This window comes from Paractinoplanes rishiriensis (genome assembly GCF_016862375.1).
Taxonomy (GTDB): Bacteria; Actinomycetota; Actinomycetes; order Mycobacteriales; family Micromonosporaceae; genus Actinoplanes; species Actinoplanes rishiriensis.
In genome coordinates this window covers 1-91,361 of sequence record NZ_BOMV01000092.1, presented here as the reverse complement: position 1 = coordinate 91,361, position 91,361 = coordinate 1, and the positions used below count along the sequence as shown (strand labels likewise).

At 68.8% G+C, this 91,361-nt stretch carries 78 protein-coding genes and 6 pseudogenes; 40 read left to right on the top strand and 44 right to left on the bottom strand.

From position 1 onward, the window contains the following. The 9 genes and pseudogenes from Ari01nite_RS41865 to Ari01nite_RS41830 all read right to left on the bottom strand — a co-directional run. The coding region (locus tag Ari01nite_RS41865; RefSeq protein ID WP_203789223.1) for a hypothetical protein at positions 1-217 on the bottom strand (217 nt) is incomplete at its 3' end. Between the two features lie 116 nt (positions 218-333). Continuing rightward, on the bottom strand, positions 334-819 hold the full coding sequence (locus Ari01nite_RS41860) for a hemerythrin domain-containing protein (RefSeq protein ID WP_203789221.1): 486 nt from the start codon (positions 817-819) through the stop codon (positions 334-336). Next, entirely contained in the window at positions 812-2,065 is a 1,254-nt protein-coding gene (locus Ari01nite_RS41855; protein WP_203789219.1) for an MFS transporter, read from the bottom strand. Before Ari01nite_RS41855 ends, Ari01nite_RS41860 begins: the two co-directional genes overlap by 8 nt. Positions 2,066-2,411: 346 nt before the next feature. Continuing rightward, positions 2,412-2,813, bottom strand: coding sequence for a DNA-binding transcriptional response regulator (locus Ari01nite_RS41850; protein ID WP_203789217.1), 402 nt, complete (start codon positions 2,811-2,813; stop codon positions 2,412-2,414). Between the two features lie 32 nt (positions 2,814-2,845). Continuing rightward, positions 2,846-3,283 (bottom strand): recombinase zinc ribbon domain-containing protein, encoded by a 438-nt coding sequence (locus Ari01nite_RS51520; protein ID WP_369076781.1) that lies wholly within the window; start codon positions 3,281-3,283, stop codon positions 2,846-2,848. Between the two features lie 76 nt (positions 3,284-3,359). After that, positions 3,360-3,677 (bottom strand): annotated as a pseudogene (locus Ari01nite_RS51515) (recombinase family protein); the annotation flags it as partial. A 148-nt stretch (positions 3,678-3,825) separates the two neighbouring features. Further along, positions 3,826-4,527, bottom strand: a complete 702-nt coding sequence (locus Ari01nite_RS41840) for an adenylate kinase (RefSeq protein ID WP_203789213.1) — start codon at positions 4,525-4,527, stop codon at positions 3,826-3,828. Further along, entirely contained in the window at positions 4,524-6,296 is a 1,773-nt protein-coding gene (locus Ari01nite_RS41835; RefSeq protein ID WP_203789211.1) for a SulP family inorganic anion transporter, read from the bottom strand. The genes Ari01nite_RS41840 and Ari01nite_RS41835 overlap by 4 nt, the downstream gene beginning before the upstream one ends. Then, positions 6,293-6,631, bottom strand: a complete 339-nt coding sequence (locus Ari01nite_RS41830; RefSeq protein WP_203789209.1) for an ArsR/SmtB family transcription factor — start codon at positions 6,629-6,631, stop codon at positions 6,293-6,295. The genes Ari01nite_RS41835 and Ari01nite_RS41830 overlap by 4 nt, the downstream gene beginning before the upstream one ends. Positions 6,632-6,867: 236 nt before the next feature. On the opposite strand from Ari01nite_RS41830, the gene Ari01nite_RS41825 reads away from it, so the two are divergent. Beyond that, positions 6,868-7,023 (top strand): hypothetical protein, encoded by a 156-nt coding sequence (locus Ari01nite_RS41825; RefSeq protein ID WP_203789207.1) that lies wholly within the window; start codon positions 6,868-6,870, stop codon positions 7,021-7,023. A gap of 573 nt (positions 7,024-7,596) precedes the next feature. Here the strand turns inward: Ari01nite_RS41825 and Ari01nite_RS41820 are convergent. Next, complete coding sequence (locus Ari01nite_RS41820; protein ID WP_203789205.1) at positions 7,597-10,980, bottom strand: tetratricopeptide repeat protein; 3,384 nt, start codon at positions 10,978-10,980, stop codon at positions 7,597-7,599. A gap of 529 nt (positions 10,981-11,509) precedes the next feature. Between Ari01nite_RS41820 and Ari01nite_RS41815 the strand changes: the two genes are divergently transcribed. Together Ari01nite_RS41815 and Ari01nite_RS41810 are read left to right on the top strand one after the other, a co-directional pair. Then, entirely contained in the window at positions 11,510-11,683 is a 174-nt protein-coding gene (locus Ari01nite_RS41815; RefSeq protein WP_203789203.1) for a hypothetical protein, read from the top strand. Continuing rightward, the gene (locus Ari01nite_RS41810; RefSeq protein WP_203789201.1) at positions 11,665-11,850 is read left to right on the top strand and encodes a helix-turn-helix domain-containing protein; all 186 of its coding nucleotides are present in this window, start codon (positions 11,665-11,667) and stop codon (positions 11,848-11,850) included. The genes Ari01nite_RS41815 and Ari01nite_RS41810 overlap by 19 nt, the downstream gene beginning before the upstream one ends. Positions 11,851-11,916: 66 nt before the next feature. Here the strand turns inward: Ari01nite_RS41810 and Ari01nite_RS41805 are convergent, their stop codons facing one another. After that, positions 11,917-12,984, bottom strand: a complete 1,068-nt coding sequence (locus tag Ari01nite_RS41805) for an integrase core domain-containing protein (RefSeq protein WP_203789199.1) — start codon at positions 12,982-12,984, stop codon at positions 11,917-11,919. A 95-nt stretch (positions 12,985-13,079) separates the two neighbouring features. Here Ari01nite_RS41805 and Ari01nite_RS41800 point away from each other — a divergent pair, with 95 nt between their 5' ends. The 3 genes and pseudogenes from Ari01nite_RS41800 to Ari01nite_RS41790 all read left to right on the top strand — a co-directional run bounded on the left by Ari01nite_RS41800 (position 13,080) and on the right by Ari01nite_RS41790 (position 15,046). Further along, complete coding sequence (locus Ari01nite_RS41800; protein ID WP_203789197.1) at positions 13,080-13,505, top strand: Rossmann-fold NAD(P)-binding domain-containing protein; 426 nt, start codon at positions 13,080-13,082, stop codon at positions 13,503-13,505. Positions 13,506-13,567: 62 nt separating this feature from the next. After that, positions 13,568-13,873: pseudogene (locus tag Ari01nite_RS41795) on the top strand (family 65 glycosyl hydrolase); the annotation flags it as partial. 264 nt (positions 13,874-14,137) lie between these two features. Beyond that, positions 14,138-15,046: a universal stress protein gene (locus Ari01nite_RS41790; protein ID WP_203789195.1), complete on the top strand. Its 909-nt coding sequence runs from the start codon at positions 14,138-14,140 to the stop codon at positions 15,044-15,046. Positions 15,047-15,229: 183 nt separating this feature from the next. Here Ari01nite_RS41790 and Ari01nite_RS41785 read toward each other — a convergent pair whose 3' ends face one another. After that, positions 15,230-16,138, bottom strand: coding sequence for a universal stress protein (locus tag Ari01nite_RS41785; RefSeq protein WP_203789193.1), 909 nt, complete (start codon positions 16,136-16,138; stop codon positions 15,230-15,232). A gap of 163 nt (positions 16,139-16,301) precedes the next feature. After that, positions 16,302-16,652, bottom strand: a complete 351-nt coding sequence (locus tag Ari01nite_RS41780; RefSeq protein WP_203789191.1) for a TraR/DksA family transcriptional regulator — start codon at positions 16,650-16,652, stop codon at positions 16,302-16,304. A 1,055-nt stretch (positions 16,653-17,707) separates the two neighbouring features. On the opposite strand from Ari01nite_RS41780, the gene Ari01nite_RS51820 reads away from it, so the two are divergent. The 4 genes and pseudogenes from Ari01nite_RS51820 to Ari01nite_RS51505 form a co-directional block, all read left to right on the top strand. After that, the gene (locus Ari01nite_RS51820; RefSeq protein WP_498371179.1) at positions 17,708-17,815 is read left to right on the top strand and encodes a TraR/DksA C4-type zinc finger protein; all 108 of its coding nucleotides are present in this window, start codon (positions 17,708-17,710) and stop codon (positions 17,813-17,815) included. Between the two features lie 76 nt (positions 17,816-17,891). Continuing rightward, positions 17,892-18,794, top strand: coding sequence for a rod shape-determining protein (locus Ari01nite_RS41775; RefSeq protein ID WP_203789189.1), 903 nt, complete (start codon positions 17,892-17,894; stop codon positions 18,792-18,794). Next, positions 18,736-19,086, top strand: a pseudogene (locus Ari01nite_RS51510) (glycoside hydrolase family 15 protein); the annotation flags it as partial. The gene Ari01nite_RS41775 and the pseudogene Ari01nite_RS51510, both read left to right, overlap by 59 nt. A 26-nt stretch (positions 19,087-19,112) precedes the next feature. Further along, positions 19,113-19,403 (top strand): annotated as a pseudogene (locus tag Ari01nite_RS51505) (hypothetical protein); the annotation flags it as partial. Here the strand turns inward: Ari01nite_RS51505 and Ari01nite_RS41760 are convergent. The 5 genes and pseudogenes from Ari01nite_RS41760 to Ari01nite_RS51745 all read right to left on the bottom strand — a co-directional run. Continuing rightward, entirely contained in the window at positions 19,285-19,566 is a 282-nt protein-coding gene (locus tag Ari01nite_RS41760; RefSeq protein ID WP_203789239.1) for a hypothetical protein, read from the bottom strand. The pseudogene Ari01nite_RS51505 and the gene Ari01nite_RS41760 overlap by 119 nt on opposite strands. Positions 19,567-19,654: 88 nt before the next feature. Continuing rightward, positions 19,655-20,377: pseudogene (locus Ari01nite_RS51500) on the bottom strand (V-type ATPase subunit); the annotation flags it as partial. Beyond that, entirely contained in the window at positions 20,377-20,595 is a 219-nt protein-coding gene (locus Ari01nite_RS41750; RefSeq protein ID WP_203789187.1) for a hypothetical protein, read from the bottom strand. The gene Ari01nite_RS41750 and the pseudogene Ari01nite_RS51500, both read right to left, overlap by 1 nt. Positions 20,596-20,763: 168 nt before the next feature. Then, positions 20,764-20,997: a hypothetical protein gene (locus Ari01nite_RS41745; protein WP_203789184.1), complete on the bottom strand. Its 234-nt coding sequence runs from the start codon at positions 20,995-20,997 to the stop codon at positions 20,764-20,766. A 34-nt stretch (positions 20,998-21,031) separates the two neighbouring features. Next, positions 21,032-21,203: pseudogene (locus Ari01nite_RS51745) on the bottom strand (IS1380 family transposase); the annotation flags it as partial. Positions 21,204-21,515: 312 nt separating this feature from the next. On the opposite strand from Ari01nite_RS51745, the gene Ari01nite_RS41740 reads away from it, so the two are divergent. From Ari01nite_RS41740 to Ari01nite_RS41730, 3 genes are all read left to right on the top strand, one after another. Beyond that, entirely contained in the window at positions 21,516-22,028 is a 513-nt protein-coding gene (locus tag Ari01nite_RS41740; RefSeq protein ID WP_203789182.1) for an RNA polymerase sigma factor, read from the top strand. A 361-nt stretch (positions 22,029-22,389) separates the two neighbouring features. Continuing rightward, positions 22,390-23,214, top strand: a complete 825-nt coding sequence (locus tag Ari01nite_RS41735) for an IS5 family transposase (RefSeq protein WP_203789180.1) — start codon at positions 22,390-22,392, stop codon at positions 23,212-23,214. Positions 23,215-23,220: 6 nt separating this feature from the next. Continuing rightward, positions 23,221-23,628 (top strand): hypothetical protein, encoded by a 408-nt coding sequence (locus tag Ari01nite_RS41730; protein ID WP_203789177.1) that lies wholly within the window; start codon positions 23,221-23,223, stop codon positions 23,626-23,628. Positions 23,629-24,075: 447 nt separating this feature from the next. Here Ari01nite_RS41730 and Ari01nite_RS41725 read toward each other — a convergent pair whose 3' ends face one another. Both Ari01nite_RS41725 and Ari01nite_RS41720 read right to left on the bottom strand, forming a co-directional pair. Continuing rightward, a complete protein-coding gene (locus Ari01nite_RS41725; RefSeq protein WP_203789175.1) occupies positions 24,076-25,143 on the bottom strand; it encodes an IS110 family RNA-guided transposase in 1,068 nt (355 codons plus the stop codon). A 261-nt stretch (positions 25,144-25,404) separates the two neighbouring features. Further along, positions 25,405-27,864 carry a phosphoketolase family protein gene (locus Ari01nite_RS41720; RefSeq protein ID WP_203789173.1) on the bottom strand — a complete coding sequence of 820 codons (2,460 nt, stop codon included), beginning with the start codon at positions 27,862-27,864 and terminating at the stop codon, positions 25,405-25,407. 233 nt (positions 27,865-28,097) lie between these two features. Between Ari01nite_RS41720 and Ari01nite_RS41715 the strand changes: the two genes are divergently transcribed. Together Ari01nite_RS41715 and uidA (Ari01nite_RS41710) are read left to right on the top strand one after the other, a co-directional pair. Further along, positions 28,098-30,845 (top strand): cation-translocating P-type ATPase, encoded by a 2,748-nt coding sequence (locus tag Ari01nite_RS41715; RefSeq protein WP_203789172.1) that lies wholly within the window; start codon positions 28,098-28,100, stop codon positions 30,843-30,845. 129 nt (positions 30,846-30,974) lie between these two features. Further along, entirely contained in the window at positions 30,975-32,765 is a 1,791-nt protein-coding gene (gene uidA / locus Ari01nite_RS41710) for a beta-glucuronidase (protein ID WP_203789170.1), read from the top strand. Between the two features lie 62 nt (positions 32,766-32,827). Here the strand turns inward: uidA (Ari01nite_RS41710) and Ari01nite_RS41705 are convergent, their stop codons facing one another. Beyond that, entirely contained in the window at positions 32,828-33,505 is a 678-nt protein-coding gene (locus Ari01nite_RS41705) for an HAD family hydrolase (RefSeq protein ID WP_203789168.1), read from the bottom strand. 466 nt (positions 33,506-33,971) lie between these two features. Between Ari01nite_RS41705 and Ari01nite_RS41700 the strand changes: the two genes are divergently transcribed. The 7 genes from Ari01nite_RS41700 to Ari01nite_RS41670 all read left to right on the top strand — a co-directional run bounded on the left by Ari01nite_RS41700 (position 33,972) and on the right by Ari01nite_RS41670 (position 42,601). Continuing rightward, positions 33,972-35,006, top strand: coding sequence for a serine/threonine-protein kinase (locus Ari01nite_RS41700; protein WP_203789166.1), 1,035 nt, complete (start codon positions 33,972-33,974; stop codon positions 35,004-35,006). A 1,177-nt stretch (positions 35,007-36,183) separates the two neighbouring features. Then, the gene (locus tag Ari01nite_RS41695) at positions 36,184-36,855 is read left to right on the top strand and encodes a cytidylate kinase-like family protein (protein ID WP_203789164.1); all 672 of its coding nucleotides are present in this window, start codon (positions 36,184-36,186) and stop codon (positions 36,853-36,855) included. A gap of 63 nt (positions 36,856-36,918) precedes the next feature. Next, the gene (locus Ari01nite_RS51325; protein WP_203789162.1) at positions 36,919-37,392 is read left to right on the top strand and encodes a hypothetical protein; all 474 of its coding nucleotides are present in this window, start codon (positions 36,919-36,921) and stop codon (positions 37,390-37,392) included. Between the two features lie 47 nt (positions 37,393-37,439). Beyond that, complete coding sequence (locus tag Ari01nite_RS41685) at positions 37,440-38,774, top strand: mannitol dehydrogenase family protein (protein WP_203789160.1); 1,335 nt, start codon at positions 37,440-37,442, stop codon at positions 38,772-38,774. After that, positions 38,771-40,243 (top strand): glycoside-pentoside-hexuronide (GPH):cation symporter, encoded by a 1,473-nt coding sequence (locus Ari01nite_RS41680; protein WP_203789158.1) that lies wholly within the window; start codon positions 38,771-38,773, stop codon positions 40,241-40,243. The genes Ari01nite_RS41685 and Ari01nite_RS41680 overlap by 4 nt, the downstream gene beginning before the upstream one ends. A 287-nt stretch (positions 40,244-40,530) precedes the next feature. Next, positions 40,531-41,976 (top strand): dihydrolipoyl dehydrogenase family protein, encoded by a 1,446-nt coding sequence (locus Ari01nite_RS41675; protein ID WP_203789156.1) that lies wholly within the window; start codon positions 40,531-40,533, stop codon positions 41,974-41,976. A gap of 49 nt (positions 41,977-42,025) precedes the next feature. Next, complete coding sequence (locus Ari01nite_RS41670; protein ID WP_203789154.1) at positions 42,026-42,601, top strand: NADPH-dependent F420 reductase; 576 nt, start codon at positions 42,026-42,028, stop codon at positions 42,599-42,601. A 411-nt stretch (positions 42,602-43,012) separates the two neighbouring features. Here the strand turns inward: Ari01nite_RS41670 and Ari01nite_RS41665 are convergent, their stop codons facing one another. Continuing rightward, positions 43,013-45,076 carry a beta-glucosidase family protein gene (locus Ari01nite_RS41665; protein WP_203789152.1) on the bottom strand — a complete coding sequence of 688 codons (2,064 nt, stop codon included), beginning with the start codon at positions 45,074-45,076 and terminating at the stop codon, positions 43,013-43,015. Between the two features lie 232 nt (positions 45,077-45,308). Further along, entirely contained in the window at positions 45,309-46,139 is an 831-nt protein-coding gene (locus tag Ari01nite_RS41660; RefSeq protein WP_239163470.1) for an SMP-30/gluconolactonase/LRE family protein, read from the bottom strand. 156 nt (positions 46,140-46,295) lie between these two features. Between Ari01nite_RS41660 and Ari01nite_RS41655 the strand changes: the two genes are divergently transcribed. Then, entirely contained in the window at positions 46,296-47,696 is a 1,401-nt protein-coding gene (locus tag Ari01nite_RS41655; protein WP_203789233.1) for a glucose-6-phosphate dehydrogenase, read from the top strand. A gap of 52 nt (positions 47,697-47,748) precedes the next feature. On the opposite strand, the gene Ari01nite_RS41650 is transcribed toward Ari01nite_RS41655, so the two are convergent. After that, complete coding sequence (locus Ari01nite_RS41650; RefSeq protein WP_239163473.1) at positions 47,749-48,807, bottom strand: FUSC family protein; 1,059 nt, start codon at positions 48,805-48,807, stop codon at positions 47,749-47,751. A 577-nt stretch (positions 48,808-49,384) separates the two neighbouring features. On the opposite strand from Ari01nite_RS41650, the gene ctaD reads away from it, so the two are divergent. From ctaD to Ari01nite_RS41630, 4 genes are all read left to right on the top strand, one after another. Further along, positions 49,385-51,136, top strand: coding sequence for an aa3-type cytochrome oxidase subunit I (gene ctaD / locus Ari01nite_RS41645; RefSeq protein ID WP_203789231.1), 1,752 nt, complete (start codon positions 49,385-49,387; stop codon positions 51,134-51,136). 18 nt (positions 51,137-51,154) lie between these two features. After that, a complete protein-coding gene (locus tag Ari01nite_RS41640; RefSeq protein WP_203789146.1) occupies positions 51,155-51,811 on the top strand; it encodes a trimeric intracellular cation channel family protein in 657 nt (218 codons plus the stop codon). Further along, on the top strand, positions 51,808-53,070 hold the full coding sequence (locus tag Ari01nite_RS41635) for an amidohydrolase (protein WP_203789144.1): 1,263 nt from the start codon (positions 51,808-51,810) through the stop codon (positions 53,068-53,070). Before Ari01nite_RS41640 ends, Ari01nite_RS41635 begins: the two co-directional genes overlap by 4 nt. A gap of 367 nt (positions 53,071-53,437) precedes the next feature. Next, positions 53,438-54,340, top strand: coding sequence for a universal stress protein (locus Ari01nite_RS41630; RefSeq protein ID WP_203789142.1), 903 nt, complete (start codon positions 53,438-53,440; stop codon positions 54,338-54,340). Positions 54,341-54,579: 239 nt separating this feature from the next. Here the strand turns inward: Ari01nite_RS41630 and Ari01nite_RS41625 are convergent, their stop codons facing one another. The 8 genes from Ari01nite_RS41625 to Ari01nite_RS41590 all read right to left on the bottom strand — a co-directional run bounded on the left by Ari01nite_RS41625 (position 54,580) and on the right by Ari01nite_RS41590 (position 61,558). Further along, the gene (locus tag Ari01nite_RS41625; RefSeq protein WP_203789229.1) at positions 54,580-54,840 is read right to left on the bottom strand and encodes a hypothetical protein; all 261 of its coding nucleotides are present in this window, start codon (positions 54,838-54,840) and stop codon (positions 54,580-54,582) included. A 177-nt stretch (positions 54,841-55,017) separates the two neighbouring features. After that, positions 55,018-55,464, bottom strand: a complete 447-nt coding sequence (locus tag Ari01nite_RS41620) for a hypothetical protein (RefSeq protein WP_203789140.1) — start codon at positions 55,462-55,464, stop codon at positions 55,018-55,020. Between the two features lie 114 nt (positions 55,465-55,578). Then, a complete protein-coding gene (gene mnhG, locus Ari01nite_RS41615) occupies positions 55,579-55,980 on the bottom strand; it encodes a monovalent cation/H(+) antiporter subunit G (RefSeq protein WP_203789138.1) in 402 nt (133 codons plus the stop codon). Then, on the bottom strand, positions 55,977-56,237 hold the full coding sequence (locus Ari01nite_RS41610; protein ID WP_203789136.1) for a monovalent cation/H+ antiporter complex subunit F: 261 nt from the start codon (positions 56,235-56,237) through the stop codon (positions 55,977-55,979). The genes mnhG and Ari01nite_RS41610 overlap by 4 nt, the downstream gene beginning before the upstream one ends. Next, positions 56,234-56,797 (bottom strand): Na+/H+ antiporter subunit E, encoded by a 564-nt coding sequence (locus Ari01nite_RS41605; RefSeq protein ID WP_203789134.1) that lies wholly within the window; start codon positions 56,795-56,797, stop codon positions 56,234-56,236. Before Ari01nite_RS41605 ends, Ari01nite_RS41610 begins: the two co-directional genes overlap by 4 nt. Continuing rightward, entirely contained in the window at positions 56,794-58,314 is a 1,521-nt protein-coding gene (locus Ari01nite_RS41600; protein WP_203789132.1) for a Na+/H+ antiporter subunit D, read from the bottom strand. Before Ari01nite_RS41600 ends, Ari01nite_RS41605 begins: the two co-directional genes overlap by 4 nt. Beyond that, a complete protein-coding gene (locus Ari01nite_RS41595) occupies positions 58,311-58,733 on the bottom strand; it encodes a Na(+)/H(+) antiporter subunit C (RefSeq protein ID WP_203789131.1) in 423 nt (140 codons plus the stop codon). Before Ari01nite_RS41595 ends, Ari01nite_RS41600 begins: the two co-directional genes overlap by 4 nt. Next, positions 58,730-61,558, bottom strand: a complete 2,829-nt coding sequence (locus tag Ari01nite_RS41590) for a Na+/H+ antiporter subunit A (protein ID WP_203789129.1) — start codon at positions 61,556-61,558, stop codon at positions 58,730-58,732. The genes Ari01nite_RS41595 and Ari01nite_RS41590 overlap by 4 nt, the downstream gene beginning before the upstream one ends. A 451-nt stretch (positions 61,559-62,009) precedes the next feature. On the opposite strand from Ari01nite_RS41590, the gene Ari01nite_RS41585 reads away from it, so the two are divergent. Next, a complete protein-coding gene (locus Ari01nite_RS41585; RefSeq protein ID WP_203789127.1) occupies positions 62,010-62,507 on the top strand; it encodes a MarR family winged helix-turn-helix transcriptional regulator in 498 nt (165 codons plus the stop codon). A 219-nt stretch (positions 62,508-62,726) separates the two neighbouring features. Here Ari01nite_RS41585 and Ari01nite_RS41580 read toward each other — a convergent pair whose 3' ends face one another. Then, on the bottom strand, positions 62,727-63,359 hold the full coding sequence (locus Ari01nite_RS41580) for a cytidylate kinase-like family protein (RefSeq protein WP_203789125.1): 633 nt from the start codon (positions 63,357-63,359) through the stop codon (positions 62,727-62,729). Positions 63,360-63,529: 170 nt separating this feature from the next. Here Ari01nite_RS41580 and uidA (Ari01nite_RS41575) point away from each other — a divergent pair, with 170 nt between their 5' ends. Both uidA (Ari01nite_RS41575) and Ari01nite_RS41570 read left to right on the top strand, forming a co-directional pair. Next, positions 63,530-65,305 (top strand): beta-glucuronidase, encoded by a 1,776-nt coding sequence (uidA, locus tag Ari01nite_RS41575; RefSeq protein WP_203789123.1) that lies wholly within the window; start codon positions 63,530-63,532, stop codon positions 65,303-65,305. Between the two features lie 5 nt (positions 65,306-65,310). Then, complete coding sequence (locus tag Ari01nite_RS41570) at positions 65,311-66,690, top strand: glycoside-pentoside-hexuronide (GPH):cation symporter (protein WP_203789120.1); 1,380 nt, start codon at positions 65,311-65,313, stop codon at positions 66,688-66,690. A 281-nt stretch (positions 66,691-66,971) separates the two neighbouring features. Here Ari01nite_RS41570 and Ari01nite_RS41565 read toward each other — a convergent pair whose 3' ends face one another. From Ari01nite_RS41565 to uxaC, 3 genes are read right to left on the bottom strand one after another with little or no spacing between them, the layout of a single operon-like run. Further along, a complete protein-coding gene (locus tag Ari01nite_RS41565; RefSeq protein WP_203789118.1) occupies positions 66,972-68,558 on the bottom strand; it encodes a gluconokinase in 1,587 nt (528 codons plus the stop codon). Continuing rightward, complete coding sequence (locus Ari01nite_RS41560) at positions 68,555-69,913, bottom strand: mannitol dehydrogenase family protein (protein ID WP_239163467.1); 1,359 nt, start codon at positions 69,911-69,913, stop codon at positions 68,555-68,557. The genes Ari01nite_RS41565 and Ari01nite_RS41560 overlap by 4 nt, the downstream gene beginning before the upstream one ends. Further along, on the bottom strand, positions 69,910-71,331 hold the full coding sequence (gene uxaC, locus Ari01nite_RS41555; RefSeq protein WP_203789116.1) for a glucuronate isomerase: 1,422 nt from the start codon (positions 71,329-71,331) through the stop codon (positions 69,910-69,912). Before uxaC ends, Ari01nite_RS41560 begins: the two co-directional genes overlap by 4 nt. Before the next feature lie 96 nt (positions 71,332-71,427). Between uxaC and Ari01nite_RS41550 the strand changes: the two genes are divergently transcribed. The 4 genes from Ari01nite_RS41550 (at position 71,428) to larC (ending at position 75,604) form a co-directional block, all read left to right on the top strand. Beyond that, positions 71,428-72,675, top strand: a complete 1,248-nt coding sequence (locus tag Ari01nite_RS41550) for a lactate racemase domain-containing protein (protein ID WP_239163466.1) — start codon at positions 71,428-71,430, stop codon at positions 72,673-72,675. A 205-nt stretch (positions 72,676-72,880) separates the two neighbouring features. After that, complete coding sequence (gene larE / locus Ari01nite_RS41545) at positions 72,881-73,702, top strand: ATP-dependent sacrificial sulfur transferase LarE (RefSeq protein WP_203789115.1); 822 nt, start codon at positions 72,881-72,883, stop codon at positions 73,700-73,702. Then, positions 73,695-74,375 carry a nickel pincer cofactor biosynthesis protein LarB gene (larB, locus tag Ari01nite_RS41540; RefSeq protein WP_203789113.1) on the top strand — a complete coding sequence of 227 codons (681 nt, stop codon included), beginning with the start codon at positions 73,695-73,697 and terminating at the stop codon, positions 74,373-74,375. The genes larE and larB overlap by 8 nt, the downstream gene beginning before the upstream one ends. Then, positions 74,372-75,604, top strand: coding sequence for a nickel pincer cofactor biosynthesis protein LarC (gene larC / locus Ari01nite_RS41535; RefSeq protein WP_203789111.1), 1,233 nt, complete (start codon positions 74,372-74,374; stop codon positions 75,602-75,604). Before larB ends, larC begins: the two co-directional genes overlap by 4 nt. Before the next feature lie 2 nt (positions 75,605-75,606). Here the strand turns inward: larC and Ari01nite_RS41530 are convergent, their stop codons facing one another. The 4 genes from Ari01nite_RS41530 to Ari01nite_RS41515 form a co-directional block, all read right to left on the bottom strand. Then, positions 75,607-77,340, bottom strand: a complete 1,734-nt coding sequence (locus Ari01nite_RS41530) for a pyruvate dehydrogenase (protein WP_203789109.1) — start codon at positions 77,338-77,340, stop codon at positions 75,607-75,609. 81 nt (positions 77,341-77,421) lie between these two features. After that, the gene (locus Ari01nite_RS41525; RefSeq protein ID WP_203789107.1) at positions 77,422-78,765 is read right to left on the bottom strand and encodes a PQQ-dependent sugar dehydrogenase; all 1,344 of its coding nucleotides are present in this window, start codon (positions 78,763-78,765) and stop codon (positions 77,422-77,424) included. Between the two features lie 596 nt (positions 78,766-79,361). Beyond that, positions 79,362-80,249, bottom strand: coding sequence for a universal stress protein (locus tag Ari01nite_RS41520; RefSeq protein WP_203789105.1), 888 nt, complete (start codon positions 80,247-80,249; stop codon positions 79,362-79,364). Positions 80,250-80,451: 202 nt separating this feature from the next. Then, positions 80,452-81,423 carry a pirin family protein gene (locus Ari01nite_RS41515; RefSeq protein WP_203789103.1) on the bottom strand — a complete coding sequence of 324 codons (972 nt, stop codon included), beginning with the start codon at positions 81,421-81,423 and terminating at the stop codon, positions 80,452-80,454. A 331-nt stretch (positions 81,424-81,754) separates the two neighbouring features. Here Ari01nite_RS41515 and Ari01nite_RS41510 point away from each other — a divergent pair, with 331 nt between their 5' ends. Beyond that, entirely contained in the window at positions 81,755-82,990 is a 1,236-nt protein-coding gene (locus Ari01nite_RS41510) for a PucR family transcriptional regulator (RefSeq protein ID WP_203789101.1), read from the top strand. 140 nt (positions 82,991-83,130) lie between these two features. Here the strand turns inward: Ari01nite_RS41510 and Ari01nite_RS41505 are convergent, their stop codons facing one another. The 3 genes from Ari01nite_RS41505 to Ari01nite_RS41495 all read right to left on the bottom strand — a co-directional run bounded on the left by Ari01nite_RS41505 (position 83,131) and on the right by Ari01nite_RS41495 (position 84,712). After that, positions 83,131-83,406, bottom strand: coding sequence for a DUF3040 domain-containing protein (locus Ari01nite_RS41505; protein ID WP_203789099.1), 276 nt, complete (start codon positions 83,404-83,406; stop codon positions 83,131-83,133). 134 nt (positions 83,407-83,540) lie between these two features. After that, positions 83,541-83,882, bottom strand: coding sequence for a TraR/DksA family transcriptional regulator (locus tag Ari01nite_RS41500; protein ID WP_203789096.1), 342 nt, complete (start codon positions 83,880-83,882; stop codon positions 83,541-83,543). A gap of 29 nt (positions 83,883-83,911) precedes the next feature. Then, entirely contained in the window at positions 83,912-84,712 is an 801-nt protein-coding gene (locus tag Ari01nite_RS41495; RefSeq protein WP_203789094.1) for a rod shape-determining protein, read from the bottom strand. Between the two features lie 605 nt (positions 84,713-85,317). On the opposite strand from Ari01nite_RS41495, the gene Ari01nite_RS41490 reads away from it, so the two are divergent. Then, a complete protein-coding gene (locus Ari01nite_RS41490; RefSeq protein WP_203789092.1) occupies positions 85,318-85,968 on the top strand; it encodes an adenylate kinase in 651 nt (216 codons plus the stop codon). 23 nt (positions 85,969-85,991) lie between these two features. Here the strand turns inward: Ari01nite_RS41490 and Ari01nite_RS41485 are convergent, their stop codons facing one another. Further along, the gene (locus tag Ari01nite_RS41485; protein ID WP_203789090.1) at positions 85,992-87,104 is read right to left on the bottom strand and encodes a baeRF3 domain-containing protein; all 1,113 of its coding nucleotides are present in this window, start codon (positions 87,102-87,104) and stop codon (positions 85,992-85,994) included. 279 nt (positions 87,105-87,383) lie between these two features. Between Ari01nite_RS41485 and Ari01nite_RS41480 the strand changes: the two genes are divergently transcribed. The 4 genes from Ari01nite_RS41480 to Ari01nite_RS41465 all read left to right on the top strand — a co-directional run bounded on the left by Ari01nite_RS41480 (position 87,384) and on the right by Ari01nite_RS41465 (position 91,329). Beyond that, a complete protein-coding gene (locus Ari01nite_RS41480; RefSeq protein ID WP_203789088.1) occupies positions 87,384-88,064 on the top strand; it encodes a CBS domain-containing protein in 681 nt (226 codons plus the stop codon). Between the two features lie 187 nt (positions 88,065-88,251). After that, positions 88,252-89,001 (top strand): CBS domain-containing protein, encoded by a 750-nt coding sequence (locus Ari01nite_RS41475; protein ID WP_203789086.1) that lies wholly within the window; start codon positions 88,252-88,254, stop codon positions 88,999-89,001. Positions 89,002-89,018: 17 nt separating this feature from the next. Beyond that, complete coding sequence (locus Ari01nite_RS41470) at positions 89,019-89,924, top strand: slipin family protein (RefSeq protein WP_203789084.1); 906 nt, start codon at positions 89,019-89,021, stop codon at positions 89,922-89,924. 286 nt (positions 89,925-90,210) lie between these two features. Next, a complete protein-coding gene (locus tag Ari01nite_RS41465; RefSeq protein ID WP_203789082.1) occupies positions 90,211-91,329 on the top strand; it encodes an Acg family FMN-binding oxidoreductase in 1,119 nt (372 codons plus the stop codon). Positions 91,330-91,361: the final 32 nt, after the last annotated feature.

The following is a 91,361-nucleotide window of genomic DNA, read 5'->3' as shown; positions in this document are numbered from 1 at the left end:
CCCCGTGCGTCGAGCGCACCACCTTGTCGTGCGCCCACCGGTCGCGGTAGAACACGTCCGCCTGCCGGCCGCCGATCTGATACAGCGAGCGATGGTCCGGCGACACCTCGGCGCGGGTGAAGAACCGGCGGGTGCCGACCAGTGCCTGGGTCAGCGGATCGTCGAGCCCGGCCCCTGCGGATGGAGAGCCGGAGGTTCGTTGCGGAGTGCTGACCATGTCCATCCTCCCGCACCGCCGTGTGGCGGTTGTCGAGACGTCCTGGCGATCTTCACATTAGCGATACCTTGGGCGATACGCAGCGATTGCGTACTGCAAACATCTGTCTGACCACGTCACGGCGCCGATGTCGCCTCCGGTGCGGCGAGCAGGCTGCCGACTCGGGCGCGGACGGCGTTGACGCCGTCCCAGTCGGATCCGCTGAGGCTGGTCAGTGCCGCGGGGAAGACGCCGTCCTGCTCTTTGAGGATGTGCTCGCGCAACACCTCGAGGGTGGTGATCAGCCGGTCGGGCCAGCCTGGGTCGGCCGGGGTGCCGTCGGCCGCCGCGCCGAGCACCGCCTCGACCTGACGGTGTTCCAGCTCCAGCGTGGCGACGTGTTCGGGGAATTCTGCGGCCAGCAGCGGGAACAGGCCCTGTTCTTCCACCGCTGTGTGCGGTGCCAGAACGGCGGCTATCCGGCGGGCCAGACCCGCCATCCGGTCGGTGTCGCCGGCAGTGTGCGCGACTCGGACGTCGCCGATCAACGCGACCACGTGATCGTGTTCGCGGGTCAGGTCACCGATGGCGGTGACCGCCTGGCAGCCGCAGTATTCACACATGCGCGGTCTGCCCCGATGACCCGGCCGCTGTCGACCGGCGAGCCACGGAGAACACGTCCAGCAGCAGCGCGGCGAGCGCCACCATTGCGAGCAGTACCAGCCCGAGGGCGTAGTCGCCGTACTGGCCGTAGATGACACCCATCACCAGCGGCGGCACGAACCCGCCCAGCCCGCCGGCCGCGCCGACCACCCCGGTGACCGAGCCGACCTGCTGCGCCGGCGCCATCTGGGCGACCAACGCGAACGTGGCGCCGCTGCCCGCACCCAGCGCGGCAGCCATGCTCAAGAACGCGATCGTGCCGACCGGCGCCAGCCCGGGGGTGAACGACTGCACCACCGCGCCGGCCACCACGACCGCCAGCGCGGCACCCAATACTTTCGTGGCGGCGAACCGGTCCGACAGCCAGCCCCCCACCGGCCGCATGATCACCGCGAGCACCACGAAACCGGCCATCCTGTTCGCCGCGTCCGCCTGGGTCAGCCCGTACGCGGTCTTCAGATACGACGGCAGGTACACCGAGAACGCCACGTAGCCGCCGAACGCGACCGCGTACAGCGCGGATGCCTGCCAGGTGATCCGCAGCCGCAGAGCTGAGGCGAGCCGCGACGTCAGCGGCGCTGTGGGCACCGTCCGGCCGGGCGCGTCCCGCAGCAGCAGATAAGCCACCATCGCGTATACCGCCAACACGACCGCGGTCAGCACGAACGGTGTCGCCGTGCCCCCCGCGTCCACCAGCTTCACCGTGGTCAGCGCGCTGATCGCCGTCCCGCCCATGCCGGCTCCGAAGACACCGACGGCGGTACCCCGCCGCTGCGGCGGGAACCATGCACTGATGAACGGCACACCCACCGCGAACGCGGTGCCGCCGATACCCAGGAAGAAGCCGCCGGCCAGCAGCGCTGTCAGCGAACCCTGCCCGAACAGGCCGAGGAAGAGCACCGGCACGATCGTGGCCACCGACACCAGCGGGAACATGATCCGCCCGCCGAACCGGTCGGTCAGCGCACCCACCGGAATCCGGCCCACCGAACCCACGACCACCGGCACCGCCACCAGCAACGCCTGCTGAAACGAACTCAACTGCAACGCCGTCGCGAACTTCACCGCCAACGGACTCAGCAACGCCCACGCCCAGAAATTCACCGCGAAACCGACGGTCGCCAGGGCCAACATCAACCCCGGACTACCGGCGCCCCCCTCCCGGCCGGCCCCAGCTGGGGCCACCGGCTGCCGCGATGCGCTCATCGACATCTCCACTGTTTGGTCGGGCCCGGCAGACGGGCCGCAGCTCAGGAAAACAGGTCCGATCAATCACGCGGCCCTCGACCAGAATTCCCGTCCGGGCCGGCCTGCAACAGGGACTTTGTACCCGATCCGGCAGGACCCATCCCCTGCTCTTCGCCGGCCGGCATGGTCGTTGCCAACAAGCCCGACGCCGAGCGGGGCTGGTACTTCGTGCCCGCGACGGCAGGACATCGACGTCAATCTCGTCGGGTGTGCCCGATCGCAGGCACGCCTTAGCACCGAGCTGACTAAGCATTCTCGTCAGCGCCACCTCGCAGCAAGCGCTGCGCAAGTGGGCGAAACGGGATCACCCGCAGGCCACCCAGTCGCCGGTCACCAGTTGTCGCGCTGCCGTGCGTACTGCGGAAGCAGGCTTGTGAGGAGGTTGCCCAGCATGTCGGGGGTCGACGGGCTTCTCGACGTACGGTGCGTCCGAGCGCACCAGCCCGGAGCTGAGGGCAATGTGCCGGGGAATGCCGCTCGCATACACGATCTTGGTCGACGGGTATGCAGCACTCAGGACGCGGGCAAGCTGGCCGGCGGCCTCGCCGGGTAGCGACAGGTCCGTGACCAAGGCGTCGATGCCGCGTTCCTGCTGCTGGCACACCGGCATTGCGGTCGCGGTGCTCGACGCCGTAACGCCCGAAAGCCGCGCACCTGAAAATGTGTGAGCCATCGTGGCCTGCACGTCGATGTCGTCATCGACCACTAGAATCACCGGCTGAGACAACCCGGACAAACTCACCACCCCCGTGCAGGCCAGATTAGTGCCTCCACGCTGCAGCGGCGCACGGGTTGATCAGATGGCGAACTCAGAGGACGTCTGACTAACGAAGTTTGCGTGTTATGAGGTTTTAGCACTCCAGCCCCACTTTCAGGTTCGGAGTCTGCGCTGGTAGTGGCTGGTTTGGGCGCGGTATTGATGGCGGCGTCGCCACCATGACCACTGCCAGATATGATCTTGGTGTGGATCGTGGTGATCTGGTGTGCCAGGAGACGCTCGGCGGTGAGCGTCGACAGCAGCAACTGGGCCACCACGGTGTCGATGGTCGACGCGGCCACCGAGCGGCAGCGTTGGCTGCGGGCGGCGTCGCGGTGACCCATGCAGTCGTAGTAGGCCACCTGGTCGCGGCCCTGATAGCGGGTGCCGACCCGGTGACCGCAGTGACCGCAGCTGATGATGCCCTGACACAGGCGGCGACCCTTCCCGCGGCGGGCGGGCGCCGGCGTTGGTGCGGTTCGCGGCCAGCTTCGTCTCGATGTCCAGGTACTGCTGCCAGGTGAGGTAACCCTCGTGGTGGTCGTGGATGAGGACCTGCCACTGATCCCGCGGCAGCACCCGACTCGAGGTCTTCACCGTCCCGTCAGGACGGACCGTGCGCACGATGCGGTGCTGACCGTAGGCGTAGGCACCCGCGTAGGCGGGATTGGACAGCACCCCCAGCGCCCGGCCGTGAGTCAGCTTGCCCCAGCGCAGCTGCCCGGCCCATACCCCGCCGTAGGCGCGCAGCGGGAACTTACGCCCGGTGAACGCCTGCACCACCCCGTAAGCCGATCCGGTCCTGGCGAACATGGTCAGGAACACCTCGGGCCCCGCGATGCTCACGTGGACAGCGGTGACGCCGTCCACTCCGGCCGTGCGGGCTCCGGCAGAGGGCGGTTGCCGCAGGTGCCGGGCCGAGCGGTGATCGGCTGCCGGCCTCTCGTCCGGCGGGCCGTTGTCAGTGGCGGCCGGGATCGGTGTGCCGGCGCGTGGACAGCGCTGCATAAGCGGCTCTGGCCGGCGTGGTGGCCGAGATGGTGGCCTGGTGCGTGCGCTGTGTGCCACCGGTGCCGGCAAGGCTGATGTCGGGCATGCCGAGTTGCTGGCGTGCCTGGTCGAGGCGGCGGATCGCGGCTTCGGTGACGTGCGACACCGGCTGGTCTCCGTCGATGGTGATCAGTGTTTCGCGGTGGGTGTAGTAGGCCAGTAGTGGGCCTGCGGCCTCGTCGAACACGTCGAGCCGGTGACTGATGACCTGTTCGGTGTCGTCGGTGCGGCCGGTCTGGGCGCCGCGGGCGAGCAGCCGGCGGATCAATTCGGCGCGTCCGGCTTTGAGGTAGAGCGCGATACGCACGGCGGCGCCGAGGGGCTCGGCGACGCGGTAGGCGGCTTCGGCTTGGGCGACGGTGCGCGGGAAGCCGTCGAGGACGTAACCGCCGCGGCGGCTGGCGGCCTCGACGGGTTTGCGCAGGATGTCCATGACGATGTGGTCGGGCACGAGGTCCCCGCGCTGCATGCATTGTTCGACGGTGCGCCCGATGGTGGTGCGCTCGGCGACATGGCGGCGCAGCAGGTCGCCGCTGGAGACGTGCTCGATGCCGTAGTGGCCGGCGATCCGCACCGACTGGGTGCCTTTGCCGCAACCGGGCGGGCCGATCATGAGTACTCGCATGGCTGTTCTCCGTGGGTTCGGGGGGACGCGTCGAGGGGCGGGGTGGTACGCGGGCTGCGGGAGGCGCCGGCGGGGTCATGCTGACGGGGCAGGGTGTGCATCAGGTGTGTCCGCGCGTACTTGATCGCGGTGGGGGTGTCGGGAAAGACCTGTCCGTCGCGGCGCAGCTGCTCGGCGACGCCGAGGGTGCTCAGGACCTGTTCGTGGTCGGGGGCGATGCCGGACAGCAGCACGGTGATGCCGCGTCGTTGCAGCCGGGTGATGGCGGCGCCGAGCACGTGCGCGCCGGTCGCGTCAATGGTGGACACCCGTGACATGCGCAGGATGATCACCCGGACGTCGGCGACCTCGGTCAGTTCGAGTAGGAAGTGGTGGGCGGCGCCGAAGAACAGCGGCCCGTCGAGGCGGTACGCCACGATGTGTTCGGTGAGCAACTGGTGTTCCTCGGCGGAGTGGTCGCCGGCCTCGAGGGGGACCTGCTGCAGCCGGGCGGTGCGGGCGACGGCGCGCAGGGCGAGGACGACGGCCACGCCCATGCCGACGGCGACCGCGGTGACCAGGTCCATCGCGACGGTCACGGTGAACGTCAGCGCGAGGACCAGGGCATCGCCGCGGCTCGAGCGCGCCAGGGCGAGCAGGGCGCTGGCCTCGACCATGCGCACGGTGGTGGCCAGCAGCACCCCGGCCAGCGCCGCGAGGGGGATCCGCCCGACCAGTGGCGCGGCCACCAGCACGATCACGGCCAGGGCGATGGCATGGGTCAGGGCGGCCAGTTTCGAGCCGGCGCCGGCTCGCACGTTGACGGCGGTGCGGGCGATCGCCGCCGTGGCGGGGATCCCGCCGAACACCGGCGTGACGAGATTTGCCAGGCCTTGTCCGAACAGCTCGCGGTCCGGGTCGTGCTGCTCGTTGACGCTCATCGCGTCGGCCACGGTGGCCGACAGCAGGCTCTCCAGCGCGGCCAGGGCCGCGACGGCCAGCGCCGAGGGCACCAGCGCGCCGACGGCGTGAAGATTGAGGAAATCCAATGACGGGGTGGGCAACCCGACCGGCAACGCGCCGATGCGGGCTAGCGACAGGGGCGCCAGCTGGGCGAGACCCGTGGCGGCCGCCACCGCGATCAGGGAAAACGGCAGGCCCGGGCGCCACCGGGCGCCGAGCAGCATCACCGCGGCCACACCCAGCGCGACCGCGATCGGGGCAGGGTGCGGATCGGCGGCGAACCGGACGGCGGCGTCGGCGGCCACCGCCCACACCTTCTCGCCGTGCGCGCCGGTGACCCCGAGCGCGGCCGGGATCTGCTGCAGGGCGATCACCACGGCGATGCCGGCGGTGAAGCCCTCGATCACCGGGGTCGGCAGGTAGCGCACGTAACGGCCGAGGCGGGCCAGCGCCAAGCCGATCAGCACGATCCCGGCCATGACGCCGACCATCAGCACCCCGCTCGCGCCGAACTTGGCGATCACCGGCACCAGCACCACGGTCATCGCCCCGGTCGGCCCGGACACCTGCAGGTTCGACCCGCCGAAGATCGCTGCGACCGCGCCGGCGATCACGGCGGTGACCAGCCCCGCCTGGGCGCCGAGGCCGGAGGTAACCCCGAACGCCAGCGCCAGCGGCAAAGCCACCACCGCCACCGTCAACCCGGCCACCAGGTCCCGGCGTGGGCTACGGCGTACCGCCGCCCAGTCCGCACGCTGCGGTAGCAGCCCACCCAGCCGTACCGTGGCGATGCGGGCGGCGGTGGCAGCACTCACCGCTCACGTCCGTCGGCCTGCAGCTGCACCAACAACCCATCCCGGTCGGCCAACACCGAGCCGAGGATGCGGCGGCCGGCGGCCAACAGGTCCGCCACGTCCGGCGTGCTCAACGCATACATCACCGACGCGCCCTCACGGCTGGACTCCACCAGCCCCGCCCGGCGTAACACCGCCAGCTGCTGCGACAGGTTCGACGCCTCCACCTCGATCTCCAGCAGCAGATCACGCACCGGCTTCGGGCCGTCCTGCAACAACTCCAGCACCCGAATCCGCACGGGATGGCCCAACGTGCGGAACAACTCCGCCTTCGCCTGATACAACGGCACCGACACGCCATCACCACCCCATCACGCCCGCCACCAGCCTTGATGCCAACTTTATCAGTTGCAAAAGTCTTCAAGTCGTGGATGTGGCGACTGTCATGGCAACTGATGACACATGCCGACCCGGGAGCCCAGCGGGAGCCAGGAGCCCCACATCAACTGCTTAGCGATGTTTTTGCGCTCTACCGGCGGGCCAACGTTGGTACCCCGAGCCGCCGGGAATCAGCCGACAGTTGAATGAGCCGATGCCGCAGCACCTCGTCGGCGGCTTCATCGCCGTGGTCAAGGCGAGGGATCACCGCGGCGGTGCCGACCTGCTGGGCATGCTCGGCGTGGGCCTGCTCGATGGCGTCCGGTATGCCTGGGCGCCTCGTACGCGGCGAGGGCCCGGTAGATGCTGACCACGCTCGGGTTGCGGCCCTTGCGCTTGCCGATTGGGATGATCGGGTCGGGCTGGATCTGCTCGACGGTCTCGCCGTTGGCGCGGCTGCGCAGCACGATATACAGCATGTCGCCGGTGATGACCGGCGTCCGGCCGCCTGCTAGCCCCAACGCCGCTCAGTTAGGGCGGGTGGCAGGTCAGCGGCTATGGCTAGCCGCCCCCGTGGGGAGCAGGTTTGGGATGTATCCGGCCATCGAGATTGACCTGCACCTCGCCGACGTTTACCCAGCTCAAGCACCAAGTTACGCTGCGTCTGGGTACGCGTTTCGGAGCCTCCATAGGGGGCACGAACCTGCTCCCCTACCAGGGCTGGACCGACAGGACCTGGAACGCACCCCGTGGGTGACGTTCCGCGGAACCTCGAGGTGAGCGCCCGGCAACGGCTCACAGAGGGCGACAGGAAGCGGTACGCCCTACCACCCGGCGCAACAGCCGAATCTTCAGACACTGCTCTCGAGGGAAGCGAGCCTGCCCGCGACACGTGGAACGGTTGGCTCTGTTCGCGAGTTACTTACGCTCAGCACCATTCGGGTTATCGGCCGTTGCCGGTCCGCCGCGACTGTTGCTGTTGCGTTCTGCCGCGCAGATCGGCCATGCGCAGCAGGGCCCACGGGTCCCCGGAGTCGGCGGCGGCCCGTGTGAACCTGATCGCTTCATCGATGCGGCCCTTCTCGACCAGTAGATCAGCCAACAACCAGGCGCGATATGAATCGCCTGCTTTGAAGCGGGCCTGGATGAACCCGATCGCCTCCTCAATGCGGCCCTGCCCGGCCAGCAGTTTGGCCAACCGGTGGGCGGCGTCGATGTCTCCGGCGTTTGCGGCGGCTCGCCAGAATTCCACTGCCTCGTCGACGCGACCCTGCCTGACCAGCAGGTCGGTCAAGCGGCGCGCGGCCCATTGGTGGCCGGCGTTTGCGGCGGCTCGCCAGAATTCCACTGCCTCGTCGACGCGGCCCTGGCCGACCAGTAGATCCGTCAACCGCTCGGCGGCGTACCAGTTGCCGACTTCGGCGCTATCGCGCCAGACGACGATGGCCTCCTCGATGCGGCCCTGCGTGACGAGCAGATCAGCGCTTTGCCTCACTAGCAGATCTGCGTATCGCTTGGCAGCGTACCGGTCGCCGGCGTCGGCGTGATCCCGCCAAAGGTCGATCGCCTCGTCGATGCGCCCGTGTTCGGTCAGCAGATCGGTCAAGTCGTCGGCGGCCCGACGGTTGCCGGCCTGGACGCGGGCTCGCAAGAAGTCGACTGCCTCGTCGATGCGGCCCTGGAGGACCAGCAGAGCAGTCAACCGCCAGGATGCCTTCTGGCTGGTGATACCTCGGTGGTCGTCGCCCGCGATGGCCCGCCAGAAGTCGATCGCCTCGTCGATGCGGCCCTGTGCGACCAGTAGATCACCCAGCTGTTCGCTGGCGTACTCGCTGCCGGCTGCGCAGTCCCGCCAAAGGTCGATCGCCTCGTCGATGCGGCCCTGCTCGGCCAGCAGGGCGGCCAGCTTTTCTTCGGCCCAGTAGTCACCGGCATCAACGCGAGCCCGCCTCAAGTTGATCGCGTCGTCGATGCGGCCTTGCCCGAGCAGCAGACCGACCAAGTGGGTGGTGCCCAGCCCCAGCCAGTCGTCGCGATCAATGCTGGCCTGCATGAAACTGATCGCCTCCTCCACCCTGCCCTGGCCAACCAGCAGATCAGCTATTTTCCGGGCAGCGCGCCCGTCATCGCCGGCCCGCCAGAGTTCGATCGCCTCGTCGATGCGGCCCTGCTCGACCAGCAGATCCGCCAACAGCTCCTTCGCGTACGAATCGCCCGCATCGGCACGGCTCTGGAGATGCTGGAGACGTGGGGACTGTGCGAGGTGGTCTTCGAGAATGGCGTGCCGGTACTGGTAAATAGTGCCGGTTTTACGAAGTATGCCATTCTGGTATGCGTGGGCGAGAAACCGTTGTAGCCGCCAAGGCAGCCTGCCTTGAAGGGCCAGCCGGGCGTGGGTGAGCCGGTATTGGATCAAAGCCCAGCCTCCAGCGGTAAGGCCGGCGACAGTGCCATAGACAAGCCCGGCGGTGACCCCGATCCGGCCGGCAGGAGCATTGTTGAACGCGGCTGCCACGGTGAACAGGATGCCGCTGGCGAGAGCCTCACGGAGCGTCGCCGCGGCGATGACACGGCGCTGGTGAGCCAGTTCCCTGGTCGGGCGCGACTTTGCTGGTGGAGGTGGGTTCCAGGCCGGTAGGAGTCCGGCCAGCACGAGGTACGCAAGGCCGGCGTAGAGGGCGACGGCCCATTGAGTGGTGATCAGTGCGACGGCGGTCGTGCTACAGAAGGCATAGGCCGTCAGCAGACCGTGTCGGTTGAGACGGCGTCGCCCGGCTTCCGAGTACGCGGTGCGGATGTAAGGCGGATAGCCGTCTGGCCAGAGCGGTCTGAGCCGGCCGGAGGCAGCAACCGTGACGACGGTGATCCCCGTGAGGGCCGGCCGTGCCACACCGATCCCGGCTGCCACCCCGGCCAGGCCGGCCACAACCGTCGCCATCGCTACCGGCGCGACCATGGTCAACGCTTTGGCGCGGACGGTGCGGATCGTCAACAGGTCGGGTTTGAGGTGCCACCAATGCCAATCCCGGGTACCGACTGTTTGCAGTTGGTAAGCCAGGCATTCCAGCCACCGGCGGCGCTGGGCGCGATCGCGATCGGCATACGGGGCGGCCACAAACGCATCCATCAACCGGCCGGTAACCTGCGCCTGTGTATCCAGCTCGAGCAGTTCAGCCGGGCGGCTGCCGGGCGACAGGTAGGCGGTCCGAGCCAACGACACCATCAATGGGGTGGCAAATGACGCGACCAGCGGATCATCGTCCGCGCCCCGATCGGGGCGCCCGGTGACCGCTGCCCTGAGGCGGGCGAGGACCGGCTCCCAGCGCGGCTGGGCGAGTTTCGGATGGGAGAGGTAGGCGATCGCCGCCTCGATGTCGACCGGTGCCAGCTCGATCACCGCGGCGGTGGTCAAGATCGTCTCGGTGACCGCGACGGCATCCTCGTACTCGCTGGTCCGGCACGTCACCACCAACGGCCGGTCCGCTGCCGCGTACTTGTCCAACTGGGCCAGGGCCGTACCGATCGAGGTGGCGGGTAGTTCGTCCAGACCGTCGAGCACGGGCAGCACCCGCCGATGCCTGACCAACCGGCCGGCCACTTGGCGGGGTTCACCGAACGCCCCCAGCACCTCGGGATAGTCCTCGGCCAGTCGGCGGGCTACGAACACACCAACAGGTTCCGCCGGATCCCACGTGTTGATCGCCAGTAAGACCGGCACTGGCTCGCCGGGCGCGCGAGTACGGATCAAGCCCAGGGTGAGCAACAATGCGAACACGCTCTTGCCCGCGCCGGGCTCACCCAAGACGACGAGGTTCCTCCGGGGCAGGCTGCGAAACGCGTCGACGATCTCGTGGTTGATCCGCGGCGCCTGTTCGCCCTGTACAGGTTGCGTCTCGTCAGTGGCGGGAGGAAGGTCGGTGTGCCCTCGCAGCGCATCCTCCGGCCACTGCCGATTCCCGTGAGCGGGCCACACCTCCTGCCGAGACGCCGCCGGCCGGCCGGTCGGAGACCAAGCCACACGCAACGGCGCCGGCCTCGACACCTCCCTCCGCACGGCTTCATCCGACCACTGGTCTGTCAGCGCGGCTGCCAAATGAGCGACCGCATGATCATCCACATCGGCCGCGGGCGGTGTCCGAGCCGGCAATAGCCAGCCGACCCCGAGTGACCCGGCCGCGACCAGCGCAGTTACCGTCCACACCGCCGGTGTCCACCACCGCCACGACTCCGGCGGGTGCACCGTGCCTGTGGCCATGTTGCCCACCAACGCGAACACCAGACCCAACCCGAGGGCCAGCATCGACCAGCGCCGCATCCGGTGCTTCATCTCGGCCCCTCCTGCGATCCGCGGCACGCGCATCGACGAACATAGCGTGACGAGCCGGACCCCGCCGGCCACTCGGCAATCGCTCCGCCGGATCCCGTGCCCGACCACCGAGGTTCAGCAAGACCGATCGTGCCGCCAGGCCCGCCGACGCACCCACCAACGCAGGCGGGACAGGACCGCTGAGGTCACCGCAGTGTCGGCAGACACGCTGTCCGGTGATCCGATATTCCTATATCGGCAGTTCAGCCGCTATGGCCACCCGCCCTTGAGGGGAGCAGGTTTGGGATGTATCCGGCCATCGAGATAGACCTGCACCTCGACCGTATCTACGCAGGTCAGCGACACCGTCTCGCTGCCCTTGGGGGCGCGTTTCGGATCCTCAACGCACGGCACCAACCTGCTCCCCCTCGACGCCCGAGCTGTCAAGCACCGGGCGATCAGCTGCCGCGAGAAATCCGTCAACTGGGCGTGGGCAAGTCAGCGGGCATTCGACCCGCCCGCCGAACCGTGTTGGTCTAGATTTGCCCGAGTGGGTGGCGATGACGTCGAGCGGGCCATTACGCGGCTCGCCGACGATGCGGTGTCGCTGACTCTCGATCAGCGGCTGCGGATCGCGGCGCTGCTGGCACAACCGGCACAGCCGGAGGTGACCCCCGACCTCGGGCCGGCCGCCGACGCACACCGATGGAGGCCGTCGTACTGACCGTCGAGGAGACCGCCGAGCTGTTGAAGGTCGGCAGGACCACGATCTACGACCTGATCAAAGGCGGGCTGCCCGACAGCATCATGATCGGGCGGCTACGCCGGATCCGCTATACCGATGTCATCACCTACCTCAAGCAAACGGCCGCGCGAGAAAGCAAGCAGTAAGCGGCCACGGCCTGGCACTCGGGGATGCCGACCACGACGCTTCGCGTGTGGGGCTCGCAAAGTCGATTACGCTGCCTGCGCGTATTCGTTGATCAACCCGTCGAGGACGGGACGGCGGTCGACCTTGGCGGCGGCCGTCAACTCGGCGACGTCCGAACGCGGCTCGGGTGGCCGTTGGCCCAGCGAGCGGTGGGGCCGATGTTCGTTGTAGTGCCTTGTGTAGTTGGCCAGGACGGCAGTCAGGTGCCGTTCGCCGACAATGAGCATCCGGTCGGTGCACTCCCGCCGAACGGTGCCCACCCAGCGTTCGGCGAACGCGTTCGCACGCGGAGCCTGCGGCGGCGTTCGGATCACCTCGATGCCGGCCGCCGTGAACACCGTGTCGAAGACCGCGGTGAACTTTGCGTCGCGGTCGCGTAGCAGGAACCGCACCGAGTCAGCCCGCTCGTTGAGATCCATCAGCAGGTTCCGCGCCTGCTGGGCAACCCAGGCGCCGGTGGGGTGAGCTGTCACGCCGGCGACGTGCACCCGCCGGGTGGCGACCTCCAGGAAGAACAGCACGTAGACCCGTTTGAGGAACACCGTGTCGACGGTGAAGAAGTCGCACGCCAGCATGGCGTGGGCCTGGGTGGTCAAGAACTGCTGCCAGGTGGGTCCCGTCCGGCGCGGTGCTGGGTCGACGCCGGCCTGGTGCAAGATCTTCCAGACCGTGCTGGCGGCGATCTTGTGGCCCAGGCCGACCAGCTCGCCCTGGATCCGACGATGCCCCCAGGCGGGGTTCTCCCTGGCGAGGCGCAGCACCAGCTCGCGGATGTGCCGGGCGATCGGCGGCCGTCCGGGTGTGGCGTGTGGGTAGGTCCAGTGCCGGGCGATCAGCTGGCGGTGCCAGCGCAGCAGCGTCGCCGGCGTGACGAAGAAGATCGGCCAGCGTGGCCGGGGTAGCAGCCGCGACAGGGCGGCCAGCACGACCCGGTCGGCGGGCTCGAGCTTCGGGCGGTGTACCTGCCGGCGGAGCACCGCGACCTGATGGCGCAAGACGAGCAGTTCGACGTCCTTGGCGCCGTCGTCTCGGGCGAGCTGGGTCAACATCTGCAGTAGCTGGCGCAGTACCAGGTACACCAACGAGGCGGTCACGACCCCGTAGCCTGACAGCCGCCGGGAGTCCCACGCTGCACGGACGCGCACGTCAGACTGCTGAAACGAGTTTGCGAGCCCTACAGGATCTGCTGGTGCTCGGCGGCGGCAAAGCCGGCAAATCGCTGGCGATCGACCGCGTCCTCGACCTGTTCGCCCGGCGGGGAGACGACGCGACGGAGGTTAAGGAGCGGATCAGGGAGACTGTGACGTACTCCAACATCTCGATCATCGAGGGCATCGGCGCCAGCCAGTACGGTATCGGGGCGGTGACCGCGCGCGTAGCCGAGGCGATCGTTCGCGACGAGCACGCGATCCTCCCGGTGGCGTCCCACCACGACGAGTACGGCACGACGATCTCGTTGCCATCCGTGATCGGCCGCCTCGGCGTTGAGCGCGTCATGTGCCCTGAGCTGACCGATGACGAGCGCGCCGAACTCGAGGAGTCCGCACAAGTGCTGCGCGATGCCGCACAGACAGCGTTGGATTCTCTCAACGACAGCCGACCTGCTCCAGGCTGAGCCGGCATCGGTGTGGAGGTGGACATGCCCGGCGATGACCTCGCAGACACCGGAGCCGCCACATGATCGGCGACGCCACGTTTGCGGCCGAGCGGCGGCAGGTCCGGGAGCCGGCGCTCGATCTGGATCGACTCCGCCAGACCGAGTCCGTGTTCGCCTTGGCCAATGGGCACATCGGGCTACGCGCCAACTTGGACGAGGGTGAGCCGCACGTTATCGCTGGCACGTATCTGAACTCGTACTCCGAACAGCGGCCGCTGCCGTACCCGGAGGGCGGCTACGGTTACCCGGAACAGGGCCAGACCGTCGTCAACGTCATCGACGGCAAGCTCATCCGGCTGCTGGTCGACGACGAGCCGTTCCACGTGGCGTGCGACGGCACCGACGCGCGGCTACCGATCCTGCTGTACGACGAAGCGTCGAGCTGACCGCCGGCGGCCCGGTGCAGCGCCTCGTCGTGACGCTCAAACCGCTGCTCCCATCGCCGGAGCAGCCACCGGGCTACACACCGGAACGCGCCGGGCCGACCAGCCGCAGCAGATCCACGAACGGCCCGGCACCGTAGGGCACCGTGGACGCGGAGCCGTAACCGATGTTCCTGTACTCATCGCGAAATCGGAAGGGTGATCCACGTGGCGGTGGCCAGTGTGGTGGTGGGCGTCGACAGCTCGCCGGAGTCCGACGAGGCCCTGACCTGGGCGCTCGAGGAAGGACGGCTACGAAATCTGCCGGTGCGTGTGGTCAACGTCTGGCACCCGACCGATGACCCACAGGAGATTGAGCGCCTCATGGAGCTGCAGTCAGTGGTGCAGCTGCGCGCAGGCCTCGTGGACGAGGTCGCGTCCAGCGTGCGCGCGGTCGTCGAACAGGCGCAGGCCACGGACGTCGCGGTGACCTCCGAGGTGCTGTATGGCCACCCGGTCCGGGAACTGATCCGCACGGCGGACACCGACTCGCTGCTGGTCGTGGGCTCCCGCGGGCGGGGCAGCCTCACCGGTTCCATCCTGGGATCGGTCAGCCAGGGCTGCGCGCAGTACGCGAACGGTCACGTGGTCGTCGTCCGCGGACGCCGGCCGGACCCCGCGGCCGGACGGGTGTTAGTCGGCGTCGACGGGTCCTCCACATCGGTGCAGGCACTGCGCTTCGCCGACCAGGAAGCACGCGCCCGCGGGGCCGCACTTCAGGTGGTGCATGCGTGGACACTGCCGTACCTCGGATTCGCCGGACGATCCGGAAGCCTCCCGCAGGACGCCATCGACGAGTTCGCCGCACGCGCGGGCGAGACACTCCGCGACAGCATGCGGCGCGGGTCGATCGACGCCACGCGGCCCGACGTGGAGATGTGGCTGGTCGAGGGGCTGCCGAACCTCTCTCTGCTGCAGGCGGCCGGAAACGCGGACCTACTGGTCGTCGGATCACGCGGATACGGCGGATGGAAAGGCCTCCTGATGGGTTCGGTGTCCGCGCAATGCGTCACCCAGGCGCCCTGCCCGGTGGCCGTGGTCCGCGGCGGAGACGACAACCCGACCAACGCCCCGTGACGTGGGGAGCCGACGGCCTCGATCCGCACGCGCCGGCCATTCCGAAATGCTTTTCGGCGGTACTTTGGCTTCCCGATGTACGAGGTCGCCGATGCCCTGCGAAGGACGCCGCAGTTCGCACCGCCTTCGCCGGTGGCCGGCAATCATGCGCCCGGGCTCGCCCGTTCCGCTGACCTCGTCGCGTCAGGCTACATCCGGTGACGTGGTGTGCGGCACGACCATGATCGGTCGGTGGGCGTGGTGCAAGGTCGCCACGGCAACGCTGCCGAGCAGGATCTCGCGTACGGTGGATCGTCCGCGCGAGCCCACCACTATCAGCGCGGCCTGACTGCGCCGCGCATGGCGAGCCAAGGTATCAGCCGTGGTCCGCGCACTCGCGGCGCGGCCGCCTTCGGATGCCAACGAGATCACCTCATGGCCGCTGGTGATGGCCGTGTGCGCGGCTTCCTGATCGACGCTGGCCAGGTGCACTTCCCGAGTCGGAAACAGCTGTGCCACTGCGGTGAGTGCCGCCTGCGCACCGGCGGAGCCATCCCATCCGACAACGACGGGCCCGTTGATCACCGCTGCCCGCTCCGCTATCAGCAGCGGGTGGGGCACGACGAGCACTGGTCGTGATGCGTAGTGCACGACCATGTCGGAGACGCTTCCCAGCATCGCTTTGGCGCCGTGCAGCCCGCGAGAACCGACCAGTGCCACGTCCGGGTTGAGCTTTTCGATGAGCTGGGTGAACTGCAGGCCCTCCCCGCCGTAGGCATGTTCGACCAGGGCCTCGGCGTCCCATCCGGCGGCGACCGCGAGCGTGACACCCATCGCGGCCAGCCGACTCGCCTCCCCTGCTCCTTCTCGCTCGATGGCCTCGACGAACTCGTTGATGGCCGCGGTGTCTTTCCACAACCGTCGGCGAAGTCCCTCGCTTGCGAACGGTGGTGTCCAGAGGTGACCGATCCAGGCGTGCGCCCTGGGCAACAGGGACGCGCCGACCTCGATCGCGGCGCTGGCCGGCAATGATCCGTCGTAGCCGACGAGGATCCGGGTGACCTCCGCACGCCCGGTCGTCGACGCTGGGTTCTGTTGTACGGTGCTGGTCATTTGCCGGGCTCCTTATCCTCGATGTGACGGTACGGGCGTCCTATCCCGGCGAATGAAGCCTTTAATCGCGGAGCGACGGCACCAAGGCCTCCGGCGCGGCCAGGCCGTCGTGGACGATCCGCCGATATTGCATGGCACGCCGTCCGGCCTATCCTCACCGGTGCTACGTCCACCGGCGCCGACCGATGTGCGGGCGGCACCGGGTGCAGTAGCGGGCATCGGGCATGGCGCGTAGGCGGCCAAGGGGAATCGACTGGTGACAGTTTTCGCAGAGGCCGTAGGTGCCCTCGGCCATACGTTGCAGCGCCCGTGCTGCGTCGCGGATAGCCTGCCGGGAGGCAGTGGCGAGAACGTCGAGCGTGTGCTGGTCTTCACCGCCGTCCGGGAGCCCTTCAGATACGGCCAGTTCGGCAAGCCGGGCGGTGTGCAGAGCGAATTGTTCCGCGAGCATGCCGCGCAGCAGCTCCAGGGGTTCGTCCGCCACGGCTTCGGTTTGGTGAATCGCGACGGTCATCGGTGTCCTCCAAGGTGTTCGGCGCGCCCATCGTTGTCAGGCGCAGTAGCGACGTGGCGGCCCGGCCGGCGCCGTTGAGCACCGCCGTGCGCGGGGCGCGGCACAATTCACGCCGACGCCGGGCCGGGGCATGCCGCGGAGCCACGCAGCTCGTCGATGTGGCGCCCGACGATGTCGGCGATCAGGTCAACAGCCGCTCCGCGGCAAGATCACCGGTCCAGGTCGCCGGGAGCGGGCCGTTGCCCGCTCGCAGGGTCTTTGCGTTGCTCTACTGCCATTGTCTCCGAGGATCTGCGGCTTGACAGCGGGAGAAGCCGGCGAAGAACACGCCGGGCCCATTGCCGACGCCTGGCAAGTTGATCGTCGATAACACCGGCCGGGCGACGTGGATCCAGTATTCCTGGGGCAGCTTCACGCAGACCCAGATGATCGCCGCCGTCGTGATCCACGATGTGGTCCGGCGGTGGGCCGGACCCCACCGTAGCAGCGTCGCCGTCGCCACGCTGCCGAGCAGGATCTCCCGACCGCGCGCATCGACCGGTCCTGGTGGTACCGGGTGACCGCTCCGCGTAGCGGGCCTCACAGGGCGCCGAACAGTCGTGCGCACCGGGCCCCTCGCAGCCGGTTTCTCAGGTTGCCTGTTGCCGGGCACCGGAAGGGTTACCGCCGGTTGTTCTGCCCGTGACGGCTCCTGCGCTTACCCGACCAGTCCCGCACGCTTGACACAGCGGTTCCGCAGGTGAGGAGGCACATGATGGCGACGCGAGCGGTGACCTCCAGCCCCACCGTCGATGCCAGATTCTCCCGACCGGGTCGCGCGGGCACGCCGCTGCGCCGCGGAGGGTCGGACCCTACGCCACGGGTGTTCGCCGACCGGCGCCGCGATGCCGTTGCCCTGACCTGGGACCTGACGGTCCATCAGCTGTATCAGGCGTTCGGGCGGTGCGTGGCCGCGCCGTCGACCGAGCCGCCAGACGACGCCCGGTCGCAGGAGTTGGCGCGGACTCGCGTCGGCGCGATATGCCGTCGACGACATCCAAGCCGCGCTCAGTCGCATGGCCCGCGGCACATACGGCAGGTGCCAACAGCGCGGCCGCGGCATCACCGCTGATCGTCTGCAGGCATCACCAACCGCTCGCTGTTGTGCCACCTGCCAGGTGTAACAGACCCCCGGTCTCGCGCACGCCGCTGGGCGCGGCGAGACCGTCCTATCCGAGCGTCCGTAGAAATGAGGTCGGCATGTCCGTGTCCACCACGGTGGTCTCCGGCCAGCAACCCTCAAGCGGCCCGGCGGGCGCGGCGCTCGCCGATACCCGGGCGAGCGCCGATGCCTCACCCACCGCGATAGCCGTCAGCCTCGGCAGCGGCCGAACCCATGTGTGGGTGGCCGGCCGCGGCGGCGTGAATTGTCCGAGCGGCGACACCGTCGGCACCTCCCACGCACCGGTACGCCGGGGACGCGTCGCCGACAGATCCGGCTGCATCGATGTGCTGGCAGGGCTGATCCGCCGGTACCGCGACGCGATCCCGGCCGGCCCGGTCGTGGTTGTCTGCCGGCCGGTGCTGGCCACCGCGACGGAGCAGGACATGCTGCGCCAGGTCGCCGCGGCAGTGTTCGCCCCGTCGCGGGTCCTGTTCATCGACACCGTACGTGCGGCGGCCATCGGCGCCGGCGCCGCCGCGGGCAGCCTCATCATCGCCGACATCGGCGCCGAAATCGTCGAGGTAGCGGCGCTGCGGCACGGCAGAGTCCTGGCGGCGCGTCGCACGGACATCGGCACCCGCGACCTCAAACGCGGTGCACCCACCGATGTCCTCGCTCACACCACCATCCGGATGATCGACGAACTGCGCCAGGACCCGGCCGTCGAGACGCTGGTCCCCGCAGCGTTGACCCGCGGACTCATGGTGGTGGGCGACGGCGCCATGACTCCCAGCCTGATGGTGAAGATCGCCGCGAACCTCCGGATCCCGGTGCGGTCTGCGGTCGCACCATGGACCGCCGCGCTCAACGGCGCCGGACTCGCCGCCATGTCCGCAGCCCGTCACCCGGCGACCCGGGCGCCAGCCCGAAGCGCTCCAGCTGTTCCAGACGCTGCTCGAGCACGCCAGCCCGCTCGGCCTCTACGCCGAAGAAATTGACCCCGCGACCGGCGCCCACCTCGGCAACTACCCGCAGACGCTGACCCACGCCGCACTCATTCAAGCCGCCCTCGCCATCCGAGACGCCGGTTCGCCGTTGCATCGCGGCGCCGTCCGGCAGTGCAACCGGCAGCGTCGCAAAGTGGTGCAAACTCACCTGCTGCGGGTACTCGCGCTGGTCGCGATGGAGCCACCGGCCGGCGCCACTGGCGATGAACTGCGGGACAGGAAGGCCGAGGTGTTCGCGGCGATACCCGCGGCCGATCCACGGCACTACGTGCGCGGGCAGTACGACGGGTACATCGACGTGCCCGGCGTCGCGGCGGCTCGGGTACCGAGACGTTCGTCGCGTTGTGTTTGGAGGTTGACAACTGGCGGTGGTCCGGGGTGCCGATCTTCCTGCGAGCGGGCAAGGCGCTGCCGGAGCGGGTCACCGAGGTCCGGCTGGTGCTGCGCCGAACGCCGCGTGTCGTCAGAACGAGCAGGCGGCTCATCTCGGCTCCTGGGGCCAGACCAGCTCGACGCGCACGAGTTCGGGTGCGATGCCGCGCACGGCTGCCTCCCCGAGCAGGCGCAGGTTCCGGGCTTCGACCTCGATGGCAGTGGTGAAGGCGAGCGGGATGTCGATTCCGAGCGGATCTCCGGTGACGAACAGCGCGGTCGTGTCGGCGATGGCGGCGCGCTCGAACGTGCGTTGCAGAGCGTGCAGGTCGCTGGTCGCCGCCCATCGTTCGAGCGCGGCCCGCCATGTCCCTCCGGCGAGCCGGCCCACGGTCGCGACGACCGCTGCCGGCGTAGGCGGCGGCCACGACCGCTGCCAGGGTCGCGGCCGGGATCGTGCCGCCGGCGAGCGTCAAGTCCGCCGCGGGTACGGTGCCCTGAGCGCCGGACGCGATCGCGTCGCGTAGCCGCAGGGCGTCGACCAGGTTGTGCTCGTCGATCTCCCGCTGGCCGAACCGGAGCAGGGTAGCGGCGTCCCTTCCCGCCGAGGCGAGCCGGTCGGCCAGGCGTGCCGCGTGGTCGACGGCGACGTGCCGCTCCAGTGCGGCCAAATCGCCGGTGCGTTCGTACTCGCCCAACGCGGTACGCAGCACATCGGCCTGTTCGCGATCGGGCGTCCGCTGAGCGAGCAGGTCGACGACACCGGTGATCTCCCGCGGGCGCAGAATCTCGCTGACCAGCGGTTCGACGAGCCAGCCGACCGGCACGAACGCGTCCGGTGCGTCGTCGACCGGTGTCTGCGGGCGTGCCCCCGCGCGCAGCACCGAGATGACGTTCTGGATGTCGAAACGGGAGAGCAGGGCATCGACCAGATTCCGGGCGGGCCCGGAGTAGAAGCAGCGCATCTCCTCCAGCGAGGTGGCCAGCCGCGACCGGATCGCCAGGTGGAGGCGCTGGAGTCCGCCGGCTGGCCCCGCCGCCTCGCCGCGCGGCGCGTACGGCGTGTCCGCGAGCGCGTTGAGCAGACCGTCGATGTCCGTTCCGAGTAGGTTTTGGTAGGCGGCGTTGTCGAGCAGTTCACCCTTGCGGGCGTGCAGCCGGGTGTTGCCGTAGTCGAAATCGGCGCGGCGGGTCCCTAACATCAGACGTCCGCCGGTTCTGTTGGCAGGCCCGTGTCCCGCCGCCGGCCGAACCGTCCACGCAGTTCGAGGTCTGCGTTGGCAAGGCGCTCCTCGAGGGTGTTGCGGATGGTCCGGCCGTCGTCACCGGCCAGTTCCAATCCTCCCCAGGTGTCGAGGACGGCGACCACGCGCAGGTCACCGGCCATGGACGTCGCGAGGTCGGCGTCGTGCGGGTCCACATGCAGCTCGCGGGCGTCCGGCAGTGCCGCGCGGCTTTCGTCGAGAAGTGCTCTGAACAGCGGCGGATAGGCGGCGGATCCGCGCAGTCCGGAGAGTTTTTCGCGGACCCGGTCGAGTAGCGATCTGTACGCCTGTTCGCTGGTGTCGAGCAGCAGCGCCTGCCGGCGCTAGTGCACGGTCAGGTAGCGCAGGCCGCCGACGCCGGCGGTGAAGCCTCGGCGCGTGCGACGTGGCAGCCACAGCAGGACACCGGGTGTGAGCTCGACCGTGCCGAGTTCGGTCGCCAGTTTGCCACTGCCGGCCAGGACGTGGATGAGAACGTCGAGGTCCGGTCCGGTGTGGGCGTCGATAGCCCGACCCGGCGGCAGCGCGATGACGTTCGAGTCGAGGTCCCGGCTCACGGTCCTGGAGCTCCACACCGACCAGGCCCCGGCCCCGGCCCCGGTCTTGGACCGGGTACACGCCACTCCGCGTCAACACGGCCACAGCGCCCAGGTCAGACCGGCCCGATCCGCGAGCGTCCGCAGTAACGCAGCGCGACATGCGACACCACACCCGTTCCGTCCGCGGTGACCCGCAGATCCTTCGACCACGCCGTAGACAGCACGCCGGAAATGCGCCCTTGGAGAGAAACCTGTAGTTGTCGCAATCACAGGTTTCCCCTGCCAGAGAGGCACTTTCGTCTATTTGCACGCGGGTCGGACCACAAGCTAATGATCACTGTGAATCACCCACGCTGGCTCGCCGCATTGCCGACTGTCCGTGGCGGTGATGGTCGGATGAGTGGAGGGTCGGCGTTCGTCGCTCGTTCGGGGCGACCCCTACTGTGCGTGTCGGTGATGTCGTAACGTATTCGGGTGGCGTGAGCCCCGTGCTCGCGTTTTGTCGCTCCAGACCCCGGCGGCGCACGTGTGTCCTCATGCGCATTCCGGGGGTCTTGGTGTCAGCGTCGACTCGTCGCAGTGCTCTGCCTTCGTCCGCCCGCCTGCCGGAGTCCGCGCCGCCCGGCCCGCCTGACGGTCCGGACCGGCTGCGATGGCTGATCCGACGGATCGCCGACGATGATCGTGACGCGTTCGTCGAGCTCTTCGACTGGTGTTCAGGTGAGGTGACGCGCCGTTTGCGCCGTCAGATGTCGGACCCAGATCGGGCTGCGGCCATTCTCGCGGGCACCTTCGTCGAGGTGTGGTGGCTCGCCGGCTGCCATGTCGATCCGGACACTGATGTCATCGCGTGGATCGAAGAGATCGCCCAGCGGCGCGTCGCGGATAGCCGGCCAGACGCTGCGTCCTCAGCGTGTCCTGCCGTGCCCGGTTTGGGTTTACTCGGCGTTCGATGGTCGCAGTGCGTCGAGGTGGAACTCGCCGGGTTACTCGGTCGACATCTCTCGCCACCGGCAGGAAGCCCTCACGATGAGGATCCGTGCTGGTGACCTTGAAGATCACAGCGCATCCACCGCCACGAAGTACAGTCCGGGCAGGCGGCTGGTCTCGAGTTGCTCCACCATTCACGCTGTCGGTCGCGATCGTTCACCACACCCTACGGAGGGTCGCTTCAGACTGCGACGGTCTGCCTCTGCTCTGCGACGCTCGGTTCGCGCATCAACAGATGCGAAGCTCACCTGCGACGCGATCGTCGTTTCGCCTTTGCCCGGCGCGGTGACTTGGGACCGCCTTGAGCACCGCAGCGCTCAGAGGGCGGTTTGTGAGCTTTCCGTAGTTCGTCATCGCTCGATGTCGTGACCTTTGAGCTGTGCCGATGCCCGACTGGCAGGCGCGTGGGTTGAGCTGGTCATGGGCGAACGCAAGGCGTATCCCAGTGATCTCACCGACGAGCAATGGGCGGTGGTCGGCCCGTTCCTGGACGCCTGGAAGGCCCGGCATCCGTCGGTGTCGGGGCATCAGGGCCGCTATGAGCTGCGGGAGATCGTGAACTCGATCTTCTATCAGAACCGGACCGGTTGTCAGTGGGCGTATCTGCCGCATGACCTGCCGCCGAAGTCCGCGACCTATTACTACTTCGCGTTGTGGCGTGACGACGGCACCGACCAGGCCATCCACGATCTGCTGCGCTGTCAGGCACGGGAAAAGGCAGGCCGCCGGGAGGATCCGTCCGCGGTCGTGCTGGACACCCAGTCGGTCCGCGCCGCCAACCACGTCCCGGCCGCGACGACCGGTAACGACGCCGGTAAGAAGGTCCACGGCCGTAAACGCGGGCTGGCCGTCGACGCGCTCGGGTTGATCATCGCGGTGGTGGTGACCGCCGCGAGCGTGACCGACACCGTGATCGGCGTCCGCCTGCTGGACAAGGTCGTCGAGTACACCCCGACCGTCACCCGGGCGTGGGTGGACGCCGGGTTCAAGCACGATCTGGGCATCCACGGCGCGCTGCTGGGCGTCGATGTCGAGGTGGTCAGGCGATCCGACACCACGCGCGGATTCGTGCCGATCGCGAAGCGGTGGGTGGTCGAACAGGTCAACGGCACGTTGATGCTGCACCGCCGCCTGGCCCGTGAGTACGAGAGCCGCCCCGAATCGTCGGTGTCACGCACCCTGTGGGCCTCAGCAGCCAACCTCGTGCGCCGGCTGACCGGCACCAGCACACCGTCCTGGCGGTGAGCCGGCGTGAACACCGCGACCATTCTCGACCTGATCGCCGCCCGCGAAGCCGCCGCCAGCACTGCCCGCGACGAGTTACGCGAGCAGCAGGCCAAGCTCGCCGCCGAGGTGGCCGCCATCGAGTGCGAGCTGGCCGACCTCGCGACCACCCGCCAGACACTGACCAAAATCCTCGAGAACGAGGTGACCGCACCCGAGCCGGCCGTCATCAGCGAGCCCTACCAGCAGATCCTCGCCGTGTTCACTGCCGACCGCGGCGCCCTGCGCGCAAAAGACGTCTGCCTTGCCTTGGGTATCGGCACCGAACCCAAGGACACCGAAGGCATCCGCGCCAAGCTGAAACGCCTGGTAAACCGGCAAATCCTAACCGAGAGCCAACCAGGCCTATTCATCCTCGCCGAGAAACCGGCATAACCCCACGGACCGCCCTTACCTGCATGCTTCCTCTTGTCTATAGGTAATTTTGTTCTGCTTTGGTGGGTTTAGGCAGAGAGTGAATCGCCTCGCGACTCGTTGGCGAGTTCCGGGTGGTTGGGGGCGAAGGTTTCGTTGTTGGTGGCGGCTCCAGTGGGTTGGGATGTTCGCTCGCTGGCGCTGCGGGTGTGTGGGGTGGCGGGGTGGCAGCCAGCCTTACCTATGGCCGTCGGACGGGATTGTCGTCCGCGACAAGATGATTGATCGGGTGGCCCCCTGCCGGGGTGCGGCCGCTCAGTCTCTCTTGGCCGTCCGCGTGGTTACCGCCTCCGTGGTGGGCGGTGGTGGCGCGGGCTGACAAGGGCGCGGGGGGAGCTGGCCGCGGTGGTTGCCCGTCATCGGTGACGTCGGGCTGCCGGTCCTCGCCGGCCGGTACGGTGCAGCGGTTCAGCGGGCGATGGTCGTGGGCGTCGGCGGCTGGGCGACGATGGTGAACGCGTCGTCACCCAGCTCGGTGAGCAGATGGGTGGCGTGCCGGACGATCCGGCGTGCTTGGGACAGGCAGGCCCGGTTCGCGTCGTACCGGTCCCGCACGGCGGTGTAGTAGTCGTGGCCGGGCGCGCACGCGCGGGCGGAGGTCTTCGCGGCCTCGAACAACAGCCACCGCAACACCGGCGGGCCCTGCCGCGACAGCCGGCCGGGGCTGCGTTTGCCGTCGGAGGAGTGCACGGTGATGTCCAGGCCGACGAACCGGACCGCCTTGCGCGAGGAGGAGAACCGGTCGGCACCACCGAGCCAGGCGCACAAGGCGAGGGAGCTCAGCGGCCCGACCCCGTAGATCTCGTGCATCAGCACCCGGGCGCCGTGGACGCCGCGGGCGGTGGACAGCAGCCGCCGGCGGAGCCGGTCGAGATGATCGGCAAGGGTGTCCATGAGGCCGAGCGCAGTGTTGACCTGCAACCTGCCGGAGACCGTCAGCTGCTCGTCCACGATCGCCTTGAGCCGGGCCCGGTCCCCGCGGACGATCCCGGCCTGCCCGGGCGCAGTCGTGCCCTGGTGGAAACAGACCGCCTGGATCCGTTGCGCCCACGCGGTGTGCTGACCGCGCAGGTCTTGGTAGAGCTCCAACATGGCCCGCCACTCCAGCACCTGCGTGGGTGGGATGTAACACTGCGGCAGCCGCCCGGACGCGAGTAGCTCCCGCAGCAGTTTCGCATCGGCCTTGTCGGTCTTGGCCCGCCGCTTACGGCCCCGCAACGCCGCTGTGTCCGCCGGCTCGGCCAGATGCGCGACCACCCCGGCCCGGGCCATCTCCTCGGCCACGTACCGCCAGCCGGTGCAGCCCTCGAACGCGAAGGCCACCTCGACCGTCGAATCGAACCGGGTCAGCCAGCCGGCCAGCCGCTCCCGGTCCGCCGGGACGATCCGCCCGCGTTCCCACTTCCCGTTCTGCTCGTCCACCCAATCGAAGGTCAACTGCTTCCGATAAATATCGACGCCACCTACGATCGACATAGGAGCCTCCTCACGCTCCGCGACACTCGATGTCCCACGCAGAAATCTGCGTCTGAGCTGAGGAGGCTTCCCCCAACACCTGTTCGTCAAGGCCACGAACGGGGGAAGCTCGACCCAACCCACCGACCGAACTCGGCCGATGCATGTCATCTCTCATGCCGACATGAGTCTGAGCATGTGTACGGTACTCGGCGGGCGAATCGCTGATTTACTGCGTTGAGCTGGTCCGCTGCGTGGCTCAGCCGATAGACGTGTCCCCGCTCACCCGGGCCATGTCCAGTTCGCTACCTCCGGGAGGTCGGCGCCGTGCTCGCGGGTGTAGGCACGGGCGGCCAGCCGCGCGTCGATCATCTCCTGCCGCAGCCCCGCCGCCCGCGGGCCGAGCGAGGACACCCGGTCGATGACGTCAACGACCAGGTGGTACCGGTCGAGGTCGTTGAGCATGACCATATCGAACGGGGTGGTCGTGGTGCCCTTCTCCTTGTATCCGCGCACGTGCAGGTTCGGATGGTTGGTACGCCGGTAGGTCAGGCGGTGAATCAGCCATGGATATCCGTGGAACGCGAAGATCACCGGCCGGTCGGTGGTGAACAGCGTGTCGAACTCGCGGTCCGGCAGCCCGTGTGGGTGTTCGGTCTCCGGTTGCAATCGCATCAAGTCGACCACGTTGATCACCCGGACCCGCAGGTCGGGCAGCCGTTCGCGGAGGATAGCCGCAGCGGCCAGGGTCTCCAGCGTCGGTACGTCGCCGGCGCAGGCCAGCACTACGTCAGGTAGCGTGCCACGCTCGTCGTGGTTGCCCGCCCACTGCCAGATGCCGAGGCCGCGGGCGCAGTGCAGCACGGCGTCCTCGACGGAGAGCCAGTCGGCTTGCGGCTGCTTGCCGGACACCACGACGTTGACGTAGTGCCGCGAGCGCAGGCAGTGGGCGTAGGTGGACAGCAGGGTGTTGGCGTCTGGCGGCAGGTAGATCCGCACGATGCTGGGTTGCTTGTTCATCACCACGTCGAGGAAGCCGGGGTCCTGGTGGGTGAAGCCGTTGTGGTCCTGGCGCCAGACGTGCGAGGACAGCAGGTAGTTCAGGCTGGCGATGGGTCGGCGCCACGGCACCTCCGCGGCGGCCTGCAGCCACTTGGCGTGCTGGTTGAACATCGCGTCGACGATGTGAATGAACGCCTCGTAGCAGGTGAACAGCCCGTGCCGGCCGGTGAGTAGATAGCCCTCCAGCAGGCCCTGGCACATGTGCTCGGAGAGCACCTCGATGACTCGGCCGTGCGGGTCGAGCTTCTCGTCGGTCTTCGCGATCTCCGCCTGCCAGTTGCGGCCGGTGACCTCGAGGATGTCCTGCAGCCGGTTGCTGGCCAGTTCGTCGGGGGCGAAAGTCAGGAAGTTCCTCGGGTTCGCCGCGGTGACGTCGCGCAGCCAGCCGCCGAGCACGCGGGTGGCCTCGTGCTGCGTGCCGCCCGGCGCCTTCACGTCGACGCCGTAATCGCGCCAATCCGGCAGCCGCAGGTCACGCAGCGGGACGCCGCCGTTGGTCGCTGGGTTGGCGCTCATCCGCCGGTCGCCGGTCGGCGCGGCGTCCCGGATCCCGGCGACCGGCCGGCCGTCGTCGTCGAACAGCCCCTCGGGACGGTACGAGCGCAGCCACTGCTCCAAGACGTGCCGGTGCGACTCGTCCGAGCGGGCGGCGGGAAGCGGTACCTGATGGGCCCGGAACGTGCCCTCGACCTGCTGTCCGTCCACAATGGGTGGACAGGTCCAGCCCTTCGGGGTATGCAGCACGATCATCGGCCACGCTGGCCGGCTGTCGTCGCCGCCGTTTCGTGCGGCCTGCTGTATTCCGGCGATCCGTTCCAGACAGTCGTCGAGGACGGCTGCGAACCGCTGGTGCACCGTGGCCGGATCGTCGCCGGCGACGATCTGCGGAGCGTAGCCGTTGCCGCGCATCAGCTGCAGCAGCTCTTCCTCGGGGATGCGGGCGAAGATGGTCGGGTTGGCGATCTTGTACTCGTTCAGCGCCAGAATTGGCAGCACCGCGCCGTCGCGGGCCGGGTTGAGGAACTTGTTGGCGTGCCAGCTGCCCGCCAGCGGTCCGGTCTCTGCCTCGCCGTCGCCGATGACGCAGAAGACGGTCAGTGCGGGGTTGTCCAGCGCGGCGCCGTACGCGTGCAGCAACGAGTACCCCAACTCGCCTCCTTCGTGGAAGGACCCGGGGGTCTCCGGCGCACAGTGGCTTGGCACACCGCCCGGTGCGGAGAACTGGGCGAAAAGCGCCTTCATCCCCCGGGCGTCCCGGGAGATGTGGCTGTAGAGCTCCGAGTAGGTGCCCTCCAGCCAGGCGCACGCGTTCGGGCCCGGTCCGCCGTGACCAGGGCCTGCCACGAACACCGCATCCAGCTCGCGGGCGACGATCTGCCGGTTGGCGTGGACCCACACGAGGTTCAGTCCGGGCACCGTACCGAAGTGCCCGAGCAACCGGGCCTTGATGTGCTCCGGTGACAGCCGCTCTCGGAGCAGCGGGTTGTCCCTGAGATAGATCTGTCCGACCGACAGGTAGTTCGCCGCCCGCCACCAGGCGTCGACGGCCTCCAGCTCGGCCCGGCTCAGCGGCCCCTCGGCGTCGCTCAGCTCGTACGGCTGCGGCGCAACCGTCTCACCGCCGCCACCGGAGTCGAAATCGGCCGAGGTGTCCCCGCCTGCACTCGCCAACTGCGTCATGGAACGACCTTCCCAGCGGCCGAGGCAAACCGCTTGAGGGGCGCGTAGGCCCTCGCCTCCAGCGCCGCCTACCCACAGCGAGCACCGTCAAACGGTGGTACCCGACGGATTGGCATCGGCGCGTATTGCCCGTTCTCCCATTTGACCGGAACGGCGGCAGGGGCCAGGGTGGGGAAGACGACGGAGATCCGTGGCCGCCCGAGGACGTTGCAACGTATCTGCCGGAGGTGGACATGCCTGCGAGGGCTGGCGAATCGATCCACCTGGCGGAATGGCACGCACGGTCGATCGCCGAGGCGGTCCGCGCGCTGGATGTCGATCCCGCCAGCGGGCTGTCCTCGACCGAGGTGCAGCGCCGGATGGGTCAGCACGGCCCGAACCGGCTGGCTGAGGCGCCGAAGCAGCCACGGTGGCGGGCATTCCTACGGCAGTTCCAGGATCTGCTGATCATCATCCTGATGATCGCCGCGGTGGTGTCCCTGCTGGTCGGTCGCGAGTGGGAGACCCCGATCGCGATCGCGGTGGTGGTGTTGCTGAACGCGACGATCGGTTTCGTGCAGGAGTCCAAGGCCGAAGCCTCGCTGGACGCGCTGCGGCGGATGAGCGTGACCACCGCCCGGGTGCGGCGGGACGGGCGTATCTCCCAACTGGACGCCGCGGAGCTGGTGCCGGGCGACGTGGTCGTCGTGGAGGCGGGCGATCGGGTGCCGACCGACGGGCGGTTGCTGTCGGCGACCTCTCTGGAGGTCCAGGAATCCATGCTCACCGGGGAGGCGCAACCGTCGGCCAAATCGGCGTCAGCCGAGGTGGACGAGGAGGCGGCGCTCGGCGACCGGGCGAACACCGTCTACATGAACACCGCCGTCACACGTGGCCACGGTGAGATACTCGTCACGGCGACCGGCATGCAGACCGAGACGGGCCGGATCGCCGGCATGTTGCACGCGGCGAAGCCGGGACCGACTCCGTTGCAGCGCCAGATCAACACCTTGAGCCGCACCCTGGCGATCATCGCCGGCGGCGTCATCGTCGTCGTCGTCGTCCTCGGTCTGATCCGCGAGCAAGAATTCGACGACCTGTTTGTCAGTGCCGTCTCCCTCGCGGTGGCCGCCATCCCGGAGGGCCTGCCCGCGGTGGTGGCGTTCACGCTGGCCATGGGCACCGGCCGGCTCGCCAGGCGCGGCGCGATCGTCAAGCGGCTGGCGTCGGTGGAGACCCTCGGCAGCACCTCGCAGATCTGCACCGACAAGACCGGCACGCTCACCCTCAACCAGATGACCGCCCGGGAGATGCTGCTGGCCGGGCGGCGGTTCACCATCTCCGGCGAGGGCTACTCCACCGACGGGCGGATCCGCACCACCGACGGCTCCCCGCTGCCCGGCACCCTGGACCGGGCGCTGCTGCCCATGGCCCTGTGCAGCGACGCCGTGCTGCGCGACGGCGACATCGTGGGTGATCCGACCGAGGGCGCGCTGATCGTTCTCGCCGAGAAAGGCGGCGTCGACGTCGCTGCCTTGCGCGAACAACGTCCCCGCCTGCTCGACATCCCGTTCGATTCCGACTACAAGTTCATGGCCACCTTCCACGACTGGACCGACGAGCAAGGCCGCAAAATTGTACGGTGCTTCGTCAAGGGCGCACCCGACGTGCTCGCAGCGCGGGCCGACCGCTACCTTGGCGAGTCCGCCATCAAGCCGTTCGACCGGACCGCCCGGGACAGCTACGACGCGGCGAACGCGGACCTGGCCCGGCAGGGCATGCGGGTGATGGCCGTCGGTGTCGAGGACTTCCCCGCCGCCGACTTCAACCCGGCCGACGATCCGAAGGAAATGCTCGACCGGCTGGTGATGGTAGCCCTCGTCGGCATCGTCGACCCCCCACGCCCGGAGGCACGCCGGTCCATTCAGGAATGCCGGGACGCCGGGATCCGGGTGCGGATGCTCACCGGCGACCACGCCGTGACAGCCGCCGCCATTGCCGGCGAGCTGGGTATTCCTGGCCGGGCGGTGACCGGCGCGGACCTCGACGCGATCACGGACGACGCCGAAGCCGCCCGCCGTCTCGACGAGATCGGCGTCGTCGCCCGGGTGTCCCCCAGTCACAAAATCAGGATCGTCCGTGTGTTGCAGGAACGCGGCGAGGTGGTCGCCATGACCGGCGACGGCGTCAACGACGCGCCCGCGCTGCGCAAGGCCGATATCGGCGTCGCCATGGGAGTGACCGGCACCGAGGTGACCAAGGAAGCCGCCTCCATGGTCCTCACGGATGACAACTTCGCCACGATCGTCGCCGCGGTGCGCGAAGGCCGCGGTGTCTACGCCAACATCGTCAACTTCACCCGCTTCCAGGTGTCGACCGCGCTCGGCTTCGTGGTCACGTTCCTGATCGCCTCTTTGACCGGAATCGCCGGCGGGGCACCGTTCACGGCCCTGCAGATCCTGTTCGTCAACCTGGTCATGGACGGCCCGCCGGCCATGTCGATCGGTGTCGACCCGGTCAGCCACGATGCGATGAGCCGGCCCCCGCGCCCCCGCGACGAGCGCATCCTGAACCGCAACCGCCTGCTTCGCATCCTGCTCGCCAGTACCGTCATGGCCGCCGGCACGCTGGCAATGCTGATCTGGGCGCCCGGGCCCGCGCCCGAACTCGGTGAGGTCACGGTCGCCGGCACCATGGCATTCGTCACTTTTGTGCTGTTCCAGGCATTCAACTTGTTGAACGTCCGTTCCGATATGCGCAGCGCGTTCAGCCGCGAGACACTGGAGAACCGGTCGGCGTTCGCCGCCACCGCCGTCGTCGCCGCCCTGCTGGTCCTACTTGTCCAGATGGACGCCATGCACGGACTGTTCAACACCACCGACCTGACATCGGGACAGTGGCTCGCCTGCACCGCGGTGGCTTCCAGCATCCTGGCCGTCGGAGAGGTGCTGAAGGCGGTGCTGCGGGCTCGCAGCCGGCGAGCCCCCAGGGTCGCCGCGTGACCGGTCACGCCACCCCTGTTCCCGGTCGAACCGTGCCGATCCCCGAGGCATTCCTGAAGCGGGGGCCGTCCTTGCCGACCACTCGAACTCGTCCGACAAATCTGCATCCGACAGGGAGCTGAGGACTGCATGCTGACGCCACGTGAGTCCACCACCAGGGAACGCGTCCTACTCGACGGGCTGTGGGGCTTCAGCTTGGACCACGAAGGTCGCGGCCGTGCCGAGCGATGGTGGGCGCGTCCGCTGCCAGGTGACGGTGACATGCCGGTGCCGGCCAGCTTCAACGCGGTACTGCCCGGGCGGGATGCGCACCACTACATCGGCGACGTGTGGTACCAGCGGATCGTCCAGGTGCCGCGCGGTTGGGACGGCGAGCGGATCGTCCTGCGGCTCGACGCCGCCACCCACCGAGCCGTCGTCTGGGTCGGCGACACGCAGGTCACCGAGCACGAGGGGGGTTACACCCCGTTCGAGGCCGACGTCACCGAACACGTACGCGCCGGCGAGCAGATGCGCGTCACCGTCGTGGTCAACACCGAGCTGCACTGGCACTCCATCCCACCCGGTTTCGTCCAAGAGCTGGAGGACGGACGGCTCCTGCAGCAGTACTTCCACGACTTCTTCAACTACGCCGGACTGAACCGTTCGGTGTGGCTGCACGCCACCCCGCGCACCCACGTCAGCGACGTGACAGTGACGACGGCCGAGGTCGACGGGCAGAGCTCGACGATCGGCTATGTGGTCGCGGTGGCCGGCGACGACATGCACTCGGTTCGTATCGTGGTCCGCGACGCGGACGGCGCCGCAGTCGCACGAGCAGACGGCGCTGAGGGTACGGCCCGGATCGAACGCGTCCAGTTGTGGCGCCCCGGCGCCGGCTACCTGTACACCCTCGAGGTCACGCTGCTAGGCGCCGGCGGCGAGGTCGTCGACGTCTATCCACAGCCCTTCGGCGTGCGTACGGTCGCCGTGGACGGCCACCGCTTCCTCATCAACGGCGAGCCGTTCCAATTCACCGGCTTCGGCAAGCACGAGGACTTCCCGGTCCACGGGCGCGGCTTCGATCTCGCGGTCATGGTCCACGACTTCCAGCTGATGCTGTGGATCGGCGCGAACTCGTTCCGCACCTCGCACTATCCGTACGACGAGGCGTTCCTCGACTACGCCGATCGGCACGGCGTCGTGGTCATCGACGAGACCGCGGCCGTCGGCCTCAACCTCGACACCGGCGCCGGCGTCCTCAACCAGGCCGGGCCGATGGACACCTACAGCGACACGACGATCGATGCACCAACCCAGCAAACCCACCGGCAGGCCATCCGCGAACTCATCGCGCGCGACAAGAACCACCCCAGCGTGGTCATCTGGAGCATCGCCAACGAACCCGACACCATCCCGCCAGCCGCCCGAGCGTACTTCGAGCCGCTGGTCGCCGAGACCAGGCGACTCGACCCCACCCGACCGGTCGCCTTCGCCAACTTCATGACAGCCACACCCGAACGCGACGTCATCTCCGACCTGTTCGACGTACTCCTGCTCAACCGCTACTACGGCTGGTACGCGAACACCGGCGATCTCATCACTGCCGAACGGCTGCTCGAAGCCGAGCTACGCCAGTGGGCTCAGCGCGGCAAGCCGATCGTGATGACCGAATACGGCGCCGACACCCAACCGGGGCTGCACAGCATGACCAATGAACCGTGGAGCGAAGAGTTCCAGGTCGAACTCCTGGCGATGTACCACCGCGTCTTCGACCGCATCGACGCAGTCGTCGGCGAGCAGATCTGGAATTTCGCCGACTTCGCCACCCGCTCGGGCATCACCCGCGTCGACGGCAACAAAAAAGGCGTCTTCACCCGGGACCGTCGCCCGAAGGCCAGCGCACACGCCCTGCGCCGCCGGTGGCGTGGCGATGCCTGACCAGGACCAGGGCTGAGTCGAGGCACCGCTGACGCACCGGGGCCGGGACAAGGTCCGCAGCCTCAGCCGAGTGGTAGCTCCTCCTCGAGGGTGTCGAGGACGTGACCGGCACCCGCTTCGCGCAACGCGTCGCGGCCGTAGTGGCCGGTGGCGACCCCTATCGAGGAGCAGCCGGCCACCTGCGCGGCGTGGATGTTACGCGGCGTATCACCGATAACGATCACCTCGGACCGGCTCAGCCGCCGGCCGACGATACCCTCACCCCGCTCGATGGCCCGTTGCACGATGGCCGGGCGATCGACACCGGCACTCGCATACGCACCGAAGGTGAACCAACGGGTGAGGTTGGCACGGGAAAGCTTGATGTGCGCGGCGCCGTCGACGTTGCCGGTCACCAGGCCGAGCAGGTGCCCGGCTCGGCTGAGCTGCCGCAGTTGCTTCTCCACGCCCGGCAGGACTCGGTAACCGGTACTCTCGGCCACGGTCTCCGGCATGTACTCCAGCCGTCGCTGCAGAAGCTGGATGAGTTCGTGTGGAGTCGGCGTGCGATGCAGGACCGCCTCGAACGTCTGCACCCCGACGTCCGGATCAGTCATGCCGGCGTCGGTGAACTGCCCGATGTCGGCGGGAATGCCGTGCAGGTCGGTGAAGGCCCGCTTCCACGCGACCGCGCCGGCTCCTCCAGTGGTCACCAGGGTGCCGTCGATGTCGAACAACAGCAGCCGGTACTCGTTGGACATAGGTGAACCCTACGCCCGATGCTGGCCCTCGGCCCGGCGGCGACGGAGACCACCGTCGACGCGCTGGCGTCGGACGCGCGACCGGACCCGGACCCGCCTGCTCGCCCACACAGCCCCGTGCAGCAGTTCGGGCGAGGGAACAATGCGCATCAGGTTTCCTTAAACCCTCATCGCGTCGTGCCGACCGATGATTGACCCGATCGATCTGGTGGTGGAACCACCGACCGAAAAAGCTCTGGGAACCGCACCGGCTGGCACGACCGCTGACAGCCGCCGCTGGCGGCGGCCGGAAAACGGCGTAACCTCAATCGTGCGATCGGGCTCCACAGCCGATGCGCCCGTCAGTGTTCACGCTGGCGCATTACCGCCCGGACCACGCGGTCATGAACCTCCGAGTTCCGGCGCTGCAGCAGTAGCGCCGTCCTTGCCGGTGCACCCTCGGTGTTCCACAGGAGGCGCGACAAGCATGACCCCGATACCTAAGACCTTGCCCGCCGAGCTAGCGAAAACCCTCGCCACGACAATCCTCCCCGCTGAGGCGACGACATCAACCGGCAGCCATCCCGCGCGGCGAATTGAGGTGGTGTATCCCGCTGTCCCGAACCGCGGCTCGCCGATCGGCGAGCCGGGTCACCGCGCACCGCGCCCGACGGCTCGGCCACGGTCGGGCAACCCACCATGCCCGGTTGACACCTGGCCGCTCTACGCCGGTGACCCGGTCCAGGTCGACGGCTACCGGTTGATAGCCCGCCTGGGGCAAGGTGGAACGGCCGACGTGTTCTACGCCGAGGCGCCCAGCGGCCGACCGGTCGCGATGAAGATCCTGCGCCCCCACGGCGCCCGGCCGGAGGCATGCCTGCGCGAGTTTCGGATGACCTCCGCCGTAGACGCGCAGTGCACCGCACCGGCCCTCGGCCACGGTGTGTCCCCGGCCGGCGCCTATCTGGTGACCGCCCTCCTGCCGGGCTACCGTTGCTGCACCACATTGCAGGGCGGGCGACCGCTCACGCTGCGCCTGTGGAACTTCGGAGCGGCACTCGCTCGGGTCCTCGCCGCGGTCCATGCCCGCGGCCTCGTGCACTGCGACGTGAAGCCGTCGAACCTGCTGGTCCGCGACCACGACGTTCGGCTGATCGACTTCGGGATCGCCCGGTATGTGGGCCAGCCGTGCGGCGGGAATGGGATCGTGGAGTGCAGCCGCGGCTGGGCTGCACCCGAACAACTGAGAGCCGCACCGGCAACCCCGGCCGTGGACATCTTCGCCTGGGGTTGCCTCATGGCCTACCTAACCGCCGGGGTACATCCCTTCGCTAGCAGCAGCGACCAGGAATGGATTTTGCGCATGCAGTCGACCGAACCCGACCTGTCCAGTGTGCCTCCCGGCTTGGCAGACATGATCCGCGCGACGTTGGCACGCAGTCCCCTCGACCGGCCCAGCGCACCCGAACTGGTCACGTTCTGCCTGGCAAACCGGATCGGACAGCCCTCACCGTTGCCATGAAGCCGTACACCGTCTGAGCCCCGGAAGACTGGCGGTCGAGAGGCACCCTGTCGAAGAGCAGCGACGTTGAAAAGGCGTCGCCATGGTGCAGCCGCAGTACGAGCCCCAACACACCGGTAACCCGTCGACGCCGGGAGGCGTCCCGGACGACAGGTCGCTGCCGCCTCCTACCCCACGCTACGCCGAGGCGGAACGAGGCCTTGGATACCTGTACGACCAACGGTTGCCCTCGAACGCACCGCCATCGTCGACTGTGGTTTGTTCAGCTTTCGAACAGATCACAGGCCTGACGACCTGACGCGCCGCCGCCCAGGTGCCTCCGGTGCCGTGATGGGCGCGCGTCGCCCAGCCCACCGGCTCGCCTGTCACCGCTCGCGCAGGTCACGGTGCTGAGTCCCGGTTCGGGCCATTGGCCGCGATCGCCCTCCGAGGGGTGCTGCGCCCGGTCGACATGGTCCGACGCGGCGCGGTCGCTGCTCGTCGGATTCCCGGTGGCGATGGCGGACGCTGCGACGGCCGCAGTCGTCCACGGACTGGTAGGGCAACTGAGGACGGCGACACCGGTGAGTCCGATCAGGCCGAGTTCATCAACAGCGTGGGAACGTTCTCGCTGAACGTGGCCCTGCGGGCCGGGGTGGCCGGGGTGTTCATCTTAGTGACGACCATGCCGCCCGTCGGCTTCGTGCCGGTAGCCCTGGTCCAAGGCCAGCACTGGTTGGCCGGCGCAGTCAGAGCCACAGCTTGCGGTGAACATCGCCAGCGTGGTGATCGTCGCTGCGGCGTCCTTCCCGTCTCGCGCCGCGCGTCGCGCCGGCGATCGAATCAGAGACCGGATCCCGGGTGAATTCGAAGCGCCCATGGCTGCTAGGTCACCGCGAGCAGCTGCGGCTCGCGTCGGGCATAGAGCGCAGGCGCTTTGGCGGTCCAGCCCGGCGACACCCAGCTGGACGCCTGATCTGATCGTCGGTGATGCGGGACCCGCGGAGGCCCCCGGTGTCCGGCGAAATCGTCGTGACCCTTCTACCCCGGTTGGTCGGATGGCGTTGCTGCCGTCGTCTCGGGTTGCCCCGCCCGCGGGGCGGGCACACTATATGGCTATGGCGAAGCTTCGGCTGGCACAAGGGGGATCGGCGGCTCCGTATGCCGGCCCGGACGTGAAACGCATCGTCGTGTCAGCATGACGGCCCCCGATCGGCGGCGCCCGGTGGTGACGCTCGCCGCTCTGTACGGCGCGGGCGGCAGCGTCGTCGGCCCCCGGGTGGCCGAACGGCTGGGCGTGCCGTTGCTCGACCGGGCCATCCCGGATGCCGTGGCCCAGCAAACAGGTCTGCCGCCGGACGCTGTCGCGGACGTCGACGATCAGCCCCGCAGCGTTATGGAGCGGTTGGTGTCCAGCCTCGGCCGCGGCACGACCGTCAACGACAGCACAGCCAGCTCCGTCGAGCATCTTGACCTGCAGGAACGTGCGGTGCGTGCCCACATCGAGGAATTCCTGGCCCGGTCGAGTGTGTCCGGCGGTGTCGCGGTCGGGCGAGGCGGCATGGTCGTGCTGCAGTCGGTGTCATGGGCTCTACACGTGCATCTCGGTGGGCCGCGGGATGCCCGTCTGCGACAACGGATGGCGCTCGAGGGCATCGACCCTGACACCGCCGCACGGCGGCAGCGGGAGGAGGACGGAGCGCGGAGGAAGTACGTGCGCCGCGCGTACGGCGTCGATGGCGACGATCCCGACCTGTACCACCTGATGATCGACTCCACTGCGATCGACCTGGACGCCTGCGTCGACCTGATCGTGGCTGCCAGCCGCGCGCGAGTCGCGGCATCGGCTGACCTCGCACGGAACGTCTGACTTCGGCACACCGGTCCTGCGTTCGGCTGAATTGGCGGCTCCCACAGCGAAAGGGATCGACACATGACAAGCACCAACCCCTGTCACCGATCACCGCCACTGGAGCTGCACCCGACCCCGGCCGACCCCGGCACCCCGACGATCACCCGCCGCCTGGACGAACACGTACGAGATCAACCGGTGACAGCCCCACATGGGAACGTCGATGCCGACCTGCTGCTGCAGGACCGGCCGTTCTGGGAGCCGGCCACGCTGCTGACCGGGTTCAATCCGTCGGTGTGCGTCGGTGTCCCGTGGTGGTTCCTTGACACCGTCGGACGATTCCGGGCAGCCGTGACGGAGACCGCAGGGTTCCCCCGGACGCCCGGCTTCGTCGACCAGACATCCGTCTTCTGCTCCATTTCGGCCCGGCACGGCATGGCCCGTCGCGTCGACGCGGGCTTCCTGATCGTCGAGCGCCGTCCCGGCGAGCCGGAGGCGGCCGACCTTCCGGTTCATCAGGTGTCCAAACAGGCACAGGCGGTGTTCAGGCTATGACCGCACTGTTGTCTCGAACCGCCGGTCACGCACGGGCCGCGGCGCCCGTGCGGCTTCTACACCTCGGCCTCGGCAACTTCTTCCGAGCCCACCAATGCTGGTACACCGACCACGCCTCCGACGCCGCAGACTGGGGCTACGCCGCGTTCTCCGGACGCAGTGCTGACCTTCCGGCGCAACTGGCCGTCCAGGAGGGGTTGTACACGCTGGTCACCCGGGACGTCGCCGGCGACACGTTCGAGGTGATGCGCAGCCTGTCAAGGGCCCACGCCGGCGCCGACCACCAAGCATGGCTCGGGTACTTCGGCTCGCCGCAACTGAGCGTCGTGACGCTCACCGTCACCGAGGCCGGGTACGTGCGCGGACCGGACGGTGGCCTGGACACCGACCATCCCGACGTGCAGGCCGACCTCGCCGCACTGCGTCATGATCCCACGGCGGCTGTGGGGACCACACCCGCTCGTCTGGTGGCAGGACTCGTGGCACGGCGCGCGTCCGGTGCAGGCCCGATCGCGCTAATGCCGTGCGACAACGTGCCCGGCAACGGCGCGATAGCCGAACGAGTCGTGCGCGATATGGCGCAGCTGCTCGACCCTAGCCTGCTCGACTGGTTGGATACGTCGCTGGCGGTAGTGACGACCGCCGTGGACCGGATCACCCCGCGGCCCGCCTCGGACGAAGCACGGCACGTCCGCGACGCAACCGGGCTTGACGACCGCTGCCCGGTCGCGACCGAGCCGTTCCGGGAGTGGGTGCTCAGCGGCTCGTTCCCCGCCGGTCGACCCGCCTGGCAGGACGCCGGCGCCACCTTCACCGACGACGTGACCCCGTTCGAGCACCGCAAGTTGTGGCTGCTCAACGGCGGCCACTCCCTGCTCGCCTACGCCGGCTCCATCCGCGGACACTTCAGCGTGTCACAGGCCGTAGCCGACGACACCTGCCGGCAGTGGCTACAGCAGTGGTGGTCGACGGCGTCCCGGCACCTGAACCAACCGGAAGCCGAGCTTGCCCCGTACCGTCAGGCCCTGCTCGATCGGTTCGCCAACCCGCGGATGCAACACCAGCTCGCTCAGATCGGCACTGATGGCTCTCAGAAGCTGCCGATCCGCATCCTGCCGGTTCTGCGCGCCGAGCGCGCGCAAGGCCGGACACCGGCGGGCCCCACGCTGGTGCTGGCCGCCTGGATCTGCTGCCTACGTGGCCACGGAGCGACCATTGCGGACGTCCACGCGCAAACCATGGCATCCGCAGCTAGCGGTCCGCTCCGGCAAGCGGTGCAGCGGGTGCTGCACGAACTGGACCCGATGCTCGGCGAGGACACCGAGGTAGCCGACGCGGTGCGCCACCAGTGCGAGCAGCTCGCACACGAGGCCCAAGCATGACAGCCGACGCGGCCCCGACACGGGCGGCCGCTGCGACTCGGAGTTCGGAACCGGCGCGGTTGCGCCTCGGCCAGTACCTGGGGTACGCCGCCGGAGACGTTGCCAACAACCTGACGTTCTCGCTGGCCTCTGCCTTCCTGCTCATCTACTACACCGACGTGGCCGGCATCGCGGCGGCGACCGCAGGCACCCTGTTCCTCGTCGTCCGGATCTGGGGCGGGGTCACCGACCTCGTCGCCGGCCGGATCACCGACGCCACATCGTCGCGGTGGGGACAGTTCCGCCCGTACGTGCTGTTCGGGTCGATACCGCTGCTGCTGCTCAACGTCGCCCTGTTCACCATCCCGAGCAGCTTGACCCCGGACGCGAAAGTGGTATGGGCGTACCTGTCATACGCCCTGTTCAGCCTCGCCTACAGTTTCGTCAACATCCCGTACGGTTCGCTGTCGGCCACGATGACGCAACTGCCGGACGAACGCTCCCGACTCTCCACCGCCCGCATGGTTGCCTCCAGCCTCACTATCCTGCTCATCGCGATCGTTGTCTCCCCGCAGATCCAGAATGCCGCGGACCTGCAGACGTCCCTGACCATCATCACCGTGGCGTTCGGCGTCACCGGATTGGTCCTCTACCTGTGGACGTTCTTCACCTCGCGAGAGGTGGTGCAGCGTCCGGCCGGGAAGGTGAGCCTGGGCCAGACCCTCACCATGATGCGCCGCAACCGGCCGCTGGTAGTGCTGTGCGCGTCCACCGTACTGTGCTTGGCTGGCATGTTCTCGCTACAGACAGTGGGTGTGTACTACGCCCGCGATGTCCTGAACGACGCGAGCCTGTTCATCGCACTGACCGTCGCGCAGAACGTCGGCATGATCGTGTCCGCGCTGGCTCTACCAAAGCTCATCGACGCGGTGGGTAAGAAGAGCGGGTTCCTGGCCGGGGGCGTCATCGCTGCCGCCGGCGGCGTCGGACTCGCCCTGGCTCCCGGGTCGCAGGCATGGTTGGGTATCGCCGCCTTCGCCGTGCTGGGCGTCGGTTTGGGCATCACCAACACGCTGATCTTCGCGTTCCAGGCCGACACCGTCGACTATGGCGAGTGGCGCAGCGGCGTGCGCGCCGAGGGCAGCAGCTATGCCGTTCTTTCATTCACCCGCAAAACCGGCCAGGGCATCGGCGGCGCTTTCGCCGCCTACACCATCGGCATCGGCGGCTATGTCTCCGGCGGGGACATCCAAACCGAAGCGGCCGTCACCTCAATCCGCATCGCTGCGGGCGCGGTCCCGGCTGCTCTGGCCATAGGTGCGGTCCTCGTCATGCTGGCCTACCCGCTCACCGAGCGCGTTTTCCGCGACATGGTCGCTGAGACGGCGCAGCGACGAGCCAGCGGGGCCCTCACGGGTGAGGACGCGCTCGGCTCAGCGGGATCGAGATCGGCAGGATCGAGACCGGACGGGTACGGCGACACAGGCTAAGCGCAGCCGTCGCATCAGCTCGCCGCCCGGCATCCGGTCCCCCCGCAGCGCCATTGACAGATCGAACGGCAGCGACATCGACCATAGTCGGCCAGCGGTGACCGCGGCCCGGTCACCGTGTCGCAAGGGTCGACGGCACCCATGCTCGCCGACGAAACAGGAGGGGATGCTCCAGCAACTGAACCCTCGTTCTGTCGACCGGCTACACGACGGAAATCAGGCGAGGAAGCGCGAAGTGACCGAACCCCTGAACGAGGCAAGCGGGCCGGAGGAGATGGGATGACCTGATGGGCGAACGGAACATCGAAGAGGTGGATCTGCTGGTGCTCGGCGGCGGCAAAGCCGGCAAATCGCTGGCGATCGACCGCGCGAGGGCGGGTTGGAACGTTGTCATGGTGGAGCGCGACAAGATCGGCGGGACGTGCATCAACGTTGCGTGCATCCCGACCAAGGCGCTTGTCGGCTCCGCCCGCACGCTGATCAATGCCCGTCGCGCCGCCGAGTTCGGTGTGGATGTCGGCGGCGAACCGTCGATCTCGCTGGAGCGGCTGCGCCGGCACAAGGAGACTGTCGTCGGCGGCATGGTGGCCGCGCACGAGAAGCTGTTCACCGACTCAGGGATGGACTTCGTGCTGGGCACAGCCAGGTTCATCGCCGAGCGCACAGTGGAGATCCAGACCCGCACCGGCCGCACCCGAACGGTGCGGGGCCACGATGTGGTCATCAACACCGGAACCGTGCCGGCCCCGCCCAGGCTTGACGGTGTCGTGGAAGCGCAGGTATGGAACTCCGAGACGATCCTGCACCTGGAGCGCCTTCCCGACACGATGCTGGTGCTGGGCGGCGGATATGTCGGCTGCGAGTTCGCTTCAATGTTCGCGACCTTCGGCACCCGGGTGACCCTGCTCCAAGCCCCCGGGCAGTTGCTGCCGCGCGAGGACCCCGACATCGCCCACCAGGTCGCGGAGATCCTCACGGGTCAGGGTGTCGACGTGCGCCTCGGGGCACGCGCGCAAGCAGTGCGGCGGGAACCCGGGCACGGGGACATCGTCGTCACCATCGCCCGCGATCAGGTGATTCGTGGCCAGGAACTGCTGGCGGCCACCGGCCGATCCCCGGTCACCGCCGACCTCGGGCTCGACACCGCCGGTGTGGCGGTCACCGACCGCGGATTCGTGGTCGTCGATGAACACCTACGCACCACCGCTGAGCATGTGTGGGCCGCCGGTGACGTTGCCGGCAGCCCACAGTTCACCCACGCCGCCTGGCATGACTTCCGCATCCTCAGGACCAATCTCACCGGCGGGCATGCGGTCACCACCGGCCGGCTCGTGCCCTACACCGTATTCCTCACGCCAGAGCTCGCCCGCGTAGGACTGACCGAAGGTGAAGCGCGCGCCCAGGGCCGCCCGGTGAAGGTCGCCAAGATTCCCGTGGCGGCCATCCCGCGCGCCAAGACATTGCACAACAAGGTCGGAACATGGAAGGCGGTAGTCGACGCCGACACCGATCAAATCCTCGGCGCCGCCCTGCTGGGACACGACTCGGGCGAGGTCATCTCCACTGTCCAGGTCGCAATGCTCGGCGGCCTGCCCTACTACCAGGTCCGCGACGCCGTCCTGACCCACCCGACCATGGCTGAGGGCCTCAACCTGCTCTTCGACACCCTCCACGACCAACCACCGCAGCCCCAAGGCACAGCACCGCTGAGTGGTGAGAGCCCAGGCGGATGAACGTTCTAAGCAACGGCAACGAATCAATCCAGAGAGCAGAGGACATTCCATGGCACACGTCAGCATCATCGGAAACGGCAACATGGGTCAGGCCATCTCCGGCATCGTCACCGCCGGCGGCAACAGCGTCGAAGTGTTCGGCCGAGACGACACGCAAAAACCGGTTACCGGCGATCTCGTCGTGCTTGCCGTCCCCTACCCTGCTGTGGCCGACATCGTCGCGCAACGCGCCGGCCAACTCGCCGACAGGATCGTCGTCGACATCACCAACCCGCTGAACTTCGAGACGTTTGACTCCCTGACTGTCGCGTCCGACGGCTCAGCCGCGTCAGAGATCGCCACTGCGCTGCCGCAGTCGCACGTGGTGAAGGCGTTCAACACCACCTTCGCGGCCACCCTGACAGCCAGCCAGGTCGGCCCGCTACCGACGACCGTTCTCATCGCCGGTGATAACCCGGACGCCAAGGCCCAACTGGCAGAGGTGGTCTCCGCCGGTGGCCTGCGCGCCATCGACGCAGGCACACTGCGCCGGGCCCGGGAACTCGAAGCGGTCGGCTTCCTTCAACTCACGCTCGCCGCCAGCGACAAGATCCCCTGGACTGGCGGCTTCGGCGTCGTCGCCTGACAGCCCTGGCCGGCTCAGCCAGACCAAGGCAACCGGGCCTCTTTGTCCGCAGGCACACCCACCCTGATCCTGGAGCATCCTTCGGCTGGAGATCAGATCTGCGTCCGCCGTCACCCGGGCCGCAGATCTCCTCCCGGGCGATCAGCAAGAGAAGACGCGGGCCCTGAGCCGCCGCCCGTCTACTGGTCGGCGCGCGCCGTTTTGAGAGGGTGCATCCGCCTCGGTCCTTGCTCACCAGCGCAAATGAGTAGGTATCAAGCGCTCGGCGTCGCACCCCTGCGCCCGAGGCTTAGCCTTCCCGCGATACGCCTGCGGTCCCGCGTGGGAGACTGGTGGGCGGTCACCGCGGTCGCCCACGACCCGGTCCAGGCATCGCGAAAGCCGCCGCGGTCGGGTATGAACCCGACAGACTCACCCGACGGTGAGCGTCGCCGTGTGCGGCGTGCTGTCAGCGGCGTTGCCCACATAGACGGTGTACTCACCGGGCTTGGTGACGAAGCTTCGCGTGGCGTAATCCCACACGCCGAACGGATGGTTGGTCGCCGCCGCGTCGATCACGATCGTCACCTGCTTCGACTCTCCCGGCTCCAGCAACACCTTCCGGAATCCGACAAGGCGCTTCGGCGGCTGTCCCGGCACCGGCAGCCCGAGATATACCTGTACCACTTCGGCGCCGGCGACCGAGCCGGTGTTGGTCAGTGTCGCCGTCACGGTCACCGTCGTACGCACACCATCCGGGGCGTCCACCGACACGTCCGTGATGTCGAAGGTGGTGTAGGACAAGCCGAAGCCGAAACCGAACAGCGGCGAAATGCCTTGAGCCTGGAACCAGCGGTAGCCGATCTCCAGTCCCTCGGAATAGCGGATCACCGGGTAACCGTCGCCCTCATCCGTGCCCGGGTACCGCTCCGGCCTGCCGGCGTAGAGGGTGTCGTCCTCAGATCGAGGATAGGACGTGGGCACTTTGCCGGAGGGGTTGACCACGCCGAACAGCAGGTCCGCGACGACGTGGCCGTCCTCGGCGCCCTGGTTCCACACCTCGAACAGGGCCGGGGCGTCGTCGATCCACGGCATCAGCACCGGATTACTGTCCTTGAGGACAACTACAGTGGCCGGATTGATGCGCAGCAGCACCTCCAGCATCCGGTTCTGGTCGTTGAGCATGTTGGCGTCCGGCTGGTCGGCGCCCTCGGTCGCCACCAACCCTGCCATCAGCACCACCACGTCGGCCTGCGTGGCCGCGTTCCTGGCCTGGTCGAGGTTGGACAGGTCGTCCGCGACAGTCACCTTGGTCACCGTCGCGGCCGAACCGAGATCCCGGAGCACGTTTCGCATGCCGTCCAGCGGCGGCACGGTGTACAAAGGGAGCACCTTGGACGAGCCACCGCCGCCCAGACACGCCTCATCAACGAATGCGGACTGGCCGATGATGACGATGGATCCGACGTCGCGGTTCAGCGGCAGCATTCCGCCGTCGTTCTTGAGTAGGACGGCGATCTGCGAGCCGATGGCCCGGGCGACAGCGCCGTGGGCGTGCGCGTCGATCTGGCCGGGCTCGTACGGGCGGTCGAACTGCCCGAACCGGAACATCTGCGTGTAGCGGCGCACCAGGGCACGGTCGACGGTCTCGATCTCCAGGCTGGTGTCCTGCAGAGCGGCCTTGACATTCGTCTCGTTGAGCCACTTGGCATCCGGCATCTCGTGGTCCATGCCGGCGTTCAGAGACGGGGCAGCGGAACGGCACGACCAGAAGTCGGACTGGACGTATCCCTCGAAGCCCCAATCGGTACGCAGGACATCGGTCAAGGTGTGCCGGTACTCGGTGGCGTAAACCCCGCGGATGCGGTTATAGGCGCTCATCAACGCCGCGATCCGACCGTCCTTGACCAGCATCTCGAAGGGCAGCAGATAAAGCTCGCGCAGAACGTGCTCGTCCACCTCGACGTTGGTTCGGAACCGTTCGTACTCCTGATCGTTGACGACGTAGTGCTTGCCCATGGCGATCACGTCATGTGCCTGGATGGCCTGGGCCACGGCGACCGCCATCACCCCGGAAAGGTACGGATCCTCGGAGAAATACTCGAAATTGCGGCCGGCAATCGTGGTGCGGTGCAGGCACACGCCGGGGCCTTCGAGAACGTGTTGGCCCAGCGTGGCAGCTTCCGCACCGATGATGTCACCGTAGGAGTGCGCCAGGTCGGTATCGAACCCCGCGGCGAGTCCGATCGTCATCGGCAAGGAGGTGGCCGGCGGGCTGGGCGTACCGTCGCCCATGCCGACACCGACCGGGCCGTTGGTGATCCGGAATCGTGGTATGCCAAGCTCCTCGATAGCCGGCACGTGCCGCTCGACCCGGATCTGGGCGGCGAGCTGATCCATGTCCGCCCCGGACTGAGCCGCCTGCGCGCTGAGGGCGTAGATGTCAATGGTTTCCATGGCGCCGTGCAACTGGGCGATCTTCTGCTCCAGCGTCATGGCCGCCACGAGTTTCTCGGCCCGCTCGCGAAATGACCCGGACCTACCCCGCCACAAAGCTGTGCTCTCGGACATAACCGGTGCCCCTTCAGTGCGCGGACGCGAATATCGACGTGGAGACTCGGCCTCCTACCAAGGCGGCATCAGATACACCCTCATCCTGCGCCTCGCCCGAACCGACGGCAAGCGAGCACGAGTCGTACGCCGTAGCTCTCTCCGTACGGGGCCGCCGTCAGCCGGCGAAGAGCCGGACGGGAAGGCCGGAGACGCCGGCGTCGGCCCGGAAGAGGGACCCGGCCAACGGGTCCTCGCGGCTGTCGACGTTCTCCTGTGAGGTGGTGATGAACAACTCGTCGAGGTGCTCACCGCCGAAAGTACAGGCGGTCACCTTGCTCGCCGGCACCGGCAGTTTCTCCTCCAGCACGCCGTCGGGACCGTACCGGTAGACGGCTCCACCGTTGGACACCGCGGTCCACACGCCGCCTTCGGCGTCGACGGTGAGCCCGTCGGGACGGCCCCCGCCGGGCAGTTCGGCGAACGTACGCCGGTTGGTCAGCCCGCCGGTGCGGTCGTAGTCGAAGACCGAGATCGTGCCGGTCGCGGTGTCGTTGTAGTACGCTCGCGCTCCGTCAGGGCTCCACTCCAGTCCGTTGGATACCGTGACCTGCGTCAACACCACGGCTACGGACCCGTCCGGGGCGAGCCGGTAGAGGGAGGCCGCGCCGGGCGACTGGTCGTAAGCCATCGACCCACAGTAGAACCGGCCGTGCGGATCGCAGCCACCCTCGTTCATACGCACGCCGGCCTCGCTCCACAACTGCGGCAACGCCGTCACAGTCCCGTCGGGATCCTCGAGCGCAAAGCCGCGTGCCACGCCGATCACCGCGCCGCCGTCGCGGCGTGGCCGCACCGCTGCGGCTACCTTCCCGACGTGGCGCCGTTCCAGAGAGCCGTCCTTCCCGAGGCTCATGACGTCCCCGGCCAGCATGTCCACGAACCGCAGGCCGCCCCACCCCGAGTACCACACCGGGCCTTCCCCGTGATACACCACAGGTCCAGTCACTTGCTCCACCTTCATCCCGATTTCCCCCCACCTCGCGTGCGGCTTCCTACCTTTCGTCCGTCATCTCACTACCCAGGCAGACGCCTGCCTCCCCTCTCACCTTGACGCGTGGGGCGGCGGAGCTGACACAGTGAACGGGTGACCTCCCCAGAAGGAATGTCGACCGCAGCCGACGGCGCCGATGCCAGTACGGGTTCCGCGCCCACATTGGTGGTACTCGGCGCCAGCGGTGATCTCACCTCCCGGCTGCTGCTGCCGGCCCTGGCCGAGCTGGTGAACCGGCAAAACCCGAGCATGCGGCTGCTCGGTAGCGCCCGGGCCGACTGGGACGATGATCAGTGGCGCAGCCGGGTCCGGAAGGCCTTCGGCAAAGCGGAGACCACGCCGGCGCTCGAGGCGATTATCCGCACCACGCACTACGTGAAAGCCGACGTCACGGCTTCGGAGGACCTAGACCGCCTGGTGCGAGCATGCTCGGCGGGTCCGCTGATCCTGTACTTCGCTGTGGCCCCCGCGGTCGCCGAGCAAGCCTGCCGCGCGCTGAGCCGCATCGCTCTGCCCGCAACCACGCGGCTGGTGATGGAGAAACCTTTCGGCAGCGACGCGGCGAGCGCGGACGCACTCAACCAGGTCATGACCCATCTGGTGCCGGAGGATCAGATCTACCGCGTGGACCACTACCTCGGCCTGTCCACCGTGCTCAACATCTTCGGGCTGCGCTTCACCAACTTGATGCTCGAATCAGTCCTGGACTCCACGCACGTGGCCAGTGTCGACATCCTTCTCGACGAAAGCCTCGCGCTCGAGAACCGGGCCGGCTACTACGACCACGCCGGCGCCCTGGTCGACATGCTGCAGAGCCACGCCCTGCACGTCCTGTCCCTGCTCGCAATGGAGCCGCCGGCCAGCCTCAGCGCCCGGGACGTGCGCGACAGCGCGGCGGCGGTGCTGCGGGCCACCCGGGTGTGGGGCAACGACCCAGTCGCCAGCAGCTGCCGAGCCCGCTACACCGCCGGCGTGGTGGGTGACCGGGCGGTGCCGGGGTACGTCGACGAGAAAGGCGTCGATCCGGCCCGGGGCACCGAGACCTTCGCCGAGATCGTGGTCGAGGTGAACACCTGGCGGTGGGCCGGCGTGCCGTTCCGGCTGCGTACCGGCAAAGCCCTGCGGCAAATGGACAAACACGTGGTAATCACGTTCAAAGGACCCAGGTGGGTACCCGAGGGCCTGCTCGGCTACGAGCGGCCCGACCGGATGCACATCGGCCTCAATCCAGAGGTATTGCGGTTAGATTTCAACATCAACGGCACCGGCGATCTACGGGTAGTGGATCGGGTCCACATGGGAGTTAACCTTGAGCCGGGCGACCTACCACCCTACGGACAAGTACTCGCCGGGGTGCTGGCAGGCGACCCGACGCTGTCCGTGCGCGGCGACCAGGCGGTGCAGACCTGGCGGATCGTCGAACCAGTGTTGCGGGCCTGGCGCGAGGACGCCGTGCCCCTACAGGACTACCAGGCCGGCAGCGACGGCCCGACCAGGCTGAGCGTCGACTAGACAAGGGCTTTTCGAGGGTGAGGATCGGTACACGACTCACCACGAAGATGGGTCACTCATCCGGCCGCGCCGGGATGGGATCGGTGAACACCAGCCCGGGATCTGCCCCAGCGAACACCATGACGTCGGCCGCGACCATCCGGACACTCCCCTGTGCGGCAGCAAGCGCGGACTGGGCCGACACCCGTGCTCCGTGCTCGACCAGCCACATCGCCAGCTCCACACCATCCTCGGCCATGTTCTGCCGAGTGTCCTGACCCCCCGGATTCTCGGCCACCTCGTCCATCGCCCCGGCCAGGTGCCGAATCACTGCCGCCAGCCTGGCACGCTCGGGCCCGTCGACGGCTGTGGCGGTGCGGGTCAGCATGAGACAGCTGCCTGCGAGAAGATCCAGATGATCCGCGCCTGCTCGCTCAGCCACCACGAGTGCAGCTCGCCGCCGCCAAGCCAGGCCGTGCCGGGTGATGCGGTCGCTGGCGCTGCGGGCGGTACCGAGAGCCGTGAGATCGTCTCGCACGCTCCGCAGCTTCACCGTAGCGGCCATCGCACGCTGTTGGTCCCCGTGCTCGACTGCATCCCCGGTCATCCGTAGACCGTCAGCCAAGCTCGAGAGCACCGCGGCCTCTGCACGCCTCAGAAGCCGCAGTGGCTCCGGAGTGAACAGCACCTGGCTGAACGCCAGCGCAACCGCGGCACCGATGACGGCGTCCACCATCCGGTCCCCTCCACGCTCGGGGTGAACGAGCACGACGACGAGGATCACGCTGACGGCAGCCTGGGCTAGGACGATTCGCGCGCCGTCTACGACCCTGGCGAGCAGGATGGCGGTAAATGTCGCCACCGCAAGGGTCCTGACGCCCCCACCGGCAAGCCAGACCGCTACCTCACCGACAAGGACGCCGATAACTACCCCGGACACCAACCGCACGGCGTTCGATCCCCGCTGGCCCAGCGTAGCGTTCAACCCGACAACCGCCGCGATCGGCGCGAAGAACGGGTCTGCATGACCTGCCACCCGCACGGCAATCAGCCAGGCCACGACCGCGGCGGCACTCTGCTGGGCCAGCGGCCATACGGCCCTGATCCACCGCTGCGACCTCGTCCACACCATCGGATCCACCCCACTGCATCCCCGGCGGCCTACCGCCGCCCCAGAGCCGCCGATTCCGACCCACCGGTGTCACCGAAACCGGACCTTCAGTCCAGCCTGCCCCGCTCTGCTCCAATCCCCGCCGTCACTGCGCCATAGAAACTCCGCCGCAGCGACGAGATACCGCACCATCTGAGACTGCGGCTGCCCGTGCTCACGATGGCAAGTCCAGCCGCAGCCGACCGGTCCCGAGCCGCCGCACTCACCCCTCACAGTCAGCATCGACCTGCCGGCGGACGTGCCCGCGGCCGTTCTGATCGACGCCTCCCACGACGCTGACCTGCTATGCGTCGGCCACCGTGCTATGCCGATGGACCCAGGCAAGGCCGAGGAGTACGTCGTGCGGCTCTACCCGTTCGCGAGCACGTTGCGGCCGGGTCACCGGATCGCGGCGCTGTCCAACAACGAGCCACGTGACTCCCGCATCCATTCAGCTCGTGGTGCCGCTCACCATATAGACCACGGCTGCGCATGCGACGCGATCAGCGTAGCGTCGGTCTCGGCCGGAAGCACTCTCCGAACGTCGCTGGAGGACGCCATGACTGCGGTCGAGCCGCAACCGGTTGTCGCCCGCCCGTGGCCGGTAAGGCGCCAGGTGAGAGGCTCCGCGCTGGCGCGGATACTGCGCACCACCGATGCGAAGCAAATCGGGATCATGTATATGATCACGGCTTTCGCATTCTTCATGATCGGCGGCCTGATGGCGCTGATCATGCGCGCCGAGCTCGGCCGGCCGGGCATGCAGATCCTGTCGCCCGAGCAGTACAACCAACTGTTCACCATGCACGGCACGATCATGCTGCTGTTCTTCGCGACGCCGATCGTGTTCGCGTTCGCCAACTTCGTGGTGCCGATCCAGATCGGCGCGCCGGATGTGGCGTTCCCGCGGCTGAACTCGTTCGCGTACTGGCTGTATCTGTTCGGCGGGCTCATCGCGGTGGGCGCCTTCTTCACGCCCGGTGGTGCGGCGGACTTCGGCTGGACCGCGTACGCCCCGCTGAGCGACAGCATCAACTCCCCGGGCGTGGGCGGCAACATGTGGGTGATGGGCCTGGTCCTGTCCGGACTGGGCACCATCCTCGGCGGGGTCAACATGATCACCACGATCCTGACCCTGCGCGCCCCCGGCATGACCATGTTCCGGATGCCGATCATGACGTGGAACATCCTGGTCACCAGCCTCCTGGTCATCCTGATCTTCCCGTTCCTGGCCGCCGCGCTACTGGCGCTCGGTGCGGACCGGATCCTTGGCGCCCACGTGTACGACCCGGCCACCAACGGCCCGATGCTGTACCAGCACCTGTTCTGGTTCTTCGGCCACCCCGAGGTCTACGTCGTGGCGCTGCCGTTCTTCGGCATCGTCAGCGAGGTCATCCCGGTCTTCAGCCGCAAGCCCGTCTTCGGCTACAAGGGTCTGGTTGCGGCGACCCTGCTGATCGCGGCGCTGTCCATGACGGTGTGGGCCCACCACATGTTCGCCACCGGCCAGGTGCTGCTGCCGTTCTTCAGCTTCCTCAGCTACCTGATCGCGATCCCCACCGGCATGAAATTCTTCAACTGGATCGGCACCATGTGGCGCGGCCAGATCAGCTTCGAGACACCGATGATGTTCGCGCTCGGCTTCCTGGTGACCTTCCTACTCGGCGGGCTCACCGGCGTCCTGCTCGCCTCACCGCCGGTCGACTTCCACGTCCACGACAGCTACTTCGTGGTCGCCCACTTCCACTACGTCCTGTTCGGCACCATCGTCTTCGCAGTGTTCGCCGGCATCTATTTCTGGTTCCCCAAGATGTTCGGCCGGATGCTCGACGACCGCCTCGGCAAGCTGCATTTCTGGTTGACCTTCATCGGCTTCCACACCACATTCCTGGTGCAGCACTGGCTGGGCGCCGAGGGCATGCCCCGCCGCTACGCCGACTACCTGCCCGGGGACGGTTTCACCGTACTCAATTCGGTGTCCACCATCGGCTCCTTCATCCTCGGCGCCTCGACGCTGCCCTTCCTCTACAACGTCTGGAAGTCGTACCGATACGGACAGTTGGTCACCGTCGACGACCCCTGGGGTCACGGCAACTCGCTGGAGTGGGCCACCTCCAGCCCGCCGCCGCTGCGCAACTTCGACCGCATGCCCCGCATCCGCTCCGAGCGGCCCGCGTTCGACGCGAAGTTTCCCGAACTCGCGGCGGGCGGGCAGTCTGCCGCCGGGCCTCCCGAGGGCGGAGCACGTCCGCTGGCCAGCGAATCCGATGGCGGTGCCTCGTACACCGAGGACCGCTCCGAGAACCGCTGACCGCCGGACCTGGCACCCATGGACGTTCCCGAGGGCTTCGACCCCGGGCTCATCCTCGCCTTGAACTTGGCGGGCACGTTCGTATTCGGCCTCAGCGGTGGCTTGGCCGGGGTACGAGCGAGGCTCGACCTGGTGGGCGTTGTCGTGCTCGCTGCGGTCGTCGGGCTGGCCGGCGGCATCATCAGGGACGTGTTGATCGGCACGTCTCCGGCGACCTTCCGGGACTGGCGGTACCTGGCGGCCGCCGCGGCGGCGGGACTGGTCTGCTTCTTCGCCGGCCGCCTTTTGGAGCGGGCCGAGCGCAGTGTCATGGTCTTCGATGCTCTCGGCCTCGCCCTGTTCGCCGTGACGGGTGCAACCAAGGCGCTGAGATTTGGGTTGGGACCAGTGCAGGCAGTCCTCCTGGGGGCGATTACCGGCATCGGTGGAGGGATGCTGCGCGACGTGTTGCTGCGGCAGGTCCCGACGGTGCTGCGTGAAGGGCTGTACGCGATACCGGCGCTGCTCGGAGCCGCGGTGCTGGTCATCGCGCAGCAGGCCGGCAGCACCAACCCCGTCTTTCCCGTGCTCGGCGCTTCCGTCTGCGCCGCTGTGCGGCTGTTCGCATTGAGGTACGGGGTCGACGCACCCACCCCGCCCCACTCCCCACCGCCGACGAAGGAGCCCTCACGATGACCATCAACGGCTCGCCGACGGCGAGTGTTCTCAGCGGCCTGGACGAAACCCGGCCCTGGCAGGAAGCGCTCTACCGGCACCTGCATGAACATCCCGAGTTGTCCCATCAGGAGCACGACACCGCATCCGAGGTGGCGAAACGGCTCGGCGGCTTCGGATACGAGGTTCACCAGGGGGTCGGTGGGACCGGCGTGGTCGGTGTGCTGCCCAACGGTGACGGGCCGACCGTCCTCTTGCGAGCCGATATGGACGCCTTGCCGGTCGAGGAACACACCGGTCTTCCATACGCGAGCACGGTCACCGCGCGCAACCGGGACGGCAACGAGGTGCCCGTGATGCACGCCTGCGGTCACGACGTTCACGTCACCTGCCTGCTCGGCGCCTGCGCCCTGCTGTCCCAGGCCCGGTACGCCTGGCGGGGCAGGGTGGTCGCGCTGTTCCAACCCGCCGAGGAAGTCGGCGATGGTGCGCGGAAGATGGTGGAGGACCGGCTCGCCGAGATCGTCGGCCACGTGGACGTGGCGTTTGCTCAACACGTGCTACCAATGCCGGCCAGCGTGGTCGGCACCCGCCCCGGCCCGGCGCTGTCCGCTGCCGACAGCGTACAAATCACCGTCTACGGCCGAGGCGCGCACGGCTCGATGCCGCACGCCGCGGTCGACCCGGTCGTGCTGGCCGCGATGATCGTGGTACGGCTCCAGACCGTGATCGCTCGTGAGGTCGACCCGACGGATCCGGCCGTCTTGACGGTCGGCAGCATCCAGGCGGGTACCACCAGCAACGTCATCGGTGATCACGCCGTGCTGCAACTGAACATCCGCACCTATAACGACAAGACCCGGGAAGCCATCCTGAACGCGGTGAAGCGGATTGTGATCGCCGAATGTCAGGCGTCGCGGTCGCCCAAGGACCCCGAGTTCCTGCTGTCCGACCGCTTCCCGCCGACGCAGAACGATCCCGTGGTTACCGCAGGGGTGCGGGCGGCTTTCGACGCCTTCTTCGGCGCTCGCTCCCAGGACCTGCCGCTGCAGTCTGCGAGCGAGGACTTCAGCGATATTCCGAACGCGTTGTCCGTGCCCTTCACGTACTGGGGCATTGGTGGAACCGACCCCGCGGCCTACCATCGGGCGGTCGACGCCGGGCGAGTCTCCGAGGACATCCCGGTCAACCACTCCCCCGCCTTCGCGCCGGTCGTCCAACCCACCCTCGACACCGGCACCCAGGCCATGGTGGCGGCCGCCCTGGCCTGGCTGACCTGACCCGCCACGCAACCGCTACACGAACAGGCTCAGGCCGACGTCACGGTCGAGCTGAGCATCCAGTGCGACACCATCGACGAACTCGCGGCGGCACGCGTTACGCTGATCGACGCCGGTGCCTACACCAGCGCGTCGAGCCATGGCGCCACCAAGAGCGTCTACGGCGCCGACCCGACGGCAACGAGTTCGAACTCATGTGGATGCTGCCCCGCGAGGCGGGACGAGTACGAGAACGCCGCGCCTGTCGACCACCTCGACCTGGCGGCTGAGCTGCGCCGGTGGAGCGGCGTGGGGCACGGCCGGCCCGCACGGGGAGTTGCCAGCGGTCAGTTAATCCGACCGGTCGTACAATCGAAGGCGGTGCATTATGAGCATCACCAGCGTAGTAGTAGGTGTCGACGGTTCAGCCGAGGCCGAGCAGGCCCTGATCTGGGCACTTCATGAAGGCAGATTGCGGGGCCTGCCAGTGCGGGCAGTCAACGTCTGGCACCCGAACGGCACGGCCCAGCAGACCGAGCGGCTCGCCGCGTTGACATCCGTAACCGGGCTGCGCGAACGCCTGGGGCGCGACGTCGCGGCCGGTGTGCGGGCGGTGGTCGAGGGTGCCGGGGCGACGGACGTCGCGGTGACCACCGACGTCCGGCACGGCCACCCCGCCCAGGGGCTGATCCGCGAAGCGGGCGTCGACTCGCTGCTGGTCGTCGGGTCCCGTGGACGCGGCAGCCTCGCCGGTTCCGTCCTGGGGTCGGTCAGCCAGACCTGCGCTCAGTATGCGCAAACCCCGGTGGTCGTCGTACGCGGAGATAGGCCGGATTCCGCGACAAAACGGGTGGTGGCCGGCGTGGACGGGTCCCCACATTCGGTACGTGCACTGCGCTTCGCCCACGATGCGGCCGCCCACCGTGGCGCCGAGTTGCAGGCGGTGCACACCTGGACTGTGCCGTATATGGGATTCGCCGGGCCGATGGCGTGGCCGCAGGACGCGCTGGACGAGATCGAAGCGCAATCCGCGACGACCCTTCGGGACAGCGTTCGCCGCGCCGCACTCGACGCTACCCGAGCTCAACTGAAGGCATACCTGGTGCAAGGACCGCCGGCCGCGTCGCTGCTGGAACTCGCCGAGGGCGCCGACCTGCTGGTCGTCGGATCACGGGGCTACGGCGGCTGGAAGGGACTCCTGATGGGCTCGGTGTCCACCCACTGCGTCACGCACGCACCCTGCCCCATTGCCGTGATCCACGACGACGGCGACGCAGACGCGCTCGTGTAATGCGTCGTGCCAATCTGCCTGAAGGTCATCCTCAATCGGAAACGGCGCACACGGGCGAGCCATCTCCGGAATCGTCACCGCCGGCCGCAACAGCGTCGAGGTGTTCGGAGCCGATGCCGACAAACCGGTCACCGGGCGACATGGTCGAACCCGGCCGGAACCGCGCCATCACCCCGAGGCGGCGGCCGTCACGTTCGAATCGGTGAGTCCGCATGTCATCCGGTGCTTCCACGCGGCGGTCATTCGAAGAGCGAGTGCCCATCACCGTCGACGCGGTGGCGAGCTCGCCGCCGCAGCTGGATCACGACGATGTCCACCGCGGCCACGACGGCGAGGGCGACGAACAACCAGCCGAGCGCTATGCCGACCCGGAACAGCAGCACGGCGAAGACCACCGACGTGACGAGTCCAAACGCGGCCAGCAGCAAACGAAGATTCAGGGCACTGTAGGCGTGGCCGACCGTACCGCGCCGGTCAGGCGGTTGAGGTTCAAGCGGCATAGTCCCCGATACCCATCGGTCCCGTCCCGCAATCGTCGAGCGCCACCGCCTCTGCGCCCAGCCAGGCTCCTTCGCCGACGATCCGCTCGGCACGACAATGCCGCGGACCTTCGCCGACACGGCAGTACCCGGAATAGCCGGTGTCCGAAACCACATCCGGTACGAGTTCGACGACAGTCAGCGGGCCCGCTCGAAGGTCGGCCGAATGCACCCATTCAGCGCCGAGCCGTTTACGCCGGGCAGCGAGCGACGCCCGCGCCGTATCAGGCTGCCCGGCACCCGACGGCGCAGCCGACACCAGGACCGACGATTACACTGATTGTGATCGACCACCGGCGCCAACTTCGTCGGTGGCACACAGCCTGCGAAGTCCCAGAACTTAGGACTCCGCGGCACCACCGGCGGACCGGCGGCCGCCGACGGACATGCCGCATCGTGCACGTCGCACGCCCGGAGAAGCAGAGTCATGAGTTTCTCCTCCTCGCGGATCAGCGCTTGGTACTTCTCCGGCAGGCTCTTGATCACGTCGATCTCGGCGGCCAGCTTGGTGTAGATCTTCTCCCGCAGGGCGGGGTCGTCCTCGACCTCCAGATACTGCGTGGCGTGCCGCCGGGCAGCCGACACGGCATTCTGCGCCCGGCCCTTCGGGCTGAAGACCCGCCCAGATGGTTGCGGTCACGTCCATACTCAACTCCCTGCTCGCGGCGGCTTCCCGGCCCGTGTTCCCATGGCGCCGAATCAGGCGTCTTGAACCCGCCGTGCGTGGGCCGCATCGTCAGCCTGCTGCTGTCCGTCACCGTCGGCGCGGTCGGCGGCGAGTTCGTCGACCACGAGAAGATCGGTGCGGACGTGCCGGGAGCGGTAGACGGCTCGGCCGACCATGTGGGCGGAGACGGGTGCGGTCGCCAGTTGGAAGATGCCCACCAGCACCAAGGTGGTGATGTCGATGGTGTTCTGCAATCGCAGCGCAGCGCCGGCAAGAATGAGCAGCAGCCCCAGCACCTGCGGCTTGGTGGCGGCGTGCATGCGGGACAGCAGGTCGGGAAAGCGCAGCAAGCCGACTCCGGCCGCGAAGCTGAGCAGCGCTCCGGAGATCAGGCAGGTGCCGGCGAGGATGTCGACGACGGTCTGGAGGGTCATCGCCTGCTCCACGGGGCGAACCGGGCGACGCTGACCGAGCCGATGAAGCCCAGGATGGACAGGACCACCAGGATGGGCAGCGACGTCGCGTCGCGGGTGTAGGCGGCCTCCGCGGCGATGGCGCACACCACGACGGCCAGGAGCACGTCCACCGCGACGATGCGGTCCAGCGTGGTTGGTCCACGCACGACCCGGACGAGCACGAGGGTCAGCGCCGCGAAGAGCAACATGGACACGGCGATACCAACCACGGTCATGGAAGTCTCTCCTTCGCAAGCATGCTGATCTCGGCGGCGGAGCCGATGGCCCGGACGATGCGGGCCTCGGTCTCGTACACCTGGCGGCGGAACCGTTCCACGGCGTCCCGGTCGGCCACCCCAATGACGTGGATGTACAGCGTCGTCGAGGCCTGGTCGGTGTCGACGATGAGGCTGCCGGGGATCAGCGAGACGGCCTCCCCGGTGAGGGTGAGCACGAGGTCCGACCGGACGCGCAGCGGTACCCGGATAATGGCGCTGCGGGGTCGGTGACCGAACCGGAAGGCCAGCACAGCCAACTGCACGCTGGCCACCACCAGGTCGGCGAGGAACCGCCCGGCGAAACGGAGCAGCCCGACCGGGCGCGGACGCCCGGCGAACGTGACGGGCGGCAGCGGGAAGACGGTCAGCACGACGGCGGCAACGAGGAGCCCGCTGATCAGGTTCGCCCAGGAGAAGACACCCCAGAGCAGCATCCACACGGTGACCAGCGCTGCCGCGGCCACGACGCGGTCACGCCATCGGGACGGCGTGGTGCGGGTTGTTACGGCGTCGGTCATGGCGGCTCCTCGCCGAAGACGGCGTGCACGTACGGTTCGCGGTCACGGAGTTCCGCGGCGGCCCGGGTGGTGAGTTCGTACAAGGGCCCGGAGATCACGGTGAGCCCGGTGCTGAGAATGACAAGCGCGAGCGTGGAGCTGACCATCAACCGCGGCAGCGCCCGGCCGCGAGTGGCGCCGTCGAGCGCCGGCATCTCAGCATGCGGCGCACTCCAGAACGCCAGATTCCAGACCCGGCCGATCGCGTACAACGTGAGCAGGCTGGTCAGCACGCTGCCGGCGACCAGCGCCCAGGCCAGGGCACCGCCGTCTGCGACACCGGCCTGCAGCAGCCCGAGCTTGCCGAGGAAGCCGGAGAACGGCGGGATACCGGCGAGGTTCAGAGCGGGCAGGAAGAACAACACGCCCAGAACGGGCGCCAGCCGCGCGAGTCCGCCCAGCCGGTCCAGTGTCGTGGTGCCACCGCGGCGTTCGATCAGCCCGGCGGCGAGGAACAGCGTGGTCTGGATGACGATGTGATGCACGACGTAGAAGATCGCACCGGACAGCCCGGCGGCCGAGGCGAGCCCGATGCCGAACAGCATGTATCCGATGTGGCTGACCAGCGTGAACGACAGCAGCCGTTTGATATCCGACTGGGCGATCGCGCCGAGGATCCCGACGGTCATGGTCAGCAACGCGGCCACCAGCAGGAGGTCGGCGGCCGGGCCGTCGGGGAACAGCAGCGTCTGGGTACGGATGATCGCGTACACGCCGACCTTGGTGAGCAGGCCGGCGAAGACGGCCGTGACCGGCGCGATCGCGGTCGGGTAGCTGTCGGGCAGCCACGCTGAAACAGGGAAGACAGCGGCCTTGATGCCGAACGCCAGCAGCAGCATGCTCTGCAGGCCCAGTTGCAGGCCGTCGGGCAGCGCGTCGAGCCGGCCGGCGAGCTGAGCCAGGTTCAGCGTGCCGGTCGCGGCGTAGATCAGGCCGATCGCGGTCAGGAAGACCATCGACGACAGCAGACTGACCACCACGTACGTGGTGCCGTCGCGGATCCGGCTGCGCGTAGCGCCCAGGGTGATGAGCACGTAGCTGGCGGCCAGCAGAATCTCGAAACCGACGTAGAGGTTGAACAGGTCGCCGGCCAGGAAGGCGTTCGTGACGCCGGCCGTGAGGATGAGGTACGCCGGGTGGTAAACCGCCACAGGGGTAGCGCCGTCGCCGTCGGCCAAGCCCTGGCCGATCGAGTAGACCAGCACGCACAGCGTCACCGCCGCGGAGACGACGAGCATCAGGGTCGCGAGCCGGTCGGCGACGAGCACGATGCCCAGCGGCGCCGCCCAGCCGCCGACGGCGACCGTCAGCGGTGCACCGGTGCTCGCGAGCACCAGCAGCGCGATCGCGACCGCCAGAGTGCAGGTCAGCACGAGCAGGCTCACGACCCGTTGCAGATTCGGACGCCGGCGGATCAGCAGCGCAACGGCGGCACCCAGCAACGGCATGATCACCGGCAGCGGAACGAGCCATGTCATCGCGGCTCCCCTTGCGTCGCGGCCTCGGGTTCCGGCGCGTCCTCGTCCTCGAGGCCCTGGTCCCGTTCCGCCCGCCGCATGATCCGCCGGTCCTCGACGTCGTCCTGCACGTCGTCATGACCGGTGAGCAACCAGCTGCGGTACGCCATCGCCAGCAGGAACGCGGTCATCCCGAGAGTGATCACAATGGCCGTCAGGATCATGGCCTGGGTCAGCGGATCGCTCATCGCCGGTTCCGCGGTGAGGCCCACGATCGGCGGTCCGCCGTACGTGCCACCGAGCAGGATCAGCAGGTTCACCCCGTTGCCCATCAGGGTTATGCCGAGGATCACCCGGGTCAGGTTGCGTTCCAGCAGCAGTGTGACGCCGGCGGCGAACAGCACGCCGACGATGATCACGAGCAGCAGGTTCGGGCTCACACCAGTTCCTCCTCGCGGGCTATCGCCTCGGCGCGTTCGCTCTGCTCGTGGCGGTCGACCTCGGCGCCCAGGCTGCGCAGGATGTTCAGCACCACCCCGATGACCACGAGGTACACACCGACGTCGAAGACCATCGACGTGACGAAATGGACGTGACCGAGCACCGGAAGGTGCCAGTCCAGCAGGGCACTCTGCAGCACCTCGCCGCCGGCGACCAGGGCGGTCAGGCCGGTGCCCAGCGCGATGAACAGGCCGGCGCCCATGATCACGCCGGCATCGACCGGCGCCGCCACATCCAGCTCGTGCCGGCCGCCGGCCAGATACCGCAACACCAGCGCCAACCCGACGACCAGACCGCCGGCGAAACCGCCGCCGGGCGCGTTGTGACCGGCGAACAACAGGTAGACCGAGAACAGCACGATCGTGTGAAACACCAGGCGGGTGACCACCTCGAGGATCGGCGAACGCAGCCCGGCGTCCAGCGTATGCCCGGCCATCAGCCACACCTGGCCCCGCGGCGGCGTCGGCAACGGCGGGCGCCGCACGCCGCGCCGCAGGCGCCGGGACCCGCCGAAGACGAGGCTGGCGACACCGGTGGCGGCCACCAGCAGCACGGAGATCTCACCCATCGTGTCCCAGGCGCGGATGTCGACCAGTGTCACGTTGACGATGTTGCGGCCGCCGCCGTAGGACACGGCGGGTTCGGCGAAGGCGGTGGAGATCGAGACGGCCTGGCGGCCGGCTGTTGCCACGTACGCCAAACCGGAGATCACCGCGCCGACCGCGACCCCGATGCCGACCTGCAGCCACCGGCTGGCCACCAGCGGCCGCACCGAGAAGTGCCCCGGCAGCCGCCGCAGCACCAGCACGAACATCACCATCGTGCACGTCTCCACCAGGAACTGCGTCAGCGCCAGGTCCGGAGCGCCGTGCAGCACGAAGAGCATCGCCGTCGCGTACCCGGTCACGCCGACCAGCACTACCGCGGCTAGGCGGCGGTTGGCGCGCACCGCGAACACCGCGGCGATGACCAGCGCGACGGCGGGCACGAGCTGCAACGGGTTGTCCCACGGGCGGAAACCGCCCGGAACCGGCCGCCCGGCCAGCAGAGCGGTGCCGCCCAGCAGCACCAGCACGGTCAGGATGGTGCCCAGGTAGATCGGCAGCGAACCCCGCTGGGTGGCGCCGGTGACCTCGACCGCCAGCCGGCCCAGCCCCCCGGTCGCCCGTTCGTAGACCGCCGCCCCGTCCAGCGGCAGCCGCACCCCTCGCCACCACCGCGTCCGCATCGTCACCGCGAACACCGCGGTGCCGCCGGCCAGCGCCAGCGCCGACAGCGCCAACGCGGGCGTAGCACCGTGCCAGAGGGCGAGGTGGTAGCGCCCGGCGTCCGGATAGGTGTCGGCATACCCGGCCAGCAGACCGTCGAGCGCCGACGCGGACAGCCCGGCGGCAAGACCGGCCACAGCGAGCACCGCCGCCGGGGCGAGCAGCGACCACGGCACCCGGCGGACCGCACGCGGCGCGACCCCGGGCTTGTCGGCGAAGGCTCCCCACAGGAAACGCAAGGTGTACGCGACGGTCAGCACCGACCCGGACACGACGCCGGCCAGCACCGTCCACTGCCACCAGTCGCCGCCGAGGAAGGCATCGAAGATCGCCTCCTTGCCGACGAACCCGGCCATCGGCGGCACGCCCGCCATCGAGATCGCGGCGAGCACGGCCACCACCCACAACGCCGGCGCCGCATGCCGCAGACCAGAGAGGTGGCGCAGGTCGCGAGTGCCGGTGGCATGGTCGACGACGCCCACCACGAAGAACAGCGCCGCTTTGAACATCGCGTGGGCCAGCAGCATCATCGCGCCGGCCAGCGCCGCATCTCGGAACCCCGCCCCGAGCGCGACGGCCAGCAGGCCCAGTTGGCTAACCGTGCCGTACGCCAGCAGCAGCTTCAGGTCATCCTGCCGCAACGCCGTCCATCCGCCGAACAGCATCGTCACGATGCCGGCGCCCAGCACGACCGGACGCCACGGCACGGCGCCGGCGAGCACCGGGCTCAGCAATCCGATCAGGAACACCCCGGCCTTGACCATCGCCGCCGCGTGCAGGTAGGCGCTGACCGGCGTCGGGGCGGCCATCGCCCGCGGCAACCAGAAACTGAACGGGAAGATCGCCGACTTGGACAAAGCACCGAGCAGCAGCAGGACCACGGCGGCGGCCAGGTAGCCGCCGTCCGGAAGAGTCACCGCCACCTGCGACCAGCGGTAGCCGTCGGCATGCTCACCCAGCATGATGATGCCCACCAGCATCGCCAGGCCACCCAGCGTGGTGACGATCAGCGCTTGCAGGGCGGCGCGCCGGCCGGCCCGGCTGGTCGGATCGTGGCCGATCAGCAGGTACGAGAAGACGGTGGTCAGTTCCCAGAACACGTACAGGACGATGAGGTTGTCGGCGATGACTAGGCCCAGCATCGCACCGGCGAACCCGACGAAGACCCCGGCGAACCGGCCCAGTCCGGGCTCACCGGCCGGGAAGTACCGCCCACAGTAGACCAGTGCTAGCGCGCCCACGCCGCCGACGAGCAGCACCATCAGCCAGGACAGCGACGTCATCCGCAGGGCAACATCCGCTCCGAGCTGCCCGGCCCACGGGTACACCTCGGCGACCGCGCGGCCGTCGCGCATCGCAGCGGTGTGCGTGAGGGCCCACCCCAGCCCCGCGGCTGGCACCGCCGCGAGCAGGTAGAACGCCCGCAGTCCCATGCTGCGCACGATGCCCGGCGCCACCAACGCGGCAGCCAGGTGAGCGATCAGCAGTATCAGCACGCGCGATCCCCCTCTGCCTCCCGTTGGCCTGACGTACCCTCCGTTCCCGAAGGACAACCCCACCCCCAACGCGTCCCTGCCGCGTGGGCACGGCCGACCCCGACACGGACCGCTGCGCCTGGCGCCCGTCGGTCGCCCAATAGGTGATGAACCCTAGGACGGCACCGGCGGCCGCCCCGATCAGCAAACCGCCCACCACCATGGCAGCCCATGCCGGGCTGTGCAGGAGAAGACCCGGCAGCAGCCCGGTGAGCATGCCCAGCCACGCGCCCAACCCAGTGCCGACCAGAGTGGCCCCGCCCGCGGTCACAGGACCCGCATGGTCGCCGCTACGCACTCCGCCGGGCACCTTGGTGACCATAGCCCTGCACACCTCCTAATAGTTTGTATAACCAAACCATATCAGGGAGGTTGGTTTGCGCCAACCATCTATCGGTGTAGATTGCGTCACATGCGTGATGACGACGACTCGGCCAGACAGGTTCAGGAGGCGTTCACCAGCCTGCTGCGATGGGCACACCGCGGCGACGTACGCCGATCGCTCCTCGGCGCGGCGGCACAGGCGCTGACGCCGAACGACATCACCCTGCTGCGATCGATCACCGAACAAGGCCCCGTCCGCGCCTCCGATCTAGCCGCCTGGCAAGGCGTCGACAAATCGACGGTCACGCCGCAGGTGCGACGCCTCGAAGAACGCGGCCTCATCGCGCGACAGGGCGACCCGGGCGACAAACGCGCCGCGCTGCTCACCGTGACCGACGGCGGCCGGCAGAGGCTGCGAGAGATCGACCGCAGCGGGGTGCGCCTCTTCGAACACGCCCTCGACGGCTGGCCCGCCGACGACCGGCGCACCCTCGCCACCCTGATGCAGCGGCTCCTCGACGAGCTGGCCGACGTGCCGCAGAGGAACACCCTCCGTCGGCCCACCGGCAGCGGAGTTCCGGCGTGATCGGCGACGCCGCCTTCCCGGCGATGGCACGCGACCTGCTGCTGGTCGGCGGCGGCGCTTCGCATCCCGAACTCACCGACGCGCCACCCCGCACCGCCCCAGGCCCCGCCCAAGACAGACGGACAACGGCAGCGCTGAGTAATGACCCATTCCGCGAACCGCTTCCGGCGCCGCCTACGTCGCCACCGCGCTGCGCTGATTTAGCCTGATGCCGGGAGGTCAGGCGGCTGACGCGGCCTTCACCCGGCTGGCGTGGACGATGACGTCCACGCAGGCGTCCAGGCTCAGCGAGCCGGGGTTCAGCACCAAGTCGTACCCGGTCGGCTCGCGCGGGTCCCAGCCGTACAGGCGGATCGACATGTCTGCCCGCAGGTCGTCCTCGCGCCGCTGCCGCTTGGCCGCCCGGTCCATGGTGATGCCGTTGGTCCGTGCGGCCTGCTCGACCCGCCACGGCACCGCAGCGTCGAGGCGCACATGCAGAGCCCCCGGCCAGGTGGCCAGGATGAGCGCTCCGTTGCGACCGACGATCACCGCGCCCGCGCCGGCAGCATCCGTGACCCAGCGGGTGTTGCGCAGCACCAGCTCGTGGTCGTCCCGCTGAACCATCGCCACGGCCGGTCCATCAAGGGCGGCGTACGAATCACCCATCGCGGCGAAGACCCGGGCCAGCAGGCCCTCGTCGTCGCGCTGCTCCGGGGACTCCTCGATCTGTTCGGAGGAGAATGCCTGGGGGTGGAACGCCACCCCGAGCGTGTCGGCCACCCGCGAACCGACCAGATCCGCGCCGGAACCGTAGGACTCGAAGATGGTGACAACCGGCCTGATCGGATGGTCGGACGGGGACACCGACATCGCAGACGACCTCCTCCGGCGCGCCACTCGACCATCCCATCTTCCGCTGCGCCCCGAGCGGCGGCAAGCGGCTCGGCCGTTTCCAGGCAAGGGCAATTTGTTGACCTCGATGCCCTGGAGCGCGCCCAATGGTGGGAGCGGCGATGAGACGACAACCTTGGAGGCTTGGCGTGCTTCGACCTCAAGACACCGCCACCCGGGAGCGCAAGCGGCTCGACGGACTCTGGCAGTTCTCCCTCGACCCGGCCGGCGAAGGCCGCGCCGCGCGGTGGTTCTCCGGTCCGCTGCCCCATGCCCGCGAGATGGCGGTTCCGGCCAGCTTCAACGACCTTGCGGCCGACACTGCCGTACGCGACTACATCGGTGACGTGTGGTATCAGAGCACCGTGCGGGTGCCCCGCGGCTGGGACGGCCGCCGGATCGTGCTTCACTTCGAATCCGCCACCCACCGGGCCACGGTGTGGGTCGGTGACACCGAGGTCCTCTCCCATGAGGGCGGGTACACGCCGTTCGCGACGGAGATCACCGAACACGTCCGCGCCGGGGAGCCGGTCCGCGTCACCGTGCTGGTCAACAACACGCTCAGTTTCCAGTCGATCCCGCCCGGCGTCATCGAGAACACTCCGGCCGGGCCGCGCCAGCGCTACTGGCACGACTTCTTCAACTACGCCGGCATCCACCGGTCGGTCTGGCTATACCAGACCGACCCGGTCCATCTGACCGACGTCACCGTGGTGACCGGCCTCGACGGCGCTACCGGCACCGTCGAGTACACCACCGAGGGCGTCGGTGCGGCCGGCACACGCGTGGTGCTGCGCGACGCGTCCGGCCGGCCGGTCGCCGAGGCCGCCGGGGCGGCGGGCACGCTGACGGTGGAGAACGTCCACCGGTGGGCGCCCGGCGACGGCTATCTCTACGACCTCGAGGTGCAGCTCACCGACGGCGACGGCGCGCTGGTGGACAGCTATCACCAGAGCGTTGGCGTGCGTACCGTGCGGGTGGCCGGCAACCGCTTCCTGATCAATGACGAGCCGTTCCACTTCACCGGATTCGGCAAGCATGAGGATCTCGCCGTCATCGGCAAGGGCCACAACGACGCGTTCATGGTGCACGACTTCGCGCTGCTGGACTGGATCGGCGCAAACTCCTTCCGCACCTCGCACTACCCGTACTCGGAAGAGGTGCTCGACTACGCCGACCGCCGCGGCATCGTGATCATCGACGAGACCGCGGCCGTCGGTCTCAACATGGGCCTCGGCGGCGGGATCTTCGGCTCCCAGGGCTACACCACGTTCAGCCCGGAGACCATCAACGACACCAGCCGGGAGGTTCACGCGCAGGCAATCCGGGAACTGGTCGCCCGGGACAAGAACCACCCCAGCGTTGTGCTGTGGTCGATCGCCAACGAGCCGGAGAGCGACACCGAAGGCGCGGAGGATTACTTCCGGCCGCTGTTCGCGCTCACCCGCGAGCTCGACCCGACGCGGCCGGTCGGCTTTGTCAACGTCATGCTCGCGCCGTACGGGAAATGCCGGGTGTCGCAGTTCGCCGACGTGCTGATGCTCAACCGCTACTACGGCTGGTACACCCACACCGGTGACCTGGACGCCGCCGAGCTGGCCTGGGAGCAGGAGCTACGCGGATGGGCCGGCGAGAACAAGCCCATCATCATCACCGAGTACGGCGCCGACACGTACCCTGGTCTGCACTCGGTCGCCACCCAGCCGTGGTCCGAGGAGTACCAGGTGGACTACCTCGACATGAACCACCGGGTCTTCGACCGCATCGACGCGGTCGTGGGCGAGCAGGTGTGGAACTTCGCCGACTTCGCCACCACCTCCGGCGTGATGCGGGTCGGCGGCAACAAGAAGGGCGTCTTCACCCGCGACCGCCAGCCCAAGGCAGCCGCGTACGCGCTGCGGCGCCGCTGGCGGAAGGACACCTGACCACCATGACCACCACCACTGCGCCCGCCACCGCCCGCAAGCTCCGCCCGCTGCAGTTCCTCGGGTACGCCGCCGGTGACGCGGCGAACAACCTGGCGTTCTCCATGACGTCGTTCTTCCTGCTCATCTACTACACCGACGTCGTCGGGATCAGTGCGTCGGCGGCCGGCACGCTGTTCCTGGTCATCCGCGTCTGGGACGGCTTCGCGGACATCTTCGCCGGCCGGGTCGTCGACAAGACCATGACCCGCTGGGGCAAGTTCCGGCCGTTCTTCCTCTTCGCCGGCCTGCCCGCGCTGCTGTTGAGCGTCGCCACGTTCACCCTGCCCGGACTGGCTGCCGACAGCGGCCTGGAACTGGTTCTGGCCTACCTCACATACGGCCTGCTGGGCCTGGCGTACAGCCTGGTCAATATCCCCTACGGCTCGCTGGCCGCGGCGATGACCCAGCACCCCGGCGAACGCGCGAAACTCGCCAGCTTCCGCATGATCGGCACCGCGGTCACCATCATCATGCTGGCCTTCGTCGTCTCGCCACAGATCCAGCAGTACCGCGGCGACCCCGACGGCTTCCAACGATCTCTTCTGATCACCACAGCGGTCTTCGCGATGGTCGGCTTCGCCCTGTACCTGCTGCTGTTCGCCACCGCCCGCGAGGCGGTCCAGCGCGACGTCCCACACGTCAGCGCCCGGCAGAGCTTCACCACCCTCAGGAGCAACAAACCGCTGGTCATGCTATGCCTGGCGTCACTAGCGTTCCTGACCGCGTTGTTCTCCCTGCAGACCGTGCAGGTCTACTACGCCCGCGACGTGCTCGGCAACGCGAACCTGCTCACCGCCCTGACCGTGCTCAGCGTCGGAGCGATCTTCCTCGTCGCGCCGCTGATGCCCAGGCTCGTCCGCGGCATCGGCAAGAAAAAGGCGTTTCTGTCGTTCGGAGTCGTGGGGGTGCTGGCCGGCATCGGCATCTCGCTGTCACCGCCGTCGACGCCATGGGTGCCCATGACCTTCTTCGGCATCATGGGCATCGCCACGGCCGGCATCAACACCCTCATGTGGGCGCTGGAGGCCGACACCGTCGAGTACGGCGAATGGAAGACCGGAGTCCGCACCGAAGGCATCACGTACGCCCTGTTCTCCTTCACCCGCAAGCTCGGCCAGGCGATCGGCGGCGCGATCGCCGCCTACGCGATCGCTTTCGGAGGGTACGTCGGCGGCGCCCCGAACCAAAACGAGCAGGCGCTCGACGCGATCCGGTACGCCTCCGGCTTCATCCCGGTCGTATTCATCCTGCTCGGAATACTGATCTTCTTCCGGTACCCGCTCACGGAGCAGACCTTCGCCACCATGGTCGCCGAGACCCGAGCCCGCCGCGCGGTCCATTGACACTCGCATGGTGGGACGCCTGCCTCCGGTATGCACTTCACCGTGCTCGCTGAGCCCGTGCATATGCCGAAGGCGCTTGTCGGCTCCGCCCGCACGAGCCGGTTCTTCGCCCCCTCCTGACGCACCCGACCAGGGTGACTCAGGAGCGGCGGAGGGCCATATCCCACATAGTTTGATAGGGCCAACCATTTGGGCTTGAGCCCGACAACAGTTGCTGCCTTGCCTACCGTCCAGCGACTCCGCGGATGCAGCCGCCGGGAAGACCGGCGCGGGTAGTTCTCTCACCCGGAAAGCTCGGCCACGCCGTCGGTAATACCGTCGCTACGTAGGCGGTCGCCGTCGGTCGTCGTGCGGCGGCTTGACACCTGGGGCCCCTCGAAGAGCGCGGACACCGCTTGATAGGCGCGGAGCAATTCCGGGACCCGGGCTCTCATCCGGTCGAACGTAGCGGCCAGTTCTGGAGCCACCGTCACCGGCGTTGCGGCCCGCTCCCCCGGCGTGACTAAGGCATCGGCTGCGTCAAACAGCGTCGGCGAGCGACCAAGCGCGTACAGGCCGAGAGCGGCCGCGCCCAGTGCAGTGCCCTCGGCGCTCGCAGTGACAAGCAGCGGTCGATTCACCGCGGCGGCCATGGCCTCGCGCCACAGGGCGGCGCGCAGCGTGCCGCCGGTGGCACGGACCTCGTGCACCGGAACAATCAGGTCAAGGTGGGCGAGAATGGTCGACATCTGCAGGCACACGCCCTCCACGGCGGCGCGGACGAAATGACCGCGGGCATGATGCCGGCGCACGCCCAAAAATGCCCCGGGAATCGCCGGATCCCACAACGGTGCGCGTTCGGCGAGCAGATACGGCAGCATGATCAGGCCGTCGCTTCCCGGCGGCACTGCTGCGGCCAGGCTCATCACGTCCGTATCGGAGGTCGCGCCGAATATCTCGCCGGCCCAGCGCGCCACGATGCCGCCGTTGCTGACCGCTCCCCCGATGACCCAGTCCACGTCGGTCAGTGCATAGCAGAACAGGTGGCCGGCGTCGTCGACGGCCGGCTCTGGCACGACCGCGCGGATGGCGCCACTGGTGCCCAGGGACAGCCCGGCGACGCCGGGGCTCACCGCGGCGGTGCCCAGGTTGCCCAGCGGGCCGTCGGCGGCGCCGGCGACGACCGGTGTGCCGGGCGGCAGGCCGGTCTGGGCGGCGATCTGCCGGGCGAGTGGAAGGACGGCCGTCGTGGCAACGATCGGGGGCAGCTGGTCGAGCCGCACACCGGCCAGCTCCGCGGCCATCGGGCTCCATTGTCGGGTGGCCATGTCGAGCAGGCCGGTCGCGGAGGCCGACGACAGTTCAGCCACGAGCCGGCCGGTCAGCCGGTACAGCACGTAGTCCTTGAGTCCCGCCCACCAGCGGGCTCGGACGGCCAGTAGCGGCTCGTGGCGGCTGAACCACATCAGCTTGGTCTGCGGCGTCATGGGATGCACCGGCGTGCCGGTCTGACGGTGCAACAGCGTCGCGGTCCCGTCGGCGTGCAGGGCGGCGGCCTCGGCGGAGGACCGCGCATCCGCCCATGTGATCACCGGCGTCAGCGGCGTCCCGGTGTCGTCCACCGCCAGCAGGCCGTGCATGGCGGCGCTGACAGACACGCCGGCCACCCGGGCGCCAGGCGCGGCGGCGACGACTTCTGCGAGGGCCGCCACGACGGCGACGATGATTGCGTCCGGGTTCTGTACTTGCAGACCCGGCGCGGGCTCCAGCAGCGGGTACTCGCGGATCGCCATGCGGCGCCATGCCGTGCCGAGACCGAAGGCGACCACCTTGGTGGCAGTCGTGCCGACGTCCACGCCGACGATGATCTCAGCCGGCGGCTGGGTCATCGCTTGCCCACCATGCCGGCCAGCTCTGCCAGCAGCGCGTCGTCGGTGGCGAGGTCGGCGTCGAGCAGCGCCAGAACTCGGCCGGTGGCCTCGGCCGGTCTCCCGCCCGCCGCGCCGAGCACGGCGTCGGCGGCCGCATCGTTCACCGGTGCGCCGGTACCCCGCAGGTGAGCGATCCAGGCGGCGAGGGCCCGGACCGCGCCGGTGGGCATCCGGCCGGCGGCGCGCTCGGCGCGCAGCACCGGCAGGATCCGGACCGGCAGCTTGAGCGAGCCGTCGGCGGCGATCTGCGCCAGCCGGTGCTGGATGCGCGCGTTGGACCACCGTTCGAGCAGAGCCGTCCGGTACGCGGTGACCTCGTCGTCGGGCAGCCGGAGGTGCCGCGCTGCCTCGTCCCACCACTGCTGCAACCAGCGCCGGCAGTGCGGATCGGCGACGGCCTGCGCAACCGTGTCGTGGCCACGGGCGCTGCCGGCGTACGCGAGCAGCGAGTGGCCGCCGTTGAGCAGCCACAGCTTGCGCCGCTCGTACGGGATGACATCGGTGACGAACCGCGCTCCGGCGGCCTCCCAGGCCGGGCGCCCGACCGGGAATTCACCGCTGAGCACCCACTCGCTGTAGGGCTCGGTGACGACCGGCGCCGCGTCGGCGAGGCCGGTCTGCTCGGCGACGGAACGGATGTCGTCCTCGGTGGTGGCCGGGGTGATCCGGTCGACCATCGTGGTGACGAACGAAACGGTGTCCCGGACCCAGCCGGGCAGGGTTGGGTCGAGCAGGCCGGCGAGGTCGGCCACCACGCGCGCCGTGACGGCTCCGTTGTCGGGCAGGTTGTCGCAGGACACCACCGTGATGGGACCGGCGCCGGCCGCTCGCCGCGCGCTCAGTCCGGCCGCCAGGCGGGCCGGCACGGTGGCCACGGCCGCGCGCGGGTCGGACCGCATCGCCGCGAGGTCCGTGCGCACGTCGGTGCGGGTGGCGTCGAGCCCGCCGTCCGGGCCGCGCAGGTACGCGGCCTCGGTGACGGTGAGTGTGACGATGCGGACCTCCGGCCGGGTCAGGTAGTCGTACCAGGTGTCCAGGTCGGTGCCGGGGTGAGCGGCGACGACGCTGTCGATCACCTCGCAGGTGTCCCCGTCCGCTGCGCGTGTGACGAGGGTGTACCGGCCCTGCTGAGCGGTCAACGCGTCGGCGAGGGCGGACGAGCGGCCGGTGAAGGCGGCGATCCCCCACTCGCCGGCGTCCGGCGAGGCGGCGGTGTACCGGGCCTGATGTGCGCGGAAGAAGTTGCCGAGCCCGAGGTGGACCATCCGCACCGGCGGCGCCGCGGCGGTGCGCGACAGTCGGGCGGCGCTCACAGCTTGAACACCTTGCGAGGCTGGTCGACGACCAAGCCGACCAGGCTGTCGACGGCCTCGTCCTCGTCGAGGCGGTGCTCGGCGACCAGCCGGGCGAGGAAACCGGCGTCGAGCCGGCGCGACATGTCGTGCCGGGCGGGGATGGAGCAGAAGGCGCGGGTGTCGTCGATGAACCCGGACAGCCGGCTCAACCCGGCGATCTCGGTGACCGCCCCGTGAAATTCACGGATCGCCGTCGGATTGTCCAGGAACCACCATGGAGCGCCGGCATACACCGACGGGTAGAAGCCGGCCAGCGGCGCGATCTCGCGGCTGAGCACGTCCAGGTCCACCGTGAACAGCACCAGGTGCAGGTTCGGGTGGGTGCCGTAGCGCTCCAGCAGCGGCTGCAGTGCACGGGTGTACTCGACCGCGACCGGGATGTCGTGCCCGGTGTCCGGGCCGTACCGGCGCAGGGTCGGCGGATGGTGGTTGCGGTGGATGCCCGGGTGCAGCGTCATGACCAGGCCGTCCTCGCAGGACATCTGCGCCATCTCCAGCATCATGTGGCGCCGGAACGCCGCCGCCTCCGCCGCGGTCACCTGCCCGGCGAGCGCGCGGGAGTAGATGCCGGCGGCGTCGGCCGGCTTCAGTGGCGCCGTGACCGCGTCGGCGTGGCCATGATCGGTGGAAACCGCGCCGTGTTCGACGAAGTACCGGCGGCGGCGCTCGAGTGCGGCCAGGAAGCCGGCGTAGTGGCCGACGTCGGAGTCGGCGACTACGCCGAGGCGCTTGACGGCCTCCGCCCAGCCAGGCGCTGCGAGCTCCAGATACCGGTCCGGGCGGAATGTCGGCGCGATCCGCGTCGTGACCGTCGGGTCGGCCGCGAGAGCGGCGTGTGCGGCGAGGTCGTCGGCGGGGTCGTCGGTGGTCGCGAGGAACTCGATGCCGAACCGATCGAGCAGGCTCCGCGGCCGGTGTGCCGGATCCTGCAGCCAGCCGGCGATCTGGTCGTAGAGGGCGTCGGCGTTGGCCGCGCTCGGCCGCTGCGTCACGCCGAAAATGCCGGCCAGCTCGCCGTCGAACCAGAACCGCACCGGCGTGCCGCGCAGCAGATGCCAGTTCGCGCACAGCAGCCGCCACGCGGCCCGGGCCCGGTCCTCGGACAGCGGGCCCTCGCCGACCCCGAGCGACGCCAGCGACACGCCCCCCGCGTGCAGCAGCCGGGTCACGTAGTGGTCCGGCTGGATCAGCAGGCTCGCCGGATCGGCGAACGGCTCGTCCGCCAGCAGGATCCGCGGGTCGACGTGCCCGTGCGGCGACACGATCGGCAGGTCGCGGACCGCGGCGTAGAGCCGTCGCGCGATGGGGCGGACGACCGGATCGGACGGCAGGAGGCGGTCGGGATGCGAGGCGAGGGGTGCGGTCGCGGGGGACATGCCTCCAGCGTCGTCCCGCCAGCCTTCAGTAGCAATCGGTAGCCATGTATTGCCTGCAGGCTTGCTTCGGCCGCCGTCCCAGCGGAGGGTGCAGGTATGACGAACACGATGCTGACGGCCGACCGCATCGGCGGGCCTGACGAGATTCTCGACGACCAGCAGGTTCGCGCGTTCGTGCTGCGGTCGCTGGCCGGCGCGGACCTCGATGGGCGCAGCGTCTGCGTGATCGTGCCCGACGGCACCCGCAGCTGCCCGATGCCGCTGCTGCTGTCCGCGGTGCACCAGGCCCTGCACGGGCGGGCGTCGCGGGTCACCGTGCTGGTCGCACTCGGCACGCATGCGGCGATGGGACCGACCCAGCTGGAGGTGTACCTGGGCAGCCCGTACGCCGGCTTCACCGTGCTCAACCACGAGTGGTGGAAGCCCGAAACGTTCGTGACCGTCGGCGATATCGACGCCGAGCAGGTCGCCGAGCTGTCCGAGGGACGGCTGCGCCAACCGGTGCCGGTGGTGCTCAACCGGGCCGTGGTCGACCACGACGTCTGCCTGGTGATCGGCCCGGTCTTCCCGCACGAGGTGGTCGGCTTCTCCGGCGGCAACAAGTACTTCTTCCCCGGTGTCGCCGGTCAGGAGATCATCGACTTCTCCCACTGGCTGGGCGCCCTGATCACCAGCGCACAGATCATCGGCACCCGCGGCATCACCCCGGTCCGCGCGCTGATCGACCGGGCGGCCGCCATGATCCCCAGCCGGCGTCTCGCGCTGTGCCTGGTGGTCAAGTCCGGCACCGGCGAGCTGCACGCCGCGTCGTTCGGGCCGCCCGAGGCAGCGTGGGCCGCGTGCGCCGACGTGTCCGCCCAGACCCACGTCCGCTACCTCGACGCCCCGGTCCGCCGGGTCGTGTCCGTCGTCCCGGTCAAGTACGACGACATGTGGACCGGCGCCAAGGGTTTCTACAAGGTCGAACCCGTGGTCGCCGACGGCGGCCAGGTCATCGTGTACGCCCCGCACATCACCCGGATCTCAGCGATGCACCCGGAGATCGAGCAGATCGGCTACCACTGCCGGGACTACTTCCTCAAACAATGGGAGCGCTTCTCGCACCACCACTGGGGTGTTCTCGCGCACTCCACCCATCTGCGCGGCGCCGGCACCTACGATCCGGAGCAGGGCGAACACGGCCGCGTCACGGTCTCCCTGGCCACCGGCATCCCCGAGGACGTGGTCCGGGCGGCCAACTTGGACTACCTGGACCCCGCCTCGGTCGACCCGGAGCTGCTGGCAGCCGACCCGGACACGCTCGTCGTCGCCGAGGCCGGTGAAGTCCTGTACCGCCTGCGATAGTGGTCTACTGATGCACCACCAGACGGCACGGCTGACTCACTGATGCGTGCACTGGCAGCCGCCTTCGCGAAATCGTCGATCGTGGGAACACCAGGTGCCTCGGCCAGTCCGGTCCCGTCCACACCGCACGTCCTCGTCCGCGGCGGTCTACACCCACGCTAAGTGAGCTATCCGACGTCCGGTAACCGCTCGAACGGAGACAACCATGATCGACACGGCAGGCGTGACTGACCGGTTCGCTCACATCGGTCGGCTCGGCGTCGCCTTCTCCGGTGGGGTCGACTCGTCGGTGCTGCTGGCGCTGGCCGCCCGGGCGCTCGGCGTCGACCGGGTCATCGCGATCCTAGGTGTCTCGGCGAGCCTGGCCGCCGAAGAGCGCGCCGCCGCCCACCGGGTCGCGCGGCATATCGGTGTCGCGGTCGTCGAGGTGGTCACCCACGAGCAGGATCGGGCGGCGTACCGGGCCAACGGCGCGGACAGGTGCTTCCACTGCAAGGATGAGCTGTTCACGCGGATCGCCGACGAGGTCGTCATCGCGCATCGGCTGGACGCGGTCGCGTACGGCGAGAACGCTGACGACGCCCGCCGGCCGGACCGGCCGGGCGCCCGCGCCGCCGCCGCCCACCGGGTGCTGCGGCCGCTGGCGGACGCCGGCCTCGACAAGGCAGCGGTACGCAGCATCGCCCGCGCCCTCGAGCTGCCGTGTGCCGACAAGCCGGCCGCGCCGTGCCTGGCATCGCGCATCCCGCATTTCACCGACGTCACCCCGGAGAAGCTGCGGCAGATCGAGCGAGCGGAGGAAGAACTGCGCCGGCTGGGTTTCCCAGAGCTGCGGGTCCGCCACCATGGCGAGATTGCCCGCATCGAACTGCCGTCGAAGGACCTGCCGAGAGCTGTCACCGACCCGCTGCGCGGCGCGATCCGCGACGCTGTCATGGCCGCGGGGTTCCGGTTCGCGGCCGTCGACCTGGCCGGTGTGCAGTCGGGCGCGTTCACCCTTCCCCTCGTCCAGGGGCCTCATGCCTGACGACCTGGCATCGTTCGCCGAGCTCGATCTGGACCGTACCGCACGGCGCGGATATCCCGAGGCCGTGTACTGCGAGGGAAAGACACCGGGGCAGGTCGCCGCCATCGCCGCCGCGGTCCGCGACCGGCCGGACGTCGTCACGCTTTTCACCCGGGCTGGTCCCGAACACGCCACGGCGGTGCTGGGGGAACTGCCCGACGCCTGGCACGACGCCGACGCGGCCCTGCTGGCCTGGCCACCGCAGCCGCCCCCGCCGACCGGCGGGCTGGTGGTCGTGGTGGCAGCCGGCACGTCCGATCTGCCCGTCGCCCGCGAGGCCATGCAGACGGCGCGCTATCTGGGCCGGCCAACCGAACTCGTCGTCGATGTCGGGGTCGCCGGCCTGCACCGGATCCTCGCCCAACTGGGCCTGCTGCGCCGGGCCCGCGTCGTCGTGGTGGCCGCCGGGATGGACGGCGCCCTGCCCAGCGTCGTGGCCGGTCTCGTCGCTGTCCCCGTGGTCGCCCTGCCGACGTCCGTGGGATACGGCGCTGCCTTCGACGGCCTCGCAGCGCTGTTGGCCATGCTCAACGCCTGCGCACCGGGAGTCGCCGTGGTGAACATCGACAACGGATACGGCGCCGGGCACCTCGCCGCTCAGATCGCCGCTCCACCGCCGGCGGGTGACGTGTGACCAGCCACCGGCACGTCTGGGTCGACGCGTCCGCCGGCGTCGCCGGCGACATGCTTCTCGGCGCCCTGCTCGACGCCGGCGCCGACCCGCGCGCGGTCCAGCACGCCGTCGACACGGTGATCCCCCACGCCGTCCGCCTCAACCCCACCACGGTCACCCGGGCCGGCCTGCGCGCGGTGCACGTGGACGTCCAGCCCTTGACCGCGGATTTGCCCCAGCGCACCTGGCCGGCCATCCACGACCTACTGTTCCGATCCGACCTGCCGGAGCGTGTCCGCGAACGGGCCAGCGCAGTGTTCGCCCGGCTCGCCGACACCGAGGCCCACGTGCACGGCATCCCGGCCGACGACGTGCACTTCCACGAGGTCGGTGCACTCGACTCCATCGCCGACATCGTCGGCGTCTGCGCCGCCCTGGAAGAACTCGGCGTCGCGACCCTCAGCGCAGGCGAAGTCGCGGTCGGCTCCGGCCGGGTGCACACCGCACACGGCGACCTGCCCGTCCCGGTGCCCGCGGTGGCACACCTCGCGCAGGGCTGGCGGGTACGCGCCGGCGGCACCGGGGAACTGGCCACACCGACCGGCATGGCGACGATCCGCGCCCTGGCCGACCGCTGCGAGGATCTGCCACCCATGCGGATCGACACCATCGGGATCGGCGCCGGTCGTCGCGACACCCCCGGGCGAGCCAACGTGGTACGCGTCCTCGTCGGTGCTCCGACGCCGACTGCGCCGTCCGACTCTCCCGGCGATCCCGCAGTGTTGCTCGAGGCCAACATCGACGACCTCGACCCCCGCCTGTGGCCGGAGATCCTCGCGGCGCTGCTGCGCGACGGTGCCGCCGACGCCTGGCTCGTACCGATCACCATGAAGAAGGGCCGGCCCGCGCACACCCTCAGCGTGCTGTGCCACCCCGACCACACTCAAACCCTGCGCGAACGGATCTTCCGTGACACCAGCACACTCGGCGTCCGCGAGACCGGCCTGCGCAAGCACGCGCTGCCGCGCTCCTTCATCGACGTTGAGGTCGCGGACGGGTCAGTTGCAATCAAGGTAGGTCACCGCCGCGGCGTGATCGTTCAGGTGATGCCCGAGTTCGACCAGGTCGCCGCCCTGGCCCGCCGCCTCGGTCGCCCGGAGCGCCAGGTGCTCGCCGAGGCCTCGGCCGCCGCAGCCGCCGCCGGCCTCGTCATCGGTGCACCCGTACCTGGCCACGCGAGCCCCACCTGAGTTCAAGGCCTCGGAAGGTTGCGGATGTTGCTGCGTGCCAGTTCGACCATCCGGCCCACACCGCCGTCGAGGACGGTGCGCATGGAGGCCAGCGCGAAGCCGCGGACCTGTTCGGCGGTGATCTTCGGTGGGATCGACAGCGCATTCGGGTCGGTGCGCACGTCGACGAGAGCGGGGCCGTCCACCTGCAGCATCCGCGTCAGGGTCGGACCGAGTTCGGCGGGCTCGTCGACGGTAGCCGAGTCGAGCCCGCACGCCGCCGCGATCGCGGCGTAGTCGTTGGTGCCGTGGTCGGTCTCGTAATACGGATAGCCGGCCACCATCATCTCCAGCCGGATCATGCCGAGGGAACCGTTGTTGAACACGACGACCTTCACCGGCAGCGCCTGCTCCCGTGCGGTCAGCAGCTCCCCGAGCAGCATCGCCAACCCGCCGTCGCCGGACATGGCGATGACTTGGCGGCCCGGGTAGGCGATCTGCGCACCCAGTGCCTGTGGCAGCGCGTTGGCCATCGACCCGTGGCGGAAGGAGCCGATGACCCGGCGGCCGGCAGTCGGAGTGAGGTAGCGCGCGGCCCAGACGTTGCACATGCCGGTGTCGACGGTGAAGATGGCGTCGTCGTCGGCGAGGTCGTCGAGTTGCGCGGCGACGTATTCCGGGCTGATCGGCGTCATCGATGCGGTCTTGCTGGTGTGGGCCCGCACGACGTCCTCGAGGGCGGCCGCGTGTCGGTGCAGCATCCGGGCGAGGAACTTGCCCTCCGAGCGCCTGGTCAGAAGCGGAAGCAGGGCGCGGATCGTGGCTCCCACGTCGGCGGCGATCCCCAGCTCGAGGGCCGTACGCCGGCCCAGGCGTGTGGGGTCACGGTCGACCTGGACCGTGTTTCGTTGCGGGAGGAAGCTCTCGTACGGGAAGTCGGTGCCCAGCAGCACCACCAGGTCGGCGTCGTGCATCGCCTGATAGCAGGCGCCGTAGCCGAGCAGGCCGCTCATTCCCACGTCGTAGGGGTTGTCGAACTGGATCCACTCCTTGCCGCCCAGCGAGTGGCCCACCGGGGCCTGAACGGCACCCGCCAGGTCGAGCACTTCCTGGCGAGCCTCGCGCGCCCCGGCGCCGACGAAGAGCATGATCTTCTCCGCGCCGGTGAGCAGCTCGGCGAGCCGCTGAACCTGCTCGGTCGCCGGCGTCTCGATCGGCTTGGCGTACGTCAGCGCGAAAGGGGTGGAGGGATTGGAGGCGGGCCGGGCACTGATGTCCCCGGGCAACGCGAGCACGGCCACGCCGCCGCGCCCCACGGCGGTCTGCATGGCGATCCGGAGCACCCGCGGCATCTGACCGGCGCCGTTGACCATCTCACAGAAGTGGCTGCAGTCGATGAAGACCCGCTCCGGGTGGGTTTCCTGGAAGTACCCGGTGCCGATCTCGCTGGACGGGATGTGGGATGCGAGTGCCAGGACCGGCGCGCCGCTGCGGTGCGCGTCGTACAGGCCCTGGATCAGGTGGGTGTTGCCGGGCCCGCAGCTGCCGGCACATACTGCCAGCCGACCGGTCACCTGCGCCTCCGCGGAGGCGGCGAAGGCAGCCGCTTCTTCGTTGTGGACATGGATCCACCGGAAGTCGCGGTGTCGCCGGATCGCGTCGGTGATCGGGTTGAGGCTGTCCCCCACAAGGCCGTAGATGTGGCGTACGCCGGCGGCGTACAGGTCATCGATGATCTGCTCGGCGACAGTGGTCATGAGGCCTCCTGAGGCGTTGAGACGGCCACGAAGTTAAGGAAACGGCGGGGCGGCCGTTGTCCGCTCGCCCCGCCCGCCGGGCTACCTTCGGCCCTGCGCCTTGCCATCGTGCTTCGAGGGCTCCGGTGCGACCCTGAAGATCGTGCCGTTGGCGTCGTCGCTGACCAGCAAGGCACCATCGTGGGTGACCACGATGCCGGTGGGTCGGCCCCAGACCCGCTCCTCGTCCAGCACGAACCCGGTCATGAAGTCCTCGTAAACGCCGGTTGGCCGGCCGTTGACCATGATGGCGCGAACCACCTTGTACCCCGTCCTGTTCTCCCGGTTCCAGGAGCCGCGCAGGGTGGCAAAGGCGTCGCCGTGGTAGCGCCCGGGAAACGCGTTCTCGTCGTAGAAGACCATCTGCATGGTGGACGAGTGCGCCTGGATCAGGACGTCGGGCACGATGACCTCGTCCTGCAGGTCGGGGCGCTCGCCGGCGTGGGCCGGGTCTTCGTTGCCGCCGGTGTAGTACCAGGGCCAGCCGTAGAACCCGCCGTCTCGAATCCTGGTCAGGAAATCGGGCACAAGGTCGGCGCCGAGGTGGTCGCGTTCGTTGCCCGTGCACCACAGGGAGCCGGTGCGCGGCTGGACGGTCATGCCCGAGCAGTTGCGCAGACCGGTCGCATAGTTGCGGACGTTCCTGCCTTCCGGTTCGAAGACGCGTACCACGGCACGGTTTTCTTCCTCGGCCCACGCGGCGCCGCGCCCGTGGGTCGCCTCCCAGGCCCGGATCTCTGCCGGCGTCTTCTCCGGCATGGCGCCGGCGACATTGGACGCCGAGCCGATCGAGACGAACAGATGTCTCCCGTCCGGGGCAACCGCCAGGTCGCGGGTCCAGTGCCGTTCGGTGGGGATGTCCGCGATGATGACCTCGGCAGGTCCTCTCGCCGTCCGATCGCCGGCCCGATACGGGAAGCGAACGACCTGGTCGGCCGCTGCGACATAGACGTATCGCGGCTTGTCCGGCGGATAGAACGCGATACCGAAGGGCCGATCCAAGCCTTCGGTAAAGACCACCGGCGTAGCCGGCGGGTGACGCAGGGACTTGGCGGCCAAGACCAGGACGCGTCCGCTCCCGCTCTCCGCCACGAAGACGTCTCCGTTCGGGGCGGTCCGCATGACCCTTGGCTGGTTCAGGCCCCTGGCGACCACGCGTACCGCGAAGCCGTCCGGCACCTTCGGCTTCATCCCGCGCGGCGGGTCAACAAGTGTGGGGCTGTTCATGAAGTCCGGGTCTTCCGGGTCGCCGTCGTTGACCGGCGCCGGAAGATCGTCAGGCCTGATCCAATAGCGCGTGCCCGGCTCGTCATCCTCCGCAGGATGGGCGGCGTAGGCGCCAGCAGATATGAATTGGTGGCTGTGCGCAGGTCGAGCAACAGACATGGGCGCCAGCAGAGCCAACGCCGTTGCAGAAGACAGTAGGGATGTTGACGTACGCATAGATTCCCTCCAGGAACTGGATGGTGACGCATGCTTCCGTCGCTCGGCGCGCGAGCGCCAACGATTGATGGCCGTCGCAAGTCGATCCATGGGTAAGGGAAATCGGCGGCTGCCTCCTTCAATAAGGTCAGGCCGCCCCTTCGCCGGGGCAATGCGCGCGCCCGCCGGGATGGTCGACTCAGGTCCGTCAATACTCGCGGGGGCGGGGCTACCCCTATCAGCCGAGTTCATGCGTCCCGGCGGCGACTATCCGTGTGGACCCCACCGGCCCGGTGCGGACCCCGGGCTCAGCGCCGGCGAATCGCAGGGCTAAGTGGTTCGCTCCATAAATCCTTCGGTGGTTATGCGGCCAGGGCCAATCCGGCAGGCTGGTGATCGCAGCCGGGAGGTTGTTGGCGCTGTCCTACTCGTCCCGTCTCACGGCAAAAGGCACCTTCACCCGGGACCGTCGCCCGAAGGCCAGCGCACTGGTCCTGCTCCACCGTTGGCGCGACGAAAGTGACCAACCCGAGCCTTGCACGCCAGCACCGAGAACGAACTCACCCGTCCTTCCGTCCACGAATCACGGCCACTGGGCACTGCGCTTTGTAGATCAGGTGCTGGCTGACCGAGCCGAGCATGAGCCCGGCGAAACCGCCGCGGCCACGGGCGCCGACCACGATGAGCTGCGCTTCACGCGAACGTTCTGTCAGCACCCGGGCAGCCGACCCGTTCGTGAGTTCCTGCCGGATTTGAAGATCCGGATAGCGTTCGCCCAGTCCCAACAGCGACTCCGTCAGCAGGCGCCGCTCCCCCTCCTCGACAAGCGAATCGTCGTAGCTGAGCGGCGGCACATCGCCCGGGCTCAGAGACGTCAATGACTGCCAGGCACGAACCGCGACCAACTCGGCGCCGCGCCGCGCCGCCTCCTTTGCGGCGAACTCCACCGCTCGAGCTGACGCCTCCGACCCGTCCACTCCTACCACGCACGGACCCGCGCGGCGCGACTCTCCACGCACGACCAGCACGGGACACTGTCCATACGTGACGATCTGGACAGCCACGGAGCCGACGATCAGCCCGCTGAAGGCGCCCAGGCCGCGATCGCCCAACACAATCAGGTCGGCGTAGCGGCTCTCCGCCAACAACACCGGGACGGCAGCTCCGGTGATCAATTCGGTCGTGACGGGAACGTCGGGCGCGGCCTCGGCGGCTATGTGGACGGCCTCGTCCAGATAGCGCTTGGCCTGCTCCTCGAACGGAGCCAGCGACGGCGCCGGCATACCCGGCAATCTGCCCATCTTCATCGTAGGCCAGATGAAGGCGTGCACGATGCGCAGTGACCGTTCGCGCAGGGCGGCCTCGGCCGCGGCCGTTGTGACCGCCTCCAAGCTCCTCGGTGACCCGTCGACGCCGACGACCACCGGTGCTCCGGCGACAGCAGACATGACATTCACCTCCGAGGAATTTAGAACGGGCATCCACGGCCTCGCCGCGGGACCTGACTATGGACGAGGGGTACGCGTGGCGTCATTTGCCGCGCAACGCGACTCCCGGCCAGCCTGACACACGTGCCGTGTCAGCACCACCATGCAGGCTCCGCCGAGGCAGGAGCGGATCGGCATTCCCTCGGCGAGCGGTCCGGGCGGCTTACCTGGTGTTGCCGTGACGGTCACGGGCCTTCAACCGTACGGTGGGCATCTCCGGGGCGGGCAGCCGGTCAGCGGCGCAGTCAGCGACCGCGCCGAAGCGCCGCCCGGACATCCAGTCGTCCCGCGCCGCCACGATCTCCTCGTGCGAGCGGCCGACGAAGTTCCACCACATCACCAGCGGTTCTTCGAAGGGCACGCCTCCGAGCAAGAACAACCTGGCCGGCCCCGGCACCGCCACCGGGATCTCAGTGCGGCCCGGGCCGAGGTAGAGCAGCGAGCCGGGCGCGAGATCCATGCCGGCAACCGTCGCTGCGCCGGACATGACCAGGACTCCGTGTTCAAAGGCGGCATCGACCGGCAACCGGTGGTGAACGGCGCCGACGTAGCGCACCTCCGCACCGAGCAGTGCGGAGTGGACATGGGCGGGCGAGCGGGCCGCTCCTAACTCACCCACGACCACGGTCACGGTCGCCGCGTCGAGGTCAAGGGCCGGCAGGGTGTCGTGGTGTTCGAAGCGGGCCGGGCCGTGGCGGGAGTCATCCGCCAGCGCCACCCACAACTGCAGGCCGTGCATGATCGCGGGGTGCTCGGTCGGGGTGAACTCGGAGTGGGAGATGCCGTGTCCGGAGGTCATCAGATTGAGCTGTCCGGGCTCGATCGTCTGATGGCTGCCCAGGCTGTCGCGGTGCTCGATGACGCCGTCGACCAGCCAGGTCACGGTCTGCAGGCCGGTGTGCGGATGCGGGGGTACCTGCATGCCGGGTCGGCCGGTGACGTCGTCGGGACCGAAGTGATCCACAAAGCACCAGGCGCCGATCATACGCCGCCGGCGGTGCGGCAGCAGCCGGCGTACGACGGTGTAACGCCCCAACGGCACGTCGTGACCGGGCAGCAGGACATGGTCCGGCTCGGCGACCTGCGCGACAGTGCCCGGGTACACGGCCTGATCGAGACCCCGCTCGGCAGTCATACCGCCACTGTATGGCCTACACGGCGGGCGCTGCAGGCGCGCACCCGACCGCGGCATCGGTCTGCGGCAGCATGCGCGGGTCTGCCCGCAACGTTGGTTGGCTCCGGGAGGTGCAGGGCGGCTCTGCCCCCGGCGTTTCGTATCCATGCCGTCTGGCGATACCCGCACCGGAGGGGTCAGCGCAGCACACACCACACACTGTTCGGGTCTAAGCTGCCGGTAGTCGACAAATACAGGCCAGCACCACCGGACGCCGAACGCCGGCCCCGGTTGGCGTCTCGTCTGCCGTAACGGGTCGTTGGGCACAGACGCTCGTGAAAGGTGAGACGGCGTGACCGACAGCAGCAGACGACTACCGGCAGCATCCGCGTCTCCCCCGGACTCATGGCTGGTCGACGTGGCCAGCGCCGCCGCCCGCGACGCCGGCGGCGCACCGGTGGAGTTACTCGGCGACTACCTACCCCTGCTGGCCGACGCCGCGGTCAGCGGTCGCCGTCCCCACCGCGCCGAGCTCGACGCGGTGGGCCGGCTGGGCCGGCAGGCAGCCGAGCAAGGCATCTCGGCCGGACGGGTGGTCCAGCTTTATCTGTCCGCGGCCCGACGGCTCTGGCAGGACCTGCCCGCTGTGGTGCGCTCCCGCGACCGTGAGGCGGTTCGCGCCGCCGCGGCCGCGGTGCTGCACGTCATCGACGACGCGGTGGCAACCCTCGCCGAAGGCTACGCCGTGGCCCGCCGTGACCTGGTACGCCGGGAGGAGACGCTACGCCGCGACCTGATCGACGACCTGCTCCGCGGTGACTCCGACCTGACCACCCTGGTCGAGCGGGCCGAGCCGTTCGGTCTCGATCTCGCCCGTGTACACCAGGTCGCCTTGGCCGCGCCGAGCCGGCGCCTGCCGCACACCGACACCGCGATCAGCGCCCTCGAGTCGGTCGTCTTCAACCGGCTCGGCGACCGCGACGTCCTGGTCGCCACGAAGGACGGGCTGCTGGTCGTGCTCGCCCCCGCGCATCCCGCCGCGACGAACCGCGCCACACCCACCGATAAGCCGCACAACGATCTAGGCCAGCTAATGCACGGTGAACTTAACCGCCTACGCCACGGACGGCCCTGGCGGGTCGCAGTCGGCCGGGCCCACCCCGGCCTCTACGGCATCGCCCGCTCGTACGAGGAGGCTCGTGAGTCGCTGACCATGGCCGGGCGACTCTTCGTGGACAAACCTGTGATCCATGCCCACGACCTGCTCGTCTACCGCGTCCTGCTACGCGACCAGTCCGCCATCGTCGACCTCGTCGGCACGGTGCTCAGCCCGCTGGTGCAGGCTCGCGATGGCGCCAAACCGCTGCTGGAGACGTTAGACGCCTACTTCGCCACCGGGGCAGTGGCCACTGAATCGGCGAAGCGCCTGCACGTGTCGGTGCGCACAGTGACCTATCGGCTCGAAAGGATCAAGACATTGACCGGGTACGACCCGGCCGAGCCGGAACACCGATTCACGCTGCAGGCTGCCGTCCTGGGTGCGAAGGCCCTCAACTGGCCCGCCGAGCCGCTCGCAGGCGCCGGCTGAACCCACCGATGTCGCTCCCGATCGAGGGCGGCCATACCGGACCGATCAGTTCCGCAGATCGCGGCCGGTGACAGCCCTTGGCCGCCAATCCCGACACCGTGCTGCGTAGCCGAACTCCGCCCGTGCCTGGAGCAAGACCGTCAAGGACGTCGGCGACGCCGACCGGTGATCCACCAACCGGACAGCGCACCCACTGTGGTCAATGCGATCACCACCATGATGACACTGCCGACCGCCAACCCGATACCGATCGCGATGACCGTGAGAACAAACGTGATCAGGGCTACCCGCCCGCGCCATCCCCCGCGCGAACGCCGTTGCCGTCCGTCGGTGAACAGCTCGACGAAGTCCGGATCATCGACGCGAAGCTGGAACTCAATGGCGGTCAGTTGGCGCTGCTCTGCGTCCGAAAGCATGGCTGGACTCCATCCGCCGGATGCCCCGTCAACTACAAGTTTATTACCGGGCCGCTGCGCTCCGCGAGTCCGCGGCGGCGGGTAGGCGCGGTGCGGGAGGACGCGCGTGAGTTGCCGTACGCGGACGGCGGTGTTCAATCGGGGCAGTGTCGGCAACACCGGGTGCAGTAGCGGGCGTGCGGCACGGCACGCAGGCGCCCGAGGGGAATCGGCCGTTGGCAGTCCTCGCAGAGGCCGTAGGTGCCCTCGGACATACGTCGCAGTGCGTGTGCCGTGTCGGCGATGGCCTGTCGGGCCGCGACGGACAGGATGTCCAGCGTGTGCGAGTCGTAGCCACCGTGCCCGGGGAGCCGGCCGCGGATGGTCAGTTCGGTAAGCCGGTTCGTCTGGGCGACGAACTTCTCCTCGAGCATGCGACGCAGCAGTTCCTGGGGTTCGTCCGCGATGGTTTCGGTCTTGTGCGCGGCGATGGTCATCGGTGTCCTCCGAAAGCTCGGTGGCGGCGTCAGGACTGGGTGGGGTGGGGTAGTAGTGACATGGCAGCCAAGCCGGCGCCGTTGAGCGCGGCGGCACGCGGGGACGCGCCGCGCTGCACCCGCAGGCGCAGCGCCGTGGACAGCGCAACCCCAAGGTCGGGGCGGACGGCGCCGTCACCCACCAGCAGCATGCCGCGAGAGATCGCGGGCGCCAGGTCTTTCCCGGCCGTGGCACCCCGCAGATCGGCGACACGGCGCGCGACGACCTCGGCGATGAGGTCCACGGTCCCGCCTCGGGCGAGGTCACGGGTGCCGATCTCGGCGCGACGGGCGGCGACGACACGGCCGTGTTTCAGCAACGCGACCTCGGTCAGCTGGGCGCCTAGGTCGGCGATCAACAGTGTGCCGGCGGCGGCACCGCAGCCGATCGCGGCGGCGCGGACGGTGTCGATGAACACCAGCCGGGTGGGCGCAAAGACCGCCTCGAGCACGTGCCGCAGCACGGCCTGATCCTGCTCGCTGGCCAACACCGGCCGGCACGCCGCCACGACTGCCCCAGCCGGTACGGGTTCGTAGTAGCGCCGGATCAATTGCGACAGCAGGCTGATGCAGCCCTCGACGTCGAGGACGCGGCCGCGCCTCACCAGGCTGCTTGTCGAGGCGAGTGCGTCGCCACACGGTCCGGTGATGGTGCCGCGGTGCGCCGCCCATACCCCGACGGTGCTGCTGCCGAGGTCGACCGCGACCGCAGCCGGCGGAGTCGTAGGCGGCGCGCTGGCGGTTCGACGCTGCCCGGCCGGCTGGGCAGGCGAGGCGAGATTCGCGGGCACGGTCACACCACCCCTTTCACGGTTGAGAGAACACAGGAGTGAGACTCGAACGACCGCTGCGCCGTACCTGCCGCCATCGGTATGCCCCGTCGCTCAGATACCATCCTCGTCGCCACACGGCCGCCGTGCAGCGGCAGAACCCGGCCAAGAACTTCCCCCACACCTTGCCGACTACCGGCAGAAACAGGTGGCCGGCGTGCGATCGCACCGGCGACCCGTACCTGCCGAAACACCTCGTTGGCGGCGCCGACTTCCCGCTGGTGCCGCCACCGGTCACCATCAGCGATCCCGCCTGCTACCTCGACCCAGCCTTGCCGGGCACGGGTCGTAGATCCAACTAAACTAGGTAACTGAGATGCGCCGCGGGCAGGACTCCCGGACGCGAGTCTCCCCCATGCTCGGCACCCGCCGTTCTGGAGGTGAAGCAGCCGTCGGTCAAGCGGCGGCGTCGTATCCTGCCGACAGCCGGCAAGCAGGCCAAGGCACGAAGCACGGCCGACAGCGCGAAGGTCGGTTCCGCCGCGGATCCGGAACAGGTCTTACGATCGTCAGCGTGACGGCGCCGCCGTAAAGGACGCGCCGGCCCATCGGAAAGGACATGCGTGATGCGGGTCTTACTGGTCGCGCCTCCCGGAGCGGGCAAAGGCACCCAAGGGGCCTTGATCGCCACACATTTCGGGATCCCGCACATTGCCACCGGTGATCTGCTGCGCGACCACGTGGCCCGGGGCACCGCGCTGGGCCGCGCCGTCCGAGACCACCTCGGTCGCGGTGACCTGGTGCCGGACGAGATAGTCCTGGAGATGGTGCGCGCCGCGTTCGGCAAGGCGAAGACCGCCGGCGGCGGGTACGTTCTGGACGGCATGCCACGCAACATGGCACAGGCGCGCGCACTGTATGAGATCGGCCGCGGCCTGGAGATGACCGCGAACGTGGCGTTGCATCTGAAGGCCGACGACGAGGAGCTCGCGCGGCGGTTGCTGGCCCGGGCGGCCCTGGAGGGTCGGTCGGACGACGCCGAGCACGTCATCCGCCGGCGGCTCGCCCTCTACCACGAGGTGACCCAACCCATCGTCGGCTGGTACGCCTCGCGAGGCATCCTGGTCGCGGTGGACGCCATGCGGCCGGTGGAGCGCGTCGCCCGGCAGATCCTCACCGCCCTGGAGGCGATGCGGCCGCTGGTCGACCACGTCCCGGAACACGCCCGGCGCTCGATCGACCTCACCGGACTGGGCGCGGCGTTCGGCCAGAGCTGACCACGGCATGCCCCGGTGACCGATCAGAGCCGCAGAATCGCGGCCATCGGTGCACCGTCCGGCATACGATCGCGGGGCACGACGTACACCGTACCGCCGTGGCGAAGCGTGGACACTGCCGCCGAACCCAGGTGATCGATCTCGCCGGTGTTGGTGTCCAGCCGAATGACCCCCGCGCCGCCGACGGGCACGCCAGCGCACACGAATAGTGTCTCGATGCGGCCCTGACCAGCCAGAACCCTGATCTCAATAGTGTCGGAGCAGGTGCGTCCGGTGCCCCGTAGGTCCCGATACACGCCGGCGGCGCGGGTCTCCTCGCCACGCAGCAGAGGCTCCGCCAACTGTCGGGCCAGGCGGTGCAGGTGAGCGAGGCTCAGGTCCCGGGCGCTACCGTCGACGCCTTCACCGACCAACCGGGGATAGGTGCTGACCTGGCGGTACAGGGCCTGAGTCGACCGGACGCCGGCCAGCACGACCGGGACGGAGCCGGTGTGCAGGACTTCGCGCAGCGCCCGATCGACCCGGCGGAAATGCTGGAGCACCAGCGCAGTGGTGTCTTCTTCCATGCCGTGGAACACCGCGCGCCCACCGGTGCCGCCGCGATCCGCGACGAAAGCATGGACCTGGGCGCGGCGACGGGGCATGGTCAGCCAGACCGCCAGCGGAAGCCCGTCGAGCGGCACCTCGTCCAGCCGGAATCGAGAGCCCCGCAACAGCCGGATCTCGTCCTGGTTGAGCGCCAGCACGTAGAAGTGGCCACCGGCGCCGAGTAGCGGCAGCAGCGGCCGCAGCAGGAACCGGTCCCCGACCGCCACCAGCTCGGGTAGCCGCACGGGTACCCGGAAGTGCCGGATCCCGTCGGGGCCGAGGAACACCGCCAGGCCGTCGCTTGGTCGCTGCCACCAGGGCGCAGGCTCCAGCAGGCGGCGAGCCGGCAAGAGGATCTCGCCGGCCTCGGCGGCAGCCATACCGTCCTCGCGTAACGTCCGCTCCGCCCGCCGCAGCAGGTTCTTGAGCCGAATCCGGTTGCGGTCGGTCTGCGGTCCGGCCCGGTGCGTCGGCAGGAGTACCGAGATCCGGACCCCACCGCGCTGCTCGGACAAGCTGATCAGATCTTGGGCGCTCAGTAAGTCCATCGTCGCCTTCCCCGTGCGAACAGTGGGTGGCCACTCGGCGGAACATCGGCCGGTGGCAACGTCTGGCCACCCATCGTGGTCGACGGCTCGGCCACCGGACAGGTACCTCACCGCCCCATTTGGGCCGGCCACATTGCCGATCGACGGCAAGATTGCGCGGGTTCGGCAACGAACGGTCGCAGATGTCGCCGTCGACGCCCCTGACCAACCGCAGGTGCGCCGGGCAGGCTCGGAGGTGGCCGGAGAGTCCGGCCGTTTGGTGCACGGAGGTGCAGGACTGTGCGGCAGTGGCGAGTCAGTGACGTGATGAGCGCAAACGTGGTGACGGCCGGACCGGATGCGTCGGTGAGCGAGCTGGCCCAGTTGCTGACCCGCGAACGGATCAGTGCCGTGCCGATCGTCGCCGACGACGGCAGGGTGATGGGAATCGTGTCCGAGGCCGACCTCGTGGCACGCCTCTCCGGCGCCGGCAGACGACGGCGCAAGACCGCGGCCGGAGTTCCACACGCCAGGCAGGTGATGAGCCGGCCGGTGCGTACGGCGGCTGCCGCCGAGTCGCTGTCCACGGCGGCACGGCGGATGCGCAAGTACAAAGTCAAACGCCTGCCCGTCACCGACGAGACTGGGCGTGCGGTGGCGGTGGTGTCCCGATCCGACCTCATGCGTGTCTACACCCGCAGCGACAACGCCATCAGGCACGACGTCATCCAGCACGTACTGCGCCGTACGCTGTGGATCGACTCACAGCAGGTCCATGTCGATGTCAGCGCCGCCGTGGTGACCCTGACCGGCAAGGTCGGCCGGCGCAGCACCGCCGCGATGGTGGGCCGGCTCAGCGGCGACGTACCCGGGGTCCAGCACGTCGTCAATGACATCGCATACGACTTCGACGACAGCGCGCTGGTCCGGTCACGCGTCGGTCGCACCCACCCGTTCAGTGCCGAACCATTCACATCCTGACCTGCGGCCGCAGGCCCAGCGCTCCGAGTTCTTGCCGGCACTCGGCAACGTCAGCCGGCGGACGTGACCGGCGGTGACACTGTCGGCTGCCGCCCCTCGGCGGCCACCATTGAAGACAGACCCGCCGCTTCGCCGGACGGAGCAGGCCACCCGAGCAGGCACTGTCATGGTGCCGGAAGGAGACGTCATGCAGCCGTGGACGGTACGCGATGTCATGACCAACGAGGTACTCGCCGTGGACTACGAGACTCCACCGGCCGATGTCGTCAAGACCATGACGACCTACGACGTCAGTGCTGTCGCCGTCGTCGGCGAGTACGACAATGTGCTGGGCATCGTCACGCGCAGCGACGTGCTGAACGGTATCGATATGCGGCTCGCCGACCGGCCCTCGCGCCTGCCCTGGCGGCGCCCGGTGGTCACACCGGCCTGGATCGCGCGCTCAGCCGGCGAGATGATGAGCGCCCCGGCGATGACCGTCGAGCCGGACGCGACGCTCGCCGAGGCAGGTCGGCGGATGCGCCGCAGCTCGGTCAACCGGCTCCTCGTCGCCGGGCCGGACCAGCGGCTGCTCGGCATCGTCACCGCCGCCGACTTGCTCAAGCTGCACGACCGTCCCGACGAGGAGATCCGTGCCGATGTACGGCAAGCGCTGGCGCCCTTGTCGACCAGCGACATCGCCTTCGACGTGCACGACGGGGTAGCCACCATCGCCGGGACCGTCGCCGACGCCCCAATTGCGGACCTGCTCGGGCCTGTTGTCCGTGCCGTACCCGGTGTGACGGCTATCCGCAACGAGGTCATCATCACCGCTCCGCCGACCCTCTCCGCCGCCCCGGCCGTACGACAGCCGCACCGCCCGCACCACGACTGGTGGCCCACCCGCCGTCCGCAGCGCGAAAGCCGGCCAACGGCCGCACTCGTGGCACGGCACTGAAACGGAAAGACAACACCATGAGTGAAGCACTTCGATGGTCCCTGCTTGCCGGACTCGGCTTAGCCCTGCTGCTGGTGGCGTCCGTACGCGTGGTCATGGAATACGAGCGAGGGGTGGTCTTCCGGCTGGGCCGGGTCATCGCCACCCGCGGACCCGGCCTGACCTTCCTGATCCCGTTCGTGGACCGGATGGTGCGGGTGTCGCTTCGAACCGTCACCATGAGCATCCCGCCGCAGGACGTCATCACCAAGGACAACGTGACCGTCAAGGTCAACGCCGTGGCCTACTTCAACGTCGTGGTACCCCTGCTGTCGGTCACCTCGGTCGAGAACCACGTCGTCGCCACGTCCCAGATCGCGCAGACCACCCTGCGCAGCATCCTCGGGCAGGTGAACCTCGACGACCTGCTGATCGACCGGGACAGCATCAACCAGCGGTTGCAGCTCGTCATCGACGAGATCACCAGCGCCTGGGGCGTGAAGGTCACCCTGGTCGAGGTCAAGGACGTCGAACTGCCGGAAACCATGCGGCGGGCGATGGCCCGCCAGGCCGAAGCCGAACGCGACCGGAGGGCCAAGGTGATCCACGCGGCGGGCGAACTCGAGGCAGCCGACGACCTCGGCCGTGCGGCCCAGGTCCTGGAAGAACATCCGGCCGCCATGCAGCTGCGCGTACTGTCCACCATGGCCGAGCTCACCGCCGAACGGAGCTCCACACTGATCTTCCCGCTCCCGATCGAGCTGTTGCGGCTGGCCGACACGCTGCACCATAAGCTCGCCCACAGCCCGGACAGCGGCACAGGCGAGCCGGCCGGTGCCGGCACCGCCTCAGATCCGAATGCCGCCGTCGCACCCGAGTCGTCCGTTCAAGACCGGCAGCGGCAGACCGACGACGCCCGGGAACTGGCGACGGCAGTCACGTGAACAACCCCTATCCGGATGGTGACTGTGGGCACGGAATCCCTGCCAGCGGAAGGGCGCACATGACCGACGATGATGCCCGCGTGAACCAGCAGTCGACGGCTTCAGGCACCGACGGGCGGTGGCTCGGCGGTGCCTCCGGCCTTCCTGTGCCCTGCTCGGCACAGGCCGCAGCGGCGCGGTGCACAACCCAAGGCCGACAGGTCACCACACAGACGAAATGGCGCTCTGTCCGCCGCCACGTCGGTCCACCCGACAAGGACGGCTCCCCGCGGCGAAGGGCACAGCCATGAACCCGACCATCTCGCGCACCGACCGGGAACCCCTGAGCGACGTGCTCATTGACGCCGCAACTGCGGCTGCACGCTATGCGCCGTCGGTGCTTAACACCCAACCATGGCGGTGGCGCGTACACCCCGACCGGCTGGAACTGTTCGCCGAACGCAGCCGTCAACTCAACGCCATCGATTCCGACGGGCGACTGCTGACGCTCAGCTGCGGCGCCGTCCTGCACCATGCCCGGATCGCACTCGCCGCCCAGGGCTGGACCGCAGCGGTGTTCCGGACCCCCGGCACGTCGACGTCCGGTCTGCTGGCCGTTCTCCACGACTTCGACGACGCTGCGATCACGCCGAAAACGCAGCAGCTGGCACATGCTATGCGGACCCGGCACACCGACCGCCGGCCCCTCAGCGAGCAGCCGCTCGCTCCGGCCGTCGTCCGCGCCATTGCCGCCTGCGCCGACAGCGACGTCCGCGTACACGTCTTGACCGCCGGGCAGGTGCTGGACCTGTCTGCCGCCGCGTCGCGTGCAGGCGCCGTCCTGGCCGCGGATCCACCCGCCAGCGCAGAGCTGGAGTATTGGACGAGCCGGACCATGGGCGACGGCGTCGGGCTGGCCCTGCAGCTGCTGCCGGAGCGCGCCGCGCAAACCACCGTGCCGAACCGCGGTTTCGGCCACCCCGGAACCCTGCCGATCGGCGGCGGCCACGACCGGGCCGCCACCTACGTACTGCTCTACGGCGACGAGGACGATCCGCATCGTTGGCTGAAGGCAGGCGAGACGCTGTCCGCTGTCTGGCTGGCCGCCACCGCGCTGAACGTCTCAGTGCTGCCGTTGAGCGATGTCGTCACCGTGCCCGCCACCCGCGAGGCACTTCGCCGGATGCTAACCGCGCTCGACCACCCCTACCTGACCTTACGGCTAGGCATCGCCGACCCGCCGTCCGGACCGCCACGACGCACACCCCGCCTACCTGCTGCACAACTCGTCGAAGCTGTCCCGCCGGCGCCGGATACCGCCCCGCCGCCGCACGACCACCAGCCACCGCCCCAGGTCGGCGACGTGATGCCGAACGCGTCGACCACCCGGCCCGGCCGGCTCGATCCGGGTCACCGGGCCATGTGAAAGGAAGAGCAATGACGATGCCCATGCCCCGG

Excerpts from the sequence above, each read along its gene's own strand:
- Ari01nite_RS41860 (WP_203789221.1), bottom strand. The coding sequence starts at position 819 with ATGTGTGAATACTGCGGCTGCCAGGCGGTCACCGCCATCGGTGACCTG.
- Ari01nite_RS41855 (WP_203789219.1), bottom strand. The coding sequence starts at position 2,065 with ATGAGCGCATCGCGGCAGCCGGTGGCCCCAGCTGGGGCCGGCCGGGAG.
- Ari01nite_RS41840 (WP_203789213.1), bottom strand. The coding sequence starts at position 4,527 with ATGATCGGCCCGCCCGGTTGCGGCAAAGGCACCCAGTCGGTGCGGATC.
- Ari01nite_RS41825 (WP_203789207.1), top strand. The coding sequence starts at position 6,868 with ATGCCGCAGCACCTCGTCGGCGGCTTCATCGCCGTGGTCAAGGCGAGG.
- Ari01nite_RS41820 (WP_203789205.1), bottom strand. The coding sequence starts at position 10,980 with ATGAAGCACCGGATGCGGCGCTGGTCGATGCTGGCCCTCGGGTTGGGT.
- Ari01nite_RS41810 (WP_203789201.1), top strand. The coding sequence starts at position 11,665 with ATGGAGGCCGTCGTACTGACCGTCGAGGAGACCGCCGAGCTGTTGAAG.
- Ari01nite_RS41785 (WP_203789193.1), bottom strand. The coding sequence starts at position 16,138 with ATGACCAGCACCGTACAACAGAACCCAGCGTCGACGACCGGGCGTGCG.
- Ari01nite_RS41780 (WP_203789191.1), bottom strand. The coding sequence starts at position 16,652 with ATGACCGTCGCGATTCACCAAACCGAAGCCGTGGCGGACGAACCCCTG.
- Ari01nite_RS51820 (WP_498371179.1), top strand. The coding sequence starts at position 17,708 with ATGGCCCGCGGCACATACGGCAGGTGCCAACAGCGCGGCCGCGGCATC.
- Ari01nite_RS41775 (WP_203789189.1), top strand. The coding sequence starts at position 17,892 with ATGTCCGTGTCCACCACGGTGGTCTCCGGCCAGCAACCCTCAAGCGGC.
- Ari01nite_RS41740 (WP_203789182.1), top strand. The coding sequence starts at position 21,516 with ATGCGCATTCCGGGGGTCTTGGTGTCAGCGTCGACTCGTCGCAGTGCT.
- Ari01nite_RS41735 (WP_203789180.1), top strand. The coding sequence starts at position 22,390 with ATGGGCGAACGCAAGGCGTATCCCAGTGATCTCACCGACGAGCAATGG.
- Ari01nite_RS41725 (WP_203789175.1), bottom strand. The coding sequence starts at position 25,143 with ATGTCGATCGTAGGTGGCGTCGATATTTATCGGAAGCAGTTGACCTTC.
- Ari01nite_RS41720 (WP_203789173.1), bottom strand. The coding sequence starts at position 27,864 with ATGACGCAGTTGGCGAGTGCAGGCGGGGACACCTCGGCCGATTTCGAC.
- Ari01nite_RS41715 (WP_203789172.1), top strand. The coding sequence starts at position 28,098 with ATGCCTGCGAGGGCTGGCGAATCGATCCACCTGGCGGAATGGCACGCA.
- uidA (WP_203789170.1), top strand. The coding sequence starts at position 30,975 with ATGCTGACGCCACGTGAGTCCACCACCAGGGAACGCGTCCTACTCGAC.
- Ari01nite_RS41705 (WP_203789168.1), bottom strand. The coding sequence starts at position 33,505 with ATGTCCAACGAGTACCGGCTGCTGTTGTTCGACATCGACGGCACCCTG.
- Ari01nite_RS41700 (WP_203789166.1), top strand. The coding sequence starts at position 33,972 with ATGACCCCGATACCTAAGACCTTGCCCGCCGAGCTAGCGAAAACCCTC.
- Ari01nite_RS41695 (WP_203789164.1), top strand. The coding sequence starts at position 36,184 with ATGACGGCCCCCGATCGGCGGCGCCCGGTGGTGACGCTCGCCGCTCTG.
- Ari01nite_RS51325 (WP_203789162.1), top strand. The coding sequence starts at position 36,919 with ATGACAAGCACCAACCCCTGTCACCGATCACCGCCACTGGAGCTGCAC.
- Ari01nite_RS41680 (WP_203789158.1), top strand. The coding sequence starts at position 38,771 with ATGACAGCCGACGCGGCCCCGACACGGGCGGCCGCTGCGACTCGGAGT.
- Ari01nite_RS41675 (WP_203789156.1), top strand. The coding sequence starts at position 40,531 with ATGGGCGAACGGAACATCGAAGAGGTGGATCTGCTGGTGCTCGGCGGC.
- Ari01nite_RS41670 (WP_203789154.1), top strand. The coding sequence starts at position 42,026 with ATGGCACACGTCAGCATCATCGGAAACGGCAACATGGGTCAGGCCATC.
- Ari01nite_RS41665 (WP_203789152.1), bottom strand. The coding sequence starts at position 45,076 with ATGACGCTGGAGCAGAAGATCGCCCAGTTGCACGGCGCCATGGAAACC.
- Ari01nite_RS41655 (WP_203789233.1), top strand. The coding sequence starts at position 46,296 with ATGTCGACCGCAGCCGACGGCGCCGATGCCAGTACGGGTTCCGCGCCC.
- Ari01nite_RS41650 (WP_239163473.1), bottom strand. The coding sequence starts at position 48,807 with ATGGTGTGGACGAGGTCGCAGCGGTGGATCAGGGCCGTATGGCCGCTG.
- ctaD (WP_203789231.1), top strand. The coding sequence starts at position 49,385 with ATGACTGCGGTCGAGCCGCAACCGGTTGTCGCCCGCCCGTGGCCGGTA.
- Ari01nite_RS41640 (WP_203789146.1), top strand. The coding sequence starts at position 51,155 with ATGGACGTTCCCGAGGGCTTCGACCCCGGGCTCATCCTCGCCTTGAAC.
- Ari01nite_RS41635 (WP_203789144.1), top strand. The coding sequence starts at position 51,808 with ATGACCATCAACGGCTCGCCGACGGCGAGTGTTCTCAGCGGCCTGGAC.
- Ari01nite_RS41630 (WP_203789142.1), top strand. The coding sequence starts at position 53,438 with ATGAGCATCACCAGCGTAGTAGTAGGTGTCGACGGTTCAGCCGAGGCC.
- Ari01nite_RS41625 (WP_203789229.1), bottom strand. The coding sequence starts at position 54,840 with ATGCCGCTTGAACCTCAACCGCCTGACCGGCGCGGTACGGTCGGCCAC.
- mnhG (WP_203789138.1), bottom strand. The coding sequence starts at position 55,980 with ATGACCCTCCAGACCGTCGTCGACATCCTCGCCGGCACCTGCCTGATC.
- Ari01nite_RS41610 (WP_203789136.1), bottom strand. The coding sequence starts at position 56,237 with ATGACCGTGGTTGGTATCGCCGTGTCCATGTTGCTCTTCGCGGCGCTG.
- Ari01nite_RS41605 (WP_203789134.1), bottom strand. The coding sequence starts at position 56,797 with ATGACCGACGCCGTAACAACCCGCACCACGCCGTCCCGATGGCGTGAC.
- Ari01nite_RS41600 (WP_203789132.1), bottom strand. The coding sequence starts at position 58,314 with ATGACATGGCTCGTTCCGCTGCCGGTGATCATGCCGTTGCTGGGTGCC.
- Ari01nite_RS41585 (WP_203789127.1), top strand. The coding sequence starts at position 62,010 with ATGCGTGATGACGACGACTCGGCCAGACAGGTTCAGGAGGCGTTCACC.
- Ari01nite_RS41580 (WP_203789125.1), bottom strand. The coding sequence starts at position 63,359 with ATGTCGGTGTCCCCGTCCGACCATCCGATCAGGCCGGTTGTCACCATC.
- Ari01nite_RS41570 (WP_203789120.1), top strand. The coding sequence starts at position 65,311 with ATGACCACCACCACTGCGCCCGCCACCGCCCGCAAGCTCCGCCCGCTG.
- Ari01nite_RS41565 (WP_203789118.1), bottom strand. The coding sequence starts at position 68,558 with ATGACCCAGCCGCCGGCTGAGATCATCGTCGGCGTGGACGTCGGCACG.
- uxaC (WP_203789116.1), bottom strand. The coding sequence starts at position 71,331 with ATGTCCCCCGCGACCGCACCCCTCGCCTCGCATCCCGACCGCCTCCTG.
- Ari01nite_RS41550 (WP_239163466.1), top strand. The coding sequence starts at position 71,428 with ATGACGAACACGATGCTGACGGCCGACCGCATCGGCGGGCCTGACGAG.
- larE (WP_203789115.1), top strand. The coding sequence starts at position 72,881 with ATGATCGACACGGCAGGCGTGACTGACCGGTTCGCTCACATCGGTCGG.
- larB (WP_203789113.1), top strand. The coding sequence starts at position 73,695 with ATGCCTGACGACCTGGCATCGTTCGCCGAGCTCGATCTGGACCGTACC.
- Ari01nite_RS41530 (WP_203789109.1), bottom strand. The coding sequence starts at position 77,340 with ATGACCACTGTCGCCGAGCAGATCATCGATGACCTGTACGCCGCCGGC.
- Ari01nite_RS41525 (WP_203789107.1), bottom strand. The coding sequence starts at position 78,765 with ATGTCTGTTGCTCGACCTGCGCACAGCCACCAATTCATATCTGCTGGC.
- Ari01nite_RS41520 (WP_203789105.1), bottom strand. The coding sequence starts at position 80,249 with ATGTCTGCTGTCGCCGGAGCACCGGTGGTCGTCGGCGTCGACGGGTCA.
- Ari01nite_RS41515 (WP_203789103.1), bottom strand. The coding sequence starts at position 81,423 with ATGACTGCCGAGCGGGGTCTCGATCAGGCCGTGTACCCGGGCACTGTC.
- Ari01nite_RS41505 (WP_203789099.1), bottom strand. The coding sequence starts at position 83,406 with ATGCTTTCGGACGCAGAGCAGCGCCAACTGACCGCCATTGAGTTCCAG.
- Ari01nite_RS41500 (WP_203789096.1), bottom strand. The coding sequence starts at position 83,882 with ATGACCATCGCCGCGCACAAGACCGAAACCATCGCGGACGAACCCCAG.
- Ari01nite_RS41490 (WP_203789092.1), top strand. The coding sequence starts at position 85,318 with ATGCGGGTCTTACTGGTCGCGCCTCCCGGAGCGGGCAAAGGCACCCAA.
- Ari01nite_RS41485 (WP_203789090.1), bottom strand. The coding sequence starts at position 87,104 with ATGGACTTACTGAGCGCCCAAGATCTGATCAGCTTGTCCGAGCAGCGC.
- Ari01nite_RS41475 (WP_203789086.1), top strand. The coding sequence starts at position 88,252 with ATGCAGCCGTGGACGGTACGCGATGTCATGACCAACGAGGTACTCGCC.
- Ari01nite_RS41470 (WP_203789084.1), top strand. The coding sequence starts at position 89,019 with ATGAGTGAAGCACTTCGATGGTCCCTGCTTGCCGGACTCGGCTTAGCC.
- Ari01nite_RS41465 (WP_203789082.1), top strand. The coding sequence starts at position 90,211 with ATGAACCCGACCATCTCGCGCACCGACCGGGAACCCCTGAGCGACGTG.